Origin of the sequence: Microvirga sp. M2 (assembly GCF_047497095.1) — a bacterium.
Lineage (GTDB): Bacteria > Pseudomonadota > Alphaproteobacteria > Rhizobiales > Beijerinckiaceae > Microvirga.
The window spans coordinates 882,501-997,843 of sequence record NZ_CP134063.1; the positions used below are offsets into that span (position 1 = coordinate 882,501).

General features: G+C 65.4%; 90 protein-coding genes, 2 tRNA genes, 1 rRNA gene and 3 pseudogenes (1 of these 96 only partly in view). 57 read left to right on the top strand and 39 right to left on the bottom strand.

Features of this window, described 5'->3' with window-relative positions; genetic code table 11:
* Window positions 1-37 precede the first annotated feature (37 nt).
* Both RE429_RS04180 and RE429_RS04185 read right to left on the bottom strand, forming a co-directional pair.
* Window positions 38-114, bottom strand: a tRNA-Ile gene (locus RE429_RS04180).
* A gap of 144 nt (window positions 115-258) precedes the next feature.
* A 16S ribosomal RNA gene (locus RE429_RS04185) occupies window positions 259-1,745 on the bottom strand.
* Window positions 1,746-2,838: 1,093 nt separating this feature from the next.
* On the opposite strand from RE429_RS04185, the gene RE429_RS04190 reads away from it, so the two are divergent.
* Window positions 2,839-5,457 carry a DNA translocase FtsK gene (locus tag RE429_RS04190; protein ID WP_414473115.1) on the top strand — a complete coding sequence of 873 codons (2,619 nt, stop codon included), beginning with the start codon at window positions 2,839-2,841 and terminating at the stop codon, window positions 5,455-5,457.
* Window positions 5,458-5,647: 190 nt separating this feature from the next.
* On the opposite strand, the gene RE429_RS04195 is transcribed toward RE429_RS04190, so the two are convergent.
* Complete coding sequence (locus RE429_RS04195) at window positions 5,648-9,181, bottom strand: CheR family methyltransferase (protein ID WP_414474115.1); 3,534 nt, start codon at window positions 9,179-9,181, stop codon at window positions 5,648-5,650.
* Between the two features lie 223 nt (window positions 9,182-9,404).
* Window positions 9,405-10,436, bottom strand: coding sequence for a chemotaxis protein CheB (locus RE429_RS04200; RefSeq protein WP_414473116.1), 1,032 nt, complete (start codon window positions 10,434-10,436; stop codon window positions 9,405-9,407).
* 155 nt (window positions 10,437-10,591) lie between these two features.
* Here RE429_RS04200 and RE429_RS04205 point away from each other — a divergent pair, with 155 nt between their 5' ends.
* Both RE429_RS04205 and RE429_RS04210 read left to right on the top strand, forming a co-directional pair.
* A complete protein-coding gene (locus RE429_RS04205; RefSeq protein ID WP_414473117.1) occupies window positions 10,592-10,834 on the top strand; it encodes a hypothetical protein in 243 nt (80 codons plus the stop codon).
* Window positions 10,835-10,970: 136 nt separating this feature from the next.
* The gene (locus RE429_RS04210) at window positions 10,971-11,708 is read left to right on the top strand and encodes a Crp/Fnr family transcriptional regulator (protein WP_414473118.1); all 738 of its coding nucleotides are present in this window, start codon (window positions 10,971-10,973) and stop codon (window positions 11,706-11,708) included.
* 175 nt (window positions 11,709-11,883) lie between these two features.
* Here the strand turns inward: RE429_RS04210 and RE429_RS04215 are convergent, their stop codons facing one another.
* Both RE429_RS04215 and RE429_RS04220 read right to left on the bottom strand, forming a co-directional pair.
* On the bottom strand, window positions 11,884-12,102 hold the full coding sequence (locus RE429_RS04215; RefSeq protein ID WP_414473119.1) for a hypothetical protein: 219 nt from the start codon (window positions 12,100-12,102) through the stop codon (window positions 11,884-11,886).
* A gap of 197 nt (window positions 12,103-12,299) precedes the next feature.
* Window positions 12,300-12,656: a lysozyme inhibitor LprI family protein gene (locus tag RE429_RS04220; protein ID WP_414473120.1), complete on the bottom strand. Its 357-nt coding sequence runs from the start codon at window positions 12,654-12,656 to the stop codon at window positions 12,300-12,302.
* Window positions 12,657-12,949: 293 nt separating this feature from the next.
* On the opposite strand from RE429_RS04220, the gene RE429_RS04225 reads away from it, so the two are divergent.
* From RE429_RS04225 to RE429_RS04280, 12 genes are all read left to right on the top strand, one after another.
* On the top strand, window positions 12,950-14,182 hold the full coding sequence (locus RE429_RS04225) for a 3-methyl-2-oxobutanoate dehydrogenase (2-methylpropanoyl-transferring) subunit alpha (RefSeq protein ID WP_414474116.1): 1,233 nt from the start codon (window positions 12,950-12,952) through the stop codon (window positions 14,180-14,182).
* Between the two features lie 3 nt (window positions 14,183-14,185).
* Window positions 14,186-15,199: an alpha-ketoacid dehydrogenase subunit beta gene (locus tag RE429_RS04230; protein WP_414473121.1), complete on the top strand. Its 1,014-nt coding sequence runs from the start codon at window positions 14,186-14,188 to the stop codon at window positions 15,197-15,199.
* Entirely contained in the window at window positions 15,200-16,513 is a 1,314-nt protein-coding gene (locus tag RE429_RS04235) for a dihydrolipoamide acetyltransferase family protein (protein WP_414473122.1), read from the top strand.
* A gap of 5 nt (window positions 16,514-16,518) precedes the next feature.
* On the top strand, window positions 16,519-17,916 hold the full coding sequence (lpdA, locus tag RE429_RS04240) for a dihydrolipoyl dehydrogenase (protein ID WP_414473123.1): 1,398 nt from the start codon (window positions 16,519-16,521) through the stop codon (window positions 17,914-17,916).
* Window positions 17,917-18,036: 120 nt separating this feature from the next.
* On the top strand, window positions 18,037-19,461 hold the full coding sequence (locus RE429_RS04245) for an ABC transporter substrate-binding protein (RefSeq protein WP_414473124.1): 1,425 nt from the start codon (window positions 18,037-18,039) through the stop codon (window positions 19,459-19,461).
* Entirely contained in the window at window positions 19,458-21,362 is a 1,905-nt protein-coding gene (locus RE429_RS04250) for an ATP-binding protein (RefSeq protein ID WP_414473125.1), read from the top strand. Before RE429_RS04245 ends, RE429_RS04250 begins: the two co-directional genes overlap by 4 nt.
* Window positions 21,359-22,705 (top strand): sigma-54-dependent transcriptional regulator, encoded by a 1,347-nt coding sequence (locus tag RE429_RS04255; protein WP_414473126.1) that lies wholly within the window; start codon window positions 21,359-21,361, stop codon window positions 22,703-22,705. The genes RE429_RS04250 and RE429_RS04255 overlap by 4 nt, the downstream gene beginning before the upstream one ends.
* Before the next feature lie 202 nt (window positions 22,706-22,907).
* Window positions 22,908-24,230: an ABC transporter substrate-binding protein gene (locus tag RE429_RS04260; RefSeq protein ID WP_414473127.1), complete on the top strand. Its 1,323-nt coding sequence runs from the start codon at window positions 22,908-22,910 to the stop codon at window positions 24,228-24,230.
* Between the two features lie 123 nt (window positions 24,231-24,353).
* Window positions 24,354-26,045: an ABC transporter permease gene (locus RE429_RS04265; RefSeq protein WP_414474117.1), complete on the top strand. Its 1,692-nt coding sequence runs from the start codon at window positions 24,354-24,356 to the stop codon at window positions 26,043-26,045.
* A gap of 28 nt (window positions 26,046-26,073) precedes the next feature.
* Window positions 26,074-27,171: an ABC transporter ATP-binding protein gene (locus RE429_RS04270; RefSeq protein WP_414473128.1), complete on the top strand. Its 1,098-nt coding sequence runs from the start codon at window positions 26,074-26,076 to the stop codon at window positions 27,169-27,171.
* 75 nt (window positions 27,172-27,246) lie between these two features.
* Window positions 27,247-27,915 (top strand): phosphoglycolate phosphatase, encoded by a 669-nt coding sequence (gene gph, locus RE429_RS04275; protein WP_414473129.1) that lies wholly within the window; start codon window positions 27,247-27,249, stop codon window positions 27,913-27,915.
* Between the two features lie 59 nt (window positions 27,916-27,974).
* Window positions 27,975-28,604 (top strand): histidine phosphatase family protein, encoded by a 630-nt coding sequence (locus RE429_RS04280; RefSeq protein WP_414473130.1) that lies wholly within the window; start codon window positions 27,975-27,977, stop codon window positions 28,602-28,604.
* Window positions 28,605-28,821: 217 nt separating this feature from the next.
* Here the strand turns inward: RE429_RS04280 and RE429_RS04285 are convergent, their stop codons facing one another.
* From RE429_RS04285 to RE429_RS04315, 7 genes are read right to left on the bottom strand one after another with little or no spacing between them, the layout of a single operon-like run.
* Window positions 28,822-29,874: a polyamine ABC transporter substrate-binding protein gene (locus tag RE429_RS04285; protein WP_414473131.1), complete on the bottom strand. Its 1,053-nt coding sequence runs from the start codon at window positions 29,872-29,874 to the stop codon at window positions 28,822-28,824.
* On the bottom strand, window positions 29,871-31,043 hold the full coding sequence (locus tag RE429_RS04290; RefSeq protein WP_414473132.1) for an NAD(P)/FAD-dependent oxidoreductase: 1,173 nt from the start codon (window positions 31,041-31,043) through the stop codon (window positions 29,871-29,873). Before RE429_RS04290 ends, RE429_RS04285 begins: the two co-directional genes overlap by 4 nt.
* Window positions 31,040-32,416 (bottom strand): FAD-dependent oxidoreductase, encoded by a 1,377-nt coding sequence (locus RE429_RS04295; protein ID WP_414473133.1) that lies wholly within the window; start codon window positions 32,414-32,416, stop codon window positions 31,040-31,042. The genes RE429_RS04290 and RE429_RS04295 overlap by 4 nt, the downstream gene beginning before the upstream one ends.
* The gene (locus RE429_RS04300; protein WP_414473134.1) at window positions 32,413-32,703 is read right to left on the bottom strand and encodes a (2Fe-2S)-binding protein; all 291 of its coding nucleotides are present in this window, start codon (window positions 32,701-32,703) and stop codon (window positions 32,413-32,415) included. The genes RE429_RS04295 and RE429_RS04300 overlap by 4 nt, the downstream gene beginning before the upstream one ends.
* A gap of 11 nt (window positions 32,704-32,714) precedes the next feature.
* A complete protein-coding gene (locus RE429_RS04305; RefSeq protein ID WP_414473135.1) occupies window positions 32,715-33,509 on the bottom strand; it encodes an ABC transporter permease in 795 nt (264 codons plus the stop codon).
* Window positions 33,510-33,514: 5 nt separating this feature from the next.
* Window positions 33,515-34,375, bottom strand: coding sequence for an ABC transporter permease (locus RE429_RS04310; RefSeq protein ID WP_414473136.1), 861 nt, complete (start codon window positions 34,373-34,375; stop codon window positions 33,515-33,517).
* A 9-nt stretch (window positions 34,376-34,384) separates the two neighbouring features.
* The gene (locus RE429_RS04315; protein ID WP_414473137.1) at window positions 34,385-35,449 is read right to left on the bottom strand and encodes an ABC transporter ATP-binding protein; all 1,065 of its coding nucleotides are present in this window, start codon (window positions 35,447-35,449) and stop codon (window positions 34,385-34,387) included.
* A 256-nt stretch (window positions 35,450-35,705) separates the two neighbouring features.
* Between RE429_RS04315 and RE429_RS04320 the strand changes: the two genes are divergently transcribed.
* Window positions 35,706-36,440 (top strand): IclR family transcriptional regulator, encoded by a 735-nt coding sequence (locus RE429_RS04320; RefSeq protein ID WP_414474118.1) that lies wholly within the window; start codon window positions 35,706-35,708, stop codon window positions 36,438-36,440.
* A gap of 153 nt (window positions 36,441-36,593) precedes the next feature.
* Here the strand turns inward: RE429_RS04320 and RE429_RS04325 are convergent, their stop codons facing one another.
* On the bottom strand, window positions 36,594-38,132 hold the full coding sequence (locus RE429_RS04325) for a sulfatase (RefSeq protein ID WP_414473138.1): 1,539 nt from the start codon (window positions 38,130-38,132) through the stop codon (window positions 36,594-36,596).
* 213 nt (window positions 38,133-38,345) lie between these two features.
* Between RE429_RS04325 and RE429_RS04330 the strand changes: the two genes are divergently transcribed.
* The 6 genes from RE429_RS04330 (at window position 38,346) to RE429_RS04355 (ending at window position 43,640) form a co-directional block, all read left to right on the top strand.
* Window positions 38,346-39,125 (top strand): helix-turn-helix domain-containing protein, encoded by a 780-nt coding sequence (locus tag RE429_RS04330; RefSeq protein ID WP_414473139.1) that lies wholly within the window; start codon window positions 38,346-38,348, stop codon window positions 39,123-39,125.
* Window positions 39,126-39,267: 142 nt separating this feature from the next.
* Entirely contained in the window at window positions 39,268-40,053 is a 786-nt protein-coding gene (locus RE429_RS04335; protein WP_414474119.1) for an ABC transporter permease, read from the top strand.
* Window positions 40,050-40,835 (top strand): ABC transporter ATP-binding protein, encoded by a 786-nt coding sequence (locus tag RE429_RS04340; protein WP_414473140.1) that lies wholly within the window; start codon window positions 40,050-40,052, stop codon window positions 40,833-40,835. The genes RE429_RS04335 and RE429_RS04340 overlap by 4 nt, the downstream gene beginning before the upstream one ends.
* 34 nt (window positions 40,836-40,869) lie before the next feature.
* Window positions 40,870-41,841 carry an aliphatic sulfonate ABC transporter substrate-binding protein gene (locus RE429_RS04345; RefSeq protein ID WP_414473141.1) on the top strand — a complete coding sequence of 324 codons (972 nt, stop codon included), beginning with the start codon at window positions 40,870-40,872 and terminating at the stop codon, window positions 41,839-41,841.
* Window positions 41,842-41,952: 111 nt separating this feature from the next.
* Window positions 41,953-42,882, top strand: a complete 930-nt coding sequence (locus RE429_RS04350) for a sulfite exporter TauE/SafE family protein (RefSeq protein WP_414473142.1) — start codon at window positions 41,953-41,955, stop codon at window positions 42,880-42,882.
* A complete protein-coding gene (locus tag RE429_RS04355; RefSeq protein WP_414473143.1) occupies window positions 42,879-43,640 on the top strand; it encodes a TIGR02186 family protein in 762 nt (253 codons plus the stop codon). Before RE429_RS04350 ends, RE429_RS04355 begins: the two co-directional genes overlap by 4 nt.
* 54 nt (window positions 43,641-43,694) lie before the next feature.
* Here RE429_RS04355 and RE429_RS04360 read toward each other — a convergent pair whose 3' ends face one another.
* Both RE429_RS04360 and RE429_RS04365 read right to left on the bottom strand, forming a co-directional pair.
* Entirely contained in the window at window positions 43,695-45,251 is a 1,557-nt protein-coding gene (locus tag RE429_RS04360; protein WP_414473144.1) for a DHA2 family efflux MFS transporter permease subunit, read from the bottom strand.
* Window positions 45,252-45,260: 9 nt separating this feature from the next.
* Complete coding sequence (locus tag RE429_RS04365) at window positions 45,261-46,427, bottom strand: HlyD family secretion protein (RefSeq protein ID WP_414473145.1); 1,167 nt, start codon at window positions 46,425-46,427, stop codon at window positions 45,261-45,263.
* 501 nt (window positions 46,428-46,928) lie between these two features.
* Here RE429_RS04365 and RE429_RS04370 point away from each other — a divergent pair.
* The 14 genes from RE429_RS04370 (at window position 46,929) to RE429_RS04435 (ending at window position 74,890) form a co-directional block, all read left to right on the top strand.
* Window positions 46,929-49,325 (top strand): EAL domain-containing protein, encoded by a 2,397-nt coding sequence (locus RE429_RS04370; RefSeq protein ID WP_414473146.1) that lies wholly within the window; start codon window positions 46,929-46,931, stop codon window positions 49,323-49,325.
* 378 nt (window positions 49,326-49,703) lie between these two features.
* Window positions 49,704-51,413, top strand: coding sequence for a peptidase domain-containing ABC transporter (locus tag RE429_RS04375; protein WP_414473147.1), 1,710 nt, complete (start codon window positions 49,704-49,706; stop codon window positions 51,411-51,413).
* A 20-nt stretch (window positions 51,414-51,433) separates the two neighbouring features.
* Window positions 51,434-53,599, top strand: a complete 2,166-nt coding sequence (locus RE429_RS04380) for a peptidase domain-containing ABC transporter (protein ID WP_414473148.1) — start codon at window positions 51,434-51,436, stop codon at window positions 53,597-53,599.
* Window positions 53,596-55,020: an HlyD family type I secretion periplasmic adaptor subunit gene (locus RE429_RS04385; RefSeq protein WP_414473149.1), complete on the top strand. Its 1,425-nt coding sequence runs from the start codon at window positions 53,596-53,598 to the stop codon at window positions 55,018-55,020. Before RE429_RS04380 ends, RE429_RS04385 begins: the two co-directional genes overlap by 4 nt.
* Before the next feature lie 9 nt (window positions 55,021-55,029).
* Entirely contained in the window at window positions 55,030-63,537 is an 8,508-nt protein-coding gene (locus RE429_RS04390; RefSeq protein ID WP_414473150.1) for a DUF4429 domain-containing protein, read from the top strand.
* A gap of 442 nt (window positions 63,538-63,979) precedes the next feature.
* Window positions 63,980-65,584 (top strand): aromatic amino acid ammonia-lyase, encoded by a 1,605-nt coding sequence (locus RE429_RS04395; RefSeq protein WP_414473151.1) that lies wholly within the window; start codon window positions 63,980-63,982, stop codon window positions 65,582-65,584.
* Window positions 65,585-65,599: 15 nt separating this feature from the next.
* Complete coding sequence (locus RE429_RS04400; RefSeq protein ID WP_414473152.1) at window positions 65,600-66,502, top strand: ABC transporter substrate-binding protein; 903 nt, start codon at window positions 65,600-65,602, stop codon at window positions 66,500-66,502.
* Window positions 66,503-66,597: 95 nt separating this feature from the next.
* Window positions 66,598-67,770, top strand: coding sequence for an ABC transporter permease (locus RE429_RS04405; protein WP_414473153.1), 1,173 nt, complete (start codon window positions 66,598-66,600; stop codon window positions 67,768-67,770).
* Window positions 67,767-68,705 (top strand): ABC transporter ATP-binding protein, encoded by a 939-nt coding sequence (locus tag RE429_RS04410; protein ID WP_414473154.1) that lies wholly within the window; start codon window positions 67,767-67,769, stop codon window positions 68,703-68,705. The genes RE429_RS04405 and RE429_RS04410 overlap by 4 nt, the downstream gene beginning before the upstream one ends.
* Window positions 68,702-69,463: an ABC transporter permease gene (locus RE429_RS04415; RefSeq protein WP_414473155.1), complete on the top strand. Its 762-nt coding sequence runs from the start codon at window positions 68,702-68,704 to the stop codon at window positions 69,461-69,463. The genes RE429_RS04410 and RE429_RS04415 overlap by 4 nt, the downstream gene beginning before the upstream one ends.
* Window positions 69,460-70,833, top strand: coding sequence for a dihydroorotase (locus tag RE429_RS04420; protein WP_414473156.1), 1,374 nt, complete (start codon window positions 69,460-69,462; stop codon window positions 70,831-70,833). Before RE429_RS04415 ends, RE429_RS04420 begins: the two co-directional genes overlap by 4 nt.
* Before the next feature lie 3 nt (window positions 70,834-70,836).
* Window positions 70,837-72,099: a Zn-dependent hydrolase gene (locus RE429_RS04425; RefSeq protein ID WP_414473157.1), complete on the top strand. Its 1,263-nt coding sequence runs from the start codon at window positions 70,837-70,839 to the stop codon at window positions 72,097-72,099.
* An 8-nt stretch (window positions 72,100-72,107) separates the two neighbouring features.
* Window positions 72,108-73,211: a DUF917 domain-containing protein gene (locus tag RE429_RS04430; protein ID WP_414473158.1), complete on the top strand. Its 1,104-nt coding sequence runs from the start codon at window positions 72,108-72,110 to the stop codon at window positions 73,209-73,211.
* A 2-nt stretch (window positions 73,212-73,213) separates the two neighbouring features.
* Window positions 73,214-74,890, top strand: coding sequence for a urocanate hydratase (locus RE429_RS04435; protein ID WP_414473159.1), 1,677 nt, complete (start codon window positions 73,214-73,216; stop codon window positions 74,888-74,890).
* On the opposite strand, the gene RE429_RS04440 is transcribed toward RE429_RS04435, so the two are convergent.
* Window positions 74,887-75,180: a transposase gene (locus tag RE429_RS04440; protein WP_414474120.1), complete on the bottom strand. Its 294-nt coding sequence runs from the start codon at window positions 75,178-75,180 to the stop codon at window positions 74,887-74,889. The genes RE429_RS04435 and RE429_RS04440 overlap by 4 nt on opposite strands.
* Window positions 75,181-75,506: 326 nt before the next feature.
* A tRNA-Ser gene (locus RE429_RS04445) sits at window positions 75,507-75,596 on the bottom strand.
* 196 nt (window positions 75,597-75,792) lie between these two features.
* On the opposite strand from RE429_RS04445, the gene RE429_RS04450 reads away from it, so the two are divergent.
* On the top strand, window positions 75,793-76,113 hold the full coding sequence (locus RE429_RS04450; protein WP_414473160.1) for a PetM family of cytochrome b6f complex subunit 7: 321 nt from the start codon (window positions 75,793-75,795) through the stop codon (window positions 76,111-76,113).
* An 87-nt stretch (window positions 76,114-76,200) separates the two neighbouring features.
* Window positions 76,201-76,860 carry a peptide-methionine (S)-S-oxide reductase MsrA gene (msrA, locus tag RE429_RS04455; protein ID WP_414473161.1) on the top strand — a complete coding sequence of 220 codons (660 nt, stop codon included), beginning with the start codon at window positions 76,201-76,203 and terminating at the stop codon, window positions 76,858-76,860.
* A gap of 40 nt (window positions 76,861-76,900) precedes the next feature.
* Here the strand turns inward: msrA and mepA are convergent, their stop codons facing one another.
* The gene (mepA, locus tag RE429_RS04460; protein WP_414473162.1) at window positions 76,901-77,827 is read right to left on the bottom strand and encodes a penicillin-insensitive murein endopeptidase; all 927 of its coding nucleotides are present in this window, start codon (window positions 77,825-77,827) and stop codon (window positions 76,901-76,903) included.
* 226 nt (window positions 77,828-78,053) lie between these two features.
* Window positions 78,054-79,226 carry an SDR family oxidoreductase gene (locus tag RE429_RS04465; protein WP_414473163.1) on the bottom strand — a complete coding sequence of 391 codons (1,173 nt, stop codon included), beginning with the start codon at window positions 79,224-79,226 and terminating at the stop codon, window positions 78,054-78,056.
* Window positions 79,227-79,559: 333 nt separating this feature from the next.
* Between RE429_RS04465 and RE429_RS04470 the strand changes: the two genes are divergently transcribed.
* The 6 genes from RE429_RS04470 (at window position 79,560) to RE429_RS04495 (ending at window position 85,021) form a co-directional block, all read left to right on the top strand.
* Window positions 79,560-79,970: a PRC-barrel domain-containing protein gene (locus RE429_RS04470; protein WP_370436158.1), complete on the top strand. Its 411-nt coding sequence runs from the start codon at window positions 79,560-79,562 to the stop codon at window positions 79,968-79,970.
* Window positions 79,971-80,111: 141 nt separating this feature from the next.
* Entirely contained in the window at window positions 80,112-80,891 is a 780-nt protein-coding gene (locus tag RE429_RS04475; RefSeq protein ID WP_414473164.1) for a hypothetical protein, read from the top strand.
* Between the two features lie 519 nt (window positions 80,892-81,410).
* Entirely contained in the window at window positions 81,411-82,277 is an 867-nt protein-coding gene (locus tag RE429_RS04480) for a DMT family transporter (RefSeq protein ID WP_414473165.1), read from the top strand.
* A complete protein-coding gene (locus RE429_RS04485) occupies window positions 82,274-83,365 on the top strand; it encodes an ATP-dependent DNA helicase (RefSeq protein WP_414473166.1) in 1,092 nt (363 codons plus the stop codon). The genes RE429_RS04480 and RE429_RS04485 overlap by 4 nt, the downstream gene beginning before the upstream one ends.
* Window positions 83,366-83,460: 95 nt before the next feature.
* On the top strand, window positions 83,461-83,634 hold the full coding sequence (locus RE429_RS04490) for a DUF1328 domain-containing protein (RefSeq protein ID WP_370436162.1): 174 nt from the start codon (window positions 83,461-83,463) through the stop codon (window positions 83,632-83,634).
* A gap of 298 nt (window positions 83,635-83,932) precedes the next feature.
* On the top strand, window positions 83,933-85,021 hold the full coding sequence (locus RE429_RS04495) for a TRAP transporter substrate-binding protein (RefSeq protein ID WP_414473167.1): 1,089 nt from the start codon (window positions 83,933-83,935) through the stop codon (window positions 85,019-85,021).
* 68 nt (window positions 85,022-85,089) lie between these two features.
* On the opposite strand, the gene RE429_RS04500 is transcribed toward RE429_RS04495, so the two are convergent.
* Complete coding sequence (locus RE429_RS04500; RefSeq protein ID WP_414473168.1) at window positions 85,090-85,923, bottom strand: lytic murein transglycosylase; 834 nt, start codon at window positions 85,921-85,923, stop codon at window positions 85,090-85,092.
* Window positions 85,924-86,061: 138 nt separating this feature from the next.
* On the opposite strand from RE429_RS04500, the gene RE429_RS04505 reads away from it, so the two are divergent.
* From RE429_RS04505 to RE429_RS04520, 4 genes are all read left to right on the top strand, one after another.
* Complete coding sequence (locus RE429_RS04505; protein WP_414473169.1) at window positions 86,062-86,739, top strand: hypothetical protein; 678 nt, start codon at window positions 86,062-86,064, stop codon at window positions 86,737-86,739.
* A gap of 123 nt (window positions 86,740-86,862) precedes the next feature.
* Window positions 86,863-88,218, top strand: coding sequence for a sensor histidine kinase (locus tag RE429_RS04510; RefSeq protein ID WP_414473170.1), 1,356 nt, complete (start codon window positions 86,863-86,865; stop codon window positions 88,216-88,218).
* Complete coding sequence (locus RE429_RS04515; protein WP_414473171.1) at window positions 88,145-88,639, top strand: ArsC/Spx/MgsR family protein; 495 nt, start codon at window positions 88,145-88,147, stop codon at window positions 88,637-88,639. Before RE429_RS04510 ends, RE429_RS04515 begins: the two co-directional genes overlap by 74 nt.
* A gap of 94 nt (window positions 88,640-88,733) precedes the next feature.
* Window positions 88,734-89,558 carry an SDR family oxidoreductase gene (locus RE429_RS04520; RefSeq protein WP_414473172.1) on the top strand — a complete coding sequence of 275 codons (825 nt, stop codon included), beginning with the start codon at window positions 88,734-88,736 and terminating at the stop codon, window positions 89,556-89,558.
* A gap of 11 nt (window positions 89,559-89,569) precedes the next feature.
* On the opposite strand, the gene RE429_RS04525 is transcribed toward RE429_RS04520, so the two are convergent.
* The 4 genes and pseudogenes from RE429_RS04525 to hrcA all read right to left on the bottom strand — a co-directional run bounded on the left by RE429_RS04525 (window position 89,570) and on the right by hrcA (window position 95,113).
* Window positions 89,570-90,820: an MFS transporter gene (locus tag RE429_RS04525; RefSeq protein ID WP_414473173.1), complete on the bottom strand. Its 1,251-nt coding sequence runs from the start codon at window positions 90,818-90,820 to the stop codon at window positions 89,570-89,572.
* 363 nt (window positions 90,821-91,183) lie between these two features.
* Window positions 91,184-92,991: pseudogene (gene lepA / locus RE429_RS04530) on the bottom strand (translation elongation factor 4).
* A gap of 421 nt (window positions 92,992-93,412) precedes the next feature.
* On the bottom strand, window positions 93,413-93,817 hold the full coding sequence (locus RE429_RS04535) for a hypothetical protein (protein ID WP_414473174.1): 405 nt from the start codon (window positions 93,815-93,817) through the stop codon (window positions 93,413-93,415).
* Window positions 93,818-94,021: 204 nt separating this feature from the next.
* On the bottom strand, window positions 94,022-95,113 hold the full coding sequence (gene hrcA / locus RE429_RS04540) for a heat-inducible transcriptional repressor HrcA (protein WP_414473175.1): 1,092 nt from the start codon (window positions 95,111-95,113) through the stop codon (window positions 94,022-94,024).
* A gap of 152 nt (window positions 95,114-95,265) precedes the next feature.
* Here hrcA and rph point away from each other — a divergent pair, with 152 nt between their 5' ends.
* Genes rph through RE429_RS04555 form a run of 3 tightly spaced genes read left to right on the top strand, consistent with a single transcriptional unit; the run spans window position 95,266 to window position 97,060 of the window.
* Window positions 95,266-95,979, top strand: a complete 714-nt coding sequence (rph, locus tag RE429_RS04545) for a ribonuclease PH (RefSeq protein WP_414473176.1) — start codon at window positions 95,266-95,268, stop codon at window positions 95,977-95,979.
* Complete coding sequence (gene rdgB, locus RE429_RS04550; protein ID WP_414473177.1) at window positions 95,976-96,620, top strand: RdgB/HAM1 family non-canonical purine NTP pyrophosphatase; 645 nt, start codon at window positions 95,976-95,978, stop codon at window positions 96,618-96,620. Before rph ends, rdgB begins: the two co-directional genes overlap by 4 nt.
* Window positions 96,599-97,060 (top strand): hypothetical protein, encoded by a 462-nt coding sequence (locus tag RE429_RS04555; RefSeq protein ID WP_414473178.1) that lies wholly within the window; start codon window positions 96,599-96,601, stop codon window positions 97,058-97,060. The genes rdgB and RE429_RS04555 overlap by 22 nt, the downstream gene beginning before the upstream one ends.
* Window positions 97,061-97,126: 66 nt before the next feature.
* On the opposite strand, the gene RE429_RS04560 is transcribed toward RE429_RS04555, so the two are convergent.
* A complete protein-coding gene (locus RE429_RS04560) occupies window positions 97,127-97,603 on the bottom strand; it encodes a DUF2852 domain-containing protein (RefSeq protein WP_414473179.1) in 477 nt (158 codons plus the stop codon).
* Between the two features lie 135 nt (window positions 97,604-97,738).
* Window positions 97,739-98,404: a TetR/AcrR family transcriptional regulator gene (locus RE429_RS04565; protein WP_414473180.1), complete on the bottom strand. Its 666-nt coding sequence runs from the start codon at window positions 98,402-98,404 to the stop codon at window positions 97,739-97,741.
* A gap of 310 nt (window positions 98,405-98,714) precedes the next feature.
* Between RE429_RS04565 and hemW the strand changes: the two genes are divergently transcribed.
* Window positions 98,715-99,875: a radical SAM family heme chaperone HemW gene (gene hemW / locus RE429_RS04570; protein ID WP_414473181.1), complete on the top strand. Its 1,161-nt coding sequence runs from the start codon at window positions 98,715-98,717 to the stop codon at window positions 99,873-99,875.
* 62 nt (window positions 99,876-99,937) lie between these two features.
* Here hemW and gshB read toward each other — a convergent pair.
* A pseudogene (gene gshB, locus RE429_RS04575) lies at window positions 99,938-100,886 on the bottom strand (glutathione synthase).
* A 398-nt stretch (window positions 100,887-101,284) separates the two neighbouring features.
* On the opposite strand from gshB, the gene RE429_RS04580 reads away from it, so the two are divergent.
* Window positions 101,285-102,007, top strand: a complete 723-nt coding sequence (locus tag RE429_RS04580; protein WP_414473182.1) for a lipid kinase — start codon at window positions 101,285-101,287, stop codon at window positions 102,005-102,007.
* A gap of 108 nt (window positions 102,008-102,115) precedes the next feature.
* Here RE429_RS04580 and RE429_RS04585 read toward each other — a convergent pair whose 3' ends face one another.
* Complete coding sequence (locus RE429_RS04585; RefSeq protein WP_414473183.1) at window positions 102,116-102,334, bottom strand: DUF1127 domain-containing protein; 219 nt, start codon at window positions 102,332-102,334, stop codon at window positions 102,116-102,118.
* Between the two features lie 103 nt (window positions 102,335-102,437).
* Between RE429_RS04585 and RE429_RS04590 the strand changes: the two genes are divergently transcribed.
* A complete protein-coding gene (locus tag RE429_RS04590) occupies window positions 102,438-103,286 on the top strand; it encodes a LysR family transcriptional regulator (protein ID WP_414473184.1) in 849 nt (282 codons plus the stop codon).
* A gap of 95 nt (window positions 103,287-103,381) precedes the next feature.
* Here RE429_RS04590 and RE429_RS04595 read toward each other — a convergent pair whose 3' ends face one another.
* Both RE429_RS04595 and rsmI read right to left on the bottom strand, forming a co-directional pair.
* Window positions 103,382-103,759, bottom strand: coding sequence for a YraN family protein (locus RE429_RS04595; RefSeq protein WP_414474121.1), 378 nt, complete (start codon window positions 103,757-103,759; stop codon window positions 103,382-103,384).
* 114 nt (window positions 103,760-103,873) lie between these two features.
* A pseudogene (rsmI, locus tag RE429_RS04600) lies at window positions 103,874-104,783 on the bottom strand (16S rRNA (cytidine(1402)-2'-O)-methyltransferase); the annotation flags it as partial.
* 137 nt (window positions 104,784-104,920) lie between these two features.
* Here rsmI and RE429_RS04605 point away from each other — a divergent pair.
* Window positions 104,921-106,237 carry a penicillin-binding protein activator gene (locus tag RE429_RS04605; protein WP_414473185.1) on the top strand — a complete coding sequence of 439 codons (1,317 nt, stop codon included), beginning with the start codon at window positions 104,921-104,923 and terminating at the stop codon, window positions 106,235-106,237.
* A 22-nt stretch (window positions 106,238-106,259) separates the two neighbouring features.
* Here RE429_RS04605 and RE429_RS04610 read toward each other — a convergent pair whose 3' ends face one another.
* The 4 genes from RE429_RS04610 to RE429_RS04625 form a co-directional block, all read right to left on the bottom strand.
* Complete coding sequence (locus RE429_RS04610) at window positions 106,260-106,769, bottom strand: OsmC family protein (protein WP_414473186.1); 510 nt, start codon at window positions 106,767-106,769, stop codon at window positions 106,260-106,262.
* A 15-nt stretch (window positions 106,770-106,784) separates the two neighbouring features.
* Window positions 106,785-107,573 (bottom strand): ABC transporter ATP-binding protein, encoded by a 789-nt coding sequence (locus tag RE429_RS04615; protein ID WP_414473187.1) that lies wholly within the window; start codon window positions 107,571-107,573, stop codon window positions 106,785-106,787.
* On the bottom strand, window positions 107,573-108,325 hold the full coding sequence (locus RE429_RS04620; protein ID WP_414474122.1) for an ABC transporter permease: 753 nt from the start codon (window positions 108,323-108,325) through the stop codon (window positions 107,573-107,575). The genes RE429_RS04615 and RE429_RS04620 overlap by 1 nt, the downstream gene beginning before the upstream one ends.
* A 125-nt stretch (window positions 108,326-108,450) precedes the next feature.
* Complete coding sequence (locus RE429_RS04625) at window positions 108,451-109,419, bottom strand: aliphatic sulfonate ABC transporter substrate-binding protein (RefSeq protein WP_414473188.1); 969 nt, start codon at window positions 109,417-109,419, stop codon at window positions 108,451-108,453.
* A gap of 259 nt (window positions 109,420-109,678) precedes the next feature.
* Here RE429_RS04625 and RE429_RS04630 point away from each other — a divergent pair, with 259 nt between their 5' ends.
* Window positions 109,679-112,426 (top strand): [protein-PII] uridylyltransferase, encoded by a 2,748-nt coding sequence (locus tag RE429_RS04630; protein WP_414473189.1) that lies wholly within the window; start codon window positions 109,679-109,681, stop codon window positions 112,424-112,426.
* A 62-nt stretch (window positions 112,427-112,488) separates the two neighbouring features.
* Window positions 112,489-113,112: a nucleotide exchange factor GrpE gene (grpE, locus tag RE429_RS04635; protein WP_414473190.1), complete on the top strand. Its 624-nt coding sequence runs from the start codon at window positions 112,489-112,491 to the stop codon at window positions 113,110-113,112.
* Window positions 113,113-113,256: 144 nt separating this feature from the next.
* Here the strand turns inward: grpE and RE429_RS04640 are convergent, their stop codons facing one another.
* The 4 genes from RE429_RS04640 to RE429_RS04655 form a co-directional block, all read right to left on the bottom strand.
* Window positions 113,257-113,754: a hypothetical protein gene (locus RE429_RS04640; RefSeq protein WP_414473191.1), complete on the bottom strand. Its 498-nt coding sequence runs from the start codon at window positions 113,752-113,754 to the stop codon at window positions 113,257-113,259.
* Window positions 113,751-114,194: a hypothetical protein gene (locus tag RE429_RS04645; protein ID WP_414473192.1), complete on the bottom strand. Its 444-nt coding sequence runs from the start codon at window positions 114,192-114,194 to the stop codon at window positions 113,751-113,753. Before RE429_RS04645 ends, RE429_RS04640 begins: the two co-directional genes overlap by 4 nt.
* A 149-nt stretch (window positions 114,195-114,343) precedes the next feature.
* Window positions 114,344-115,009, bottom strand: a complete 666-nt coding sequence (locus tag RE429_RS04650; RefSeq protein ID WP_414473193.1) for an alpha-ketoglutarate-dependent dioxygenase AlkB family protein — start codon at window positions 115,007-115,009, stop codon at window positions 114,344-114,346.
* A gap of 117 nt (window positions 115,010-115,126) precedes the next feature.
* Window positions 115,127-115,343: the 3' end of a 2,3-bisphosphoglycerate-dependent phosphoglycerate mutase gene (locus tag RE429_RS04655; protein WP_414473194.1), read on the bottom strand. The gene runs 404 nt beyond the window's last position; only the last 217 of its 621 coding nucleotides appear in the window; the start codon falls outside the window, past its right edge — the gene reads right to left on this strand; the stop codon is at window positions 115,127-115,129.

Sequence of the window (115,343 nt, forward strand, 5' to 3'; positions counted from 1 at the left end):
ACGGAGGTGGCCGCCGGCGTCTGAGGCCCCAGAATAATGGTGGGCCTGGGACGACTCGAACGTCCGACCTCACCCTTATCAGGGGTGCGCTCTAACCACCTGAGCTACAGGCCCGATCCGCCGCACGACACGGCAGGGTTTTCCGGAGAAGAAGAAGCGAAGACGGCAGCGTCCCGCAAGAAGGGTCTGACTTGACCCTGTTTGTTCCAAGAGATCCGAGAAGACCGGCAGATGCCGACCTTGAGGGATCATCCTTAGAAAGGAGGTGATCCAGCCGCAGGTTCCCCTACGGCTACCTTGTTACGACTTCACCCCAGTCGCTGACCCTACCGTGGTCGCCTGCCTCCTTGCGGTTGGCGCAGCGCCGTCGGGTAAGACCAACTCCCATGGTGTGACGGGCGGTGTGTACAAGGCCCGGGAACGTATTCACCGTGGCGTTCTGATCCACGATTACTAGCGATTCCGCCTTCATGCACTCGAGTTGCAGAGTGCAATCCGAACTGAGACGGCTTTTTGGGATTAGCTCCCCCTCGCGGGTTCGCTGCCCATTGTCACCGCCATTGTAGCACGTGTGTAGCCCAGCCCGTAAGGGCCATGAGGACTTGACGTCATCCCCACCTTCCTCGCGGCTTATCACCGGCAGTCCCCCTAGAGTGCCCAACTCAATGATGGCAACTAGGGGCGAGGGTTGCGCTCGTTGCGGGACTTAACCCAACATCTCACGACACGAGCTGACGACAGCCATGCAGCACCTGTGTTCCGGCCAGCCGAACTGAAGAGGAATGTCTCCACTCCCCATACCGGACATGTCAAAGGCTGGTAAGGTTCTGCGCGTTGCTTCGAATTAAACCACATGCTCCACCGCTTGTGCGGGCCCCCGTCAATTCCTTTGAGTTTTAATCTTGCGACCGTACTCCCCAGGCGGAATGCTTAAAGCGTTAGCTGCGCCACTGACGAGCAAGCTCGCCAACGGCTGGCATTCATCGTTTACGGCGTGGACTACCAGGGTATCTAATCCTGTTTGCTCCCCACGCTTTCGCGCCTCAGCGTCAGATCCGGACCAGTCAGCCGCCTTCGCCACTGGTGTTCTTGCGAATATCTACGAATTTCACCTCTACACTCGCAGTTCCACTAACCTCTTCCGGTCTCAAGCCTTGCAGTATCGAAGGCAATTCTGTGGTTGAGCCACAGGCTTTCACCCCCGACTGACAAAGCCGCCTACGCGCCCTTTACGCCCAGTGATTCCGAACAACGCTAGCCCCCTTCGTATTACCGCGGCTGCTGGCACGAAGTTAGCCGGGGCTTCTTCTGCGGGTACCGTCATTATCGTCCCCGCCGAAAGAGCTTTACAACCCTAAGGCCGTCATCACTCACGCGGCATGGCTGGATCAGGCTTGCGCCCATTGTCCAATATTCCCCACTGCTGCCTCCCGTAGGAGTTTGGGCCGTGTCTCAGTCCCAATGTGGCTGATCATCCTCTCAGACCAGCTACTGATCGTCGCCTTGGTGGGCCATTACCCCACCAACCAGCTAATCAGACGCGGGCCGATCCTTCAGCGATAAATCTTTCTGCTCTCGCACGTATCCGGTATTAGCCCAAGTTTCCCTGGGTTATTCCGAACTGAAGGGCACGTTCCCACGCGTTACTCACCCGTCTGCCACTGACCCCGAAGGGCCCGTTCGACTTGCATGTGTTAAGCCTGCCGCCAGCGTTCGTTCTGAGCCAGGATCAAACTCTCAAGTTGAACTTCAGAATTCGATCTCGACTGTTCGTCTTAAAACGCAAAATTGACAGAGCACCTCTCACTCCGGCCAAAACCGGAGCGGTGTACTCACCAAAAGCGCAAGACCTGGTCGATGTCTTGTTCAAAGCAGCCCCAAAGGGCCGCCGCAAGGACACCGCCGCCTGCGCTTCTTCTTCCTTCTTCACTTGTCAAAGAGCAAAACCCCGGTCCGAAGACCAGTCCCGGTCCGAAGACCGGAGCGAAACGCCCCGAAGGACCCTCGCCGACGCGGCAGTCCCGAAGGCCGCCGCCGATGAAGAGCTGTCTAATCGATCGTCCCGCCGCCGTCAACCGGCATCTGCAAAGAAAGTCGAAAGATCTTCGCAGTGTTCGTCCGGCACGTCATCGAACAGGCCAAGCAAAACCGCGCCCGGACAACGCAGGTCGCCCAGGCCGAACCGTCGAACGCCCCGAAGGACCTCGACCGATACTCAGGATTTGCCTCCAGAGGAGCCAGCCGTCCCGCGGAACACGCCGCAAAACCACAAGGCTCATGGATCAGGCCGAACACGACATCTCGGGCGAGCCTCTCCAACCTGCGACGGCCGGAGGCGGTTCGCCTGACAACATGACCTCGCTCCCGGGCAAGGGCTCGGGAACTGACGGTCAGCATATTCGAAAAAAGCCGCCCGCCACCTGTCGGGGCGGCGCGGGGAGGCGACACATAGTCGAATTCCCCCGCTTTGCAAGTGGAAACCATCAGGCACCGCAAGGCCTCCCGTGTCCAGAGCACGCGCTCGAGATGCCGAACTGACCGACAGGGCAGGGGGGCCTCAAGGGTCGCCGATGCGGCACTCCTCCAGAAGGCATGGAGTGATGGCCACCTGCGGTCCGAGGGCAGGGCGGGCGATTGCTCTCGCGTTGGACCGGGAACGAGCATGATCGCGCCGCTTACTAACGGTGTCTTTACCCGTGTTGGCCAAAGTCCGGCTTAACCGCACCGTCGGTGTGCCGATTTCCAGTTCCAGCAGATTTGTCATCTCTCATGCGTAAGCCATTTAAGCCCAACGACTTCGTTGCAACGACAGCCCGTCCAGAAGGCAGAATCCCCGAGATGCGAACGGAGATTCACGAGCGGGCCGATTCGACGCAGACGGGACATGATCGAACCGTGTGGGAGGCCCCCTGGTCGTCCACCGGGGAGACCGAGCCCGGCTGGTGGAAGGCCTTCGCCCTCGACAAGGATGTGAGAGCGACGCGCACCCCCGACCGTTACATCAAAAAGCAGCCCGAGACCAATGTCGTGGCTCTTCCGGCCAGCGAGGCCATGAACGCCGTTCGCCTCGCGCGGGCCGCGGACCGGTCGTGCGAAGAGGCGATCCGGACGCGGCTGGAGCGGTTGCGGGCGGCCATGGAAACCAAGTCGACAATTTTTTCTCCATCCCCATCCAAAGCCGAACCTTCCATCGTTGCCGGACAGGCCGCCGCGATGCCCGAGAGGGAAAAGGCGGATGCGCCGGCGTCGAGCCCTGAAACGGCCGAAGTGCCGACTCATGAGGCGACATCCGAGGCTTCCGACGTGGAGATCGTGGCCGAGAACCCGGACCTCGGCTCGGCCCCTCTCGATGCCATGACCGAAGAGCTGTCGGCAGACCGTCTGGAAGCCGAGGCGCCGACTCCTGATCACGCGATCGGGCTCGAGCTGCGACTGCCGGTGCCCGTCGACACTTCGCGACCGGGCTTTTCCGCCTTCGCGTTCCAGTCCGGCCTCTATCGGACCACAATCTCGTTCAAGCTCGGATCCGTCGCGGACCTGTCGGTGGAGGATGCCGTTGCCGAAGACAGCTTCGCCGACGAGGACGAGGAGGCGTCCGCCCGGTTCGAGGAACTCCCGGAGCAGGATCTCCCGGAGCAGGATATCTCAGAGGAAAATATCTCGGAGGACGTGTCCGAATGGAGCGAGCTTGAGGAGACGCCTGTGCCCGAGGCGGCGGAGCCCGCAGCCGAGCCGTCCGTGGACGCGTTCGATCCGGGCTATCTGGCCCTTTACGGGGACGAGGTCGCACCGGCCGCAACGCCGCGGCCGGTTTTGGAAGAGACCATGGAGACAGGGGCGGATGCTGGCCACGGCGCTGCCGAGGTCGCAGCCCCGCCTGCCTCCGCCCCCGTCGCCCGAGTCATCGAGTTTCCCGCACCGGAGCGCGTGAGGAGTGCAGGCTACGAGCTTCCCGATGTCACGCTGCTGGCCGAGCCGCCCGAGACGGAAGGCGACGTTCTCACCGAGGACATCCTCGAGCAGAGGGCGGGCCGGGTCGAGAAGGTCATCCGCGACTTCGGCGTAAAGGGCGAGGTCATCCATGTTCGACCGGGGCCCGTCGTCACGCTCTACGAGCTCGAGCCCGCCCCAGGGGTCAAGTCGTCGCGCGTGATCGCGCTCTCCGAGGATATTGCCCGCTCGATGAGCGCGGTGTCGGCCCGCGTGGCCGTGATCCCCGGCCGCAATGCCATTGGCGTCGAGCTGCCGAACGAGGCTCGCGAGACCGTTTACCTGCGCGAGATCCTGGAATCGGAGGCGTTCACAGGCTCGACGCAAAAAATGCCCCTGTGCCTCGGCAAGACGATCGGGGGCGAGCCGGTGATCGCCGATCTCGCCCGCATGCCGCACCTGCTGGTCGCCGGCACGACCGGCTCGGGCAAGTCGGTGGCGATCAACACCATGATCCTGTCGCTGCTCTACCGCTTCACCCCGGAGCAGTGCCGCCTGATCATGGTCGATCCGAAGATGCTCGAATTGTCCGTCTATGACGGCATCCCGCACCTGCTCACGCCGGTCGTGACCGACCCGAAGAAGGCGATCATCGCCTTGCGCTGGGCCGTGCGCGAGATGGAGGACCGCTACAAGAAGATGGCGCGACTGGGCGTGCGCAACATCGACGGCTTCAACGCCCGCGTGAACGAGGCGCGCGAGAAGGGAGAGGTCATCACGAGAACCGTTCAGACGGGCTTCGACAAGGACACCGGCGAGCTGATGTACACGGAAGAGGTCATGGACCTGACGTCTCTTCCCTACATCGTGGTGATCGTGGACGAGATGGCCGACCTGATGATGGTGGCCGGCAAGGAGATCGAAGGCGCGATCCAGCGCCTCGCCCAGATGGCGCGCGCCGCCGGCATCCACGTGATCCTGGCGACGCAACGTCCCTCGGTCGACGTGATCACCGGCACGATCAAGGCCAACTTCCCGACCCGCATCTCGTTCCAGGTCACGTCCAAGATCGACAGCCGCACGATCCTGGGCGAAATGGGCGCCGAACAGCTGCTCGGCCAGGGCGACATGCTCTACATGGCCGGCGGCGGACGCATCACCCGCGTCCACGGCCCCTTCTGCTCCGACGAGGAGGTGGAAAAGGTCGTCAACCACCTCAAGCGCCAGGGCGAGCCGGTCTACCTCGATGCCGTGACGGCCGATGATGAGGAGACCGAGGACCTCGATGCGCCGGAGCTTCCTGCCGAGGATGACGATGTGGGCTTGGGAGCATCGGACATCTACGAGCAGGCTGTCGGGATTGTGCTCCGGCACAAGAAGGCGTCGACGAGCTACATCCAGCGCCGGCTGCAGATCGGGTACAACCGCGCCGCCTCGCTCATGGAGCGCATGGAGCAGGAAGGCATCGTCGGGCCCGCCAATCACGCCGGAAAACGCGAAATCCTGCGTGGAATGGGTGAGGACTAGCGCATCGTGCGGACCCGACGGGGGGCGCGCGAGCGAAAAGTGCCCCCGGTTTTCACGAACGTGGCCCTTCGGGTCCGCTCTGAACGATGCGCTCTTTAAGAAGTGGAGCATCGGATCGATCCCAAAAGTGGATTCCACTTTTGGGATCGATGTTCTAGCCGCGAAATACCAAAGCGGCCGGCAGGAGCTGTCAGCCTTGAAGGCTCCGGTCTTGCGCGTGAAGTTCCTCTCCTCCCGCGAACTCATCCGCGCCCGCCACGAGGCGCAGCACGGCAGTCTGCTCGTTGAGCGGCAATTCGATGATGCAGCGGACGCCATCCGCCGTGAAGTCCAGCTCCGTGTGCGCCGCGAGCTCGTAGGGAAGCGTGCGCTCGATCAGCTCCGAACCGAAACCTCGCCGCCGAGGAGTGACGTTGGCCGGGGAAACACCGTTTTCCCGCCACTCCAGCCTGAGCTTCTTCTGCTCGTCGTTCCCATCGTTCCCATCGATCCGCCAGATCACCTCGATATGGCCGCCCTTCTCGGAGAGAGCCCCATATTTGACGGCGTTGGTCGCCAGCTCATGCACGGCCAGCCCCAACGTCTCCGCGGTCTCCGCCGTGAGGCGTACGGGGGGGCCGTCGACGCGAGCCGTTTTCTCGTCCTGGACCGTATGCGCCAGCAACTCGTCCCGCACGAGTTCCTCGAGATTGACGCCGTTATCGGCGGATCTCGTCGCCATGGTCTGGGTGCGGGCGAAGGAGTCGATGCGCCCTTCGAGATGCATGGCATAGTCCTCGATCGTTTCGCTCGTCGCGGCGGTCCTCCTGGCAATGGAGCGGACGACAGACAGCGTGTTGCGCACACGATGCTGCAGCTCCGCCAGGAGACGCTTGGTCCGCTTTTCGCTTTCGCGCAGCGCTTCCTCGGCGCGGACGCGTTCCGTCAGGTCGATCGCCACGGTGACGCCGCCCACGATAGTCCCGTTCGCATCGCGGCGGGCGTTGACGCTGTTTCGCACCCAGACAATGGAGCCGTCGGGCCGCTGGTGCCGCTTCTCGAGCACGAAGGGTTCGCCGCCCGAGAGCGTCTGTTCCACCAGCGACTTGTTGCGTGGCCAGTCCTCGGGATAGGTCAGCTCCTCGATCGAATGGCCGATGATCTGTTCGCGGGCCTTTCCGACGATCGCGCAATATCGGTCGTTGACGTAGATCAGGCGTCCATCCCGATCCGCCATCGCGATGCCGACCTCGACCTGCTCCGCCATGGCGCGGAACCGCTCCTCGCTCTCGCGGAGAGCCTGTTGCGCGCGGGTGAGGGGGGTCACGTCCGTGAACGTCACCACTGCGCCGCCGATATAGTTGTCGATGCTGCGGTAGGGGAGGACCCGGATCATGTAGCGGGTCCCGGTCGCCGGGTCGCCGATATCGCGCTCCACGCTGCCGAGCGTCCGCATCACGCGGCGGACGTCCTCCTGCAGGTCGTCATAGGCGATGCGGGATTTGATGTGGGCTATGGGGCGCCCGATATCGGTTTCGACCAGATGGAAAATCTCGGCCACGGCGGGCGTGAAGTTCATCACCCGCTGCTCGTTGTCGAGGAAGACCGTCGCGATCTGGGTGCTTTCGAGGAGGTTCTTCAGATCGCTGTTGGAGCGCGCGAGTTCCTGAACGCGATGTGCCAGCTCGCCATTGACCGTGGTCAGCTCCTCGTTGACCGATTGCAGCTCTTCCTTGGATGTTTCGAGCTCCTCGTTGGCCGACTGGAGCTCCTCGTTCAGAGACTGGTATTCCTCGTTCGAGGATTTCAGCTCTTCGTTAGTGCTCTCCAGCTCCTCGATGGTCGCCTGAAGCCGCTCGCGGGTGACCCGCAGTTCCTCTTCGAGCCGCTGGACACGCTCGTCGTGCCGGAGGGTGCCCGGTGCGCCGCGCCCCTCCTCCTCCTCCGGACGAGCCGGACTGTCCTTGAAGATCACCACGTATCCGGGTCGCGAATTGGGTTGATCCCGGATGGGTTCGACGACGACGTCAGCGAGCAGCCGGCCGCCATTGATGCCGATTGTGAGCCCCGTGACCTGGACGGTCTGTTGCTTTTCGGCCGCCTCGGTCAGAGCCGTGCGCAGGTTGAGGCGCAGATCGCTATGGACGAGGTTCAACAGATTGAGTGTCGCCGCGCCGCCGGCGGGCTCGATGTAGCGGCCCATCCTGCCGGAGAAGTGCAGGACGTCGAAATTGTCGTCGGTCACCACATAAGCAGGAGCATAGCGTTCGGCGATACTCTCGGCCTTGCGGGTCAGGCTGCCTTCGATCGTGCGCGGGCGCAACGGCGCGGAGTGCTCCGCCGGTCGCCGGTCCACGGCGGTGAAGGGAAAGTCCGGCAAAATCCTGGCCGTCGTCTCGATGCGCTGGAAGATGCGAAAGCCCCGATCCACGGGAGCGAACAGCCGCGTGTGACGCGAGATGTTCTCCGAATTCCCGAGGAACAGGAATCCGCCTGGGCGGAGGGCGAAGTGGAAGAGGGGGATCACCCGGTCCTGAAGGTCGGCGTTGAGATAGATCAGCAGGTTGCGGCATGAGATCATGTCGAGCCGCGAGAACGGCGCATCCTTGAGGACGCTGTGCTGCGAGAAGATGCACATTTCCCGCAGCTCTTTGACCACGCAGTAGGTATTGCCTTCCTTGATGAACCAGCGCGCCAGGCGCTCGGGCGTCATGTCCTTCGCGATGGCCTCCGTATAACGCCCGACCCGGGCGGCCGTGAGGGCGCGGCCATCGATATCGGTCGCGAAAATCTGGACATGCGGCACCGCGTCGAGTTTGGCCATGTGCTCGCGCAGGAGAATGCCGATGGAATAGGCCTCCTCGCCCGTGGAACAGCCGAGAACCCAGATCCGAATATTGTCGCTGCGGGTCTTGCCCTCGAACAGCTTGGGGACGATCTGGCTTTCCAAAAGCTCGAACTCCCGGGGATCCCGGAAGAACTGGGTCACGCCGATCAGGAGATCGTTGAAGAGATTCTGGGCCTCGTCTCCCTGCGCCCGCAGCACTTCGATATAAGCATCGATGGTTTCGGCCTGGACGACCTGCATGCGGCGCTGGACGCGCCTGAGGAACGTATTGGGCTTGTAGCCGTGGAAGTCGTGTCCGGTCTTGTTGCGGATAATCGTCGCGATGCTTGCGAGCGCGTCTGAAATCGCGGTGCCTTCGGTCGCGATTTGAGCCGCCTCACTGTAGCGGGCGAGGTGCTTTGCATAGAGCATCACGCGCTGCGCCAGCGGCTCGGGCGGCAGAACGAAGTCGACGATGGCGCTGGGATTGTGGTTGACCGCGATGCCTTCCTGCGGGATGTCGTCGCTTTCCTCGGCCAGGGTCAGGCCGCCGGCCTCCTTGATGGCCGTGATGCCCAGCGTTCCGTCTCCATCGGTCCCGGACAGGATGACGCCGGCAATCTGCCGCTCCTGTCCGCCATTCTCCGAATCCTGCGCGACCGACACGAAAAAGCTGTCGATGGTCCCGCGCTCGCCTGGAGGCTCCTGGGCGGTCCGGCTGGCGAAATGCCCGTTCTCGAGGGTCAGGATCCTGTTGGCCTCCGGCCAGTAGATCCGGCCGGGTTCCACGGGAGTGCCATTGGTGGCCAGGACCAGTTGGCGCCCGTGCTCCGCCAGGTTCTGCCTGAACCGCTCCTCGTCCAAGGCCTCCCGGTGCTGAAAGACGAGGACGACCGTGATGCCGCTGTCCAGCTTCATCTCAGCCAGAAAACGCTCGACCGGCTGGCCGTTCGCCCCCGAAGCCCCGACCGCAACGATCAGTTTCGCGGAGATGTCTCTGTTCTGAGGGCTGCCCTCAGGGATTTTGGGAGGAGACGCGCTCTTCTTCTTGTTGGGGGCCAATGTCGAAAATCCCTGCTCGGGAGAGGATTTGCCATATTAGGAGGAAACGCGCCATCTCTCAAAGCCGCTGCCGGTCGACCTATCCGATCGGAATGTCGGCGCCCTCGTCGACCAGCGATCCGGACGGCTCCATGGATTGCAGAACCGCTCGCCGGAGGGTGTCGGCATATCGGCGGTATTCGGCGGCGCGCTCTCCGTACATCTCGGCCACGGCCTTGCGGCCGCTCCGCCGCCCGTCCTCGGCCATGCGGGAGACCAGCTCGGCCCGTTCCTCGATGATGCGCAGGGCGACCCGCAGCGCCTCGTCGACCGCATTCTCCTGCTGCTTGGCCAGAATGTCGGCCGTGAACGCATGACCGACCTGACACCGGAAACGGAGGGGCTTGGCTTCCCGGACCTTGGAGAGAGAGCCACCGCAGCTGGGGCAGGTGAGCGCAGCCGGATCGGAGAATTGACCGAGGACCTCGGAATCGACTCTTTCCCCTGCGGCGATCGCCACCTCGAGGCGGATGTCGGGCGGAGCCGGAAAATTGGGGCCGGCCGCTTCGCGGGCGAGATCGGACAAGACATCGCCCATCGTCACGCTCGGGACCAGGAGGTCGACCGTCACGGCTTCAAGCGCGCTCCGGGGCATCTCGTCGGCAATGGCGTCGGCCGGATCCTGGACGATGGCGACGCCGCCGCAGCGCTTGACGGCCTCCAGGCCGGAGGCTCCGTCATTGAGAAGGCCGCTCAGGATCACTCCGATGACCCGGGAGCCATAGGCCACCGCCGCCGACCGGAAGAGGGGATCGATGGCCGGCCTTGCCATGTTCTCCCGCGGACCGCGGCCGAGCCTCATGTGGCCCTTGGTCAGAATGAGGTGATGATCGGGGGCCGCGAGGTAGACGTTTCCCTGCTCGATGAGCATCCCGTCCGTCGCCTGACGGACCGGCAGGGAGCCTGCGGCGGAGGCGACGGTCGACAGGATGCCGATGCTGCGGGCGGGAATATGCATGACGATGAAGACGGCGGCCGGCAGGTCTGCCGGGAGCGCGCCGAGAATGGCCTTGAGGGGGGCCGTCGCCCCCGAGGAGCCTCCAATGACGATGATGTCCCGATTGCCGCTCATGGGTGGCCCTCGCTGCAAACTGTCGCGGAGGCAACATCGGGCTGCTGCCTCAGTTCCGCCGAAAGTCCCGGACGGCAGCCATTCGGGCTGACTTGGAACCCGGGCCGCCCGAAAACGTCCTTCCTTCAGGGCCCGGAGCCCTGCATGAGCAGGTCATGGCTGATCCCGTCGCCGAAAGAGAGCACCTTGCCAGGGCCGAGCGGGATATCGCCGAGGGCGAGAGGCGCGTCACGCGCCAGACGCTCCTGGTCGAGGAACTGCGCCGGGACGGCCGTGATACCGGCGAGGCGGAGCGACATCTCCTGATCCTACAAGAGACCCTCGCATCATGGTATAGTCACAGAGACCTGATCCTGCAGGAGCTGGCGCGGCATGAGCCGTTCCATCCCCACCGCTAGGGCATCGGGTGAGCGGACCCGGCGGCACTGATGCTATAGTGACGGGGTGGTGGATGCGATATCCGAGAGAACGACCGGAGCCGCCGTGAGCGATGCCTGTCGCTCAGCGACGCTTGAGGGGGGCTGGAGGCGCTCGATGAATCTCGCACCGAACATGCAGGTGACGCAACATCCGCTCCTCCGGAAGCTGGAAGCGATCGGAAGGCTGTCGGACGAGGAGAAACAGGCAATCCTCGATCTGCCCCAGGTGACGAAGGTGTTCGAGGCCGATACCGACATCGTTCAGGACGGCGACCGTCCCTCCGATTGCTGCCTCGTCCTCGATGGCTTCGTCTGCCGCTACAAGATCCTTCCCGATGGCAAACGGCAGATCATGGGATTCTACATTCCGGGCGACTTCCCGGACCTCCAGAGCCTCCATCTCAGGGTGATGGACCACAGCGTCGGCACTCTTGTGACGAGCCACGTGGTTCTGATCTCCCACCAGAATTTGCAGCATCTGCTGAGGCGCTACCCCAATCTCGCCGATCTTTTCTGGCGCGACACCCTGGTCGATGCGGCCATTTTCCGCGAGTGGATGATCTCCATCGGACGCCGAACCGCATTTCAGCGCATGGCCCATCTCCTGTGCGAGCTTCAGATGCGCTTGAGCGTCGTCGATCTGACCAGGGACAAGGGGTACCACCTGCCGGTGACGCAGAACGAACTGGCCGATGCCCTGGGCCTGTCGACCGTGCACGTGAACCGTGTGCTGCAGGATCTCAGGGCCGAGGGGCTGATCGTCCTGCGGGGAGGCGCCTTGGCCATTCCGGATTGGGAGGCGCTCCAGAATGCCGGTGAGTTCGATCCCGCCTATCTCCACCAGACGAGGTGACATGGATGGGCTCTTTGGAGCATCGGGCGCGGGAAGTGGGCACCGGTTTTGCGCGACAAGATGCTCGAGACCGGGGACCGACTGCATCGGATGGGGGCCGATGTCACACCCGATGCTGTAGACCTTCCGCAAGGGCATGGAGCGGGCCTGGGGGTGGACTTCCTGAAACGCGCGGTCAGTCCAGCTCTCCTGTCCAGGCTTCGATGGCTTCCTTGAGACCGTCCGGCAGATCGATCGGGGCTTCCGCCCTCGAGACCATGGTCGATGACGCGAGCTCGGACAGGAGCGTGCGATATCTCTCCACCTTCGGCTCCTGCGAGGCGTCGAAACTTTCCGCAGCGGCGTCGTCGGGCGAGCCGCAGAACAGACAGAGAAGTGCGAAAATGGCGCGCATGTTGCCTCCATTGGGCCGGAGAGTAGGGCCCGGCACCGTGGCATTTTCGCGGCTGGAGGGGCGTGCGCCACGGCACGCCTGAAGACGGGATCCGTTATAACGGCCGTTCCCGGCCCGCCGGGTCCGCAAGAGGCGCTAGCGCATCGTGCGGAAAAGTGGAATCCACTTTTGGGTCCGATGCTCTAGGGTGACAGGGCTCAGAAGGGGCCTCTCCTGGCAAGGGCCTCGAAGCCGCCTCTCAGCTGTCGGAGCCGGTCCTCATAGGCGTTGCCCAGGCAGGCGCGGTCGTCCCTGCAGGCCGCACGGCGCTTGAGCCAGGCGACCTGTTCGTCCTCCAGATCTCCGCGAGCCCCCATGCCGAGAAGGGGCTTGAGCTGCGAATAGAGAACCGACATCTCGACATCGTCGTCGTTCAGCCGGCGGTCCGCGCAGATGGCCTTCTCGTCGAGCGTTTCGGCCTTCGCGCAGTCGAAGCTTGCCGCCCGTGCCGGCGCCCCGGCCGTCATGACGATCGGGAGGGCGAGGACGGCAAAGGGGAGGGCGTTCCTGAACATCGGCGTCTCCTCGAACATCGGACGGGTTTCTTCTGCAGAGAACGGTCCCGGCCGCCTCGGGCTCCATGTGGGAGCGCTCAAGTCCGGGTCATGGTTAACGGGACGTCGATGCTCCCCCTATAGAACAGCGCATCGTTCGAGCGGACCCGAAGGGCCGCACGATGCGCGAGCGGTCATGGAGGCGAAAGGATCGACGCTATTCGCCACGCTCATCTGTCCGCCGCGCAGGAGCGGCCTATATCGACGGGAAGGACCTGCCGCAGGGCAGGAACGATCAGGGGCTGCGCAACGTCATGGTCGAAACCGAACCACTGAGCCTTCACGTGCCCGAACCGGCGGTCCGTCCGGGCGGAACTCCAGACTTCTCGAATGTGAAGATCCCCAAGGCCGGAGCGGTTCCGCGTCCTGAAATAGAGGTGGATCCTGAAACCATCCGCGATCTCGCCTTCTCGATCATTCGCGTTCTCAATCGAAACGGCGAGGCGGTCGGCCCCTGGGCGGGACTGCTCGGCGACGACGACCTCGTCGAGGGCATGCGACACATGATGACGCTGCGCACCTTCGACGCGCGCATGCTGATCGCCCAGCGCCAGGGCAAGACGTCGTTCTACATGCAGCATCTGGGCGAGGAGGCCATCAGCTGCGCCTTCCGCAAGGCGCTTTCGCCGGGCGACATGAACTTCCCGACCTACCGGCAGGCGGGATTGCTGATCGCCGACGGCTATTCCATGGTCGACATGATGTGCCAGGTCTATTCGAATGCGCGCGATCCCCTGAAGGGCCGCCAGCTGCCCGTCATGTACGCGTCCAAGGAACACGGCTTCTTCACGATATCGGGCAATCTCGCGACGCAATACGTGCAGGCCGTCGGATGGGCGATGGCCTCGGCGATCAGCAACGACACCAAGATCGCGGCGGCCTGGATCGGAGACGGTTCGACGGCGGAATCGGATTTTCACGCCGCTCTCGTTTTCGCCTCGACCTATAAGGCGCCGGTGGTTCTCAACATCGTCAACAACCAATGGGCGATCTCGACCTTTCAGGGCATCGCCCGCGGCGGCGCCGGAACTTTCGCGGCGCGCGGCCTCGGCTTCGGCATCCCCTCTCTTAGGGTCGACGGCAACGACTATCTGGCCGTTTACGCGGTGGCGAAATGGGCCATCGAGCGCGCCCGGCGCAATCTCGGCCCGACCCTTGTCGAGTATGTGACCTACCGGGCCGGCGCGCATTCGACGTCGGACGATCCCTCGGCCTACCGTCCGAAAACGGAATCCGACGCCTGGCCCCTCGGCGATCCGGTCATCCGCCTGAAAAACCACCTGATCCTGCGCGGTGTCTGGTCGGAGGAGCGGCACAAGCAGGCGGAGGCCGAGATCCTCGATACGGTGATCGCCGCCCAGAAGGAGGCGGAGAGCTACGGCACGCTTCATGCGGGCGGGAAACCCTCCGCCCGGGACATGTTCGACGGCGTCTATGCCGAGATGCCGCCGCATCTGCGCCGTCAGCGTCAGCAGGCGGGAGTGTGAGCCATGGCGCGGATGACGATGATCGAGGCGATCCGCGACGCGATGGACGTGATGATGGCGCGCGACGAGAAGGTCGTGGTCTTCGGGGAGGATGTGGGCTATTTCGGCGGTGTCTTCCGCTGCACGGCGGGCCTTCAGCAGAAATACGGAAAGAGCCGCTGCTTCGATGCGCCGATCAGCGAATCCGGCATCGTCGGAACCGCCATCGGCATGGCGGCCTACGGCCTGAGGCCCTGCATCGAGATCCAGTTCGCCGATTACATGTATCCGGCCTACGATCAGATCGTGTCCGAGGCGGCGCGGCTGCGCTATCGCTCGAACGGCGAGTTCACGTGCCCCCTCGTCATCCGCATGCCGACCGGCGGCGGCATCTTCGGCGGTCAGACCCACAGCCAGAGTCCCGAGGCGCTGTTCACGCACGTGGCGGGTCTCAAGACGGTCGTCCCGTCGAATCCGCATGACGCCAAGGGTCTGCTGATCGCCGCCATCGAAGATCCGGACCCGGTGATCTTCCTGGAGCCGAAGCGCCTCTATAACGGTCCCTTCGACGGCCATTACGAGCGTCCCGTCACGCCCTGGTCGAAGCACGAGCTCAGCGAAGTGCCGGGCGGTCATTTCACCCTGCCGCTCGGCAAGGCCTCGATCGTCCGCACGGGGGCGGCGGTGACCATGCTGGCCTATGGGACGATGGTCTACGTCGCTCAGGCTGCGGCGGCCGAAACCGGCATCGATGCGGAGATCATCGATCTGCGGACGCTGATCCCTCTCGATCTGGAAACGATTGCTGCTTCCGTCAGGAAGACCGGCCGTTGCGTGATCGTCCATGAGGCGACTCTCACCTCCGGCTTCGGGGCCGAGCTCGCCGCGCTCGTTCAGGAGGCCTGCTTCTTCCATCTGGAAGCGCCGATCTCCCGGGTGACCGGATGGGACACGCCCTATCCGCACGCGCAGGAGTGGGATTACTTCCCGGGCCCCGTCCGCGTCGGGCGCGCCCTGGTCGAGGCGATGGAGGCCTGAATGGGCGAGCACCTGATCAAGATGCCCGATGTCGGCGAAGGCATCGCCGAGGCCGAGCTCGTCGAATGGCACGTGAATGTCGGCGACATCGTTCGCGAGGACGACGTGCTCGCGGCCGTCATGACGGACAAGGCGACGGTCGAGATTCCATCGCCCGTCGAAGGCGAGGTCGTCTGGCTCGGCGCCGGAATCGGAGACGTGGTGGCCATCGGTTCCCCCCTGATCCGTCTGAAGGTGGGAAACGACGATGCCGTGCCGACCGGCGGCGGCGACGCGGAGACGGCGCCGGCGGCGCCACCTGTCCGGTCCGCAGCCCAGGACGCGGGCGAGCCCACGAAAGCCGTGATCGAGAAGAACGGGCAGGTCCCGGCCGGATCCGTCGCGCAGATGCAAGGCGCCGTCGCCGGGAGAACGCGGCGGCCGCTGGTGCCGCGCGGCGAGGGCGCAAAGCCGATCGCCTCGCCGGCCGTCCGGCTGCGGGCCGGCGAGGCCGGAATCGATCTGCGGCAGGTACCGGGCACCGGTCCCGCCGGCCGGATCACTCACGAGGATCTGGATGCGTTCCTCACCCATGGCCCGGAGGTCGCGAGAGCCCCGGGGCTTATTCCGGACACGTCGGTCCAGCACATCAAGGTGGTCGGCCTGCGCCGGAAGATCGCGGAGAAGATGGCGATCGCGAAATCGCGCATTCCGCACATCACCTATGTGGAGGAAGTCGACGTGACGGCGCTCGAGGATCTCCGCTCGGCTCTCAACGCGAACAAGCGGGCTGACCGGCCCAAGCTCACTCTCTTGCCTTTCCTGATGCGCGCCATGGTCAAAGCCATTGCCGAACAGCCGCATCTGAACGCGACCTATGACGATGAGGCCGGCATGGTTCATCAGCATGGCGGCGTTCACATCGGCATCGCGATGCAGACCGGGGCGGGTCTCATGGTACCGGTCGTCCGCCACGCGGAGGCGCGCGATCTCTGGGGCTGCGCCCTGGAGCTGAACCGCCTCGCCGAGGCCGCGAAGGCGGGACTTGCCACCCGCGAGGAACTGAGCGGCTCAACCATCACCATCACGTCCCTCGGCTCCATGGGCGGCATCGTCACGACGCCGGTGATCAATTACCCGGAGGTCGCCATCGTGGGCGTGAACAAGATCGCGGTCCGCCCCGTCTGGGACGGGTCGACCTTCATTCCCCGCAAGATGATGAACCTGTCGTCGGCGTTCGATCACCGCATCATCGACGGATGGGATGCGGCTGTCTTCGTGCAGCGCATCAAGACGCTGCTCGAGACGCCCGCGATGATCTTCGTGGAGGCCTGACGCCGATGAAGGACATCTCCTGCAAGCTCCTCGTCATCGGGGCCGGTCCGGGCGGCTATGTCTGCGCCATCAGGGCCGGACAACTCGGCCTCGACACGGTGATCGTCGATGCGAACAAACCCGGTGGAACCTGCCTCAACGTGGGCTGCATTCCGTCGAAGGCGCTCATCCACGCGGCGGAGGAATACGACAGGATCGCGCATCTCGCCTCCGGGCGAAATGCCCTGGGCATCACGGCCGCGAAGCCTGCGATCGATCTGACCCAGACCGTCGCCTGGAAGGACACCGTCGTCGGCCGCCTCACCAACGGCGTCTCCGGCCTGCTCAAGCGGGCCAAGGTCAAGATGGTCCACGGACAGGCGCGCTTTCGCGACGGCAAGACGGTCGAGGTGGATACCGAAACCGGCCGCCAGATCATCCGCGCCGAGACAATCGTGATCGCGACGGGATCGGCACCCGTGGAACTTCCGGGACTTCCCTTCGGCGGGACCGTCATCTCGTCCACGGAGGCGCTCTCCCTGACCGAGGTTCCGGACCGGCTCGTCGTCGTCGGAGGCGGGTATATCGGGCTTGAACTGGGAACCGCCTTCTCCAAACTCGGCGCGAAGGTCACCATCGTCGAGGCGCAGGCCCGCATCCTGCCGCAATACGACGGCGAGCTCACGCGGCCCGTGAGCAAGCGGCTGCAGGCGCTCGGCATCGAGGTGATGACAGGCGCGAAAGCGAAGGGGCTGACGAAAGCGGGCGGCACGCTGCTGGTCGAAACGGCGAGCGGTTCCGAGGCGTCGCTCGCCGCCGACCGGATTCTCGTGACGGTCGGCCGCAGACCGGTGACGCGAGGCTGGGGCATGGAGGAGTTGGTCCTCGACATGGACGGTCCCTTCATCCGGATCGATGAAAAGTGCCAGACCTCGATGCGCGGCATCTATGCCATCGGCGACGTGACAGGAGAGCCGATGCTGGCTCACCGCGCGAGCGCGCAGGGCGAGATGGTGGCCGAGATCGTCGCCGGGCACCGGCGCGTCTGGGACAAGCGGGCCATTCCGGCCGTCTGCTTCACCGATCCCGAAATCGTCGCGGTCGGCATGTCCCCGGACGATACCCAGACGTCCGGAGCCGACATCCGGGTCGGGATTTTCCCATTCTCGGCGAACGGGCGGGCCATGACGACATTCGCCGAAGATGGTTTCGTGCGGGTGGTCGCACGGGCCGACAACCATCTGGTGCTCGGCATCCAGGCGGTCGGTCAGGGCATCGCCGAACTGTCCGCGGCCTTCGGTCTTGCGATCGAGATGGGCGCGCGCCTGGAGGATGTCGCGGGCACGATCCATGCTCACCCCACCAGGAGCGAGGCGTTCCAGGAGGCTGCCTTCAAGGCGCTCGGACATCCGCTTCACGTGTAGCAACGGCCGCGGGGGCTGTTCCATCGCTTGCGTCGCGTGTCGATGCAACGATGGGCCAATTGATCCTCCGGCGAGGCTGAGGCCTATGATGCGGCCCGATCCCCACAGCTGCGGCCCTTCATGCTTCGCCTTCTCTCCATTGCACTTGCCGCGTGTCTTGCCGCGTGTCTTGCCGCATGTCTTGCCGCATGTCTTGCCGCATGTCTTGCCGTTTCGGCCCATGCAGCGACAGCCGCCGCGGGCGAGACGGTTCATGCGGTGCGCATTCTCACGTCGTTCCCGCCGCAGTTCTTCGAGCCGTTCCGGAGGGCCTTCACGGAGCGCCACCAGGCGATTTCCCTCGAATTCGTGCAGCGCAAGACGACGACGGCGCTGGCTGATCTCATGGGTGGAAGGGACAGGGCCGACATCTTCTGGGCCTCGGCTCCGGATGCTTTCGAGATCCTGAAACGGTCCGGCAGGTTGGCGTCCTTGAAGCCGCGCCCCACGGAGGCGCCGGAGCGCATCGCCGGATATCCCGTGAACGATCCGGACCTGACCTATCTCGGTTTCGCGCTGTCGGGCTACGGGTTCGCCTATAATCCCGCCTATCTCGCTGCCAGGGGGCTGCCGGTGCCCAGGGGCTGGAGCGATCTGGCGGCGCCGATCTATGCCGGGCATATCGGCATCAGCTCCCCGTCCCGGTCGGGCACGATGCATCTCATGGTGGAGGCCATTCTCCAGGCTTACGGCTGGGACCGCGGATGGGGGATCTGGTCCGAGATCGGGGGCAATCTCGCGACGGTGACGGCCCGCAGCTTCGGCGTTTCGGCAGGGGTCGCCCGTGGGCGCTTCGGGCTCGGGCCCTCCATCGACTTCCTGGCGAACCCGGAGGGCTTTCCCACGGGCTCGACCCGGTTCGCTCTGCCCGAAGAGACGCTTTTCGTGCCCGCCAGCATCGCGGTCCTGGTCGATGCCGCCAATCGCGAGGGAGCCGAGCGCTTCGTCGATTTCGTGCTCTCGCCGGAGGGGCAGAGCCTCCTGATGGACCCCGCCATCGCGCGACTGCCGATCTCTCCCTCCGTCTATCCGCCCGGCGGGACGCCGGACGCCAATCCCTTTCTGCGCGAGGGCCTCTTCGCACGAGGCCTGTTCGATGCCGGCCTTTCGGCGGCCCGCTATGAGCTCGTCAACATCATCTTCGACGAGATGGTCACGTTCCGCAGGTCCGAGCTCGGACGCCTGTGGCGATCGGTGCGGGCGCTGGAAGCAGCCTTGTCCGAGAGCACCGATGCGGAGCTCGCGAGGCTCGTGAGCGAGGCGCGGCAGGCTCTGACGCAGCCGCCTCTGAGCGGCGCCGAAGCCATGGAGCCGGAGCGCTGGAGGAGTCTGGTCCGTATCCCGCGGGGGCTTCCCACGCCGGAGCCCCAGGCGCGTCTCGAAGCCGACATCAAGGCGAAAATCGAGGAGGGCATGCAGCGGGCCACCCGGGCACTGGCCGTCGCGGCCGCGAAGCTGGAGGATGCCGAGCGGGGCCGGCGTGGAGCGGGGGCCGGAGAGCCATGATGCGGCGCACACGGCTTGGAATCGGCGGGCGCCTCATCATGGCGTTTCTCGGGGTCGGCGGGCTCGCGGTCGGCGCATGCATCGTCGGGTGGCTGTCCTATGCCCGCCTCAGCGAGGAGCTCAATTCCGTTGCGACGGCTCATCTCCCGGCTCTCGCGTTTTCGGCGCGCCTGGCGGAGTCGGGCGCGAACGTGATCGCCAGCACGCCCGATCTGGCGGTCGCCGAGCGTCGCGAGACCTATGGCCGCATCCGTGAGACGCTGGTCGAGCGCCTGGCCGCGCTCCGGTCGGTTCTCAACGAGCGGAGCGACCGGCATTCCCTGTCGCCGGAGCTTCTCGTCGTCGCCGATGCGATCGAAACGAACCTCAAGGCGATCGACCGGGTCGCCGAAAGACGCTTTCCCCTGCATGAGCGCTCGCGGAAGATCGGCGAGGAGCTGCGCTGGCTGCAGGCCGATCTGATCGAGGAAATCGAGCCGCTCATCGACGACGCCAGGTTCAACATGGAAACGGCCATCGGCCGCACCGCCCCCGGAGAAGCGGCCGAGGCCGGGCGCAGGACGCTTCTGGAAGAGAGCCGCAAGAGCGAGGCCCTGCTGACGGTCAGCGCGCAGGCCAATCTCGTCGTCGGCCTGCTGGGGCGGCTCGGGACCGTGCCGACGATCGAGGATCTTCAGGAAACGAGCAACTTTCTCGGCGAGATCACGGACCAGCTCGACATCGAGATCAAGGCGTTGGCGAACTGGACCGACACGATCACCGTCAGTCAGATCGCCGCGCGTCTTCTCACCGTGTCCGATCCGGCCTCGGGGCTCGCATCCGTGAAGCGGGCCGAACTCCAGGCCGTGGCCGAGGCGCAGGCGCTTCTCGCCGAGAACCGGCGCATCGTCACGCAGCTCGGCGCGCTGATCTCGCAGGAAGTCAGCCGGACGGAGGCGATCGCACGCCGGGCGGCGGAGCGCTCCGCCCAGGCCATCGTGATCGGGCGAAATCTCCTTCTGGCGATCGCTGCGGCCTCGCTCGCCGCCACGATCGCCGTCGGCTGGTTCTACGTCCGCAGGAACCTCGTCGTGCGCCTTCAGGCCCTGACGCTGGCGGCGACGACGATCGCAAGCGGCCCCACGACGCCGGCCCTGCCTCCGCCGACCGACGACGAACTCGGCGATCTCGCGAAGGCGCTCGCCGTTTTCCGGCAGACGCGGGACGATCTCGTCCAGGCCGCGAAGCTCGCGGCGCTCGGCCAGATGGCGGCGGGCATCAGCCATGAGCTCAATCAGCCTCTCGCGGCGATCCGCTCGCATGCGCATAACGGGGCCGTCCTGCTCGAGCGGGGCCGCGCGGAAGAGGCGAGGGCGAGCCTGGATCGCATTCAGGGGTTGACGGCCCGCATGGCGGAGCTGATCAGGCATCTGAAACGGTTCGCCCGCCGTCCGGCGGCGACGCTCGACGCGGTCGATCTGCGCGCTGTCGTCGATGGAGCCTTGAGCCTGTTCGAGCAGCGTCTCGACGAGGAGAATGTCGCCGTGCGGATGCACTTTCCGGATTCCTCCCTGACGGTCCTGGCGGAGGAGGTTCGTCTGGAGCAGGTCGTCGTCAACCTGATCTCGAACGCGCTCGACGAGCTCGCCGCGCAGGCCGAACGGCGCATCGAGATCCGGGCGCAGGCACGGGGACGGCGCGTCCGCCTGGAGGTTGCCGACAACGGGTCCGGCATCGAAGAGCAGCACCGCAAGGCCGTCTTCGACCCGTTCTTCACCACGAAGCCCGCGGGCCTGGGGCTCGGACTCGGCCTGTCGATGTCCTACAACATCGTGAAGGATTTCGGAGGAGACTTGATTTTGGCGACCACGGGCAAAGAGGGAACGACCTTCGTGATCGATCTGGCGGCGAGTGCGTCATGAGCGCCGTCATGAAGGTCGTTCTGGTCGACGACGATTCGGAAGTGCGCGACGCCTACCGGCAGACGCTGGAGCTCGACGGCTTCGACGTCACGGCCGTCGGCTCCGCCAAGGCCGGCCTCGGGATCCTGTCGCCCGATCTTCCGGCCGTCGTCGTGAGCGATGTCCGCATGCCCGGGCTCGACGGTTTCGGGCTTCTCGAGGCCGTTCGCGCGGTCGATCCGGACATCCCGGTCGTTCTGGTGACCGGGCACGGCGACGTGCCGATGGCCATCAAGGCGGTTCGGGCGGGCGCCTGGGATTTCATCGAGAAGCCGGCGGATCCCTTGCGGCTCGTCGAGACTGTCAGGCGGGCCTTCGCGCACCGCAGCCTGATCCTGGAAAACCGGGCTCTCAAGGCGGGAGCCGCCGATCGGGACCCGCTTGCCGGACGGCTCGTCGGCCATTCCGCCGCGATCGAGCGCCTGCGGCGCACCCTTCGCACGCTCGCGGGGGCCGAGGCCGATGTTCTCCTCCTCGGCGAGACCGGCACCGGCAAGGAAGTGGCCGCCCGCGCGCTCCACGATTTCGGGCTCCGGCAGAAAGGGCGATTCGTGGCGGTCAATTGCGGCGCGATGCCGGAGACCATGATCGAGAGCGAGCTTTTCGGCCATGAGCCCGGCGCCTTCACGGGAGCCCGCGAGAGGCGCATCGGCAAGATCGAGCATGCGAGCGGCGGAACGCTCTTTCTCGACGAGATCGAATCCATGCCCATGGCGGCGCAGATCCGGCTGCTGCGCGTGCTTCAGGAGAGAACCATCGAGCGGCTCGGATCGAACAAGGAGATTCCCGTCGATATCCGGGTCATCGCCGCGACCAAGGCCGACCTGACGGAGCTTGCGGGCAAGGGCGCGTTCCGCGAGGATCTGGTCTACCGGCTGAACGTCGTCACGGTTCGCCTTCCGCCCCTTCGCGAGCGGCGGGACGACGTGGCGGCGCTGTTTACCCACTTTCTCAATCTCGCGGCCGCCCGCCAGGCGAGGGCCGCACCGGCGCTGGAGCCGTCCTTCCTGGAAAAGCTCCAGCAGCAGGAATGGCCCGGAAACGTGCGCGAACTGCGCAACGCCGCCGAGCGCTATCTTCTCGGCCTCGACGAGGACGAGCCGCAGACGGCGCCGAACCTCCATGGCGCGCTGACGCTCGAACAGCAGATGGAAGTCGCCGAGCGCCGGGTCATCGAGGAAACCCTCGGCCGTTTCGGCGGCCGCATCGGCGCCACCGCGGAGGCGCTCGGGATCACCCGCAAGACCCTCTACCTGAAAATGAAGAAGCACGATCTCGGCCGGACCGGAGCGATCGAAGCGTGATGTTACCCGAATGACCCATCGGGCCGGGAGACGTTACCGTCTTTTCCCGCGATGGCGATCCGGCGGAGGAGCGCGCCTGAAAACGGCGTTCAGAAACAGGGGGCGGAGCGATACGGCCCAGTTTGGCATGAATGTTGCAAGAGGCTCGTCGGCCGCCCTCGTGGCGGACCCAAGCCCATAGACATCATGTTGGAGGAAACTGATGCTTCGCCATTCTGCCGCCGCGGCGGCCCTGGCCGGTGTCGCCCTGTTTGCGGGTGCCGCCTTCGCCCAATCCGGCAAGGTCACCGTCGTGACCTCGTTCTCGAAGGACGTCACCGATCCGTTCAAGCAGGCTTTCGAGAAGGCCCATCCGGGCGTGACCCTCGATGTGCAGAACCGGAACACCAATGCGGGCGTCAAGTTCGTCGACGAAACGAAGGCCAACAATCAGGTCGACGTCTTCTGGGCTTCCGCGCCGGACGCGTTCGAGGTTCTCAAGGGCAAGGGCCTGCTTCAGAAGTACAAGCCGAAGGCCGAGGGCATTCCGGAGAAGATCGGATCCTATCCGATCAACGATCCCGAGAATTTCTATTCGGGCTTCGCGGCCTCGGGCTACGGCGTCATGTGGAACGACCGCTACGCCAAGGCGAACAAGCTGCCCGAGCCCAAGGATTGGCAGGATCTCGCCAAGCCGGTCTATTTCGACCACGTGGCCATGGCGGCGCCGTCCCGCTCGGGCACGACGCACCTGACCATCGAGACGATCCTTCAGGGCGAAGGCTGGGATCAGGGCTGGCGCACGCTCAAGGAAGTGTCAGGCAACTTCAGCCAGATCACGGAGCGCTCCTTCGGCGTGCCCGAGGCGGTCAATTCCGGACAGGTCGGCTTCGGCATCGTGATCGACTTCTTCGCCTTCTCGTCCCAAGCCTCGGGCTTCCCGGTGAAGTTCGTCTATCCGACCGTGACGACCATCGTGCCGGCGAATGTGGGCGTGATCGCCAACGCCCCCAACAAGTCCGGGGCCGAGGCCTTCGTCGATTACCTCGTCTCTCCCGCCGGCCAGGAGGTTCTGCTCGAGCCGAGCATCCGCCGCCTGCCCGTGAACCCGGCCGTCTACGCCAAGGCTCCCGCCGATTACCCGAACCCCTTCAAGGATTCGTCTCTGGGAGCGCGGGTGAAGTTCGACGTGGACGTGTCGGAGAAGCGCACGAACGTCGTCGACGTCCTCTACGACCAGACCGTGACGTTCCAGCTCGACGCTCTCAAGGCGGCCACCAAGGCCATCCACGCCGCCGAGGCCGCGATCGCCAAGAAGGACAATGCCGAGGCCAAGGCCCTGGTGAAGGAGGCGCGCGATCTCGTGGCCGCCATGCCGGTCACCGAGCAGCAGGCCTCGTCGCCTGAAATCGCCGGCGCCTTCACGGGCGGCAAGGAGAAGGGCGCGCGTCAGGCCGAGCTCGAACAGAAATGGGCGGCCTTCGCCAAGGAGCGCTACCAGCAGGCTCAGGCCAAGGCCGAGCAGGCCCAGAAGCTGGCGCGCTGATCGTCGATCGGGCGGCTCGCTTCATCGAGCCGCCCGTCAAAGGCCCTTTTTAGACTTTTGAGGAGTGCGTCCATGGCTGGCGCCACCACCGCCGGGCGAGCGCGACTGCCGTTCGCGTCGTCCATGTCTTTCATGAAATCATCGGCGTCGCCGGGCCAGATCGCCCTGGCCTTCGGAATTGTCCTTTTCCTCGTCCTTTTCCTCATCGTGCCGGTCGGAACGGTGATCTACGTCGCCTTCACGGAGAAGGGGACGGGTGAATTCACTCTCGTCAATTTCCTCGATTTCGCGCGGACGGATCTGTTCATCCGGTCGTTCTGGAATTCCGTCTACGTGTCCGCGATGGCGGTGGTTGTCGCGTCGGTCTTCGCGCTGCCGCTCGCCTACATCACCACGCGCTTCGAATTCCGCGGCGCGATGCTGATCCAGACGCTGGGCTTCCTGCCGCTGATCATGCCGCCTTTCGTCGGCGCGGTGGCGATGCTTCTGCTGTTCGGCCGCAATGGAACGGTGAACCTGCTCCTCGACGATTGGTTCGGCATCAAGATCCCCTTCATGGAAGGGCTGAACGGCGTCATCTTCGTGCAGGCCGTGCACTATTTCCCCTTCATCCTGATCAACCTCTCGGCGGCCCTGCGCAACATCGACCGGGCGATGGAGGAGGCGGCGCAGAATCTCGGCAGCTCCGGCTTCCGCCTGTTCCGCCGCATCGTGTTTCCGCTCGCCATGCCGGGCTACATCGCGGGCGCGTCGCTCGTCTTCGTCAAGGTCTTCGACGATCTGGCGACGCCGCTGCTCCTGAACGTCAAGGACATGCTCGCCCCGCAGGCCTATCTGCGCGTCACCTCCATCGGCATCGCGGATCCGATGGGATACGTGATCTCCGTCGTGCTGATCTGCATGTCGATCCTGGCCATGTGGATCTCGGCGCGGGCCATGCGCGGCAAGGATTACGCCACCGTGCAGCGGGGCGGCGGCGGCCTGGCGAAGCGCCGGATGCGGCCCTGGGAAAGCGCCATCGCGTATGGGGCCGTCCTGATCATTCTGTTCCTGGTTCTGGCACCGCATATCGGGCTTCTGCTGCTCTCCTTCGCGACGGTCTGGTCCTTCAGTCCGCTGCCCGACGCCTATACCCTTGCGCATTACGGGCGCGTGTTCGGCGAGAGCTTCGTCTACGTCAAGAACACGATGATCTATGCCTCCATCGCGGGCCTGATCGACGTCGTTCTCGGCACGGCCATCGCCTATCTGGTGCTCAGGACGAAGCTCATCGGCCGCGAATGGCTCGACTGGGCGGCCACCGCCGCGCTGGCGATTCCCGGCGTCGTGCTCGGCATCGGCTACTTGCGCACCTTCTACGGCGTGCAGCTGCCCGACGGCACTCCGCTCGCGGCGCTATGGATCATGATCGTGCTGGCGCTGGCGATCCGGCGCCTGCCATACGCTCTGCGGGCCTGCTATGCGGCCCTGCAGCAGATCTCGGTCTCGCTCGAGGAGGCGGCGGAGAATCTCGGCGCCACCAAGCTGCGCACGATCCGGCGCATCGTGCTGCCGCTGATGGCGGGCGGCATCCTGGCGGGCTTCGTCACGAGCTTCGCCACCGCCGCCGTTGAGCTCTCGGCGACGCTGATGCTCGTTCAGTCGAACGCGGACGCGCCTCTCGCCTATGGCCTCTACGTCTTCATGCAGTCGGCGGCGGGCCGCGGCCCCGGTGCGGCTTTGGGCGTCATCGCCGTTCTGCTCGTCGCCCTGTGCACCTTCGCGTCCCATCTGATCATCGAAAAAAGCCAAAAGGCCAAAGCGGCCGGGCGCTGACCGCGTCCGGGCCTGAGGAAACGACACCATGAACCAGCCTTTTCCCATCTCTTCGCTCGGGGCCAACGCCGTCGACGTCGACATCCGCAACGTCGACCTGTCCTACGGCTCCAACCATGTTCTCAAGGGCATCAACCTGCATATCCGGCCGGGCGAGTTCTTCGCCTTTCTCGGACCTTCCGGCTGCGGAAAGACGACGCTTCTGCGCCTCATCGCCGGGTTCAACCAGGCCGACGGAGGCGAGGTCCTGGTCGGCGGCCGCGACGTGTCGCACCTTCCGCCCTGGCGGCGGGATGTCGGCATGGTCTTCCAGTCCTATGCCCTGTGGCCGCACATGACGGTGAGGCGCAACGTCGCCTTCGGCCTCGAGGAGCGGAAAGTCCCGAAGGCCGAGATCGACAGGCGCGTCATGGCCGCGCTGGAACTCGTCGGTCTCGCGCACCTCGCCGACCGGCGTCCTTCCCAATTGTCCGGAGGCCAGCAGCAGCGCGTCGCCGTCGCCCGGACGATCGCCATCGAGCCGAAGGTGCTTCTCCTCGACGAGCCCCTGTCCAATCTCGATGCGAAGATGCGCGTGCAGGTGCGGCGGGAGCTGCGCGACCTCCAGCAGCGGCTCGGGCTGACGACGATCTTCGTCACGCACGACCAGGAGGAGGCGAACACGATCTGCGACCGGATCGCCGTCATGAACGACGGCATCGTGCAGCAGGTGGGCACCCCCATGGAGCTCTACGAGAAGCCCGCCAATCTGTTCGTGGCGAACTTCCTCGGCACGGCCAACATTCTGCCGGGCCGCGTGGTCCGCGAGGGCGGCGAGCGCTTCTTCGACATCGAGGGCGGCGTGCGCCTGCCGATCCCGGCTCAGGTGGTCGTGCCGGAGGGGGCCAGGCTGGTCTTCAGGCCCCAGCATGCGTCCCTGGGCAAGGACCGGGCGAGCGATGTCTTGCTGCCGGGCACCATCGTGCACAGCGAGTTTCTCGGTTCGACGCTCCGCTACGGGGTGAGAATCGGAGCCGCGGAGGTGTCCATCGACACGCCGTTCCATTCGGGCGAGGCGCTTCACGAGCCGGGCTCCCCGGTGGAGATCGGCCTGTCCCTGCGCTCGGCCCTCTGGCTCGCGTCCTGAGACGACCGATGCGGAAGGGGAGGCCGTCCCCTTCCGGTCTGGCCATCCCGCTTCAACCACGTTAGTACCCATCGCATGTCCCAGCTGAAAGCCATCATCTTCGATCTCGACGGAACCCTCGTCGACAGCGCGCGCGACCTTCAGGACGCGACGAACGCCCTCCTGGCGGAAGAGGGGCTGCGGCAGATCAGCCTCGACGAGACCAAGTCCATGATCGGGGACGGAGCCGCCAAGCTCGTCGAGCGCGCCGTCTCGGCGACGGGAGGCGATATGACGCGCCTGCCGGCGCTCGTCGCCCGCTTCCTCGAGATCTACCAGGCGAATGCATCCCGGCACACAGAGGCCTATCCCGGCGTGGCGGACACGCTCGCAGGCCTGCGGGGTCTGGGACTTCCCTTGGCGGTCGTCACCAACAAGCCCCATGCGGCCACCATGGACATCCTGGAGGCGCTCGGACTGCGCGGCTATTTCGACGCGGTGATCGGGGGCGATACGCTGCCCGAGCGCAAGCCGCATCCGGCCCCGGTCCTGATGGCTCTCGGGCAGCTCGGCGTGGCGCCCGAGGCGGCCCTCATGGTCGGCGACAATTACCACGACGTGCAGGCGGCCCGTGCGGCGGGCGTGCGCGCCTTCGCGGTCACCTACGGCTACAGCCACAAGCCGCACGCGGAGCTGGGCGCCGATCGTCTCATCGCGACCATGGCCGAGCTGCTCCCCGTCGTCGAAGGCGGCCTTGCGGCCTGACTTTTCCGAACGATCGTGTCCCGCGGCAGGCTCGCCGATCTGATCAGGAAACGTGGACCATGAGATTGACCCTGGTTCGCCATGGCGAGACCGTCTGGAATGCCGAGCGCCGCCTGCAGGGGCACGCGGATGCTCCCTTGTCGGAGCGCGGGATCGGTCAGGCCCGGCGCGCGGCCGAATTCTTCGCGGGCACGCCCGCTCCGAGCCTCGTCGTATCGTCGGATCTGAGCCGGGCGCGCCACACGGCCGAGCTTCTCGGCTTCTCGGCCTTCGCCACCGACCGCCGTCTGCGCGAGATGGATCTCGGCGACTGGACGGGCCGGTGGATTAAGGACATCGAGGCGTCCGACAAGGGGGCCTATCGCGACTGGCGGCTCGGGGTCTCCACGCCCCCTCGCGGCGAGGAATGGGAGCCGTTCTGCGCAAGGGTCGGGGATGCGCTTCGGGACGCGGTCGGCCGGTCCGAAGGCGATATCGTGATCGTCACGCACGAAGGCGTGGTTCGTGCGGCCTGCGCGATCCTGGTCGGCCTGCCGCCGTCCCGGCTCGCACCCGTTTCCCCGGCGGCCCTCACGATCTTCGACATCGACCGCGCGGCGCCATCGCACGCGGCGCGCCTCGTGGCGTTCAACCTCGCGCCGTCTCCTGGCGATCTGAGAACGCAGGGCCTCGATCACGCGCCGGTCTGACGGCGCCGGCCGGCTCGGGCCCTTCTTAAGCAAATTGTGACACCCTCGAACGTCATGCCCGGCCTCGATCCGGGCATCCACGTCCTTTCGGCACGGCGTTTCCCAAGACGCGGATGGCCGGGCCAAAGAAAAGAGCCGACTTCACTCCGGTGAAATCAGCTCTGGCCTTGTCGACGAAGGCGGACGCGCGACGCGTCCGCCCGTTTTCACGCGAGCATCAGCGCTCGATGGTCTTGTTCCAGCGGTTGTTCCATTCCGGCCGCTTCTCGTTGATCGCGTCCCAATCGAGGGTGACGGCGGTCTTCATGTTCTCGTGGAACGTCTTGAGCTTGGCTTCCGCTGCCGGCGTCGGCGCCTTGGCGTTCACGTTGGAGGGAATGATGTTGCCGTGCTCGAGCGCCTTGCTCTGGGCCTCGGGCGACAGGAGATAGGCGGCAAGCTTCTGCGCCAGCTCGGGCTCGCTGTTGTTGGCGATGACGCACTCGGTCACCATCAGGACGACGGAGCCTTCCTTGGGCTGCGCGTACTCGACCGGGATGTTCTTCTCCTGATGCGCCGCGACGGCGGTGGGCGTCAGGGGGAAGATCGCGGCCTCGCCGGTCTGCACCATCTCGGAGATCTTGGCCGAGCTCGGAATGTATTCGAGCACGTTCTTGCCGATGGTGTCCTTGAACTTCGAGAAGCCGGGCTCGACGTTCTGCTCGTTGCCGCCCTGGATCCGGTTGAACATCAGGAATGCGTGAAGGCCGAAGGAGGACGCTGCGGCCGACTGGAAGACGACCTTGCCCTTGTACTTCGGATCGGCGAGATCCATCCAGGAGGTCGGCGGAGCCCAGCCGTTCTCGTCGAACATCTTCTTGTTGTAGGCAAGGCCCGTCATGCCGAGGTCGATGCCGATCGCCATGTCGTTCTTCAGCCGGGCGCCCGGGGCGAGATCGGCCAGAACCGGAGAATCCTTGACCTTCTCGCAGAGCCCGGCGCCGATCGCGCGCACCATGACGCCGTCGTCGAGGAACATGATGTGCATCTGGGGATTGCCCTTGGATGCCGTGGCCTTCGCCAGGATGTCGGAGGACGTGCCCGGGACGACGACGATCTTCACGTCGTTCGACTTCTCGAAATCAGGGAAGACGTGCTGCGTGTAGGTCCGTTCGAAATTGCCGCCGTTCATGCCGACATAGAGCGTCTTGGTCTGCGCCTGGGCGGCTCCGGTAGCGGTGGTGGCGAGTGCCGCGAAGGCGACAGCCTGCAGAAGTCTGGTCCTAGTCACTTGGATGTTCCCCTTGTCGTTGGCTCTGAAACGCTCCCCGGGCGGAAATCCGTCTCCGCTGGGGTGAAACGATCGATGGCGAAGGATTGGATCGGCGTGCGGCTTTCGCCGTCACGGACGAGTTCGGCCAGGACTTCGCCAACCCCCGGCGCGATTTGGAATCCGGCTCCGGAGAAGCCGAATGCGTGGATGAGGTTCGGTGTCGTGCGGCTGAAGCCGATCACCGGGTTCCGGTCCGCCGTCTCACCTTCCGTTCCGCTCCAGAAGCGGATCGCATGAGCGTGGCGCAACGCGGGAAAAAGTGCCGCGGCGCGGCTCATGATGGTGATGGCGCCGGCACTCGTCGGACGCGAGAAATCCACGTCCGCAATCGCTTCGCCGCGCATGCCGCCGACGATGCAGTTGCCGCGCTCCACCTGGCGCGCATAGATGCCGCCGCCTTCCGCTCCGATATTCACGCTCATGAACGATCCCATGGGTTCGGTGACGATCATGCTCGGGTAGATTGTCTTGAGCGGAACCTGCTCTGCGAACGCGTCCGCGAAACGTCCCGCCCAGGCGCCGGCGCTGTTGATGACGAAGCGCGCCCTGATGTCGATTCCCCTCTCGGCTGACAGGTGAAAGCCTTCCTGCGCCTTCTCGACATGCAGCACGGGCGTCTGTTCGAGAACGTCGGCTCCCGCCCGCCGGGCCGCATGCGCGAAGGCTGCGGACACTAGGCGCGGATTGGCGTGCCCGTCGCCCGGACAGAGCGACGCACCGGCGATGTCGCCTGCGATCCAGGGGAAGCGCTCGCGCAGCTGGTCATGCCCGACGAGCTCCAGATCGAGGCCCATTCCCGCAACCCGGGCGGCATAGGCCTCGAGAGACGCCATCTCGGCTTCGGTTCTCGCCAGCTTGAGATGACCGGAGCGCACGAACTCTCCGTCGATGCCGATGACGTCCTTCAAACGCGGCCAGATCGCATGGGCGCGCAGCGACAGGGCGATCTGCTCGGGCGGGCGGCCCTGGCGACGCACGCCGCCATAGTTCACGCCGCTCGCCTGCGCGCCGCAGAAGCCCTTGTCGAGGAGCACGACGGAGAGCCCCATGCGCCGAAGGGCCAGCGCCGCCGAGCTGCCGACGAGGCCGCCGCCGATGATGGCTACATCCTTGTCGAGGCGACTCATGCGGTCTCTCCTTCGCTCACGATCGCGAGGGGAAGCGGTTTCACCGGCGGCTGGGCGCGCAGACGGCCCACGGCCGCCACGGGCCGGCCTCCGGCGGCCGCCAGAACTTCGGCGGCGGCGCTCGAACACATGCGCCCCTGGCAGCGTCCCATGCCGATCCGCGTGAGCGCCTTGAGGCGATTGAGTTCGGACACGCCCTGATCGCGTGCGGCGTGACGCACCTGGCCCACCGAAATCTCCTCGCAGCGGCACAGGAGAACGTCGTCCTCGACGCTGCTCGCCCAGGCGGTCGGGAAGGGGAAGGCCGCCTCGAGCACGTCCCGGAACCGGAGAATGCCTGCGAGCCTTCGCTCCAGGTCCGCAATCCGCGCGCGGTCGACGGCCAAACCGGCATCCTCGAGGAGTGCGAGAGCCGCGCGTTCTCCGGCGAGTTCCGCGGCGTCCGCGCCGGCGATGCCGGCGCCGTCGCCCGCGATGTAGATGCCGGCCGAGCTGGTGCGCCCCGCGGCGTCGCGCTCGGGCCGCCATGCGCGATCCCGTTCGTCGAAGACGAAGCGGCAGCCGGCGAGGTCCGCCAGTTGCGTCTCCGACCGGAGAGCGAAGCCGTAGCCGACGGCATCGCAGGCGAGACGGCGCTCACGTCCGTTCTCGCGCCAGACGACCGCGCCGACGCGGCCCTCGCCCTCGATCCGGGCAGGCTCGACGCCGAAGCGGACGGGAACGCCGCGCGCCATGAGTTCGGCCGCATAGCGCATGCCGCGGATGACGACGCCCGGCTGCGACAGCGCACCGCGGGCAAGATGCAGTTTCGCCAGGAACGGCGCCGTATCGAGGACGGCGGCAACCTTGGCTCCGGCTTTCATGTATTGCCAGGCTACGAGATAGAGCAGGGGCCCCGAGCCGAGGAAGACGACGTTCTCGCCGATGGCGCAGCCCTGCGACTTCAAGGCGATCTGCGCGCCTCCGAGGGTAAAGACGCCGGGCGTCGTCCAGCCCTGGAAGGGAACCACGCGATCGGTCGCGCCGGTGGAGAGGATGAGATGCGTGAACGGAAGACGCCGGTTGCGGCCGCCCTTCATGACGTCGGCGGCCTTGTCGCGGATGTGCCAGACCAGGCTTTCGGAGACGTAGTCGACCTTGTCCCGGATCCGGTCGAAGGCCTGATGCAGAGCGGTCGCCTTGCCGGCTTCGGACCCGTAGAGATCGCGAGGGCTGCGTTCGTCCGGAACGAGCCGCTGCCGGTAGATCTGGCCGCCCGGGGACGGCGCCTCGTCGACGACGGTCGGCCTGATGCCCGCGGCCACGAGAGCCTGCGCGGCGCGGATGCCCGCGGGCCCGGCGCCGACGATCAGCGGATGAAGGGCGTCGCTCACGATCGCGGCTCCGAAGCGGTTTGAAGATTCATGCCTTCCTCCAGGGGCGTGCTGCAGGCCCGGATCCGACGGCCGTCGGCCGTCAGAACCCAGCAATCCTGACAGGCTCCCATCTGGCAGAAGCCCGCGCGCGGCTCCCGCGAGAAGTCGCTGGAGCGCAGGCGGTCGGACTGGGTCAGGATGGCGGTCAGAACCGTGTCGCCCGCCCGTCCGGTGCAGGGCTCGCCGTTCAGCGAGAAGGCGATGGCAGGCAGGTCGTGTCGAGCGAGGCGCTTGAGGAGAGCCATGGTCGTTTCCTTCAGCGCTGTCCGACGAGGATACGGTCGAGGCCGAACGCACGGTCGAGGACGATCATCGCGGTCGCCGTCAGGGCGATCATGAGGGCCGAGACGGCCGCCATCATCGGATCGATGGATTCCGTCGCGTACATGTACATGCGCACGGGGAGCGTGATCGTCGCCGGCGACGTGACGAAGATCGACATCGTGAGTTCGTCGAAGCTATTGATGAAGGCCAGCAGCCAGCCGCCGGTGATGCCGGGCAGGATCATGGGGGCGGTGATGCGGCGGAACGTCGTCCACTGGTTCGCGCCGAGCGTCAGGGCCGCCTGTTCGGCGCTGCGGTCGAGCCCCGACAGCGCGGAGAGCACGAGGCGCAGCACATAGGGCGTCACGATGATGATGTGCGTCGCGACGAGCCACGCGAAGCTGCCCGTCGCGCCGATGAGCGCGAAGAGGCGAAGGAACGCGACGCCGAGCACGAGATGGGGAATGATCAGGGGCGACAGGAAGAGAGCGTTCAGGAAGTCTCTGCCCGGGAACGTGTAGCGGCTGATCGCCAGGCCCGCCGGAATCGCGAGCGCGACCGCCAGCGTCGCGGAGAATGCCGCGAGCCAGATGCTGTTCCAGAACGAGGTCACGAAATCCGGATGCTCGAAGATGGCCTTGAACCAGCGCAGCGACAGGCCGGCGGTCGGCAGGCTCAAGGTGTTCTCGGGCGTGAAGGCGACGAGACAGATGACGACGAGCGGGGCCAGGACGAAAGCCACCACGAGCGCGTGAAAGATGAGGGCGACGGGACCGTTCTTTTGCATGGGGATCACCCGAGTGTCCGGCGCGCGCGAGCTTCGACCATGCGGTTGTAGGCCAGCATGATGCAGAGATTCGCGACGAGCACGATGATCGCGATCGTGGCTCCGAGGGGCCAGTTCAGCTCCTGCAGGTATTCGTCGTAGACCAGCGTCGCCGCCATCTTGAGACGGCGCCCGCCGAGCAGTGCCGGAACCGCGAAGGCGCTGGCCGACAATCCGAACACGATGAGGCTTCCGGACAGCATGCCGAGCGAGACCTGAGGCAGAACGATCCGGCGAAGAGCCGTGAAGCGCGAGGCGCCGAGCGTCCAGGCCGCGGCTTCGACCATGGGATCGAGCTTCTGCAGGGCCGTCCAGACGGGGATGACCATGAAGGGCAGCATCACGTGGACGAGGGCGATGACGATGGCGGTTTCGGTGTAGAGGATCTTGGCCGGCGCCAGTCCGAGAGCCTCGAGGGCCTGATTGACGAGCCCCTGCGAGCCGAGGAGCATGCTCCACCCGAACGTGCGCACGACGACGGAGACGAGCAGCGGCCCGATGATGACGAGCAGGAAGACCGACCGCCACGGATCGCGCATCCGCGACAGGATGTAGGATTCAGGGACCCCGATCACGGCGCAGATGAGCGTCGTCAGAAACGCGATCCGCAGGGTCCTCCAGAAGACGCTGAGATAGTACTCGTCGGTGACGACGGCAGCGTAATGGGAGAGCGTGAAGCTGTTCTGGATGCCGGTGGAATAATCGTAGACGTGAAACGACAGGATCACGGTCAGCGCGAGCGGCAGCAGCACCAGCCCGGTGAAGAACAGGGCTCCGGGGCCGGCGAGCAGCCACGGAGCGGACAGGAATGACGAGCGCCGGGTCATCTTGGCACCTCACGCGGCCACGGCATGGCCGGGCATGATGCGCAGATCGGCGGGCGCCCAGTCGAGACCGACGGGAGAGCCTTCCTTCGGCGGTTCGCCGCCCTGATTGGGCGTGGAGACGGTCATCGTGCCGAGTGGGGTCTCGACGGTGAAGAGCCACTGGCTGCCGAGGAAGAAGCGGCTTGCGATGCGGCCGTCGAGGCGGCCCGCGCCGGCCGCACGAAGCAGGATCTTTTCGGGCCGGATCGACAGGGTGACCGGCTCGTCGGCCGCGATCTCCGGCGCGGCTGCCTCCAGAAGAAAGCCGTTGACGTCCACGGCCCCGGACGCGCCGTTGCGGCGCCAGGTTCCGGCGATGAGATTGGTCTTGCCGACGAAGGACGAGATGAAGGCGTTCGAGGGCTGCTCGTAGAGACGGTAGGGCGCGTCGACCTGGGTCATTCGCCCGGTTTCCATGACGACCACCCGGTCGCTGATGGAAAGGGCTTCGGCCTGGTCGTGGGTGACCATGATGGTCGTCGTGCCGACCTTGCGCTGAATCCGCCGCAGCTCGAACTGCATCTCCTCCCGCAGCTTGGCGTCGAGATTGGAGAGAGGCTCGTCGAGCAGCAGGACGGGCGGCGCGATGACCAGGGCGCGGGCGATGGCGACGCGCTGTCTCTGGCCCCCCGACAATTGGCGGGGATAGCGATCGGCGAAGGAGGAAAGCTGCACGAGCGACAGCGCGTCGCGCACGCGCTCCGTGCGCTCCGCCTGCGGGACCCGCCGCATTTCGAGGCCGAAGGCGACGTTCTGCGCAACCGTCATGTGGGGAAAGAGGGCATAGCTCTGGAACACCACGCCCAGGCCGCGCCGGTTGGGCTTTTCATGGGTGATGTCGCGACCGTCGAGCGAGATCCGTCCCCGGGTCGGTTCGACCAGCCCGGCGACCATCTGCAGCGTCGTCGTCTTTCCGCAGCCCGAGGGGCCGAGAAGGGAAACGAACTCGCCCTTGTCGATCTCCAGATTGAAGTCCCGCACGGCGGTGAACGGGCCGAATTCCTTGGAAACCCCTTCGAGTGTCAGGAACGCCATACAATCCTCCGATCATTGCAGCGCCTCAGACCGCGGCCCCTTTCAGCGCAAGGCCCGGGGGCCAAATCACGGACATGCGCCGAAGCAAGTCAACACTTCGGTTCCGCTTAATGAAATTTTTTTGAAATTTATTTCAGATAGCGTAAGAACGATTCGAAACAGAGTCGAGGAATTTCAGTTGGCGGAAGATACTGTATCCGGCGTGAGGCGTTCGCTGAATCTGCTGAAGGTTCTCGGGGCCGGGGATCCCCAAGGCATGCGCCTGACCGATATCGCCGTCGAAGGCGACATGAGCCAGCCCAGCGCCCATCGCGCCCTGAAGACCCTGATGGCCGAAGGATTCGTCGAGCAGGTCGAGGCAAGCCGCCGGTACAGGCTCGCCCTCGACTTCTTCGTGCTGGCGGCGCGTGCGGCCCATGCCGGCGGCCTGCGCGGTACGGTGCGGCCGGCGCTCCTGCGCCTGTCCTCGACCTTGAGCGACAGCGTCTTCCTGCTGGTCCGCAACGGCTTCGACGCCGTCTGCCTTGATCGCGTGGAGGGCCCGTTCCCGATCCGGACTTTCACGGGCGATATCGGCGGCAAGGTGCCGCTCGGGATCGGGCAGGGCAGCCTCGCGATCCTGTCCTATCTGCCGGAGGACGAGCGCGAGACGATCATCCGCTTCAACGTCCCGCGTCTCCTCGACCGGGGCGGTTTCGACGAGGTCGGCCTGCGGATGGAGATCGAAACCGTGCGCAGGACGGGATTTGCAAGCCTCAATACGGGCCTCATCCCCGGAATGGCCGGCGTCGGCGTGCCCATCCTCGACACGGAGGGCCGCGCCGTGGCGGCGTTGAGCATCGGAACGCTCTCCAACCGCCTAGAGGGCGATCGTCTGCCGCTGGTGGTCGCGCTGCTGCAGAAGGAGGCGCGCGAGATCGGCCGCCAGCTCAACCCGTTCGATCCGACGCTGCGCTACCCGGCCCGAAGCCTCGGAACGGGAGCGGCGTGACCGCTCGGGCGGGCCGACGGAGAATTGAGCGGGAGGAAACGGGATGCGGGGCGCAAAGAGCGCCCCGTCTTCCTGCCCGGCCAGGACCGGCGGAGGCTCCGGACGATCCCGCGCATCGCGCCGTGGCAGGCTGCTGCAGCACGACACGGGGCCTTATCTCCTGCTGTGCAGGACCGCCGCACTGTCGTGGGCGGGAAGATCGCCGATCTCCGCCATCTTGGCGTCCAGCTTTTGCAGCATCCGCTCGAACACGTCCGCATAAGCCGGGTCGTCGGCGCGGTTGTAGAGTTCGAACGGATCCTCGTCACAGTCGAACAGCTCCCATTCCGGCGGCTCGCTGCTCCCGTGGGCGCCCTCCTGGCCGAGCGGATCGTTGTACCAGTAGATCAGCTTGTAGCGCGCGTCGCGGACGCCGTAATGGGCATAGGCGTTGTGGAACTCGTCCTTGTGCATCCAGTAGCGGTGATAGGCGACATCCTGCCATTCCGGGCCCGCGGCCTCCTCGAAGAGCGGCTTCAGGCTCTCGCCCTGCATGTAGCTCGGAATGCGCACGCCCGCGTAGTCGAGGAAGGTCGGGGCGAAATCCACGTTGGTGGCGATCTGTTTGGAAACGGCGCCTGCCGCGATGCCTTTCGGATAGCGGACGAGGAAGGGCATCTGGAGCGATTCCTCGTACATGAACCGCTTGTCGAACCAGCCGTGCTCGCCCAAAAAGAAGCCCTGGTCCGACGTGTAGATGACGATCGTGTTCTCGGCCAGGCCGGTCTCGTCGAGATAATCCAGGAGACGGCCGACATTCTCGTCGATGGACGCGACGGTGCGAAGATACCGCTTGATATAGCGCTGATATTTGAACTCGGCGAGCGCAACCGGGTCCCGGAATGTGAAACGCCGACCGGTCTCCGCGTCGATCAGGGTGAGTTCTTCCCCCTCCTTGAGTTCGGGAACCTTGCGGCCGGTCCAGCCCTCCAGAATGAGCTCGCCGACCTCCGATCCGCCTTCCGGCTGGACCAGGCCGAGATCGTCGTAGGTCATGTCCTGGCGGATCCGCATTTTCGCGGCCGCTGCGGCGGCAGCCCGGTTCGCGTAATCGTCCGTGAAGGTCTCCGGAATCGGCAGATCCTCATCGGCCCAGAGCGAGCGGTATTTCGGATGCGGCGCGAAGTTCCGGTGCGGCGCCTTGTGGTGGCACATCAGGAGGAAGGGCCGCTCCGCGTCGCGGTCGCGAAGGAAGTCCAGGCATTTGTCCGTGATGATGTCCGTGACGTAGCCGCGTTCGGTGCGCCGCTGTCCCATCTCGATCATCACGGGATCGAAATAGGCTCCCTGTCCCGGAACGACGGACCAGCGGTCGAAACCGGTCGGCTCGTGGGCGGGGCCTTCGCCGAGATGCCACTTCCCGAAGATGCCTGTCTGATAGCCGGCTGCGCGTAAATGCTTGGCGACGTTGGGCAGGCGGTTGTCGATATGGGTGTCGAGGGTCGTGACGGCGTTCACGTGGTTGTAGGTGCCGGTGAGGATCGCGGCCCGGCTCGGCGTGCAGATCGAGTTCGTCACGTAGCAGCGGTCGAGCCGCATGCCCTCCTGGGCGAGCCTGTCGATGTTCGGCGTCTGATTCAAACTCTGGCCGTAGCTCGAGATCGCTCGCGCCGCATGATCGTCGGACATGATGAAGAGAATGTTGGGTCGCATGGTGTGGTTCACGGCGTTGTGGGTGACGGTCACAGGAGGGGAGGCAGGGCGGGACGACGAACGCGCCGACACGGGCCCGCCCGTCGCAGCGAATGTGCGATTGGCGCGACGGCCGCAATCCGGGCATGGCGGCTTCAAAGGACGTTTCTTGACCCCTGCTAATACTTCATATATGAAAACTAATCAACCACATTTGGAAGATCCTTCTGTCGCATGTCCGAACCCGTCCGCAGAACGCTGAGCGTCCTGGAGTTCTTCGCTGGAAGCCCTGGGGAGGCCTTCACCCAGGCTCAGATCGCGGATGCGTGCGGCATCTCCGGCGCCACGCTGCACCGGATCATCAAGACCCTGGAGGACGGCGGCTACATTTTCCGCGACAGCTCCAAGCGGTGTCGCTGCAATCTCGTGTTCCGGAAACTGATCGGACTTCCCCCCGAATATTTCGAGGCCCTCGCCAAGGTCGTGTCGTCGATCGTGAGGGAGACGAAGCAATCGTGCGAGGCCATCGTCGTGCGGGGCAACGAGTTCGAGTGGTATCACAAGGAGGAGCACGCCGAGCTGTCGGTGCAGATCCGCGCGCGCACCGGTTACCGGCGCGGCATGAACGAGCTCGACTCCCTGTCCCGCCTCTATCTGAGCGGTCTCGGATGGGCGGAGGTCGAGCGCCGTTTCGATGTCGATGCCTTCTACCGCACCGGGATCCGTCATGAACTCGTCGCATCAGCGGAAGCGCGCAGGATCGTCGAGGCCGCCGATCCGCAGGGCGTCGAATACGACATCGAGGGCAACCGGCGCATCGTGCGCCGCTTCGCCACGAGCGTACGAGGGCCGCACGGCGAATGGCTTCACATTCTCAGCATCGCCGAGGCCGCATACCCGCTCACCGACGAGGCGGGTCACGTTCAAAAAAACATCGCCATCCTGAACAAGGGGCGCCAGGACCTCGAGCGATACGCACGCCAGCTTTCGGAAATCCCGCATGCGGCCCAATAGACAATTCCAAGAACGGTGGCCGCGATGGCCTTGACGCGACGGACCGGTGCCTGTCTCGACCATGTCCGGGCGTGCGCGATGTTAGGTCGGAAATAACAATGATGTTTGCCAGCGGGAGAAGACGCACGTGATGAGCAGACCGATGAGAAACCTGCCGCGGCCTCGGCCCGTCCGGCGGTTCGCGCCGTCGACGATGCTGGTGTTGAACGTTCTGGCCGTATGCGGCGGGATTCTCGCCTGGGGCGCGGTCGTCACGTTCGGCAAGGTCGTTCTGCCCGGGCCGCTGCAGGTGCTCGGCCGCGCGGGAGAGCTTCTGGCCAGCGGACAGCTTCCCAAGGATCTGCTCGCCAGCCTCCAGCGGGTGCTGACCGGTTTCGCGCTGGGCGTCCTGCTCGCCATTCCGGTCGGATTCCTGATGGGGTGGTACAAGGTCGCGCGCGGCCTGATCGAGCCCTTCGTTCAGTTCTTCCGGATGATTCCGCCCCTGGCCGTCATCCCGCTCGCGATCGTCACGATGGGCATCGGCGAGACGCCGAAGGTGTTCGTGATCTTTCTCGCGTCGTTCCTGTCGAGCGTCGTCGCCACCTATCAGGGGGTGGTGAGCGTCGACAGGACCCTCATCAACGCCGCTCGCGTGCTCGGTGCGCGCGACGCGACGATCTTCAGGCGCGTCATCATCCCGGCATCGACGCCCTTCATTCTCGTGGGCATGAGGATCGGTCTCGGATCGGCCTGGGCGACGGTCGTCGCGGCGGAGCTGATCGCGGCGCAATCGGGGCTCGGCTTCCGCATGCAGCAGGCGCAGCTCTTCTACGATCTTCCGACGATCTTCGTCAGCCTCGTGACGATCGGGGCGGTCGGCCTCCTCATGGATCGTCTGCTCCTCGGGGTGGAGAAGCGGCTCACCGTGTGGCAGGAGAGACTATGAACAGCAAGATCTCTTTCAGGAACGTGTCGCGCCGGTTCGATCTCGCGGGAGGCTCGTTCCTGGCGCTCGACCGGCTGTCGCTGGACGTCGCCGACGGCGAGTTCGTGACGGTCGTCGGGCCGTCGGGGTGCGGAAAGTCCACGGCGCTGAACATCGCCGCCGGCCTCGTCGAGCCCAGCAGCGGCGAGGTTCTCGTCGACGGCCGCAATGTTCGCGGCCCCGGGCCCGAGCGGGGCGTGATCTTTCAGCAATACGCCCTGTTTCCCTGGCTGACGGTCAGGGAGAACGTCGAATTCGGGCTCCGGATCGCCAGGAAGGGAGCCAGGGAGCGGCGGGAGATCGCGGACCATTTCATCAATCTGGTCGGTCTCGAGCGTTTCGCGGATGCTCTTCCCAAGACGCTCTCGGGCGGGATGCGGCAGCGCTGCGCCATCGCGCGCGCCTATGCGGTCAATCCGACGATCCTTCTGATGGACGAGCCGTTCGGTGCGCTCGATGCGCTGACCCGCGTCCAGATGCAGGATCAGCTGCTTCAGACATGGAGCCGCGAGCGCCGGACGATCATGTTCATCACCCATGATGTCGACGAGGCCGTGTATCTCGCGAACAGGGTCGTCGTGATGGCCGCGCGTCCAGGGCGGCTCTACGAGATCATCCCCGTCGATCTGCCCTATCCGCGCACCGAAGAGATCCGGCTTTCGCCGGAATTCGCCGTCATCCGCAACCGCGTATGGCATGCCGTTTATCACCAGCCGGCGATGACGGCGGAGGCAAACGTGTGAATGCAAACGTATCAATGAAGGAGGAAAGAGGGACATGACCAGCCTATCACGCCGCAAATTCGTCGCAGCCGCCGGTGTCTCGGCCGCGGTGCTCTGGAGCGGAAGCCCGAGGCGGGCTCTCGCGGCCGAGACCGTCCGGATGGGATACATCGCCGATTTCAACGGGGCCAGTCTCGCGGCCATCGCCACCGATCAGGATCTCTGGTCGCAGCAGGGTCTGACGCCGGACCTGAAGGTCTTCACCAACGGCCCGATTCAGATCCAGGCCCTCGGCGCAGGAAGCCTCGATTTCGGCTATATCGGCCCGGGGGCCCTGTGGCTGCCGGCCAGCGGCCGCGCCAAGGTGATCTCGATCAACACGCTCGGATTCAGCGACCGCGTCATCGCCCAGGCCGGCATCAAGACCATCGCCGATCTGAAGGGCAAGAAGGTCGGCGTGCCGGAGGGAACGTCGGGCGACATGCTGCTGCGTCTCGCGCTTCAGAAGCAGGGCATGACGCCGGACGACGTCGAACTCGTGCGCATGGATCCCAGCACGGTGGTCGCGGCCTTCGCCAGCAAGCAGGTCGATGCGGCCGGCATCTGGTATCCGCTGGTGGACGTCATCAAGGACCGCGTTCCGGATCTGAACGAGCTCGCCAAGAACGGTGACTTCTATCCCGCGCTTGCCTTCCCGAGCGCCTTCGTGGCGCGGAACGAGGTCGCCGACGATCTGACGAAGAAAGTCGTCGCCGTCCTGAAGAAAGCCAACGACTTCCGGGCGAGCAATCTGGACAAGGCCATCGAGATCACGTCGAAGTTCATCAGCATCCCGGCCGACAAGCTCGCGGTGGAGGCGAAGAACTCCAAGTTCCTCACCACGGCGGACCTCAACGCCCAGACCAAGGACGGAACCGCCGCCGGCTGGCTCACGAAGATGAACGAGATGTTCAAGGATTTCGGCCGCGTGTCGAGCCCGCTGGATCCGAAGGACTATTTCCGCGCCGATCTGTATACCTCCGTCTGATGCGGTATCCGGAGCGGATCGTCGATCCGCTCCGGACGCTCCTCGGCTCACACGGCGCGGCCGAGAGCCGCAATCGTTACGAAGACGTCAAGAGCTGGAACAAGGAAGACCGTGACCCTATACCTCCCGATCGCCGAGATGCCGGTGAGCATCCTGCTCATCCTGGGGATGAGCGCAGCGGTGGGCTTCATCTCGGGTCTGTTCGGCATCGGAGGCGGCTTCCTGATGACGCCCCTCCTCATCTTCCTCGGCATTCCTCCCGCAGTCGCGGTCGCCACCCAATCGGCCCAGATCGTCGCTTCCTCGACCACCAGCGTGCTCGGGGCGCTCCGGCGCAACGCCCTCGATCACAAGCTCGGGGCGATCCTCGTCGCGGGGGGCCTTGTCGGATCGGCGCTCGGCGTCTGGTTCTTCGCGGCGGCGCGCCGGGCGGGGCAGCTCGATCTTGTGATCGTCATCGCCTACGTGACGCTGTTCACGGTCGTCGGCAGCCTGATGCTGAAGGAGAGCATCCGGGAATTCTGGCACAAGCGGAATGGCGGCGCCGTGCGCCTGAGGCGGCAGGCGGGCAGGCATGCCGCCTATCTCGGCTGGCCGCTGCGGATGCGCTTTTATCGCTCCAAGCTCTACGCGAGCGTCATCCCGATTCTCGGGCTCTCGCTTTTCATCGGCTTCGCCGGGGCTCTGCTCGGCATCGGCGGCGGCTTCATCGTCGTGCCGGCCCTGCTCTACATCTTCCGCGTGCCGACCAATGTGGTCGTGGGCACATCCCAGTTCCAGATCGTCTGCACGACCCTCGTCGCCCTCATCCTGCATGCAACCACGAACCAGGCGGTCGATCTGGTGCTGGCGATCCTGCTCATCGTGGGTGGCGTCTTCGGGGCCCAGTTCGGCGCGCGCATGGGGCGTCATCTGCGGGCGGAGCTGTTCCGCTTCCTTCTCGCCATCCTGCTGCTCGCCGTGGGCTTGCGCTTCGGCCTCGAACTCGTGCTGCGGCCGGACGAGCCGTTCTCCATCACGGTGCAGGAGGTGCGCACATGAGGGCGCTCGGTCTCCTCCTGATGGTCATGCTCGGTGCCGCCCCCGCCGCGGCCGAGACCCTGATCACGTCGCTGTCGAGCCACCGGGTCCTGATCAACTCGAATTACACGGGCACGCAGATCGCGGTTTTCGGAGCCATCGAGCGCGATGCCCAGACGGTCGCCCGGGCGACGGGCTTCGACGTGGTCGTCACCGTCCGGGGCCCCCGGCAATTTCTCACTGTGCGCGAGAGAGAGCGGCTCGGGCCGATCTGGATTAATCAGGACCAGCAGAAATTTCCGTCGGTACCGGCCTATATCGGCGTGCTGAGCTCCAGACCCGTTCCCGAGATCACCAGCGACCAGCTGCGCGAGCGGCAGAGGATCGGTCTTCAGGCGATCGTCAACGCCAACGATTTCACCTATTCGGCGGATGGCACGGACAAGCCTTTCCGCGAAGCGCTTCTGCGTCTCAAAATGCAGGAGGGGCTGTATCTCGAGGACGAGCGGGGGGTGACTTTTCTCACGCCGGACATCTTCCGCGCCGGCATCCCGCTGCCGGCGATCGCCCCTCCGGGCAATTACGAGGTCGAAGTCACTCTGTTCGCCGACACGGTCATTCTCGCCCGGACGCATACCGATTTCGAGCTGGTGAAGACCGGTTTCGAGGAACAGGTCGGCGTCGTCGCCCGGGACTGGTCGCTGCTCTACGGCCTGGCCACCGCCGCGATCGCCATCTTCTTCGGATGGCTCGCCAGCGTCATCTTCCGGCGGGATTGAGCGGCCCGGGCAGACCGACGGCGGCGAACCGGATCCACTTCGCCGAAATATGTTCTAGCTGCCGCGACCGGTGGGATTCCTCCGCATCAGGAAGACGAGCGGGATGATGACGATGGCGGCGTACATCATCAGGAGGAAGTTGTTCGCATAGGCGATGCTCGACGCCTGGAACTGGACCATGCTGTCGAGGCTGGCGCGGCCCGTGGGCGTCTGGAGCTGAAGCAGCGATCCGTATTCGCGCACGCCGGGGCTGAACGGAGTGAGGTTCGTGACGATCTCCGCATGCATGATCGTCGTGTTCCGGGTGAGCAGGAACGATGTGAAGCTGATGCCGATGCTCGACCCGATGTTGCGCATCAGGCTGAAGAAGGCCGTCCCCTGGGTGCGCAAGGCGGGCGCAAGGGTCGTGAACGTCAGCGTGCTCAGCGGCACGAAGACGAGCCCGAGGCCGAAGCCCTGGATCATGCCGGTCCGGATGATCGCGCCCTGCGAGACGTCGGGCGTGAAGGCGGACATTTCGTAAAGCGCGAAAGCGGTCAGAACGAGCCCGCAGACGATGAGCCAGCGGGCGTCGAGATAACGGATGAGCTGGCCCACGAGCACCATGGACACCATGGTGCCGATCCCGCGCGGCGCGAGCACGAGGCCTGCGGTCAGCACGGGATAGTTCATGAGGCGTTCGAGATAGGGCGTCAGCAGCGCCAGCGTCGCGAGCAGGATCGCGCCGATGCAGAAGATGAGGAGTTGGCCGACGACGAAATTCCGGTCCTGGAACATGCGGGGTTCCAGAAACGGCCGCCGCGCCGTGGCGAGATGCACCACGAACATGTAGGTGGCCAGCGCCGCCAGGGTCGCTTCGACCCAGATTTCGGTCGCCTCGAACCAGTCGATCTGCTCGCCCCGGTCGAGAAACATCTGCAGCGACCCGATGGCGAGGCTCAGAAGCGCGAAGCCGAAGAGGTCGAAGGGTTGCGGCGCGGCCCGCGGCGGCTCGGGCAGGAAGACGTAAAGGCCCACCACGGCCAGGACCCCGACCGGCAGGTTCACGTAGAAGGTCCAGCGCCAGTTATAGGCCTCCGTCAGCCAGCCGCCGAGGGACGGGCCGATGATGGGTCCCAGCATGACGCCGAGTCCGAAGATCGCCATGGCCTGGCCCCGGCGCTCGACCGGATAGGTGTCGAGGAGCACGGCCTGGGCCAGGGGCACCATGGGGGCGCCGAAGATCCCCTGCAGCAGCCGGAACAGGACCATCTGGTCGAGCGACTGTGCCGCGCCGCAAAGGACGGACGCGGAGATGAAGCCCGCCACCGAAATCAGGAACAGGCGCCGTCGCCCCAGGCGGTTCTCCAGGAAGCCGGTGGCCGGGGTCACGATGGCGGCGGCGACGATGTAGGACGTCAGCACCCAGTTGATCTGATCCTGGGTCGCCGCCAGGGTGCCCTGCATGTAGGGCAGGGCGACATTGGCGATCGTGGTGTCGAGCGCCTGCATCAGAGCGGCCAGCATGACGCAGGCCGTGATGGCGAGCCGGTTGCTGCCGGCGGAGGCGGCGGCGGCGGCGGCGGGCGGTGCGGGCGGTGCGGGCGGTGCGGGCGCTGCCGTGTCGGTCATGGCCCGCTCCTAAACGCTTTGCCACAGGTCACGCCACAATCCGGACAGGGAACGCTCCTGGCCGGTATCGATCGACACGGTGGCGCTCATGCCCGCGCGCAGCTGAGGGCCGTCTTCGAGCTGCCGCACGCTGATCTGCACCGGAATGCGCTGGACCACCTTCACCCAGTTGCCGCTCGCGTTCTGCGGAGGGAGCAGCGCGAAAGTCGCCCCGCTCGCGGGATTGATGCTCTGAACCTGCCCCTGGAACGTGACGCTGGGATAGGCGTCCACTTCGATGCTCACGGGATTGCCGACACGCACATGCGTCAGGTCGGTTTCCTTGATGTTGGCCTCCACCCAGACGGATGTGGTGGAGACCAGGCTGATCGCCTGCTGTCCGGAACTGAGGAACATGCCGACCTGAATGGTATCCACGTTGGTGACGATGCCGGCGAAAGGCGCTCGCACCTCGGTCAGCCGCAGATTGCGCTGCGCCGTATCCACGTTGGCTTGCGCCTGCCGGTATTGCGGCCTCTGATCGAGGGGTGCGTCTCCGTCGCCTCCGAGCTGCGCGAGGATCGTCGCCGCCTCCTCGCGCGCCGTCGCGAGGGCGGCCTGCGCGACCGAGAGGTTGCGCTGGGCCTCGTCGAGCTGCGCCTGCGAGGACACCCCCCGCCGTACGAGATCGTGAACGCGGTCGAAATCGGTCTGGGCGTAATCCAGATTGGCCTGCGCCTGTTTGACCTGCGCCTGCCGGCTGCGATAGGTCTCGATCATTCCCGACAGCTGATCGCGCGTGACGCCGAGCTGCGCCTGCGCGCCCGCCAAGGCAATCCGATACGGTTCCTGGTCGATGGTGAAGAGCAGGTCTCCCTCCCGGACCCGCTGATTGTTGTGCACCGAGATCTGAGCCACGAGACCCGTGACCTGGGGCGAGATCGATACCGTGTTCGCCTGAACATAGGCGTTCTCCTCCGAGACGTATCGCCCGCCCGAGAGATAGAATGCCAGGGCGGCCACCGCGACCACCAACGGTCCGACAATGAGAAGAACCCGCCGTAGCCAGGGGCGGCGCTTACCCCCGGCCGGAGAAGGTGCGGCGTCCCGGGCAGGTTCGGGCCCGACCCGAGGTTCGGGCGGTGGGGCACCCTCGGGCGCGCGCCGGGCGTAGGAGGCAGTCTGCGCATCGGTCATCAGGCCTTACTCCTGAACATTCGGATGAGCGGCATGGCCTTAACGCCGGAGACCGGCAATGGATCGTGCCGACTCGGCCGAATGAGGGAGAGGCGGTTGGGGCCGCCCTTCGGGGCGGCCGGCCAGGGATGGGCCGGGGGCGGTGAGCCGGGAGGGAAGGGCCGGGAGGGGAAAGCCGGCAGGACGGGGGAAACGGCCAAGCCTCCCATGAGCGGCCGCAAGGGCCGATGGGCTTGGCGTTAACCTTTCCGACAAGGAAACGCCCGGGGAGACGTGAGACGGGTTGATTTGGCGCCGCAGACACCGAATTCTGGAGAGGCTGGCATTATACCAGCGATGGCGGATTGGACGCTGTACGGTCAGTGGCGGTTCAAGGCATGATGCCGCTCCGCCATACCGGTGCGAACCCGGTATGTTCCTCACATTCGATTCTGAAGCAAAGCCTCCGGGCAACCCGCCATGGGCTGCGGTTGCTCCGGCGCAGGGAGATATGGGTTTGCTATGCTGACGGTCTACACGTGCATCGTCTCATACCACGATCTCCGCCTTGTCGCACTCGCGGCTCTGGTGTGCGGTCTTGCATCGCTCACGGCTGTCCATCTCCTGCATCACGTCCGGCGGGCGGAGAGCTCCCGGTACAGCCTGTGGCTCAACGTCGCCGCGGTGTCGACCGGTTTCGGAATCTGGGCCACGCATTTCATCGCCATGCTGGCCTTCTCTCCCTCCGTGCCGGTCGCCTACGATGTCCCCCTGACCGTCCTGTCCCTGGTCGTCGCCGTCATCGTCACGGGCATGGGCTTTCGCATGGCTTTCGCGCCGGGTGTCAAGGGCGCAACGTGGCTCGGGGGAGCGCTCGTCGGATTCGGCATCGGCGGCATGCATTTCACCGGGATGGCGGCCTTCGATGTCGCCGGAACCGTCTCGTGGGACCGGTCATTGGTCGTCGCTTCCATCGCGCTCGGCTCATTTTTCGCGGGCGCTGCGCTCCCGGTGGGGCTCAGAAGCGATGCCGCGCCGTGGAAGCTCTCCGGCGGATTGCTTCTGACGCTGGCGATCTGCAGCCATCATTTCACCGCCATGGCGGCCGCGGCCATCACGCCCGACCGCACAATCGAGCTTTCGCCCCTGGCGATTGCGCCCCATTGGCTGGCCGTTGGCGTCGCCGCCGTCAGTCTGGTCATCCTCCTGCTCGCCTGCGCCGCGCTGAGCCTCGATCTGAGAGCGCGCCGGCGCGCCGCTCTCGAGATGGAACGGATGCGGGATCTCACCGATGCGGCGGTTGAGGGGCTCGTTCTCTGCGACGGTGAAACCATCGTTTCCGTCAACCGCAGCTTCGCCCGGCTGGTAAACCTGACGCCTGATCAGATCTGCGGAAAGACACTGAGCGCATGCGTGCCCGACGCCGAGAAGCGCAGCGCGCTCTTCGGCGCCATGGGCCAGGCCGTGGAGGGCGATCTGTCGAATGGCGAGGGCGATCTCGTCCCGGTCGAGCTGATCGCTCACCAGATCTCCTATAACGGGCGGCCCCACAACGTGGTGGCCTTCCGCGACCTGCGCGACCGCAGGAATGCCGAGGCTCAGATCCGGTATCTGGCCCATCACGACCCGCTGACCGGGCTCAACAATCGGACGAGTTTCGAGGAGCGGCTCGATCGCGAGATCAAGCTGCATCAGAGGACCGGGCAGAAGCTGGCTCTCCTGTGTCTCGACCTCGACGGGTTCAAGGAGGTGAACGATCTCCACGGCCACGCGGCCGGAGACCGGCTGCTCCGGGACACCGCTGAACTGTTCACGGCAGCTCTCGCCGAGGACGACATGCTGGCCCGCTTGGGCGGTGACGAATTCGCCGTCATCGCTCCCCACATAACGGATCCGGCTCAAGTCGGGGCCCTCGCCGAGAGGCTGCTTCTGCGCCTCAAGAGCGCCGATCCGTCGAGAGTGCCGGCCGGCCTGCTTTCGGTCAGCATCGGCATCGCCATCTACCCGTCCGACGCGCCGGACCGCACGGAGCTTCTCTCCAGCGCCGACGTCGCGCTGTACCGCGCGAAGCTGGAAGGCAAGGGCACATACCGCTTCTTCGAAGCCGCCATGGGGGCGCAGATCCGTGAACGTCGCAGCATCGAGAGCGATCTGCGCAATGCCATCGCCAATGGCGAGCTGCATCTCGTGTATCAGCCGCAGGCGCAGATCGAAACCTGCGAGGTGCTCGGCTTCGAGGTTCTGCTGCGTTGGCGGCATCCTGTTCGCGGCACCGTGCTGCCATCGGTCTTCATTCCGATCGCCGAGGGGAGCGGTCTGATCCTCCAGATCGGTGAATGGGTCCTGCGGCAAGCCTGCCGGGAGGCCGCGGGCTGGCAGCGTCCGCTGAACATCGCCGTCAACGTTTCACCCCTGCAATTGGGCAGTGACGGCTTTTTCCAGGCGGTCCGGACCATTCTGGACGAGACCGGATTGCCGCCCGAGCGACTGGAAATCGAGATCACCGAATCGGCTCTCATCCGCGACCCGGACCGCGCTCTCGCGGTTCTGCAGAAACTCAAGACGCTCGGCGTGAACATCGCCATGGACGATTTCGGCACCGGCTATTCGTCGCTGTCGAACCTGCAGCTCTTTCCGTTCGACAAGATCAAGATCGATCGGTCCTTCATTCAATCGGTCCACACGAAGCCGCAGGCCGCCGCCATCGTGCGCGCCGTGCTGGGGCTCGGGCGAGGCCTGGGGCTTCCCGTCATCGCCGAAGGCGTGGAGACCTCCGAGGAGCTCAGTTTCCTCGGCCAGGAGGGATGCAGCGAGGCTCAAGGCTACCTGCTCGGGCGGCCGGAGCCCATCTCGGCCCTGACGTCGCTCATCCTCGGCGGGGCGGCGGCCGTTTCACCCTCGGCCGCGGTGACGGGGTGAGGGCCCTGCTTGCGCGCCGCAGCCCGGTTCCGGATGACACCGCCGGGCGGATCCGAGCGGAAGCGCCGACCGCCGGCAACGGTATCGAGACTGCAACATTCCATGCGGGAATGGTGTCGCGCAGGCATCATGCCTGAAGGCTGTTAACCCTTCCGAGAAGTCGTCTGCCGCTCTGAGAAAAAATCGCTATCTCGGAACGCATAGGCTCCTTATCCTGCAAGCAGAATTTAGATCTGACTATGGCAGATTGGAGCGCTCACCCGAGGTGATGCTTGTCCAAAGGCATGATGCCGACCTGCCGTACCGGTTAGAGCCCGGTATTCTCCGTGAAAACTCCATTCGTATTCCTCCTGCGGCCGTAGGGGACAAGGTGGCGCCATGGACCGGTTTGCCGGCTCTGCTGAAACATCGTTCGCGTCGAACGCATCGTCGAACGCGTCATGGCTGACCCGCCCCTTCGCAAGCCTGCTCGGCCGCCACGGAGCGACCTTTCTGGTGCTGGTTCTCGAAGCGTCTCTGGTGCTGACTTTGCTGGCCCTGGCTTTGCCGGCGGCGCTTCTGCAGGTCTACGACCGGATTCTGCCGAACAAGTCCGTGGGCACTCTTGTCGTCCTCGCGTCGGTCGTGACGGCGGCCATCGTGCTGGAGGCCTTGGTCCGGCACGTCCGCGGACGGATTCTCGCGCGCGTGGCGGCCACGTCCGAGGCGCAGGCGCATCGCCAAGCCATGGAGCGCCTTCTCAGCGCCCCCCTTTCGGCCCTCGAGGCCCACGGCAACGGCTATTATGCCGAACGCCTGTCCGCGATCGGCGCATTGCGCGAAGCCTGGTCGGGACCCGCTCTGCAGGCCATGCTCGATCTCCCTTTCGCGCTGCTCTACCTGATCGGCATCTGGTATCTGGCCGGACCGCTGGTGCTTGTGCCGCTGACGCTTCTCGGCTGCGTCGGCTTGCTCGCCGCGGTCACCGGGCACCGGGTGCGTGGCGCGGCCTATGACTTCGCTCAGGCCGAGGAGCGCCGCTTCAACTTTCTCTTCGATGCGCTGAATTGCATCCATGCCATGAAGGGCCTGGGCGCCGAGCCTCTCCTGGAGCGCCGCTACGAGCGCCTGCAGGGAAGCTCCGCCCAAATGCGTCGGGCGTTGAGTCATACGATCTCGACGGGGCAGGAGGCCGGCATGTTGCTGGCGCAGGCGGCGACCGTCGGCGTTGCGGCCTTCGGCTGCCACATGGTGCTCAACGGTCAGCTGAGCGTCGGTGGGCTCGGAGCGTGCACCATGCTGGTCGGCCGCACGATGCAGCCTCTGCTCGGCGGCGTGGCGCTATGGTCGCGCCTGCAATCCCTGGCGGAGAGCCGGCGGCGCGTGGCGGAGATCGGCGCCCTTCCGCGGGAGCGCCAGGTCGGTCTGCCGGCGCTGCAGGTTCACGCCGGACACATCCTGCTTCGGGACGTCCGGTTCCGGTCGCGCGGCTATTCCAGCAGATTGTTCGAGAACGTCTCGCTGGAGGCTCATCCGGGCGAGGTCATCGGCATCACGGGCGCCAACGGAACCGGCCGTTCGACATTGCTGCGGCTGATCGCCGGCGATCTCCGCCCGGAGAGCGGCTGTGTCCTCATCGACGGACAGGACCTCGGCAAAGTCGACATCGGGCCGGCCCGTCGGTCGGTCGCCCTGGTTCAACCCAATCCCGCTCTGGTTCGCGGCACGCTGCTGCAGAACCTCACCCTGTATCAGCCTGAGCTGGAGAGCGATGCCCTGCATTTCGCCACACAGCTCGGGCTCGATCAGGTGGCAAGCGCGATGCCCGGCGGATGGCATACCCCGGTCGGGGTCGCCGCGACGCCGCTGCCGCGCGGTGCCGAGCAGCGGATCGGCATCGTCCGTGCCCTGGTGGAGAAGCCGCGCATTCTTCTGTTCGATGACACCACGACGCAGCTCGATGCGGACAGCGATACGAAGCTCGCCAGGCTCCTGGCGCAGCTGCGGGGAAAGGTGACCGTCGTCATCGTCACGCACCGGCCGTCGACGCTCGCCATCGCCGACCGGGTCTACACCATTCGGAACGGATATCTGGAGTCCGAGTCATGATCGAGCACGGGGAAAGGCACATGGGCAATCCGTTGCATATTCCCGAGGATCTGCTGACCCCGTCCGATCTGGCGCTCTGCCTTCCCGTCATGCTATGGGCCCTGGGATGGTCGGGCGGACCCGACGACCTGCTGGCGGCGCTTCCGCACGCCAAACCGGACGTGGATATCACCGATCTGCGCAACACGCTGGCCGTTCTCGGCTATCCGACCCGCACGATCCGCCTGAAGCGAGGGGGCCTGGATGTGCGGGGCCTGCCCGCTATCCTGCTGACGCCGGGCAAGGCAGCGGCCGTCCTCTACCGCGACGAGGCCGGGCTGGTCCTGCGATACGATGCCGCCTCCGGAGAGGCGGTGCCTTGCGCGCCGGAGAAATTGCACGGGATCCTGCTGCTCGTGGAAGAGGCGCAGGTCTCATCCGCACGGCAGGGCTGGTTCGCCGGTATGGCGCGGCGCTTCCGCGGCGAACTGCCGACGCTCCTGGGCATCGGCGGATTGATGGCGCTCCTGGGTCTGGCCGTGCCTGCCTTCACCATGTCGGTCTTCGACACCGTCATCGCCGGCCACAGCCCCGACACGCTGCCCATGCTGGTCGCGGGTGCGGTCGGCGCGATCATCATGGAGACGGCATTCCGCGTGATCCGGCAGCGCACTCTGCTGCGCATCGCGGAACGCCTGGACCGGCTGGTGACGAATGCCGTCTTCACGCAGCTCATGTCTCTTCCGGCTGCGCTCGTGGAGAGGGCAGGGACCGCCTCACAGGTTTCGCGCCTGCGCGATTTCGCAGCGATCCGCGAGTTCCTCACGGGCAGCTTCGCCATCGCCGTGCTGGACATGCCGTTCACGCTCCTGGTCATCGCGCTCATGGTGGCGCTGGGCGGCTGGATCGCTCTCGTGCCAGTCGGAACGGCGCTCGGCTTCGCTCTCCTGTTCCTGATCTCCCGCGCGCCGATGCGCCTGGCCATCGAGCGGGCGGCCCGTGCCGCGCAGGTGCGCGAGGCTCTGGCCGTCGAGGCCCTGGAAGCCGTCCGGACCCTGAAGCTCGGGCGGGCCGAGGAGCGCTGGACGGAACGCTACGCGGCCGCTGCGGCCGCCGCCGCCGTCGCGTCGGCGCGGGTCGGCACGCTGGCGGGGTCCGTGCTCGCCGCGAGCCAGGCGCTCGTTGCCCTGTCGGGACTCGCGGCCATGGTCACGGGCGTGCTCTCGGTCCTCAACGGCGCCATGAGCGCCGGTGCCCTGATCGCCGGCATGATGCTGATCTGGCGTGTGCTCGGTCCGATGCAGGCCTTCTTCATGATGCTCTCGCGATGGGAGCAGACCCAGGCCTCCATCCAGCAGGTCGACGGGCTGATGGCGCTGGAAACCGAGCGGCCGAATCCTCTCGATGCGCGGATGGCGCCGCCCGAGCACGGTGCGATCACCTTCCACCGCGTCACCCTGCGCTACCTCCCGCAATCCGAGCCCGTGCTCGCCGGCGCGAGCTTTTCGGTGCAGCCGGGGCAGGTGGTCGCGATCACCGGGGCGGAGGGCACGGGCAAGTCCACGCTCCTGCAGCTGATCGCGGGCCTCTACCGGCCTCAGGGCGGATTGATCCGCATCGACGGACACGACGTTCGCGCCTTCAATCCTGCCGTGCTCAGGCGCAGCATCGGCTGGGTCCCGCAATCGCCGGGGCTGCTCTACGGCACCGTTGCGCAGAACCTCCGCCTCGCGCGCCCCAGCGCCACGGATGCCGAATTGCGGGCCGCTGCCGCCGAAGCCGGAGTCCTCGACGCGATCGAGGCGTTGCCGCATGGTTTCGACACCCGTGTCGGCGACAATCGCAGCGGCAGGCTGCCCCGCAGCATTCTGCTGCGGATCGCCCTTGCGGGCGCCTTGCTTCGCGATGCTCCCATTCTGCTCCTGGACGAGCCGGTCGCGGGTCTCGACGACGCATGCGCGAAGGCGTTCACCGACGTGATCGCTTCGCGGCGCGGCCGCTGCACCATTCTCATGGCGACGCACCGGCCGAGCCACATCCGTCTGGCCGATCGCGTTCTGCGCATCCGCGACGGCGTGGTGGAGGAGGTCGAGCCGCAAATGCCGCCCGTCGCTCCGCGCCCGGCGAGAGCCGCCATCGGCGAATCCGTCGCGGGCGCGGCCTTCGCCCATACAACCGCATCGAACGGCACGAGAGGCAGCCGATGACTCTGACGACATCAAGCGCCGATACGCGCGCCTCGACGTTGCCCCTGCCGCGGGCAAGCCGCGTGTCGCGCCCCGACAGTCACGTGCTGGCGCTGGAAGAGCTGCGCATCCACGGATTGGAGCGGGCGGTGGTGCTGGGAACCGGACTGCTCGTTGCGGCAACCCTGGTCTGGGCGTCGCTGACCCGCATTCCCGAAGTTGCCGTCGGCCTGGGCGAGATCGCGCCCGCGATGGCGCTTGCGCCGGTGCAGCACCTGGAAGGCGGCATCGTCCACGAGGTGCTCGTCACCGAAGGAGAAATGGTCGAGGCGGGAGAGCCGATCCTGCGCATGAACGATGCCGCCGCGCAGGCCGAGTTGTCTCAGGCGAGACTTCGCCTCGAATCCCTGCAGATGCAGTCCCAACGCCTGACGGCGGCGGCGGACGGAAACGTCAACGCCCTGGAGTTCGGCAGCCTTCGCAGAACCTCCGTCGCGGCGGCCACTCTCGGCGGGGAGGCGAGCGATGCGCCGATATTCACCGCCGGCCCCTTCGCGGCGCCGCAGCGGGCCGCACTGGACTCGCGGCTGCGCTCGCTGTCCGATCGAATCGCGGTTCTGACGGAGCAGGCCGCTCAGCGGCGCAGCGACCTCGCAACCCTTTCCGGACAGATCGCGTCCCTTCAGGAGCAGATGGATCTGCACGCCCGCGAACTCGGCATCCGCGAAGAACTGGCCGGCAACGGACTGACGACCCGCCTGTCCGTGCTCGAGGCGCAGCGTCTCTTCATGAGTGCGAAGGCCGAGCACGAGCGGCTGAACGGGCAGCACGTCTCGGCCCAGCGCGGTCTCGCGGAGGCGGAGGCGCGGATCCACGAGGCACAGTCCGCCGCCGTCGACGAGGCGCGGCAGGAAGCGGCCCGCGTCGCGCTCGAGATCGCCGAGACGGCGGAGATCGTCCGCAAGCTCGAAGACCGCGCCGAGCGCACCCTGGTGCGCGCCCCCATCGCCGGAATCGTGCGCGGGCTGACCGTGCACCGCCCGGGCACCGTGCTTGCGCCCGGCGGCCTCGTCGCCGAGGTCATGCCGCAGGACACGCCGCTGGTGGCGGACGTCCGGCTGATGCCGCGCGATGTCGGCTTCATCGAGGTCGGGCAGACCGTGCAGGTGAAGGTGCAGGCCTTCGACTATTCCCGCTTCGGTTCCGTCGAAGGTGTCGTGGAGCGGGTTTCCGCAGGCACGTTCCTCGACGAGCAGCGCCAGCCGCACTACCGCGCGCGGATCTCGCTGAAGCAGCCCTATGTCGGCCACGATCCGCACCTGGCGCGCCTCGCGGCGGGCATGACGGCTCAGGCGGACATCACGACGGGCTACAAGACGGTGCTGCAATATCTGCTCAAGCCGATCTATTCAGCGATGGCCGGATCGTTTCACGAGCGCTGAGAGCCGCCCATGACCCAGCAGATCGACCCGACGATTCCCTTCGACGCCAGCGTCATCGACGAGGAAATGCTGCGTGCGCTGCGCGCCGTGCAGCGCTCGCTCTCGCAGGGAGACGGCGGCGCCAACGGCATTCTCGTGAGCGGCATCGCCACGGCCGCGACGGTCGCAACGGTGCAGGGCGGCGCGCAGGGCGGTTTCGTCCTCGGACCGGATGGCGCCCCCGCGCCCGAGGCGTTGCCGGCATTCGCGCGGCAGGACGTGCCGCTGAAGCCCCTGGAGCCCGCGCCGTTAAATCCCTTGTCGGTCCCGCCGGGTTTCGCACTCCCTGAGTCCCTCGCGCCTCACGTACCGGCGCCTGCGCCCGCGTTGACGATGCGCAGAAGCGCCGTCCCCCACGGCTCATCCGACGCCGTTTCGCTCGATCAACCCATCGCGCCCGTGCCCCTGCCGGCGATACCGGCCGCCCCGGGCGTATCCCCCGAGCATCCCGTGGCGCCGCCGCCGCCCGTGGTCCGGCCGCCCCAGGAGCAGCCCGACGTCACGGCCGAAACGCCGATCGCGCAGGCGCTCGATGCGGAAGGGGACGAGGACCAGGCGATCGCTCTTCACCTGACGGCTGGCCTGACCGATACGGACGGTTCGGAGACGTTGACGGTCAGGATCCTGGGTGTTCCCGACGGAGCGGTTCTGTCGCACGGGCACCGGGAGCCGGACGGCAGCTGGAGCGTGGATCCGGGCGATCTCGCGCACCTGACCCTCACGCCGCCGCACGACTTCTCCGGCCGCATCGAACTGACGATGCGGGTCACCTCGCACGAGCGCAGCGGCAGCATCGCGGTCTCCGAGGCATCCTTCGTGGTTCACGTGGCTCCGGTTGCCGATGCTCCCGGCGTGAGTGTCGCCGATGCGCATGGCCGCGAGGACGAGGTGGTGTCCCTAGGCGGCCTCGGCGGCAGGCTGAGCGACATCGACGGCTCGGAAACCTTGAGCTTCGTGCTCAGCGGCGTGCCCGCCGGCGCGACCCTGAGCGCGGGCACGAATCTCGGCGGCGGCCGCTGGGCGCTCACCGAAGGGCAGCTCTCAGGCCTGACCCTGACCCCGCCGGAGAACGTCTCCGGCACCTTCACCCTGACGCTCACCGCCGTGGCCACCGAACGCGTCGGCGGCTCCAGCGCCAGGACCTCCGCCACGTTCACGCTCATTCTCGATCCGGTCGTGGACGAGGGCACCATCGGGGGCTCCAGCGCCGGCGACGAGGATCAATGGATCGCCCTGCGGCCCACCTTCGCCATGACCGACAGGGACGGTTCGGAGACATGGTCCGACACCACGACGGTCTCGGGCGTGCCTGCCGGCGCCCTGCTCAGTCAGGGCAGGGAAGTCGCGCCGGGCGTCTGGGAGGTCTCGACCGCCGCGCTGCAGGCGGGGCTCGTGTCGATCAAGCCGCCGGCGGACAGCGACGAGGATTTCGACCTGACGCTCAAAGCGACCCTGACGGACACGGCGAACGGAGTGAGCACGAGCCGCGAGGTGAGCGGCCGATACGGGATCGAGGTGAATGCGGTCGCGGACGCACCGAGCGCCACGGCGAGCGACGCGGACGGGAAAGAGGATCAGGCGATCGCCCTCAAGCTGACGGCGGCGCTGACCGACACGGACGGTTCGGAGACCCTGTCGGTGGTCATTCTGGGCGTGCCGGAAGGCGCTTCGCTCTCGGCCGGCCACCGGGCCGCCGACGGCAGCTGGCATGTCGACGCGGCCGATCTCGCGGGCCTCACGCTCACGCCGCCTAAGGATTTCTCCGGCACCATCGATCTCACCCTGCAGGCGACCTCCCGCGAGACCGCGAACGGGGCGATCGCCACCACGCGCTCCCCCTTTCAAGTCCATGTGGACGGCGAGGCCGATGCGCCGCGCGTCGACGCGCGCGACGTCTCCGGACAGGAGGATGAGCCGATCGCACTGAACCTCGCGGCCGCGCTCGTCGACACCGACGGTTCGGAAGAGCTTTCGTCCGTGACGATCACGGGCCTTCCGCCGGGAGCATCCCTGTCCCATGGCAGCCGGTCGCCCGACGGCACCTGGGCGCTCGATCCCTCCGACCTGCCGCACCTCGTTCTGACGCCGCCCGAAAACTATTCCGGCACGCTGAATCTCACCGTGCACGTGACGTCGCGGGAGACGACGAACGGCTCCGCCGCAACGACGGATGCGCCCTTCAAGGTGCATGTCAACGCCGTGGCCGACGCGCCTGAGCTGCGAGCCGACGATGTCTCCGGAAAGGAAGACGAAGCCATCGCGCTGAAGCTTGAGGCGAATCTGACGGATACCGACGGATCGGAAGTGCTGTCGGTCAGGATCCTGGGCGTTCCCGAGGGAGCGTCTCTCGATCACGGAACGCGCATGGCCGATGGCACATGGGTGGTCGATCCGGCCGATCTCGGGAGCCTGAAGATCACGCCGCCACGGGATTTTTCCGGCACGATCGATCTGACCTTGGAAGCGACGGCGCGGGAGAGTTCGAACGGCTCCGTCGCGACGAGCCGCACGCCCTTCCAGGTTCAGGTGGAAGCGGTCGCCGATGCGCCCGAGATCACCGCCAACGGTGCATCCGGCCAGGAAGACGAGACCATTCCGCTGAACCTGTCGACAAGGGTGGCCGACAAGGACGGATCGGAAGAGATCGCGTCCGTGATCATTTCCGGCGTTCCGGAAGGCTTCTCCCTGACCCACGGCACGCCTGCCGGAAACGGCAAGTGGAGCATCGATCCCGCGGAGCTGTCACAGGTCGCCATCGTCCCGCCGAAAGACTATTCGGGCACGTTCAACCTGACCATCGAGACGACGTCGCGCGAAATCTCCAACGGCTCGCAAGCCTCGTCGACGAAAACGTTCCCGGTTCACGTGGAAGCCGTTCCGGACCAGCCGACCGTGGGTGCCCATGATGCCTCGGGCAAGGAAGACACGCCGATCGCGCTCGACATCTCGGCCGGGCTGACGGATACCGACGGATCCGAGGTTCTCTCCATCGTGATCCAGGGGCTGCCCGCCGGAACCAGGCTCTCGGCCGGCGTGAAGAATGCCGACGGCAGCTGGACGCTGACGCCCGCGCAGCTTCCCGGCCTGACGATGACCCCGCCCACGAACTGGAGCGGCACCCGCACCATCACCGTGGTGGCTCATTCCCGCGAGACATCCAACAATCTGGAGGCCACCAACAGCACCACGTTCCGGCTCGATGTGGACGGCGTGGCCGATGCCCCGACCGTCACGCTCAAGGACGTGTCCGGCGACGAGGATCAGGCGATCTCCCTCAACCTCAAGGTCGGTCTGGTCGATACGGACGGCTCGGAAACACTCTCGGTCGTCATCTCGGGCGTTCCCGGGGACGCAGTGCTGTCTCACGGCACCCGCCAGCCGGATGGCACCTGGAGCGTCAATGCGTCGGACGTGTCCAAGCTGACGCTGACGCCGCCGCACGACTTCTCCGGCGACATCCGGCTCACCGTTCATGCCACATCCCGCGAGAGCAACGGCGATACGGCCACGACCGAAAAATCGTTCACCGTCACGGTGAATCCCGTCGCGGACGCGCCGAGCGCCACGGCGAGCGACGCGGACGGGAAAGAGGATCAGGCGATCGCCCTCAAGCTGACGGCGGCGCTGACCGACACGGACGGTTCGGAGACCCTGTCGGTGGTCATTCTGGGCGTGCCGGAAGGCGCTTCGCTCTCGGCCGGCCACCGGGCCGCCGACGGCAGCTGGCATGTCGACGCGGCCGATCTCGCGGGCCTCACGCTCACGCCGCCGAGAGATTTCTCCGGCACCATCGATCTCACCCTCCAGGCGACCTCCCGCGAGAAAGCGAACGGCCACGAAGCGACGACCGAAGTCGAATTCCAGGTGGATGTCGATGCGGTGGCCGATGCGCCGGGATTGCGCGTGAGCCCGGCCGTCGGCGACGAGGATACGGCGATCCCGCTCCACGTGTCGGCATGGACGACGGACCGCGACAATTCCGAGCGCATCGTCGGTTTCCATCTGATGGATGTGCCCGAGGGTGCCGTCGTGACGGCCGGAGGCGTCGTTCTGGAGAGAGACGCCAACGGCACGATTCTGGTGCCGCCGGGCGCGATCGATACCCTCACCATCACGCCGCCTCCGCAATCCGATGTCGATTTCACCTTGCGGGTTTCCGCCATATCGGAGGAGCCCAACGGCAGTCGCGCGGAAAGCGCTCCGATGGATCTTCCGGTCACGGTTCGCGCCGTGGCCGACGTGCCGACGATGCTCACACCCGGCGCCAGCGGCTTCGAGGATACCGAGATCGCCCTCGACCTGAGGGCCGCCACGGTCGACACCGACGGATCGGAGACGATCACCTTCGTGATCTCCAATCTTCCGGCCGGCGCCATCCTGTCCGAAGGCACGTATCGCGGTTCCGGGATCTGGTCCCTGACGGCCGAGGAGGCCGCACGCGTCACGCTCCTTCCGCCTCCGGATTTCTCCGGCTCCATCCCGCTGACCGTCACGATGATTGCGCAGGAGCGCAACGGCGGCGACCAGAAGGTGAGCACGACAATCTTCCCGGTTGAGGTGGAGGCCGTGGTGGATCGTCCCGCGGTCGGCGGCCTCGACGGCAAGACCGGCGACTGGGGAACCATGCACGGCACCGAGGATAAGCCGATCCTCCTCGGTCTCGATCCGGGCCTGTCCGACAGGGACGGATCGGAGAAAGTCGTGGGCGACATCATCGTCAGCGGGGTCCCCGAGAACGCGGTGCTGAAGCTCGCCGACGGAACGGTGATCCTTCCCGACGCGGAAGGACGCTACCGGATTCCCTCCGACCACATGGAAGGCGTGACGCTGACCATGCCTCCCGACAGCGACAAGAGGGAAACGCTGACGATCGAAATGACCATCGAGGACCACGGCGGCGTCAGGGCCACGATCGGCGGTCACATGGTGGTCGATCCGCTCGGAGATGCCGATCCTCCGAAACTCGAGGTCGGTCCGTCGAGCGGGAACGGCCATGACAGCGTCGACGCGGAGCAGGGCTGGATTCCGCTTCACATCGCGGCGGAGCTCACCGACAAGGACGGCTCCGAGACCCTCTATATGATGGTGCAGAACGTGCCTGACGGTGCGTCGCTCTCCGACGGCAGCCCTGTCGGCAACGGAATATGGCTGGTGCCGGTGGCATCTCTCCCCACCCTCGCCATTCGTCCCGGTGCCCACCAATATGGCAGCTTCGACCTGCAGGTGACCGCCATCGCGGTCGAGCGGGAGGGCGACCGGGAGGCTTCGACGAAGCCCCTGACCGTCACCGTCACCGTACCGCAAGGCGGTGGCGATGGTGGAGGCGGCGAGGGCGGCGGCAGCGACGGTGGGGGCGGTGACGGAGGAGGCGGAACCGATCCGGCATCCAAGATCGCACAACCGCCGACATTGACGATCGAGCACGCGACCACGGCCGAAGACAATGCGGTCGCATTGTCGATCAAGGCCGAACTCGCGGATTCCGATCACGGCAGAGAATCGCTGGGCATCCGCATTCACGGGGTGCCGGAGAACGCGCGTCTCTCTGTCGGCCTTCAGGATCCCAAAACGGGCGACTGGCTGCTGCGGCCCGAGGACCTCGCGAACGTGCAGCTCGTGCCGCCGCCCGATTTTTCTGGTACGATCACGCTGACGGTCACGGCGGTCTCTCAAGAGGCGACCGGGAGCCAGGCGTGGACGACGAGCACGCTCGACATCGTGGTCACGCCCGTTGCCGATGCCGCCGTCATCAAGGCCGCGCCCACGGAAGGCTTCGAGGATCAGCCGGTCGATCTCAACCTCGACATCCGGACCGGGGACAGAGACGGCAGCGAGATCATGACGTCCATCGTCCTGTCGGGCCTGACCGGGGGCGCGCGGATCGCGGACGGTCCCGGCATCACGGACAACCGCGACGGCACATGGACCGTGGACCCGGACCACCTGTCGGGCGTTCAGGTCATCCCGCCTCCCAACGGCCATGGCCGTTTCGAAGTGACGGTCCGGGTCACGACGCAGGAGACCGCGAACGGACACGCGACCACCACGACGAAGACGATCGCCTTCGATGTCGCGCCCGTGGCCGATGCGCCGACGGTGATCGTGAACGACGCGTCGGGCCGGGAAGACGGTTCGATCGATCTGAACCTCTCCGCGCGGCTCAACGACACCGATGGCTCGGAAGTGCTCTCCGTCGTGATCGAAGGCCTGCCTTCCGGCGCACGGCTGAGCGCAGGCGTGAACAACGGCGACGGCAGCTGGACGCTGACGCCCGCTCAGCTCTCGGGCCTCAAGCTGATCCCGCCCGCCGATTGGAGCGGCACGATGGATCTGACCATGCATGCCCATGCCCGCGAGCGTTCGAACGGCTCGGTCGAGTCCCGCAGCGCTCCGTTCCAGGTGCAGGTCGAGGCCGTGGCCGACGCGCCCCTCGCGAGCGCCCGCGACGTTTCCGGCGACGAGGATACGGCTATTCCGCTCAATCTCTCGGCCTCCCTGGTGGACCGCGACGGCTCGGAGACACTGTCGGTCGTCATCACGGGCGTGCCCGATGGGGCGGTGCTGTCCCACGGCGAGCCGCTGGGCAACAACAGCTGGAGCGTTCCGCCGGCCGATCTGTCGCATCTGACGATCACGCCGCCGCACGACTTCTCCGGCCGGATCGAGCTGTCGATGCAGGTGACGGCCCGCGAGACGAACGGCAGCAGGGCGACCTCGGAGGCCTCCTTCGTGGTGCAGGTGGGCGGTGTCGCGGATGCGCCGAGCGTGACCGTGGCGGATGCCCATGGGCGGGAGGACACACCGGTGTCTCTCGATGGGCTCGGCGGCGCCTTGAGCGACATCGACGGCTCGGAGAGCCTCGCCTTCATCCTCAGCGGCGTGCCGGAGGGCGCCACGCTCAACGCCGGCACCGATCTCGGCGGCGGCCGCTGGGCGCTCACGGAAGCCCAGCTTTCCGGCCTCATCCTGAACCCGCCGGCGAACGCTTCGGGCAGCTACACGCTGACTCTCACGGGGATCGCGACGGAGAAGGCGGGCGGTCCCGGGGCCTCGACTTCGGCCACCTTCACCGTGACGGTCGATCCGGTGGCGGACAAGCCGGTGATCACGGCAAGCAACGCGGAGGGGCAGGAGGACGAACCGATCGCCCTCAGGCTGACGGCCGCTCTGACCGACACTGATGGTTCGGAAGCCCTGTCGCTCCTCCTGACGGGCGTGCCCGAGGGTTTCAGCCTGTCGGCGGGCGTCAAGAATGCCGACGGCAGCTGGAGCCTGTCCGCGTCGCAGCTCGCGGGGCTCACCCTGAACCCGCCGCATGATTTCTCCGGATCGCTCGATCTGACGCTGCACGCGACGGCGACGGAAAGCGCAACGGGCGATGCGATCACGACCGAGGCACGGTTTCAGGTCCAGGTCCACGGCGTGGCGGATGCGCCGCTGCTTCAGGCCGACGACGTCACCGGCGAGGAGGATCATGCGATTGCGCTGAATCTCTCGGCGGCGCTCAGCGATACGGATGGTTCGGAACAGCTGTCTTCCGTCACGATCTCCGGAGTGCCGGACGGCTTCGTCCTTTCGCAAGGCACGATGAGCGCGAACGGCACGTGGCGCGTGGCTGCGGACATGCTGTCGGATGTGCGGCTGATCCCGCCTCAGAACTGGAACGGAACGCTGCACCTGACGCTTCATGCCACGAGCCTGGAGACCGCATCGGGCAGCACCGCGACGTCATCGGCTCCCTTCACGGTCACCGTGACGCCCGTCAATGACGCACCCGAGGTCTCGCTCACGGCTCCCGGCCATTCGGATGCGGGCTCTCATGCCGTCAGCGCGATCGGCGGCGTGCAGGCGGAGGATGTCGACAGCACCCATTTGTCCGGGGCGACCGTCACTCTCTCAGGAGGACTTTCAGGCGACAGGCTCGATTTCGAAGGCTTCGCGCTCCATCACGAAAACGGCCATGTGATGATCGGCGATACCGGCATCGAGCTGGTCGGGGGCGGCTACGATCCCGCGACCGGAAGCCTGTCTCTCAGCGGCAGCGCCCCGCCGGACACCTATGCGGCGGTGCTGCGCGCGCTGGTGCTGGAGAACCCGGACGGAACGGGCCTTGCCGCCGGCACCCGGAGCATCGGGGTGACGCTCGTGGATCAGGAGGGGGCCGCTTCGGTTCCGAAGACGGTCGATGTGATCGTGGACGACGTGGCGCCTGGGCCCGGCGGGCCCGGCGGGCACGGCTTCGCCGCGGCCTCGTTCGAACCCGCGCAGGATCACCTCGGGTCCGATGTCCTTCTGCTGATCGCGGAGAGCGGAAGTGAAACGGCGGATGCCGGCGGCCCGTGGACGGAGCATCTCGATCAAGGTCCCGATCATGCCGCCGTGCCGCATGCTCCGGCCGATCTCGATCACCCGGGCTCCGACCAGATTCAGCCGATCAACGATTTTCACGTGGAGATCGGCCGCGTGAACTGGTCCTGACGGGAGCGCGAAGGCCGCGCGTTCCCGCTGCCGGATCAGACGGCGTCACGGCTTGAACTCAACGGGGAAGGTGGAACCGGCTCTTCGCGCGTCCGGATGCGATGGCTGGTCGGCGGCAGATGACGGCGATCCCCGGCGCGCTCCCTCGAAACGAGCTTTGGTGGACGATCGTCACCCGCTATCCGAAATGACCGGAATGACGATCCAAACTCTCCTTTGAATTCCCTATCGAAACGGGGAGTGCCTTGTGCTCTCGCGGCCGCATGGCCGACAAGTCTTGGCGCGAGCCTTTGCTGGTCCGAACCGGGTAGGGCCAAGAAAAAGGACGGGCACCTGAAAACAGCGCTAGCCAATAGAATGTTATTACGATAGCCTTGTTCCTTATATAGAACAAAATGATTGGTTTGCAGGGAATGCCTTGCGGCCAGCGGGGCACAAGGTGATGAGTGTTTCGGCACTCCGTCATAGTCTGGACGGATCGGAAATCGGGTTCGACAAACTCGTCGCCATCGGCAAGGGCCTGGGTGTCGAGCTTCATGCCGACGCGCTCCGTCACTGCGAGGCCAGCCGGGCGGTCTTCGAGGCCGCCGTTGCGGCCGGTCAGCCTGTCTATGGGGTCACGACGGGTGTCGGCGCCATGAAAGGCTGGGTGCCGGGCGGAGACGATTGCATCCGTTTCAATGCGGACCTTCCCAAAGCCCATCATTTCGGCATCGGAGATCCTCTTCCGTCTTCTGCGGTGAGGATCGCCATGGCGATCAGGATCAATGCGGCGCTGACGGGCCGCGTCGGTTGTTCGTCGCGGTTCGTCCGCGCCATGGCCGATCTTCTCAATGCCAATGTGACCCCGGTTGTCCGCCGGGTCGGGTCTCTCGGCTGTGCCGATATCGGCCTGATGGCGCAGGTTGGCTGCGCACTCATGGGCCTGGGCGAGGTGGATTATGAAGGGCGTCGCATGGCGGCATCCGACGCTTTGACAACGGCAGGCTTGGTTCCGATAGAACTTGGACCGAAGGATTCTCTGGCATCCATTTCGACGAATGCCATCGCCGTCGCCATGACGGTCGAGGCAGCGGACCGCGCTGCGCGGCTTCTCCAGATTCTGTTGGCGCTCTCCGTATCGGCCGCGGCAAGCCTCGGCGCTTCGCCGGCGCCTTGGGAGGCCGCCAGCCTGAATGCGCCGAAGGAAATCGAGCGCACGGGGGCATGGTTGCACGCGGTCTTCCGCAACTGGTCGTGGCCGACAACCCAGGACGTGCACGATCCCTTGAGCGTGCGCATGCTCGCGCAGGTTTATGGAGCGGTGATCGAGCGGCTTCGGAGCCTGGTCGCCAAGCTCGAATCCGCGTCCGCTTACGCGGACGACAATCCCGTCGCGATCGAAGGGCGGATCATCACGTCCGGCGCCTCGCTTCCGCTCCACATCGTTCTCGATGTCGAAGCATTAGGCATGGCGCTGGCTCACGTCGCCCGCAGCGCCTTCAACCTCGCGGTTCACCTGGGCAACGGAAGACGCCACGATCTGCCCGTCAACCTCGTTCCGCCGGGGGGGATTGCGACAGGCTTCGGGCCCCTTCTCAAGCTGGCCGGTGATTTGTGCATGCGGGCTCTCCATGAGGCCGGTCCCGTGTCGACGACGCCGCTCGTGGTCGCGGACGGCATTGAAGACGAACTGACGGCGCTGCCCTACGCGGTGGAGCGGATCGAGAGGCAGCTCAAGAGCCTCGAAAGCCAGGCAGCCATCCTGGCCATGATGACGGCTCAGGCCTTCGACCTGAAAGGGACGAAGCCCAAAGGGCTGTCGGGCGTCCTCCACAATTACACGCGTCGAAACGTCGGCTTCTACGCCGCGGATCGCGTGCTTTCCTTCGAGCTGGAGGAGCTGACCCGAAGCCTGATTTCAAGCGAAGGGCTGGCGCTCTTGGTGGTGGTCGATCCTGCCCTCGACCAGCTCATAACGGGATCCGGTCGTCATCAAGGCGCTTCGCCCGAGGTGAGAACCTCTTCTGTCGATACGAACGTCATCTATGCAACCAACAGAGTGTGAAGCATGAAGCAGATTATGAAATCCACTGTCGCCGCATTGGGCCTGCTCGCCCTCGGCATGAGCGTCGCGTCCGCGGATGTGGTCGTCTCGTCGAAGATCGACACCGAAGGGTCGGTGCTCGGCAACATCATCCTGCTCGCTCTCAATGCGAATGGCATCAAGACGCAGGATCGCATCCAGCTCGGCGCGACCCCGGTGGTGCGCAAGGCGATCACCGCGGGCGAGATCGACATCTATCCCGAATATACCGGCAATGCGGGCTTCTTCTTCAACAAGGCGGACGATCCGGTCTGGAAGGATGCCGCGAAGGGCTACGAGACCGCCAAGAAGCTCGATTACGAGGCGAACAAGATCGTCTGGCTCGATCCCGCGCCCGCCAACAACACCTGGGCCATCGCGCTGCGGCGGGACGTGACCGAGGCCAACAAGCTCAAGACGCTCTCCGATTTCGGAAAATGGGTTTCCGGCGGCGGCCAGGTGAAACTCGCGGCCTCCGCCGAGTTCGTCAATTCGGAAGCGGCCCTGCCGTCGTTCCAGAAGGTCTACGGCTTCACCCTCAAGCCCGATCAGCTCATCGTGCTCTCCGGCGGCGACACGGCGGCGACGATCAAGGCCGCGGCCGAGCAGACCAGCGGCGCCAATGCCGCCATGGTCTACGGCACGGATGGCGGCATCGCGCCGTCGGGCCTCGTGGTGCTGGAGGACGACAAGAACGTGCAGCCCGTCTATGCCCCGGCGCCGATCATCCGCGAGGCGGTGCTGAAGGACAATCCCAAAATCGCAGAGCTTCTCAAGCCCGTCTTCGCCTCCCTCGACCTCACGACCCTCCAGAAGCTGAACGCCCGCGTGCAGGTGGGCGGCGAGGCGGCGAAGGCGGTGGCGACCGATTACCTGAAGTCGAAAGGCTTCCTGAAGTAAGGCTCCGCGCCTTTCGAACGCGTGAGTTCCGGATTCCGGTCCGGAACTCACGCACAGGATTGTCATAAGAAACAGGTCCAGGGCCTTCCTTGTCCATGATCGAATTCGCACTCACGGCAAAGCGCGGCATCGACAAGCTCGGCATTCTTGTCGCGGTGATGATCGCCGTCGGTTCGATGGGCCTCCCTTTTCTCATCTATCGCGCCAATCGGATCGTTTCGGGTTCACCTCGCTCCATCATCGAGTCGCTGCCGGCCGGGAAGGCGGCAATTCTTCTGGTGCTTCTCGGAATCGTTGCGTTCTGTGCCGTCGTCGTCCGGTCTTCAAAGCTTCGTCTTTACGGCGCCGTTTCGGTGCTTCTGGTCCTTGCTCTCGCTGTCGGCCAAGGTGCAGGGTTCATCACGCCAGTGGACAATACATTTGCACGGGTCTCACCCGGCAGCGGCGTGTGGCTGATCCTGTTCGGCCTTGTGCTCCTCGCCACCGATGCCCTGGCGCGGATGCGGCCGGAGCCTTGGGTGAGGATCGGCGCTCTTGCGCTCGCTCTGGCTGTGATCTCCCTCCTGCTGTGGTCGGGGATCTGGGATCAGCTTTCCGTCCTGCGCGAATACGCCAACCGGGCGGATGTTTTCTGGCGAGAGTCGCAGGCGCATATCGTTCTCGCCCTGAGCGCTCTCGGCAGTGCAACGCTTGCCGGAATTCCCCTCGGTATTCTGTGTTATCGCGCGCCAAGGCTGCGCGCGGCGACCTTGCAAGTCCTCAACATCATTCAGACCATTCCGTCGATTGCGCTCTTCGGTATCCTCATGCCGGTTCTGGGCTTCATCGCCGCGCAGGTTCCGTTCGCGGCGGCCTTGGGCATTCGAGGCATCGGAGCCGCGCCGGCTATCGCGGCGCTCTTCCTCTATGCCCTCCTTCCCATCGTGGCGAATACGGCGATCGGCTTGTCGCAGGTGCCGCGTTCGACGGTGGACGCGGCGCGGGGCATGGGACTCACGGCCCGCCAATTGCTGTTTGATGTGGAACTGCCGCTCGCCTTTCCCACCATTCTGACCGGTGTCCGGATCGTGCTTGTCCAAGCCATTGGTCTTGCGGCGATTGCCGGCCTCATCGGCGGCGGGGGATTTGGAACGTTCATTTTTCAAGGCATCGGGCAAACCGCGATGGATCTCGTGCTTCTGGGCGCCCTGCCGACCGTAGGCCTTGCCTTCTCAGCCGCCATTATTCTTGACGCGCTGACCGACTTCATGCGGGGAACGCACTCATGATCGAGATCGAGCGCCTGACGAAGAGCTATGACGGCATGCCTGTCGTGGACGATGTATCCATGAGGGTCGATGCAGGAACGATCACCGCCATCGTCGGAACGTCGGGCTCCGGCAAGTCGACGTTGATGCGCATGATCAACAGGCTCGTGGAACCGAGCTCGGGCCTCATCCGCATCGATGGAGAGCTCAACACCGATCTTCCCGCTCATGAGCTGCGCCGGCGTATCGGATACGTGATCCAAGGGCACGGCCTCTTTCCGCACAGAACCGTGGCCGAGAATATCGCCATCGTTCCGCGTCTTCTCGGGTGGGACAAAGCGCGCATCGCGCTGCGCATCGAGGAATTGCTCCATCTCTTCCAGCTCGACCCCATTGCCTTCGCCGGCAAGTATCCGCATCAGCTCTCGGGAGGCCAGCAGCAGCGCATCGGCGTGGCGCGTGCGTTGGCGGCCGAGCCGTCCCTGCTGCTGATGGACGAACCGTTCGGAGCGCTCGACCCGATCATTCGCAGCAAGGCGCAGGACGATCTTCTGGAGATCCAGCGCCGTTTCGGAATTACGGTCATCGTCGTCACCCACGACATGGAAGAGGCGTTTCATCTCGGCGACCGTATTGCCGTAATGGATCGGGGGCGCATCCTGCAGGATGCGCGTCCCGTCGATATTCTGGCCAAGCCGGCCAACGATTTCGTCCAGCGCCTCGTGGGCATGGCGGATCGCCCATTCCGGCTTCTGAGCATGATGAAGATATCGGATGCGGTGGAGCCGGGCGTGATGGACGGCCTGCCGCTCGCTGCGGACACGTCCTTGCGGGATGCCATTTCCGATCTCGTCTGGGCGGGGCGCGACGCGGCGCCTGTCGTGAATTCCGGCGGTACCGTTCTCGGCAGCGTCAGCATTGCCTCGATGCTCCGCCTGGGAAAGGCGCCGGCATGAAGGTCCTTCCTGTCCTGCTCCGCCTGGGCGGTCTGGCGCTCCTGCTCGCGTTCCTCGTCGCTCCGGTGGCGTTCGAGCCTGTCTTCGCGCCTCTCACCGAGTTCGGGCAGCCGGCGATCTATTCCCAGGACAATCTTCTGAGCCTCGCGCTGGCTCATCTTTCTACCGTCTGCACGGCCGTCATCGTCAGCACGATCTTCGCTGTTTCGCTCGGCATCTTCGTTACGCGTCCGTTCGGACGGGAGTTCATGCCGCTCTCCCGGTCGATCGCGAATATCGGCCAGACCTTCCCGCCGGTTGCCGTGCTGGCGATGGCCGTGCCCGCCGTCGGCTTCGGCGAGGCGCCGACCTTGATCGCGCTGTTCCTATACGGCCTCCTGCCGATCCTGGAGAACACCATCTCCGGCCTGCTGCAGGTGCCTGCCCCGGTCCTCGATGCCGCGCGCGGCGTGGGAATGAGCGAGAGGCAGAGCCTCTGGCAGGTCGAACTGCCCCTCGCGACGCCCGTCATCCTGGAAGGGGTGCGCGTATCGGCCGTCATCAATCTGGGCACGGCCACCATCGGCTCGACGGTTGCAGCGAAGGGCCTTGGCGAAGTCATCGTCGCCGGGCTTCTCTCCAGCAATACGGCGTATATTCTCCAGGGCGGGATGGTCGTGGGCCTCATGGCCGTCCTGCTTTACGACGGCTTGCAGATTCTGGAGCGTCGGGCGTCGCGGGTGCTCGGCACCGCTTTCTCCACCGGAGACCATTCATGAGCGATTTCGATCTTGTGCTCGCGGGCACGGTCGTGCTTCCCGACCGCATTGTGGAGAATGGCTTCGTGGCCGTTTCCGGCGAGGCGATTGCCCTCGTCGGACAGGGCGCGGCGCCGTCCGCCCGGGAGCGCCACCTTCTGAAGGGCGCGATGATCCTGCCGGGAGCGATCGACGCGCAAGTTCACTCCCTCTCGCAAAGAAACCAGGAGGATTTTATCTGGTCGACCCGCTCCGCGGCCGCCGGCGGGGTCACCACGATCGTCGACATGCCGTACGACGAAGGGGAACTCATCTGTTCGGCCGCAGCCGTACGCCGCAAGGCCGACCATGCGGAAAGGACGGCGCGCGTCGACGTGGCCCTTTACGGCACCATCGATCCCGAGGAGGGACCTGTCCGCATCCGGGAAATGGTCGAGGCGGGCGTGGCCTCCTTCAAGTTCTCGACCTTCGGGACTGACCCGAGGCGCTTTCCGCGCATCTCGCCCGCCCTGATGACGGCGTGTTTCGAGGCCATCGCGCCGACGGGCCTTGCCGCCGGAGTGCACAACGAGAACCATGAAATGGTCGACGCCTACATGGCGCGCGTGAAGGATTCCGGCCCGACCGACTGGCGGGCGCATGGTTTGTCACGTCCTCCGATCACTGAATTGCTGGCGACCGCCGAGGTCTATGAAATCGGCGCGGGCACGGGATGTCCGGCTCACATCGTCCATTGCTCCCTCGGACGTGGCTACGAGCTTGCGGCGAGCTACCGGAGCGCGGGACACCAGGCCACCATCGAGGCCTGCATCCATTATCTCGTTCTCGACGAGGAGAACGACGTCAGGCGGCTCGGCGGAAAGGCGAAGATCAACCCGCCCGTTCGACCGCGCGCCGAGGTCGAGGCGCTTTGGCGGCATGTCGCGGCAGGAAACGTGACGCTTGTCTCGACCGATCATGTGAGTTGGTCGGAAGATCGCAAGACGAAGCCGAACATGCTCGACAATGCTTCCGGCGTTCCGGGCCTCGAGGTCATGATGCCGCTTTTCGTCAAAGGCGCTTTGGAGCGCGGAATCCCGCTCACCTGGGCCGCAAGGCTCATGGCGCTCAACCCTGCGCGGCACTTCCGCATCGACCATGTGAAGGGCGCGCTCACGCCCGGGCGTCATGCGGATATCTGTGTCATGACGCCGGAATCTTATGTCTACGACGCTTCGGCGAGCGGCCACAACGTGGTGGGTTGGAGCCCCTATGAGGGGATGCGCCTCCCCTGGCGCGTGAGCGGAACCTGGCTGCGCGGCAGACATGCTTTTAACGGCACCCGCGTGCTCGCAGAACCTGGGATGGGCCGGTTCGTAAAGCCGCCTCTCTCTCATCCGGTGGCGGCGTAACCCGTGGCAACGAACCTGCCGATCAATGGCGAGCGGCTCTGGGCGGACCTCATGGCCCTTGCCGCCATGACCGATCCGGAGCGTCGATGGACGCGGCGGGCCTTTTCGTCGCGCTTTCTCGAAGGGCGCTCCTGGCTCGAGCAGCGCATGCGCTCGGCCGGGCTCGAGGCCCGTCTCGATGCGGCAGGGAACCTGATCGGCAGAAAACCGGGGCGCGGTCCGGGAAGGCGTACGATCGTCATCGGCTCCCACACCGATACGGTGCCCGAAGGCGGGCGCTTTGACGGCGTGGCGGGCGTTGCTGCAGGGCTGGAGATCGTTCGTGCCTTGGCCGATGCCGGTATCGAGCTTGAACACGATCTGGAGGTGATCGATTGTCTTGCCGAGGAAGTGAGCCCCTACGGCCTCTCCTGCATCGGAAGCCGCAGCATCGCGGGAAGGCTCGACGATGCGGCGCTCGTGCGTGTCGACGATGCGGGAGAGACATTGTCGGAAGGCCTTCGCCGCATGGGAGGCGACCCGCACAAGCTGTCGGGCGCCAAGCGGGACGACATCGTTGCCTATCTTGAGCTCCATATCGAGCAGGGCCCGGTTCTCGAAACGGAGGGCCGCGATATCGGCATCGTGACGGCCATTGCCGGGATCACCCGCTACGAGATCGTCGTCGACGGACGCGCCGATCATGCGGGCACCTTTCCCATGATCGGTCGCGCCGATGCGCTCGTTGCGGCGGCCGATCTCACGTTGAGGATCAGGAATCATGCCGCAAACCTTTCCAGCGCCGGGCGGGGGCACTTCGCCGCTACGGTCGGCGAGATGCGCATCGAACCGAACGCCGCGAATGTGGTTCCCTCCAGGGCCGTGATGCTCATCGACGCCCGTGCGGAGCAAAGGTCCACGTTGGAGAGCTTCACGACGTTTCTGACGGGTGCCTGCAAGGTCGTCGCATCGGAATGGAATGTCGCCGTCGCTCCGCCGAGACTCGTCTCGGATAACGAGCCGACGCCGGCAGATCCCGCTCTCATGCGTTACCTGGAGGAAGCCTGCGACAGGGTGGGTGCCGTGCATCGACGAATGGCATCCGGGGCAGGGCACGACATGGCGTGGTTCGCCAAGATTGCGCCCGCCGCCATGATCTTCGTGCCGAGCCGCAACGGACGCTCGCACACACCGGATGAATGGACCGAACCTTCGGAATTGGCGCTGGGAGCAGCCGTGCTCTTCGAAGCCGTGCGGTCGATCGATCAACACTCAAACCGGATATAGAGGGCAGGATGGGACGTATCCTCACCGAGAAGGATGTGGAAGCCGCCGTGCGAGGCGGATCGGTCTATGCGGCTGGCGGTGGCGGATGGGCGGATCATGGGCGCATGCTGGGGCGTGCCGCCGTGTCGATCGGCAAGCCGGAGCTGGTCTCGGTCGACGAGCTGAAGCCGGACGACTGGATCGCCACGGCTGCCGCCATCGGAGCGCCGGCGGGTCTCACCGCCTGGGAGATGCAGGGTGTCGATTACGTGAAAGCCGTGCAGCTTCTGGAAAGGGAGCTCGGGCAGAACGTTTCCGGCCTCATCGTCGGTCAGAACGGCCGTTCGTCGACTCTCAATGCCTGGCTCCCTTCCGCTATTCTCGGCACCAAGGTGGTCGATGCCGTCGGCGATATCCGGGCGCATCCGACCGGTGACATGGGCTCCATCGGCCTGGCAGGTTCGCCCGAGCCGATGATCCAGACGGCCGTGGGCGGCAACCGCGCCGACAACCGCTACATCGAGCTCGTGGTCAAGGGAGCGACGGCCAAGGTCTCGCCGATCCTGCGCACGGCGTCCGACATGTCGGGCGGCTTCATCGCCTCCTGCCGCAATCCCGTGCGCGCTTCCTACGTGAAGACGCACGCGGCGCTCGGCGGCATCTCCATGGCGCTTGCGCTGGGCGAGGCGATCATTGCGGCGGAGAAGAAGGGATCTTCCGCAGTGATCGACGCCATTTGCCGGACGACGCATGGATCGATCCTCGTCGAAGGTGTGATCGCATCCATGGACGTCGTCTACACCAAGGAGGCCTTCGACATCGGCACCGTCACCATCGGGGAGGGTGCGGGTGCGTGCAAACTCCACGTCATGAACGAGTATATGGCAGTCGGGGATGCGGACGGGAAACGTCTGGCGACTTTCCCGGACGTGATCACGACACTCGATCCGAACGGGGAACCTTTGAGCGTCGGTCAGCTGAAGGTCGGCATGAAGGTGCTTGTTCTGCATGTGCCGAAGACGCGCATCCCGCTCTCCGCCAGCGTGTTGGACCCGAGCGTCTATCCGCCGGTCGAGAAGGCCATGGGAATCGACCTTGCCGGCTATGCGCTCGATGGAGCCAAAGAGATCTGACGATGACCGCCAGAACACCCTATGCCCGTTCCGTTCAGCGCCACATGCGCTATCCCATTCCCGGCGGTCCGACACTTCGCGCCAAGGGGTGGAGGCAGGAGGGTCTCTTGCGTCTGCTCGAGAACGTCCTGTCCGTCGGTGAAGACCCGGACAATCTCGTCGTCTATGCGGCGCTGGGGAAGGCTGCCCGCAACTGGGCCGCGCATCAGGCCATCGTGTCGGCGCTGACGACGATGGAGGAGGACGAGACGCTTCTCATCCAATCCGGCAAGCCGATCGGCCTGATCAGGACGCATGCCAAGGCGCCGCTCGTCATCATGGCGAATTGCAACATCGTCGGGCAATGGGCGAAGGCCGAGGTTTTTTACGATCTTCAGGAAAAGGGCCTGATCTGCTGGGGCGGTCTGACTGCCGGGGCATGGCAATATATCGGCAGCCAGGGCGTCATTCAGGGCACGTATGAGATCTTCATGCGCATTGCCGAGAGGCATTTCGGTGGAGACCTGCGCGGTCGTTTCATCCTCACTGCGGGCCTCGGCGGCATGGGCGGCGCCCAGCCTCTCGCGGGCCGCATGGCGAATGCCGCGATCCTTGCCGTCGATGTGGACCCCGAGCGCGCCCGAAAGCGCAAGGAGATCGGCTACGTGGACGAGATTGCGCCCGATCTCGACACGGCCCTCGCGATGATCGACCGTGCCGTGAAGGCACGTGAACCCGCTTCCATCGCTCTCGTCGGCAACGCGGCGGACATCTATCCCGAGATCGAGCGGCGCGGCATCGTGCCCGATATCGTGACCGATCAGACCGCCGCGCACGATCTCGTCTACGGCTATGTGCCGGCAGGCTTCACGCTCGATGAGGTAAGGGGCTTACGCAAGGCGGACCCGTCGCGTCTCATGGCCGAGAGCAGGGCGTCCATCGTCCGCCACGTTCGTGCAATGCTCGGCTTTCAAAAGAAGGGAGCGGTCGTTTTCGATAACGGCAATCTCATCCGCACCCATGCCCGCGATGGAGGCGTGGAGAACGCCTTCGACATTCCGATCTTCACGGAAGCCTACCTGCGACCGCTCTTCTGTCGCGCCATCGGTCCATTCCGATGGATGGCGCTGTCCGGTGATCCGGACGACATCCGTAAGATCGACGATCTTGTCCTGGAGCGGTTTCCCGACAACCACATCGTCACCAATTGGATCGGGCTAGCCCGAGAGAATGTGCCCTTCGAAGGACTGCCAGCGCGCATCGCCTGGCTCGGCCATAACCAGCGCACGGAAGTGGCGCGGGCCGCCAACGCCATGGTCGCGCGCGGCGACCTGTCGGGTCCTGTCGCGTTCTCGCGCGATCACCTCGATTCGGGCGCCATGGCGCATCCCAATATCATGACCGAACGCATGAAGGACGGCTCCGATGCCATCGCCGACTGGCCGCTCATCGACGCCATGATGCTGTGCTCATCGATGGCGGACCTTGTTGTCGTTCATTCGGGAGGAGGCGGGTATGCAGGCTATATGACCTCCGCTGGCGTAACCCTCGTGGCCGACGGGACTCCCGCCGCCGATGAGCGTCTCGCCCATGCGTTGACGAACGATACCGCGCTCGGAGTCATGCGCTATGCGGATGCGGGATACGAAGACGCGCTGGATGAAGCGCAAACCAAGGGAATTCGCCACATCCAGCTTTAGAATGACCGATCGCCAAGACGGCCGACGACAGGAATGGCCGTTGCCGGATCGTTCGAGACCTGTACGGGCACGAGGGTCGGATGTTCTGTTGCGGTCAGTCGGCTGCGGCGCAATTCCCGCCGCCACTGGTAGAGAGGCTGGAGGGTGACATCATGGCGCCGGGCCACCTCAGAAGCACTCGCGCCCTCTGCGCCCCACTCGCTCAGGATCCTGAGCTGATCCTCGCGTGACCAGCGTCTCCGTCGTTCCGCGCAAGCCAGCCCGAGGTGAACCGCTAACGGTAATATAATTACAAACGAATGGGCGTGCCGGAGTCAATCAGAGCGCGAACCGGCGTACGATCAGCCCAGCTCCAAGTCCTATCAGAACGACAACTCAAAGGACCAAGCGGGGTGCGATAGCCCGTTGCCGGTGTTCCTCTGCGAGATAGAAGTTGCTCCCGGGGCGCGCGCTCATAGCCAGTCCACAGGACAGATTATCGCGGTATCGCGCGCAAACTGTCGCCCTAGCTCCGAAAAGCTCCGGTGCAGTCCACTCAAAAATGTGGGGTGCGATGAGAGACTGGTTTCGGCTCTGCCTCAAAAACCAAGAAAAGTAAGCAAATAGCAGATGTAAATGGCGGAGGGAGCGGGATTCGAACCCGCGATACGGTTTCCCGTATACACACTTTCCAGGCGTGCGCCTTCAACCACTCGGCCACCCCTCCGACGTGGAACTCTCCCGAAGGCGAAACCTTGTTCGCACTCTGTGCGAACCGGCGAGTTCCCTGCATCTCTGCGGAGCGCTCCTGTAGCTCCAAAACGGTCCCGATGGCAAGACCGAAGTGAAGAAAGTTTCTGCAGGGTGACTTTGCGGCACCTAAAAAACGCTCTAGATAGTTCCCTCTGTTTAGGGGGGCTCTTGTGAAATTCCTGGCGCGTAGTGTGGGGCTTCTATTGGTTGCGGCCGGCTTCATCGGCTTGGTGATCGATGGAACGCGATCCATCGTCAATCACACGATCTCCTTCGTTTCCATCTCGGGCGCTGCGGGAACCCTGTTCCCGGACGGCGCGGCAGGCTTCGAGGGGCAGGTGGCCGCGCGCACCTATCCGTGGCTGTGGGATCCCGTCGTGAGCCAGCTGCTCCAGCTTCCCGCCTCGGTCACAGGCTTCGTCGTCGGCGTTCTGCTCCTCTGGCTCGGCCAGAAGCCGCTCGAGCCGATCGGACATTTCGCGGGCCGCTGACGCGGGTTCGCGGCAAGGGGAGGGACCAAGCCCCTCCCGTCAGGGCCGGGGAAGGCCTACATAAGGCGGGTCACAGGAGAGGTCTCCATGTTCCGCTTCCGCAAACCCCTCGATCTTCCCGCGCCCGATGAGGCCCTGCCGGGCCGCCCCACCGAGATTCCCACCGCCGAAACCCATTTCATCAACGGCCATCCCCTGAAGCCGCCCTATCCCGAGGGGATGCAGAGGGCGCTGTTCGGGCTCGGCTGCTTCTGGGGCGCCGAGCGCAAGTTCTGGCAGATGGGAGACGGCATCTGGGTGACGGCCGCGGGCTATTCCGCCGGCATCACGCCCAATCCCACCTATGAGGAAGTGTGCACCGGCATGACCGGGCACAACGAGGTGGTGCTCGTCGTCTTCGATCCGAAGAAGACGTCCTACGAGGCGCTTCTGAAGACCTTCTGGGAGAACCACGATCCGACCCAGAGCATGCGCCAGGGCAACGATGTGGGCACGCAGTACCGCTCGGGGATCTATGTCTTCGACGACGCCCAGCGCAGGGCCGCCGAAGCCTCGAAGGCGGCCTACGCGGAGGCTCTCGCGGAGCGCGGCTACGGCCCTCCCACCACCGAAATCCTGGATGCCGGGCCGTTCTACTTCGCCGAGGATTATCACCAGCAATATCTGGCGAAGAACCCGAACGGCTATTGCGGCCTCGGCGGCACCGGCGTGTCCTGCCAGATCGGCACCGGCGTCGCGGCCGAATAGGACGGAAGCCCGGGCAAGGGCGAGCGCCTCCGGGCGCCCGTCAGGGCGCCGCAAGGACGCGGCGGCACTCCTCGGGGAGCTGCGCCATCGTCAGGGGCGGGCGCGGCTTGCCGGGCTTCGGATGCAGCATCTCCGGCGTGAACCAAGCGGCGAGATCCGCGCCGCATCCGTCGCCGCTCGGCGGCGGATCCTGATCGGAACAGGCGGCGTCTCCGGCCGGACAGGCGATCCGGATGTGGAAATGGTAGTTGTGGCCCCAAGTGGGGCGCACCTTTCTCAGCCATCCCCGATCCTCCCCGGCCTCGCGGCACAGCGCTTTCTTGATGGCCGGGTTCACGAAGACCCGCGCGACGTCCTTCTCTTTCGCGGCCGCCCGGATGAGGGCCGTGTGCTGCGGCGTCCAGGTCGCCGGATCCACGTCGAGCCAGTCGCCGCGCACGACATTGGTGGCGGACATCTCCTCCCGCTCGACCCGCGACAGGCGACGATCGGGCATGGGGGTGAGCCACACATCCGCATCGAGACCGATCTGGTGGGAGGCATGGCCCGTGATCATCGGCCCGCCGCGCGGCTGTGACATGTCGCCGACGAGAAGGCCGGGCCATCCGTTGACGTCGGGCACGTGCGCAGAGAGGCGCTGCAGAAGCGCGACGAGCCGCGGATGACCCCAGTTGCGGTTGCGGGACAGGCGCATCACCTGCCAGGTCGCCCCATCGACCGGGAGCATGGCGGCCCCGGCCATGCAGCCGCGCGCATAGCTGCCGATGGACTCGGACTGAAGAGAGGCCGGGGCCGTGCTGCGCCCGAACAGTTCCTTGGCGGCGAGCTTCGGATCGTCGGGGTTGGCGAGCGCGGGCAGCGGCTTCGGGGAAAGCGTGCCCTTGTCCTGGGCGAAGGCACCGTGAGCGAGGCCCGAGGCCCCGAGGACGAGCGCCGCGGTGAATGCGAGAGAGCGAATCGGGTTCATGCGGGGAGGCTAACGCATCATGCTGAGAAAATGGATCTGGCTTCGGCGCGACCGATGCGCCATGGGACATGTCATGGGACGTGTCATGGGGCGTGTCATGGGACGTGTCATCGGACGTGTCATGGGATTTGCCGTGGGAAGCGTCTCTTGAAGCGCCTCCCCCGCAATCACCGGTCTCGCGCCGGTGATTGCGGTCGATCGAAGCGCCGCGCTTTCGCTGCCGGGATCAGTGACGCGGCTGCGGCCGGCCTTCGCCGAGGGCGCGCTGGCTGATATGGCCGGGCCCCAGGGTGCGCTTGTCGTGGCCGTTGCCGGTGCGCCGCATGGTCGGCTGGTAGCGCGGCATCGGTCGCTTGGCGCGCGGCGTGCGGCGCATGCCGCCCGTGAAAGGTGCAAAAGGCGCAAGCACGAGACTTGCCACCGCCGCGGCCGCGCCGGCCAGAACGGCCGCCGTCGCGAAGGGGTGTAGCTGCGCTTCGAGCAGCAGGCTCGTCTTGCGCGGCTCGCCGGGCAGGGACGAATACATGTCGCCGTCCTCGCGCGCGCGATAAAGGTTGTCGCGCATCCGACGGCGCTCGGGTTGATTGGTAGTCTGGGAACCGTAGCCCGTCGCCTCCATGGCCTTGTCGAGCAGGCGCGGCGCGACATTGCCCATGGCGCCGATCATCCAGCCGCCGAAGCCGATGGTGAGTTCACGCCGCTGGTGCTCCGACGCGAAGACGATCGCCTTGGCGACCAGGCGGGGATCGTAGGTCGGAGGGGGAACGGCTGCCTCCTTGTCGAGATAGTTGCGGGCATGCTCCACGTAGGGAGTGTCGATGGAGGAGGGCTTGATGAGGGTCACCGCGATCGGCGCGCCCTGATCCTCCAGCTCCATGCGCAGTCCGTCGGTGAAGGCCTTCACGGCATGTTTCGACGCCGAGTATGGCGTCTGCAGGATCATGGTGCGCTCGGACAGGACGCTGCCGACATTGATGATGGTGCCGCCGCGATCGCGCAGGTGCTCCGCCGCGATCAGCGAGCCGTTGACCACGCCCCAGTAATTCACCTCGAAGAGCTGCCGCTGATCGTCCAGGGGGATCTTGTCGACGGCCCCGTAGAGAGCGACTGCCGCATCGTTCACCCAGGTGTCGAACCCGCCGAACGTGTCGATGGCGGTGCGGGAGATCCGCTCGAGATCCTCGCGCTTGCTCACATCCGCCGGCACTGCGACGGCGCGGGTGCCGTTGCGGCCGAGTTCATCGGCGACCTTGCGCAGCGCCTCCTCGTTGCGGGCTGCCAGGACGAGGCCCTTGGCGCCGCGCGATGCGAAGTGGTGCGCTGTCGCGAGGCCGATGCCGCTGGACGCGCCCGTGATGACGATCACTTGCTCCTCGACCGGCTTCTGGCGAACGGGCATGGCAATCTCCTTCGTTGTCCTGGGGCAAAGCGAAGGTCAACGTGAGGGTGTTGGCGGGGTTCCTATGGCAGCGCTTGAGGGAGCGGGCCGTTCGCGGATGCCGAAAGCGGTCGCCGCTTCCGGTTCATTCCCGCCGCGATCATCGTTCATGCCGGCATGACGGACATGGGTCGTTGTGACGAGCGCGGCCGTGACGAGCAAGGCCGTGACGAGAGAGGCTCAAAGCCTTGCTGTGCTTGGAAAAGCGCCTTGGAAAAGCGCAGGGTCGCCAACCGGAACGGCTTCTGTGCGGCAGCGTTGCCTTTAGACCTTACCGATGAAGGGAGCGAGAGAATGGAGACGACGGTACAAAGCAGTGACGTCCGCGAAACCCATAACCTGATCGCCAGCGACAAGGTGGAAGGGACCCCGGTGCGCCGCTCGGATGGCGAGAAGATCGGAACGATCGAGCGCGTGATGATCGAGAAGCGGTCCGGCAAGGTCGCCTATGCCGTCATGAGCTTCGGCGGTTTCATGGGGCTGGGCGAGGAGTACTATACGCTGCCCTGGAGCGTTCTGAAATACAACGTCGAGCTCGACGCCTATGAGCTCAATCTGTCGGAAGATCAGCTGCGCGGGGCTCCGCGCCGGACCGCCGAAGGGCATGATGCCTCCTACGACCGGGAGTGGGAGGAACACGTCCACCGCTACTACAATGCCACGCCCTATTGGGGCGACAGCGATCCCATGAGCACCGGGCGCTGAATTCGAGAGTGAGCGTCCCATAAGAAAAATCGCCCGGCTTTCACCGGGCGATTTTTATGCCTCTGCGTCGGGCGGCGAGGAGACCCCTCTCCCGACGCATGGGGCTGCTTGGCTTAGCGCTTGCGAGCCTTCGAGGGGCTCTTGCGGGCGCTCGTCGAACGCTTGGCCACCTTGCCGGACTTCTTCGTCGCGGAAGTGCGGCTGGACGCGGCGGCTGCGCGCTTCGTCGTCTTGGGGGCGGCCTTCTTGGCGGAGGACTTCGCCGTGCTGCGGGCCGTGGACTTCGCCGTGCCGCGGGCAGCGGACTTGCGAGCCGGAGCCGAACGGGCCGTCGTGGCGCGAGCGGTGGTCTTGCGAGCCGTCGACGTGCGAGCGGTCGACTTCTTGGCGGCCGACTTGGGAGCCGACTTCGCCGAGGTCTTCTTCGCAGCGGTCTTCTTCGCGGTGGACTTCTTGGCCACGGTCTTCTTGGCCGAAGACTTCACGGCCGACTTGGCCGAAGTCCTCTTGGCCGCGGTCTTCTTGGCCGTGGTCTTCTTGGCAGCGGTCTTCGTGGCAGAAGACTTCGCAGCCGACCTCGTCGAGGTCTTCTTGGCTGCCGTCTTCTTGGCAGCGCCCGTCGTGCCGGCCTTCTTCGTGCTCTTGCGAGCCGAGGAGGTGCTGGCCTTCTTCGCGCTGGCCTTCTTCGCGGTGGTCTTGGAGCCTCTCTTGGCTCCGCTTTTCTTCGTGGTGCTGGTCGCACCGGTGTCACCCGTGAACAACGCTGTCAGCGGGTTCTTGTTGTCTGTCGGCATAGCCGCCTCCTTCAAGGGCCTTCGCGTGCAACCGTCACGCTTGCAAGGCAACGTCGTTATACCAAGCGGGTTCCGATTAACGGAAAGTGTAGAAAGTAGAATCCGTACTTTTTCTGTGGATACTTAGGTCGCGAGAGCACCCTGAACTTGCGCGCCCAGCAGGCGATAGAAGGCGCGCGATCCGACTCGAAGCCTCTCTTCTTTCGACTCTTCAAGATCACTTCGGATCTAACAGACTAGTTCTGATCGCTACTTTAAAGAGAAATGAAATCAACGACTTAAAGGTGATGTGGTCGGCATCTTCACGCCTCCGCGGCATCGTCCGCGCAAGCGGAACGCTTCTTTCGAAGACGTGGGAGGATCGCGTCGGCGAGCTGTCGCGACGGTGGTTATCGAGGGTGAAAATTTTTTCGTCGGATGGCGCAAAAAAGTGCATCGCTGAGGCGGTGACGATGCGCGGCGATGCGTCATGTGCGCAGAGAATCACCCCGTGTTCGCCCTGACGTTGCGAGAGGAGAGGACGCGGAAGCGAGCGGCGCAATACGTGCGCGGCGCAGACGCGGCAACCTGACTCCCGCTCGACCCTTCACGCGGTGCGCGCGGCGCGGTAAGCGAGGGAGCCTCCATCAGCTCTCCATGGTTCGCCTTGTCTCATCGCCATCTCATTGCCGTCGTCGCCTGGATGACCGGCGCACTCCTCGCCTTCTCCGCAACGGCCGTCGCGGTGCGCGCGCTCGCGCCGGATTTCTCGGTCTTCGAAATTCTGGCGGTCCGCAACCTCGCGGGCGTCGTGATCCTGCTCGCCCTCGCAGGGATCAAACCGGACCTGAGAGGCGGACTCAAACCGCGCCGCTTTCCGCTCCATCTCGCGCGCAACGTCCTGCATTTCGCGGGGACCGACGGCTGGACCTTCAGCCTCACGCTTCTGCCGCTGGCGACCGTCTTCGCGCTCGAATTCACGTCGCCCGCTTGGGTCGCGCTGCTGGCGATCCCGCTGCTTCAGGAGCGGATGACCAAGGGGCGTTTCGTGGCCGTGGTCCTGGGTTTCGCGGGTGTTCTCGTCATCCTTCGCCCCGGCCTGGAAACCTTGCAGCCGGCCAGTTTTCTGATGTTGGGCGTCGCCTTCTCGTTCGCGCTCGTCGCCATCATGACGAAGCGCCTGACCCGAACCGAGAGCACTTTTTCGATCCTCTTCTTCATGAACCTTCTGCAGCTGCCCATGAACCTCGCCGGTGTCGGTCGCGCCTTCTGGCTCGCGGTCACGCCTGCTCATATCCTGCCGCTCGCCGGCATCTGCCTGGGCGGTCTGCTGTCGCATTACTGCCTGACCAACGCCTATCGCCGCGGCGATGCGAGCATGGTCGTGCCGCTCGACTTCATGCGCATTCCCCTGATCGCCTTCGTCGGCTGGGAGCTCTATGGTGAGCCGCTCGATCCTTATGTGTTTCTCGGCAGCGCCTGCATCATCGTCGGCCTGCTCTACAATCTGAACCGCGAGGCGAAATCGTCATGACCTGGTCGCCCCAGCAGGATGCCGCTTTGAAGGCCGTCGCCGATTGGCTGCGGCGCGGCGATCGTCCCGTGTTCCGTCTCTTCGGTTATGCGGGCACCGGCAAGACGACGCTTGCGCGTCACGTCGCGGAAGGCGTCGACGGAGAGGTGACCTTCGGCGCCTATACGGGCAAGGCGGCGCTCGTGCTGCGCAACAAGGGCTGCGCGGATGCCTCCACCATCCACTCCATGATCTATCGCTCCCGGGAGGGGGATGAAAACGGGCCGCAATTCGTCATCAACCGGCAGAGCCAGGCCGCCAAGTCCGACCTCATCGTGATCGACGAATGCTCCATGGTCGACGAGGAGCTGGGGCGCGATCTTCTGTCCTTCGGCAAGCCGGTCCTCGTGCTCGGCGATCCGGCGCAGTTGCCCCCGGTGAAGGGCGGAGGCTTCTTCACGGAAGCCGAGCCGGACGTGATGCTGACGGAGGTGCATCGCCAGGCCAAGGACAACCCGATCGTCCACCTGTCCATGAAGGTGCGGGAAGGCGGCAGGCTCGAACCCGGGACCTATGGCGCGAGCCGCATCATCCGCCGTCGCGAGATCGATGCCGGCACGGTCATGGCGGCCGACCAGGTTCTCGTGGGCCTCAACAAGACGCGCCGCCTCTACAACACGCGTCTGCGCGAGCTGAACGGCTATCGCGATCCGATGCCGGCCGCGGGCGAGAAGCTCGTCTGCCTGCGCAACGACAAGACCAAGGGCCTGCTCAACGGCGGCACGTGGAGCATCCACGCCCTGCGCGGCATCCGCAACGACTTCATCCGCATGGACGTGGTGCCCGACGACGATGCTCGCCGCAGATCCGTGGAGGTGGCCGTTCACAAGGCCTTCTTCGAAGGGACCGAGGAGGAGGTGCCGTTCGCCCTGAGGCGCGAATCCGACGAGTTCACCTACGGCTATGCGCTGACCGTCCACAAGGCCCAAGGCTCGCAATGGGACGACCTCGTGCTCTTCGACGAATCCTATGCCTTCCGGGAGCATCGCAGCCGGTGGCTCTATACGGGCCTGACCCGCGCCGCCGACAAGGTGACCGTCGTGATGTGAGACGGGCCCGGGGGGCGGATCCGGACACGAAGGGAACCCGCGCCACGCTGAGCGCTTATATGTCAAGCTGAACCGTAAACGACGAGGCTTCGACGATGCTGAAATGGGCGCTGATCTTTCTCGTGGTGTCTCTGATCGCGGGAGCGTTGGGATTCACGGGCGTTGCCTCCGGAGCCAAGACGATCGCCAAGATCCTGTTCGGCCTTTTCCTGCTCGTCTTCATCATCCTCCTGCTTCTGGCCTGGAGCGCGGGTCAGCTTATCCTTTAAGCTAAAGTGTCGGACCCGAAAGTGGATTTGCACTTCTGGGACGAGCCCGATGCTCCCTTCCTGGAAAGAGCGCATCGTTCTTGCGAAAAACCGGGGCCACTTTTTCGCACGATGCGCTTGGGACGGCGCTCCGCGCAGGGAGCATATGCGCCATACGCATGAGGCCCTTGCTTTCAGGGCAGTACTTTCTGCTCGCCGGGGCCTTATGAGGGTGTCTCCTTTTTTACATTTCACTGGGCCGGGTTGAAACTTTATGTCTCGACGGCGCGGTGAAATCTTCTTTCGTGAAAGAGACGCCATGAAACGCCGTGCATTCCTTCAGGCAGCCGCCATCGGCGCGGCTGCCGGAACCATCGCCAAACCGGCTATCGCGCAATCGGCTCCCGAGATCCGCTGGCGCATGACCTCCGCCTTCCCCAAATCTCTCGACACGCTGTTCGGCGGCGGCGAGACCTTCGCGAAGCTCGTGGCCGAGGCGACGGACGGCAAGTTCCAGATCCAGCCCTTCGCGCCGGGCGAGATCGTCGGCGCTCCGCAGGCGGCCGATGCGATCGCGGCAGGCACGGTCGAGATGGGCCACACCTGCTCCTACTACTATGTCGGCAAGGACCCGACCTTCGCGATCGGCACCAATCTGCCCTTCGGCCTGAACTCCCGTCAGACCAATGCCTGGCTCTATCACGGCGGCGGCAACGAGCTGCTCAACGAGTTCTATGCGAAGCACAATCTCTACGCTCTCCCGGCCGGCAATACCGGTGCGCAGATGGGCGGCTGGTTCCGCAAGGAGATCAAGACCGTCGAGGATCTCAAGGGCCTCAAGATGCGTATCGCGGGTCTCGCCGGTCAGATCGTGGCGAAGCTCGGCGTCATTCCGCAGCAGATCGCGGGCGGCGACCTCTACCCGTCGCTCGAGCGCGGCACCATCGACGCCGCCGAGTGGGTGGCGCCCTACGACGACGACAAGCTCGGCCTGAACAAGGTGGCGCCATTCTACTACTATCCGGGCTTCTGGGAAGGCGGGCCGGCGATCCACATGTTCATCAACCTGCAGAAATGGAAGGAGCTGCCGAAGCCCTACCAGGCCGCCATCCAGGCCGCTGCGGGCTACGTGAACGTGGATACGCAGGCCAAGTACGACGCCAAGAATCCGGCGGGCCTGCGCAACCTCATCGGCAACGGCGCGCAGCTTCGTCCGTTCTCGCAGGAGATCATGGAAGCCGCCTATAAGGCCGCCAACGAGATCTATGACGATATTTCGGCCAAGAACCCGGACTTCAAGAAGATCTACGAGAGCTACAAGGCTTTCCGCGGCGAGGAGTATCTCTGGTTCCAGGTGGCCGAATACGCCTACGACACCTTCATGATCCGCGCCCGCGCACGGGGCTGATCGCGAGCCTCATCCGTGAGGACGAAAGGGCGGGCACCGGCGTCCCGCCCTTTCTTATTGGAGAGGGCCTACTGCCCCTGGAAGGCGGACGTGTCTCCGCCCGCGAGCTTGGTGGCGTAATAGGCAATGGTCTGCGAGTAGACTTGCGACTTGTTCCAGGCGCGGATGGCTTCGAAATTCGGCGTGCCCGGCGACCAGTCGCCGCCTCGCGCCCAGCCGTGCGCCTTCAGGTAATTCGCCGTCGAGGCCAGCACATCGGCAGGGCTGTGGAGCAGGTCGGCGCGTCCGTCGCCATCGAAATCGACGCCGTACCTCACGTAGTTCGAGGGCATGAACTGCGTCTGTCCCATCTCGCCCGCCCAGGCGCCCCGCATCTCGTCGGGCGTCAGATCGCCCCGGTCGACGATGCGCAAGGCATCGAAGAGATGCGCCTGGAAGAATTCCGAACGGCGGCAATCATAGGCCAGGGTCGCGACGGAGCGGATGACGGGGAGCTTGCCCCTCACCGCACCGAAATCGGTCTCCAATCCCCAGATCGCGACGAGGATGGGCGCCGGCACGCCATAGCGCTGTTCGATTTGCGAGAGCGTGCCCGCATGTCTCTTCAGCATGGCGGCGCCGCCTTTCAGGCGGGCAGGGGACACCATGCGCCCGGCAAACTGTGCAAAACTCTGCTTGAACACACCCTGACCACGATCCCGGTTGATGATGCTTTGATCGAATGTCACACCCGACAGGCCTTGCCTGACCGCTTGGGGCGAGATGCCTCGCGCGACGGCTTCCCGCTCGATGTCGCCGAGCCACTTTTCGAAACCTGCGGGATCGCGGCAGGTCGCCGCGAAGGCCTGTCCCGCTGCAAGAAGAAGGGTTGCAATGACCGAGGCGCGCACCAAAGCCCACATGTGCTCTCTCCCAGATTCGTTCGGCTCCTGAGCGAGGTAGGGCCATCGGCGGGCAACTCAAGGCCACGCCTCGACAGGCAACCTGCGCAGTTCTCGGGCGTTGCTACCTTCAGGACGAAAATTGAGGATCATCGGGACATGGGCAAGAAGCTTGACGTGGGCAAGAAGCTTGCGCTGCTTTCTGGAGCTGCGGTTCTGGCCGTGGTGCTCTCCGGGATTCCGGACGCGTATGCCGCAAAGACCCGGGTGGAGACCTCTGCCCATCCGGCGGACGAGATCCAGGTGCGGTTCGATCCTCAGGCGCGTCAGACCCGCGTGGCCGGCTCCGTCGGTCCGGACCAGTGTTTCGCATTCGTATTGCCGCAGGAATGGCGCTCCATGACGGGAGGATTGGACACGCGCCTGAAATCGGCTCTGTCCGATGCGGAATTGCAGGTGAGCCTTCGTTCCTCGCATGAGCTCCGCGGCCTGCCGCAGCCGGATCTGACGAGCCGCGATGCGGCGCTGCTGCAGCAGGATTACGAGAATCTCCTTGGGCGTCCCGCGCAATCGGTGTCCCTGGCTTCCCTGTCGCCGGGAGCGACCCGGTGGTCCGCGACCTGGATCGATGCCAATCTCCCGGGCGGTCCCATGACCGTCGAGGCCTTCATCGTTCCCCTGTCGGCGGACTGGGTGCTCGAACTTTCCTTCTCCCACCTGAATGCCGAGGGGGAATACAATGCCCTCTCGCGAAGCCTGCTGACCGGCCTGAGCGTGCACGAAGGGGTGCGATGTGCCAGCCACGCGGCTTTCCGAACGGACCGGGCGACCGAATGAGAACCGGCCCTCGTGGAAAAGACCGGAACCACGGGGGGAGTCATCCGTAGGAATGCATTTTCCGCTTGTGCTCCCGCACGCTATGTAGAAGCCTCCCTTTCTCCTCCCGCAGAAGCTCGTTTCTTGCTCACTCGCTATACAAAGCCCGTCCCGGCCAATTCTCCTCTCGCGATGGGGATCGCGGTCGGGTGTGTCGCCGTCGCGACGGGTGTGCGCCTTGCACTGTCGGCGGTCATCGGCCCCACGGCTCCCTTCATCACCATGTTCCCGGCCGTTTTGATGGCAACGGTCGTCGGAGGGCTCGGGTCCGGGCTGCTGGCCATCGCCTTGAGCATCGCGGTGACCTGGTACTTCTTCTTTGCGCCGGGTTTGGGCTTCGGTTCCTTTTCGGCGCCCGGCGTGACGAGCGTCCTCTTCTTCACCTTGGGAGCCCTGCTGATGGTTCTCGTGGCCACGGCCATGCGGCGCGCAGTCCAGCGGCTTGGGGAGGCTCAAGAGAAGTTGCTGGCGGCCTTGGACGCGTCGAGCACGGGCACGTGGCGCTGGGATATCCAGAAGGATGTCGTCGAATGGGATCCGGCGATGGTCAACGTGTTCGGTCTCCCTGTCCGGAAGATGCCGCGGAACGTGGAGGAGTTTTCCGCTCTCATTCACCCGGACGATCGCGCCTATGCGACGGGTGTGATTGCGGAGGCCCTCAAAGACGGACGGACCGTCGAGTACGAGTTCCGCGCCCGGCTCCCCGGCGGCGAGGAGCGGTGGATCTACGATCGCAGCCGCGTCATCCACGATACTGAGGGAACGCCGCTCTACATGATCGGCGCCTGTCTGGACATCACCGGGCGCAAGCGGGCCGAAGAACGCCAGTCGCTTCTGATCCACGAGCTCAATCACCGGGTCAAGAACACGCTGGCGACGGTCCAGTCCCTTGCGGTCCAGACCATCCGTAGCAGCCCCGATCCGGAAGCGTTCCGGTCCAATTTCATGGCGCGCCTGATGGCGCTTTCCGCCACTCACGATCTGCTGACCCAGACCTATTGGGAGAGCGCCTCGCTCCACGAGGTGCTCGAGGCCGAATTGCGGCTGCACGGAGGTAACGACCAGCGCCGCATCACGGTGCGGGGCGAACCCGTGAAGCTCAGGCCTCAGCAGGCTTTGAGCCTCGGCATGGCCTTCCATGAGCTGGCGACCAACGCGACGAAATACGGCGCTCTCTCGTCTCCCGACGGAACCCTCACGATTGCCTGGCGCGTCGAAACTCCCGCCGCCGGTTCGCGCCGGCTTGTCATAGACTGGCGGGAGCAGGGCGGGCCTCCCGTGACGAAGCCCGAACGCCAAGGCTTCGGAACGCGCCTCATCGACCGCAGCATCGTGCACGAACTCGGCGGCTGCGTCGACGCGAACTATGCGCCGTCCGGCCTGGAATGCCGGATCGGGCTTCCTTTGGTGGATTCATCAGGAGACGGAACATGGACGTGATCATCTATCACAATCCTCAATGCGGTACCTCCCGCAACACGTTGGGCCTGATCCGCAATGCCGTCATCGCATCGAGCCCCACATCATCGAGTATCTGAAGACGCCTCCGACGCGTCTCCTCCTGCGGCAGCTCATCGCCCGAATGGGCGTGAGCGTGCGCGACGTCGTCCGCGAGAAGGAAGCGCCCTTTCACGATCTCGGTCTCGGCGATCCCTCCGTCACCGACGATCGGCTGCTCGATGCGATGATCGCGCATCCCATCCTGATCAATCGTCCCATCGTCGTTACGCCGATGGGCGTGCGCCTCTGCCGTCCTTCCGAGCTTGCTCTCGACATTCTGCCGCCGCAGCTGGGCGAGTTCCGCAAGGAGGACGGGGAACTCGTCGTCGACGCGTCCGGACGGCGCGCCGGGACGGCCTGACGATCGAGGAACAAGCCGCTTCTCCCTCGGTTCAGCCTGTGACGGTTCGGACATGGCGGTTCGGACATGGCGGTTCGGACATGGCGGTTCGGACATGGCGGTTCGGACATGGCGGTTCGGACATGGAAGGAGACGTCGACATGGACTTCAGGGCAAGGTTGCGCTCGTGACAGGCGCAGGATCCGGAATCGGCAAGGCGACGGCCCTGCGTTTCGCGCGGGAGGGCGCGATGGTGGGGGTGCTGAGCCATACGGAGAGCGAGATCCGCGAGACGGCGGAGGAGATCGTCCGCGCCGGCGGGAAAGCCATTCCGCTCGTGGCGGATGTGGCGGACGATGCCCAGATGAAGGCCGCCGTGACGGGCCTGGTCGAGACCTATGGCCGGCTCGACATCGTCTTCGCCAATGCGGGCATCAACGGCATGTGGGCGCCCATCGACGAATTGCAGCCGGAGGAATGGGACCGCACCATCAACACGAACCTGCGCGGAACCTATCTGACGCTCCATCATGCCGTCCCGCATCTGAAGCGGGCCGGCGGTTCGATCGTCATCACGGCGTCCATCAACGGCTCGCGCACCTTCACGAGCGCAGGCGCCACGGCCTATTCCGCCACCAAGGCCGCGCAAGTGGCGATGGCCCAGATGTTGGCGGTGGAGCTCGCCAAGCACAAGATCCGGGTCAACGTGGTCTGCCCCGGCCGGATCGATACCGAGATCCAGGACAACACGCAGCGGCGGAATACCGAGGAGGCCAAGGTGCCGGCCGACTATCCCGAAGGCTCGATTCCGCTCACGGGGTGCAAGGCGGGGACAAGCGAGGAAGTGGCCGAGCTCGTGCTCTTTCTCGCTTCCGACCGCGCCCGGCACATCACGGGAACGCCGGTCTGGATCGACGGCGGGCAGTCGCTGGTGGTGTGAACGCACCTTCCTCAGCGCGCGCTCTCGTGGGCCGGCAACAGTGCCGTGCCCACGGGAACCGCGGGCTCCGGAAAGAACTCTTCCTTGTCTTCGTCGGACGGGGCAGGGCGCTGCAGGCTTCGATAGGCCCCCCACAGGGCCATCAGGGCCTGGGCCACGATGACGACATAGGGAAGCCCGACTCTTCCGAACTGCGACATGGCCAAGCCCGCGATCATCGGTCCCGATGCGGCGCCCAATCCCTGAAGGATGAGAAGGCCGCCCGAGGCCGAGACGAATTCGCCCGGCTTGACCATGTCGTTCACGTGCGCGGCGACGATGCTGTAGGTGGGAATGACGCTGCCGCCGAAGATCGCTCCATAGATGAAGAGCAGCCAAACGGCCACGCCCTCGGGCACGAAATGGACGAGCGCGGCCAGAATCGTCGCCGCCATCGCCGAGGCCCCGATGATGACGTAGCGCCGGTCCATGCGGTCGGAGAGCCAGCCGAGCGGCCAGGTGGTCAGGAAGCCGCCGAGCGTTCCGCAGGCCATGAAGACGGCGATCTCCGTCGTGCTCAGTCCCCGTTGCTGAGCCCAGACGGGGCCGAGGGCGAAGAACGAACTCGTCGTCATGCCGCAGAGAATGGCTCCGACGACGCCGAAGGGGGACTGGCGATAGAGACGCCTCAAGTCGATCGAAGCCTCGCCGACCGCATGCGCCGGGGCGCTGGCGCGCGAAAGGGCCATGGGCACCAATGCGAGAGAGATGAGCATGGCGGCGAAACAGAACAGTCTGAAGCCGGCCGGATCGCTCGCCGGCAGGAGCATCTGTCCGCCGATTCCCGCGATCAGGCCCGTCATGCCGTAAAGGCCGAGGATCTGGCCGCGATTGCGCGGCGTCGCGGCGGCGTTGAGCCAGCTTTCCACGACAATGAACAATCCGGCGAAACAGAAGCCGGTGAGCCCCCTTGCGGCGATCCAGATCATCGGCGTGATCACCAGAAGATGCAGAAGCGCAACGGATGAGGCGACGGCCGCAAGCGCCGCGAAGGTGCGGGCATGCCCGACCTGCTTGATCACCCGGCCGGCCCAGAGGGAGCCGATGACGATGCCGACCCAGAATGCCGCACCGACGGCGCCGATCTGCGTCGGAGAGAAATGCTCGAGGCTTCCGCGCACGCTCAGCAAGGTGCCTTGCAGCGTGTTGCCGATCTGCATGAGGGCGTAGCCGAACAGGAGCGCGAAGAGGGTCGGAAGCGTGTTCCGCAGTGATGAAGGCATGACTCTCCCTAATGACTCTCCCTAGAGCCTTTTCCATGACCTTCGGTTCATGGAAAAGGCTCCTGTTGTTTGAGAAAGACGCCTTTTCTTCGCAAAACCGGCATCCACTTTTGCAGAAAAGGCTCTTGTCGGGGCCCGGCGGTCCCGCGCACGGATTGCGAACGGCCGCAAGCCCCGACCGACGTGCCGAAGCCCGGCGTCGAGAGACCCCGTACTGCGGACAAGGAAGGTTGACGGCTTTAAGCCCTGTGCCTGTGTTGAACTCTGCCCGCGGGGCGAGGTTCCGAGGGTTGTTCGCCACGGCAAAAGGCCCGGCTTGGGATCAAGCCGGGCCTTTTGGGGAGACAAGCGCTTTGCGGGCCCTCAGGAATCCATCTTCAGCGCGGCGATGAAGGCTTCCTGCGGGATGTCGACCTTGCCGTACTGGCGCATCCGCTTCTTGCCTTCCTTCTGCTTGTCGAGAGCAGCTTGCGCTTGCGGCTGGCGTCGCCGCCGTAGCACTTGGCGGTCACGTCCTTGCGGAGCGCACGGATGGTTTCGCGCGCGATGATCTTGCCGCCGATGGCCGCCTGCACGGGAATCTGGAACATATGCGGCGGGATCAGCTCTTTGAGCTTCTCGCACATGGCCCGTCCGCGACCCTCGGCGCGGGTGCGGTGCACCAGCATCGAGAGCGCATCCACCGGCTCTCCGTTCACCAGCACGGACATCTTCACGAGATCGCCCTCGCGATAGTCGGAGATGTGGTAGTCGAACGAGGCGTAGCCCTTCGAGACCGACTTCAGGCGGTCGTAGAAATCGAACACCACCTCGTTGAGCGGCAGGTCGTAGACCACCATGGCGCGCTTGCCGACATAGTTGAGGTCGATCTGCACGCCGCGGCGGTCCTGGCAGAGCTTGAGCACGGAGCCGAGGTAATCGTCCGGCGTGAGGATCGTGGCGCGGATCCACGGCTCCTCGATGGTCTCGATCTGCATGACGTCCGGCATGTCGGCCGGGTTGTGCAGCTCCTTCAGCGTGCCGTCGGTCATGCGCAGGTGATAGACCACGGACGGCGCGGTGGAGATGAGGTCGAGATTGAATTCCCGCTCCAGGCGCTCCTGGATGATTTCGAGATGCAGAAGCCCCAGGAAGCCGCAGCGGAAGCCGAAGCCGAGGGCCGCCGAGGTCTCCATCTCGTAGGTGAAGCTCGCGTCGTTCAGGCGCAGCTTGCCCATGGCGGCGCGCAGGTTCTCGAAGTCGGCGGCGTCCACGGGAAAGAGGCCGCAGAACACTACCGGCTGCACGGGCTTGAAGCCGGGAAGGGCTTCCGCCGTGGGCTTGCGGTCGTCGGTGATGGTGTCGCCGACGCGGGTATCGGCCACTTCCTTGATCGAGGCGGTCAGGAAGCCGACCTCGCCGGGGCCGAGCACGTCCACATCGGTCATCTTGGGCCGGAACACGCCGACCTTGTCGACGCCGTAGGTGGCTCCGGTTCCCATCATCTTGATGGCCTGGCCCTTCTTCAGCGTGCCGTCGATGATGCGCACGAGCACGACCACGCCGAGATAGGCGTCGTACCAGGAATCGACGAGCATCGCCTTCAGCGGCGCTTCCTTGTCGCCCTTGGGCGGCGGCAGCTTCTGGACGATGGCCTCGAGGACGCCTTCGATGTTCAGCCCGGTCTTCGCCGAGATCGGAACCGCATCCGAGGCGTCGATGCCGATCACCTCCTCGATCTGCTCCTTGATCCGGTCCGGATCGGCGGCGGGCAGGTCGATCTTGTTGAGGATGGGCACGATGTCGTGGTTGGCGTCGATGGCCTGGTAGACGTTGGCGAGCGTCTGGGCCTCGACGCCCTGGGAGGCGTCGACCACCAGCAGGGAACCCTCGCAGGCGGCGAGCGACCGGGACACCTCATAGGCGAAGTCCACGTGGCCGGGGGTGTCCATGAGGTTCAGGATATAGGTCTGGCCGTCCTGCGCCTTGTATTCCAGGCGCACGGTCTGCGCCTTGATGGTGATGCCGCGCTCACGCTCGATGTCCATGTTGTCGAGCACCTGCTCCGTCATCTCACGGGCGGTAAGCGCCCCCGTGGTCTGGATCAGGCGGTCGGCCAAGGTCGACTTGCCGTGGTCGATATGCGCCACGATGGAGAAATTCCGGATATTGTCGAACGTACGTACGGTCATCGCTAAACTCGGGCGGGCAGGAAACCCCGCTGGCCGGGCAATAGCAGCCCGGCCCCATAATGCCAAGGGAAGGCGGTGACGCGCCGATATTTTGGCCGCCCGCCTCGTTCGGGGCTCGTCATCCGAGCCGGAATATCGTGGTGAGAGATCCTTGGCGCAACCCGGCCGAGAGGGGAATTCCGGTGGCGTCCCCGAGAGGCGGGAGCCATGACGGCCGATGCCGCATTGCCACGGCGACACGATGGCGAGGTTCTGGCCGAGGGCGGAGATGGGGCGAGAGGGGCGACCCCTTGGATCCGGGCGATGAGTCCGTTTCCGGACGTTTCCCGCGGGATCTTTGCCCTGAACCGGACCAAGGCACGGCAAGGCTCACGGGCGCTTGTCGTGCCTTGGAGGAAGGCCTGTTATCGGGGAAGGCCTGTTAGCGGGCGCACTCGACGGGAACGCGCTCATTCGTGCCCTGGACGAGGACCGTGCGGCACGGCACGCCGTTGATCACGCGGATCTCATGCGGCGCGGCATTCGGAAAGGCGGAAACCGGAGTTCCGGAGACCGCAGCGCCGGCCGGAGGGGCGACGAGAATGCTGCCGGTCGCCATCGGGTCGAGGCCGACCATGCCGGTCGGGGCGGCGCACAGTACCGGAACCCGCTGGCCGCTCTCGCGGTCCAGAACGGTGCGGCACGGCACGCCATTGATCGTCCGGATTTCATGGGGCGCAGCGTTCGGGAAAGGAGAGTTGGGCGTTCCGCTGACCTGAGCCTGCGCAAGGCCGATGGTACCGAGCACCATGAGACCGGTGCTGGCGATAATCGAAAGCGTCTTCACAGAAACCTCCAGAGTAGATGAGAGAGTCGGCCGCTTTCACGGCACGGAGGTTTAACGCTCGGCGAGGAGAAGGTTCCCTTCATGGGACAGTGTGCTGCGGGCCGATCGGAGTGCCGAAGGCCGATTTCGCCCACGCATCCGTTCCACCCGATCGAGCGGGATGTCTGTCTCGATGGCGCTTCGAGACGGCGGCAAGCTCGGCTTTCAGCGGCCCTGTTCAAGAATTCGTGAGATGACCTTGGCGGTGTAGTCGACCATCGGGACGATCCGGGCGTAATTGAGCCGCGTCGGGCCGATCACGCCGAGAACGCCGACGATCTTCTGGCTCGCGTCCCTGAAGGGCGCCGCGATCATCGAGGAGCCGGAGAGCGAGAAGAGCTTGTTCTCGGAGCCGATGAAGATGCGGACCCCTTCGCCGCCTTCCGCGCGGCTGAGCAGATCGATGACGTCGGTTTGCGTTTCGAGATCGGAAAAGAGCAGGCGGATGCGCTCCAGATCCTCGACGGCCTTCAGGTCGTCGAGCAGGTTCGCCTGGCCGCGCACGATGAGCTGGCGCGATTCCGCCGGACCGACCGTGGTGGCGAGCCCGGCCTCCACGAGCCTGGCGGTCAAACCGTCCAGCTCCCGCTCCATGTCCGCGCGCCGCGCCTCGACCTCGGTCCTGATGTCGCCCAGGGTCTTGCCCTGGATCCGGGCGTTGAGAAAATTGCCCGCTTCGACCAGCGCACCCGCCGGCAGACCGGCCGGCAGGTCGAGGAGGCGATTCTCGACGGAGCCGTCCTCCGAGACCAGCACCACGAGCGCCCGGGTGGGATCGAGCCGGACGAATTCGATATGCTTCAGGCGCGCATTGGATTTCGACGTGACCACGACGCCCGCGCCACGCGAGACCCCCGACAGGAGAGCCGAGGCCTCGGCCAGGGCGGTTTCCAAGGTGTGTCCGCTTGCCGCCGCCCGCATCTGCGCCTCGATGCGGGCCCGCTCGTCGGCCGTCACGTCGCCGATCTCCAGCATGGCGTCCACGAAGAAGCGGAGGCCGATTTCCGTCGGGAGGCGACCGGCGCTGGTGTGGGGTGCGAAGATCAGGCCCGCCGCCTCCAGATCCGCCATGACGTTGCGGATCGAGGCCGGAGAGAGCGTCATCGGGAGGAGGCGCGAAAGATGGCGCGAGCCGACCGGCTCGCCGGTCACAAGATAGCTCTCGACGATCTGGCGGAAGATCTCGCGGGAACGGTCGTTCAGCTCCGCGATGGCGCGGGCATCCGAGAGATTCGAGAAGGAACCGGTTGCGTGCATGTAAAGGGTTCTACCCGTTCACAATTCCACCGTGCAAGTGAACATTATGTGCGGATGGGCGATGCTTTAGGCAAGGCTCGCGCTTGCTTAATGGCCGCCATGGCCTCAAACAGGCACTCAGACAAGACTTAAGGCTTATGGAGATCACGAACATGCGTCCGTCCAAACGCGCCCCCGACGAACTGCGTCCCGTCACTTTGGAGCGTAGCGTCGCGCGCTATGCGGAGGGTTCCTGTCTCGTGTCCTTCGGCAATACCAAGGTGCTTTGCACCGCCTCGCTGGAGGAAAAGGGTCCCCCGTGGCTGCGGGGCACCGGCAGAGGCTGGGTGACGGCGGAGTATTCCATGCTGCCGCGCGCCACGCATGAACGCACCAAGCGCGAGGTCAATTCGGGCAAGCCTTCCGGCCGGACGCAGGAAATCCAGCGCCTCATCGGCCGCTCGCTCCGCGCCGTGGTGAACCTGCCGGCCATCGGCGAGCGTCAGATCGTGCTCGATTGCGATGTGATCCAGGCCGATGGCGGGACCCGCACGGCGTCCATCACCGGAGCCTGGGTCGCCCTGCACGAATGCTTCACCTGGATGCAGAGCCGTTCGATCATCTCCATCAACCCGCTGCGCGAGCCCGTCGCGGCCATATCCTGCGGGATCTATCAGGGCCAGCCGGTCCTCGATCTGGACTACGCGGAGGATTCCGCTGCCGAAACCGATGCGAATTTCGTCATCACGGGCTCGGGCGGCATCGTCGAAGTGCAGGGCACGGCGGAAGGAAAGCCCTTCTCGGAAGAGGAGTTCCTGAACCTGCTGCGCCTTGCCAAGGCAGGCGTGGCGCAGCTCGTCGACCTTCAGAAGAAGGCGGTGGCATGATGCAGCATCGTCCTCTCGACGGTAAGGTCGTCATCGCGACCCACAATGCGGGCAAGCTGCGCGAGATGCAGGAACTCCTGGCTCCCTTCGGCATCGAGGCCGTATCGGCGGGCGAGCTCGGTCTTCCCGTTCCCGACGAGACGGGTCACATGTTCGCCGAGAACGCGGCCATCAAGGCGCATGCCGCGGCCAAAGCCACGGGTCTGCCGGCCTTTTCGGACGATTCCGGCCTGTGCGTCCATGCGCTCGACGGCGCGCCCGGATTGTTCACGGCGGACTGGGCCGGCCCGAACCGGGATTTTTCCGCCGCCATGGCGCGGGTGCATCGTGAATTGGAAAAGCGCGAGGCCGCCGACACGCGCGCTCACTTCGTCTCCGCCCTCGTCGTTGCCTGGCCCGACGGCCACGAGGAGCTGTTCGAGGGCCGCGTGTTCGGAAACGTCGTGTGGCCGCCGCGGGGCGAGAAGGGGTTCGGCTACGATCCGATGTTCCAGCCGGACGGGTTCGACCAGACCTTCGGCGAGCTGTCGTCGGACGAGAAACACGGCATCGACTGGTCGAAGCCGGAGCCGGAAGGGCTCTCGCACCGGGCGCGGGCCTTTCTGAAGCTCGCGGCGGGGTGTTTGAAGGCTTCTGCCTGAATGTGTCGATGATAGAAGCCGTCAAAGGATTTTTGAGCCTGCTCGACCAGGACGGCCCTGTCGGCGATGAGGCGCTCGCCAAGGCTCTCGATGCTTTGGCTCTCGCCTGTCACGATACCACCCTCGGGACACCTTCGGAAAGTGGCGCTGAGCCTCCGCTCGAAGACTATAGACACATCCGTCGCCGGGTTGAGGAATTGTTCCCCGACCTGGGCCTCTACGGAACCGCCGATCCTTTGGGCGTGTCGCATGCACAGGCTCTGGTTGGCGACGCGATCGACGATATCAGCGACATCGCTCGCGATCTCAGAGAAATCTTCTGGCGCTGGCGCAACCTTGGGCCGGATGATGCTTGCTGGCATTTCCGCCTTGGATACCAGGCCCACTGGGGGCGCCATTTGCATGAGCTGCGCCTCTATCTTCATGCAAAGCAATTCTGACCCCAAAACGAAGAAGCGCCCCGTAGGGCGCTTCACTTATTCACAGACTTAAACGTTTTCAGAGGCTTAAACGTTCGTCGGGCCGTTGCCGCGGCGCTTGGCCATGAAGGCGTCGAATTCGTCGCGGTCCTTGGCACGCTTCAGCTCTTCCACGAAGTCGCGGAAAGCGCGGGCTTCCTCGTCGAGCTTGCGGCGCTCTTCCTCGAGGCGCTCCAGCTCGCTGCGGCGGTAATCGTCGAAGGCCGCATTGCCCGAGCTCGCATAGCCGAAGCCGCCGGCGGGCCCGCGCGCGCCGAAGAAGTCGTCCTTGGCCCGGCCGAGGGTGTCACGGAAGAAGGCTCTCGCCTCGTCGTATTTCGGGTATCCACACATTTTCCACACCAGATATGCCAGCGCGAGCGGCCAGAACCAAATGAAGCCCAGAACGATTCCGGCGATCTCCAGACCGCGTCGGGGGGAGCGCCCGCAGCGACGGTGAGCACCGGCATTCCAAGGTCCCGCATGCGGGCCCTGATTCCAGGCGGTTGAAGCAGTGTCAGACATCGTAGGGTCTCGCTATGTTAATGCTAACAACATTAACATGCGGATCGATTTCGGCGCTTTCAAGGGAGTTTCTCGCGATTTTTTGGACGAGGCGCGGAGCGAGGGGGCGCGAGGCCCTGGTCGCGGGAGCGGGTCTCAGCGGGATGTCGTCCCCCGCTGGTCCTTCAAGGCGCCGTGGACGAGGGCCAGGACGCCCGCCCGGAGAAGCTCGTACTTGTCCGGCAGGTTGGGCCCCTTCGGGAGCTGGCCGGCGGCATCGAGCGTGGCGATGCCGTGGGAGAGGGCCCAGACTTCGAGGGCGATGAAGCGGACATCCACGCTCTGGAACCCTTCCGGGTACGTTTTCGTGAGCGCTTCGACCAGGTAGTCGAAGGCGCCGTTGGTCCGCTTGGGGCCTTCCGGGGCGCTTGCGCCCCACGGGCCGCAGCCTTCGCCCTCAAGAGGCTTGGCCGAGAACATGGCGGCATAAAAGCCCGGCTCCTGCTCGGCGAAGGCCAGATAGGCCTCCCCCATGCGGGTGAAGCGCTCCCGAGGCGTGCCTTCGCTTTGCAGGGCTTTCCCAAGCCGCTTGGCGAGCTCGTCGAAGCCCCGGAAGGCCACCTCCGCCACGAGGGCCTCGCGCCCGCGAAAGTGACGATAGAGAGCCGCCGGAGTGACGCCGACGAGCTTGGCGGCATCCGCCAGGGTGAAGCCGCCGAGGCCGCGCTCCGCGATGAAGCGCTGCGCCGCTTCGATCAGCGCCTCCTTCAGATTGCCGTGGTGATAACCCTGCCGGTCGAACGGGCCGCGCCAGTGCCGCATGATGGGTCCTTTTGAACTCAACCTCTGTCGATCTTAAGCGCCCGCCTTCGGGGAGGCTAGAGCATCGGACCCAAAAGTGGATTCCACTTTTGGGATCGATCCGATGCTCCACTCCTTAAATGGCGCATCGTTCGGAGCGGCCCGCCGGGTCCGCACGATGCGCTAGGGCAGAGGTCGTATGAAGGATGAACAAACGCCGGCGCAAGAGGTTCAGAAATGCCCGCGCATCCCGCCTGTTCGCCCGATAGGCTGCCAACAACGCGACAACGCCACCCGTGACGGACAGCGCAAGAGCTGCCATATACGCCCCATGATCGATCATCCGACGCGCGATGTGGGTTTCGGCGTTTACGTCCATTGGCCCTTTTGCGCCTCCAAATGCCCTTATTGCGATTTCAACAGCCATGTCCGCCACCAGCCGGTGGATCAGGACCGCTTTCTGGCGGCCTTCAGGCGTGAGATCGCCCATACGGCGGCGCGCATTCCCGGGCGCACGGTCACCAGCATCTTCTTCGGCGGCGGCACACCCTCGCTCATGAAGCCGGACACGGTGGGGGCGATCCTCGACGCCATCGGCGGCGCATGGGCGATCGATTCCAAGGCCGAGGTGACCCTCGAGGCGAACCCCACCAGCGTCGAGGCGGAGCGGTTCCGTGGCTATCGCCAGGCCGGCATCAATCGCGTCTCCTTGGGCGTGCAGGCTCTCAACGATCCGGATCTGCGGCGCCTGGGCAGGATGCATTCCGTCGACGAAGCCCTGGCGGCCGTGAAGATCGCGGCGTCCATCTTCGAGCGCTATTCCTTCGATCTGATCTATGCCCGCCCCGGACATACGCCCGACACCTGGGCGGCCGAACTCGAACAGGCCATCGGCTATGCCGTGGAGCATCTCTCGCTCTACCAGCTCACCATCGAGCCCGGGACCTGGTTCCAGCGTCTCTACGATGCGGGCAAGATCACGGTCCCGGACGAGGAAACGGGCCGCGCGCTTTACGACATCACCCAGGAAACCTGCGAGAAGCATGGTCTTCCAGCCTATGAGATCTCGAATCACGCCAGGACCGGCGCGGAATCGCGGCACAATCTGCTCTACTGGCGCTATGGCGAATATGCGGGCATCGGTCCCGGCGCCCATGGCCGGCTCGTCACTGGCAATGCGCGACTCGCCACCTCCACCGAAAAGCACCCCGAGACATGGCTCGCGCAAGTGGAGCGCGACGGACACGGCGTGATCGAGGAGGAGATCTTGACCTCCGAGGCGGAAGGCGATGAGTTCCTCCTCATGGGCCTGCGCCTGAAGGAGGGCATCGATCCGCGCCGTTACGAGGCTTTTACGGGAAGGGCGCTCAACCGACGCGGCCTGCGGATTCTGCAGGAGGAAGGCCTGATCCGCGTCGATGGTTCACGCCTTGCCGTGACCGAGAAGGGCTTTCCCGTGCTCAATGCGGTGATCGCGGAGCTGGCCGCCTGAACAGGCATTCCGAAGAGGAGTTCAGTTTTCGAGGCAGAGTGCGCTTTGCCCGGAGCGTCTCCTCAACCCCGCTTCACCTTGTTCTCGATGACATCCCATACGGTGACCGCGAGGTCCGGGCCGCCGAGGCGCTTGATGGCGCGGATGCCCGTCGGGGCCGTCACGTTGATCTCGGTCAGGTTCCCGTCGATCACGTCGATGCCGACGAGGATGAGGCCCATGCGCTTCAGGTCGGGCCCGATCGTCTCGCAGATTTCGCGCTCGCGGGGCGTGAGATCCGTGGGCTTCGCGGCGCCGCCGCGCACCATGTTCGAGCGGATGTCGTTGGCCGCCGGAACACGGTTGATCGCGCCTGCGGCCTCGCCGTCGATGAGGATGATGCGCTTGTCGCCCTCCGTGATCTTCGGGAGGGAAGCGCTGGGTCACCCAGGGCTCGCGGAACAGGTTGGAGAAGAGGTCGTAGAGCGAGCCGAAATTCGGGTCTTCGCGCCCGACCTTGAACACGCTCGCGCCGCCATGGCCATAGAGCGGCTTCATCACCACGTCGCCGTGCTCGCGGCGAAATTCCTCGATCTCCGCCTTGTCGCGGGAGATCAGCGTCGGCGGCATGAGGTGCGGAAACTGGGTGACGAAGATCTTTTCCGGCGCATTGCGCACATGGGACGGGTCGTTGACCACCAGGGTCTTCGGATGGATGCGCTCCAGAAAGTGCGTGGCGGTGATGTAGGCGAGGTCGAACGGTGGGTCCTGGCGCATCAGAACCACGTCCACTTCCGAGAGGTCGACGCGTTCCTGCGCGCCGAGCGTGTAGTGGTTTCCTTCCTCGTCGCGCACCGTGATCGGATCCACCATCGCGACCACTCTGCCGTCGCGGAGCGACAGGCGGTCGGGGGTGTAGTGCAGGATCCGGTGGCCTCGCCGTTGCGCCTCGAGCAGCAGCCCGAAGCCCGTGTCGCCCGCGATCTTGATGCTGTTGATGTGATCCATCTGGATCGCCACGGTGAGGGTCATCGGTCAGGCCTCCTGGAGCATTTCGCCGGCGACGGTTCCCGATCGGAAATGCGGCGCTGCAAGGAACGGAGCCGATTTCGTGGCTTGTGAAATCGGCTCCGGCAAAGCGGGTTTATTGGACTGTTTTTCGAGGAAGGCAACTCTCGTGAGCCCCGGAATGAACGAAAATGGTGGAGGGGTGTTGTCGAACAGCCTCGCTTAGCGCGTTGCCGGACCCTTGCCGATAAGCCCCAGCTTCCACATCTGATAGGCCATGTCACGCCGCGCTCTCCTCATCATCAACGCCAAAAGCCGCAGCGGAGAAACCCAGGCTCAGGCAGCCATCGCGGCTCTTCGATCCCACGGAATCGAGCCCGTTCGCGTGGAATGCAGCCGGCGGGAGGATCTGTCACCTCTCATTGAAGCATCGGGACGGCGTGGAATGCGCCGTCGTCGGCGGAGGCGACGGAACCTTGAATGCGGCAGCCCTCGGCGTGATCGAGGCCGGGTTGCCGCTCGGCATCCTGCCGCTCGGCACGGCCAACGATTTGGCGCGGACGCTCGATATCCCATTCGACCTCGATGGCGCGGCACAGGTCATCGCCGGCGGGCGCACCCGCCGGATCGACCTCGGCCTCGTGAACGGAGAGCCCTTCTTCAATGTGGCGAGCCTCGGGCTCTCGGCGGAGCTGGCGCAGAAGCTGACGCGGGACATCAAGCGCCGGTTCGGACGGCTCGGCTACGCGCTCGTCGCCATGAAGGTTCTGGCTCAGGCCAAGCCCTTCCGGGCGACGATCACGAGCGAAGCCGAGTCCGTCCGGGTGCGAACGCTGCAGATCGCGGTCGGAAACGGGCGTTTCTACGGCGGTGGGAATGCCGTGGAGAAGGATGCCGCCATCGACGATCAGCATCTCGATCTCTACAGCCTCGAATTCGAGCGGGCGTGGAAGCTCGCCCTCATGGCGCGTTCCTTTCGTTACGGCGAGCATGGCGCCTGGAGCGAGGTGCGGGCGATCCGGGCCAGGGAATTCGACATCCGCACGAGGAGGCCGAGGCCCATCAACGCGGATGGCGAGATCGTGACCCGGACGCCCGCCCATTTCTCCATCAGGCCCGGTGCGGTCACCGTGTTCGCGCCGTAGAGCATCGATCCCAAAAGTGGAATCCACTTTTGGGATCGATCCGATGCTCGCTTCATAGATGAGCGCACCGTGCGAAGGAGTGGTGGATCCGGCTTTTCGCACGATGCGCTAGCAATCGCGCCCATGGCGGACGGCACCCTCGATGGCGCCGTGGCTCGGGCCGAGGCCGATATCCTGGAGGATCGCGTCGTCCAGGGCGCTCACCTCCCGCAGGGCACGCCGGAGGCGGATCTCACGCATGACGGCCGAGAAGAAGCCCCTGAGGCCGGAGGCGCGGGTGCGCGGAGTCTCGTAGGCTTCGGTGCAGGTGTTCGAAACGTTCGACATGGCGCTCTCCTTGAGTTGATGAGGAGAGTATGAGACCGTCCCTTGCATAATGGAAACGAATGTTCATTATGTTAAAAATAATGATCCGTTATGGAGCCGATCCATGCCTCACAACCTGGACGTCAGTCTTCTCAGAGCTTTCGTGGCGGTGGTGGATACAGGCGGCATGACGGCCGCCTCGGGCGTTCTCAACCTGACCCAGGCGGCGGTGAGCCAGCAGATCAAGCGGCTCGAGGAGATCCTGGGCGAGGAGCTGATCACCCGCGACCGGCGGGGGATGACCCTGACGCGGGCGGGCGAGCGGCTGTTCGGACGCGCCAAGCGCCTGCTTGCCATGAACGACGAGATCTGGACCGAGATGACGACACCCGAATTCGAGGGCGAGATCCGCCTCGGCATTCCGAGCGACATCATCACGACCTATCTGCCCACCTTCCTGAAGGATTTCGCGCGCAACTACCCCCGGGTGCGGATCACGCTTCACAGCGGTTCGAGCGCCGACCTTCGCGCGAGGCTCGGCGCCGGAAAGATCGACGTGGTGATGGCGACCGAACTTGCATGCGATACGGATGGCGAGAACCTCGTGATGGATCGTCTCGTCTGGGTCGGCGCGCGGGGAGGGGAGGCTGCGTGGCAGCGTCCGCTTCCCGTTTCCATCGGATGCTCGGATTGCGCCTTTCGCGCGCCGATCCGCGAGGTCCTGCAGAAGGCAGCGGTCGAGTGGCGCTCGGTATCCGAGGTCACGAACACGTCCGCGCAGGTGGCGACCGTCGCCGCCGACATTGCCGTGATGGCCTGGATGGCATCGACGGTGCCGGCCAATATGGAGGTGCTCGGCCCGGAAACGGGTCTGCCGCTGCTTCCGCCCTTCATGGTCAATCTCTACCTGCCGAAAGGCGGCGGCAATCACATCATTCAGGAAATGGCGCGCATGATCCGCGACGCCGTGTGAGATCCGCGAAAGATCGCGGCTTAGAGCATCGAACGCGGGAAGTGGGTTCCACTTTTCACACCCGATGCTCCAGGCAAAACGGCGAGAGGTCCGTCTCAGGACATCTCCAGCTCGAAGGCCGATACCCTGTGCTGCGGCCATCGGTCCGGCGCGATGAACACCGCGTCGGCGCGCCATGTCTTTCCTTGCGCATGGGGATGGCGCGCAAGCCATGCCAGCGCCGCGCGGGAGAAGCGTCGGCGCTTGGTGGCCGTGATGGCGGAAAGCGCATCGTCCATCGAACCACGCGCCTTCACCTCGACGAAGGCGATCGTGTCGCCGCGCATCATGATGAGATCGATCTCGCCGCCTGCGGCGGCATAGCGGCGTGCAAGCGGGCGATAGCCCTTGGCGAGGAGGAACAGCAGCGCGATCCACTCGGCGCGATGTCCGCGCAGGAACGTGATGCGCCGCCGCTCGAGCGCTGATTCCATGCCGGATGGATCAGCTCTCTTCCTGGTCGCGCCGCCTTTTCTGGCGGCGAATCGCAGCCACTTCGCCGGAAAATACTTTGGCGCCGTCTTCATGCACCCCGTTTCGCGAGTTCGCGCGCGAGCGTAAACCTCCCGCTTCGGCAGGCCGAGATCCGACGCGACGAGTGCTGCCGCATCTTTGATCGAATGGCTCTTGAGCGCCGCTTCGAGCTTGCCGTCGAGCGCTGCATCGGCCTCGACCGCCTGCATCTCCTTCGTCGCCTCGCCGATCAGCACCACGATCTCGCCTTTCGGCGGGCCTTCCTCGGCGAATTGCGCCGCGAGTTCCGGCAGGGTGCCGCGTCGGATCGTTTCGAACATCTTGGTGAGCTCGCGTGCGACCACGGCCTGCCGCTCGCCGAGAACCGCTGCGGCATCGGCCAGCATCTCGGGCAGGCGGTGCGGACCCTCGAAGAGCATGAGCGTTCCGGGAATCGGAGCGAGCTCGGCGAGGCGGGTGCGTCGGGCCGCGCTCTTGGGCGGCAGGAATCCTTCGAAGAAGAAGCGGTCGGTCGGCAGCCCCGAGGCGACGAGAGCGGTGAGCACGGCCGAGGGACCGGGAATGGGCGTCACGCAGGCCCTCCTCGATGGCTGCCTGCACCAGCTTGTAGCCGGGATCCGAGACGAGCGGCGTGCCCGCATCGGATACGAGCGCCAGGGCCTGTCCCTCGCGAATGCGGTGAACCATGCGGTCGCGCACCGCGTCGTTGGAATGCTCGTGATAGGCCACCAGCGGCGTGGTGATGCCGTAATGGGCGAGCAGCGTCTTCGTCACGCGCGTGTCCTCGGCCAGGATCGCATCCGCCGCGGCCAGCACGCTCAGGGCGCGGAAGGACACGTCCTGCAGGTTGCCGATGGGGGTTGCGACCACGTAGAGGCCGGGCGTCAGGGGCTTGGCCTCGGCGGCGAGGCCGAAGGCGGTGAAGGTCGCGGTCCGTTCGCCCGGCTCGCGCCGTCGGGTCCGGTTGTCGATTCTCTGTGTCATTGCGGTCCACTCTCGCACAAACGCCCCGCCGGGCGGAAGCGGTCTCGTTCGCGCCGATGCCGTCTTTGGAAACAATGTTTACCATTTAAGGCCAAGATCGACGCATGTCCGATGACTGTTTCCATAAGGGGGCGGAGATGGCGTCGTTTTTCAAAAGTCGGAAGACAGGCCTGGTCGAACGAGCGACCCTGACCGTGCTGCTGACGGGCACATTGGCTCTTTCGGGCTGCGTCGGAACCTCGCGTCAGGCACAAAAGCCGGCCAGGCCGACACAGAAAGCCGCCTCGTCCCAGCCTCTCTACGATGCCGGTCTCCCGCCGGAGGGCACTTCCGCCCGCCCGATGGAGGCCGCTCCCGGACAGGATTTTTCCGCCGGGACCGCTTCCATCCGAGCCGGCGGTTCGACCATCGGCAACGGTCCCGTGAAGGTTGCGCTGCTCCTGCCGCTGTCCGGCTCCCCGCAGGGTGCAGCGGTGGCTCAGAACATGCGTAACGCCGCCGAGCTTGCCATTGGCGAATTCCAGGGCTCGGACCTCACCCTTCTCGTGAAGGACGACGGCGGCACGCCGGAGGGCGCCCGGGAGGCCGCCCAGCAGGCTCTCGCGGAAGGGGCCGAGCTCATCCTGGGGCCGCTTTTCGCCGGTTCCGTTCAGGCTGCGGGCCAAGTCGCGCGCCAGGCCGGCAAACCGCTCATCGGCTTTTCCTCCGACAGGGGGGCCGCGACGCGGGGCGTCTATCTCATGAGCTTCATGGTGCAATCGGAGGTCGACCGCATCATCGCCTATGCGGCCTCGCAGAACCGCCGATCCGTCGCGGCTCTGATTCCGAATACGGCCTATGGTTCTGTCGCGGAAGCACAGCTGCGGGCGGCGGCGGCCGAAAACGGCGTGCGGATCGTCAGCATCGAGCGCTACCCCGCCGGACAGCCGCACGATGCCGTGCAGCGGCTGGGGCCCGTGATCGGTGGCGCGTCGCCCCGGGTGGATGCGCTCTTCATTCCCGACAACGGCGATGGATTGCCCGCCGTGGCGCAGGCCCTGCAGGCGGCTCGCTTCGACGGGCAGCGGGTCAAGCCCCTCGGTACCGGCGTGTGGGACGAGGCGCGGGTGTTCGGTCTGCCGGCGCTCCAGGGCGGCTGGTTCGCGGCCCCCGACAAGCGCGGCTTCATGGAGTTCGCCGCGCGCTACCGGGCGCGCTTCAACGGCGATCCGGTTCGCCTCGCATCCCTGTCCTACGACGCGGTGACGCTGGCGGCTGCGCTGGCCCGCATCCAGGGCCCGCAGGCCTTCAATGACAGCGTGCTCACGAACGGGGCGGGCTTTGCCGGTGCCGATGGAGTGTTCCGCTTCAATCCCAACGGCACCAACGACCGCGCCCTGACCGTCCAGGAGGTCCGGGGCGGCGCGGCCGCCGTCATCAGCACCGCGCCGCGCAGCTTGCTGGCGAGCAACTGACCGCAAATCCTAACAGCAAATCCTACTTGCGCGTCAGCGTCGCGCTCAGGTTCGGCTTGTTGTTGAGGGTCTGGAACACCACGCAATAGCGCTCGGTCAGCTTGAGCAGCTGATCGATCTTCTCCTGCGGCGCATCCGTGTCGATCTCGAAGGAGAGGCGAATATCCCTGAAGCCGACCGGCGCGGTCTTGTCGACGCCGAGCGTGCCGCGGAAATCGAGGTCGCCTTCCGCCTTCACGGCGCCGTGGCGAAGATCGATCTCGAGCGCCGTCGCAACCGCCTTCAGGGTCACGCCCGCGCAGGCGACGAGGGCTTCGAGCAGCATGTCGCCGGAGCACAGTTCCGCACCCGAGCCGCCGGTGGCCGGATGGAGACCCGCCACCGCGAGGGCGCGGCCGGTCTCGACCTTGCAGGCGATGTGCTGGTCATCCAGCGTCCCTTGAGCCTTGAGCGTGATGACGGCGGCTTCCGGGTTGCTGCGGTACTGGTCTTTCAAAGGCGCCTGGAGGGCGCGCAGTTCGGTCGAGTCCATGATGCCTGTCCTTGGTTACCACCACAAAGCGGCGGCCTGACGGTCGCGCTCGCGCTGGGGCTGCTGTGAAGGCGTGTTGAGGGAATGATCGAGCGCCGTCAAGACGCGGCGCACGGAGGTTTCAAAGGCCAGGCCCGTTTTGTCGCGCGGGCGGGAGAGGGTGAGCGACAGCTCGTCGAAGATGCGGCCGGGCTTGGGCTGCATCACGACGGCGCGGTCGGCAAGCGTCACGGCCTCCTGCACGTCGTGCGTCACGAGAACGACCGTGGGACGCGTCTCCTCCCACAAGCCCAGCAGATGCTCGTGCAGGCTCGCGCGGGTGAAAGCGTCGAGCGCCGAGAACGGCTCGTCGAGGAGCAGAACCTTCGGGTTCGTCACGAAAGCCCGGGCAATCGCCACGCGCTGCTGCTGCCCGCCCGACAGATCGCGCGGCCAGCGGCCCGCATGTTCGGACAGGCCGATCTTCTCGAGGGCATGCCGGACGCGGGCATTGCGCTCGCCCGCATCGAGGTGATCGAGACCGAACGCGATGTTGTCGGCGACCGACAGCCACGGCAGGAGGCGCGGCTCCTGGAAAACGATGCCGACGGAAGGATGCGGGCCGGCGAGCACCTCGCCGTCGAGCCGGATCGCGCCCGCGCTCGTCCGGTCGAGGCCCGCAACGAGGCGCAACAGGGTGGTCTTGCCGCAGCCGGAGCCGCCGATGAGGGCGATGATCTCGCCAGGGCGAACGGAAAGGTTGATGTCGGACAGCGCGCGCGTGCCGTCCGCATAGGTTTTGGAGAGGTGTTCGAGCTGAAGCATCAGAGTCTCTCCCGCACCGTGTCCTGCCAGCGCACGAGGGGTTTGGTCAGAAGGACGAGCAGGCTGTCGGCGATCTTGCCCAGAAGCGCGAAGGCGATGATGGCGGCGAGGATCTGGTCGGGCTTGCCCATCTGCTGTCCGTCGACGAGCAGATAGCCGAGGCCCTCCGAGGCGCCCATGAATTCGGCCGCGACCACGAACATGAAGCCGAGGCCGAGACCGGAGCGCAGCGCGATGACGGCTTCCGGCAGAACGGCCGGCAGAAGGATGCGCCTGGCGAGCTTGTAGCGAGAAAGACGGAACACGTGGCCGACCTCGACGAGCTTGCGGTCGACGGAGAGGATCGCTCCCGCGATGCCGAGATAGACCGGGAAGAACACGCCGACGGCGATCAGCGCCACCTTCGACGCCTCGAAGATGCCGAGCCAGAGGATGAAGAGCGGGACCCAGGCGATGGACGGAATGGCGCGCAGGGCCTGAAGGGTCGGATCGAGAATGCGGCGGATCGTGTCGCTGGCGCCGGACAGGGCTCCGAAGACGATGCCGGCGGCGGCCCCGAGCACGAAACCGGTGACGATGCGCCAGAGCGTGGCCCAGACATGGGTCCACAATTCGCCCGTCTCCGCGAGAGCCCGGAGCGCCGCGAAAATACGGCTCGGCGGGGGAACGAGGCGTCCCTGGGCGAGGCCGAAATGCACGGCGGCCTCCCAGACGCCGGCGATCGCGACGGGGAGCAAAAGGCCGAGAAGCATGCGCCAGTCGAAGGCGCGGCGCTTCTCGGCAAGGGAAGGGGCCGCGAGAGCGGCAGACCCCTGTTGGGAGGACCAGGCGGAAGTTGCAATTTCGCCTGACACGGCGCTCTCCCGTGATGAAGTCATTAGCGGGCGGCCGTGGCGTATTGACGGTCGATGAGACCGTCGACGGCGGCGCGGACATCCGTATCGGCGGGAATGACGCCGGCCTGCTGGAGGGCGATGCCCGCAGCGACGATCGTGTCGGCCTGCGGCTGGCCGATGGCGGAATGGGTGAGCTCCGTGCGCTCCAGCTGGCGTTCGATCACCGCCTCCGGCAGCTTGGTATAAGTCACGAGGGCCTTCTTCAGCTCTGCCGGATTGGCGAGCGCATATTGGCGGGCCTGCTCATAGGCCTTCAGGACGCGGCCGACGAGAGCCGGATTGTCCTTGGCGAAGCTCTCGGACACGTTCAGCACGCCCCAGGTGTTGGCCCCCGCATTGCGGTAGAAGAGCTGGGCGCCGCTTTCGACCTCTGCGGCGGCCATCAGCGGGTCGAGGCCGGCCCAGGCATCCACGTCGCCGCGCTCGAGGGCCGTGCGGCCGTCCGGATGCTGGAGCAGGACGAGCTTCACGTCCTTCTCGGTGAGCTTGGCGTCCTGGAGGGCGCGAACGAGGAAGATGTGCGGGTCGGTGCCGCGGGTCACGGCGATGCGCTTGCCCTTCAGGTCCTCGACCTTGGTGATGCCCGTGTCCTTGCGGGTGACGAGGGCGGTCCATTCGGGGCGGGAATAGACGTAGATCGACCTGATCGGGTTGCCGTTGATCTTGGCGATCAGGGCTGCCGCGCCTGCCGTGGAGCCGAAATCGATCGAACCGGCATTGAGGAATTCGAGGGCCTTGTTGGACCCGAGCGACTGCACCCAGCGGACGCCGATGCCGTCCTTTTCCAGTTCCTTTTCCAGGAAGCCCTTGTCCTTCAGGACGAGGCTCACCGGATTGTAGGTGGCGAAGTCGATCTTGATCTCCTTCGGCTGGGCGAGGGCGCCGGCCGCGAAGGAGGTCAGGCCCGTGGCGATGGAGGCTGCGAGGAGAAGGCGGCGCGTCAGGCTCATGTTGTCAGTCCCATGTTGTGCGCATGGGAGCTTGGGACCGTGATCCGGCAGCGCCCGGCGCTTTAGCTGCACTTGTTTCGCGCCCGCAAGCTGCTTGCTCAAATCGGCGCGTGTTCTTTTTATGAAACCCAAGGTTCCTTATGTCAAACACAATTTCTTATAAAGAACACTCCATCCGTCTTAACGGATAAATCCAGCCGGCTCTTGGGGCAGGGCACGCGGAGTGGTAAGCCATGCGATCATCTGCGATGGTCGTTCCATGCCGCTTCAGTCTCTCGATGCCATCCTCACGTCCCTCGGCGACGCGCCGATCCGCGATTCGGGACAGTTGCGGACCCTGCTCGTGCCCGACCTGAAGCTTTATATCGAGGAGTGCCGCGCCAAGGCCGAGCAGCAGCTCCTCGAGACGAAAGACGGCCTTCTCTGCGCCAAGTATCTCTCGGCCCGCATGGACGATCTCGTCCGCCTCGTCCATGACGCGGTGGTGCGGCATCTCTATCCCGCCGTGAATCCGTCCTCGGGCGAGCGCATCGCCATCGTGGCCACGGGCGGGTATGGGCGCGGGACTCTCGCTCCGGGGTCGGATGTCGACCTCCTGTTCCTTCTTCCCTACAAGCAGACCGCCTGGGGCGAGAGCGTCGTCGAGGCGATGCTGTATGTGCTGTGGGATCTCAAGCTGAAAGTCGGGCACGCCACCCGCTCGGTGGACGATTGCCTGCGCGAGTCGTCCGCCGACATGACGATCCGCACCTCGCTTCTCGAGGCCCGGTTCCTGTTCGGGGATCGCGCGCTCTACAACGATCTCGTGCAGCGGTTCGACAAGGAGATCGTGGCCGCGTCCGCTGCGGAATTCGTCGACGCGAAGCTGAAGGAACGCGATGCGCGCGTCGCCAAGGCGGGAGCGTCGCGCTATCTCGTCGAGCCCAACGTGAAAGACGGCAAGGGCGGCCTGCGCGATCTCAATACGCTCTTCTGGATCGGCAAATACGTCTACCAGGTGAAGCGGCCGAGGGACCTCGTGAAGGCGGGGCTCTTCACGCCGGAGGAGTTCAAGCTCTTCCAGCGATGTGAGGAGTTCCTCTGGCGCGTGCGCTGCCACATGCATTTCGCGACCGGCCGGGCGGAAGAGCGCCTCACCTTCGATCTGCAGCGCGTCATCGCCGAGCGCATCGGCTATGCGCCCCGCGGCGGTCTGTCCGGGGTCGAACGTTTCATGAAGGCCTATTTCCTCATCGCCAAGGATGTGGGAGATCTGACGGCCATCGTCTGCGCAGAGCTCGAAGCGAGGCAGACCAAGAAGCGGCCCATGCTCGATCGGGTGTTCGGGCGCTTTCGCCGTCGGCGCGGCGGCGCGCTCGCGGGCAACGATTTCGTCATCGACAATAACCGCATCAACGTGAACAACGACGAGGTCTTCGCACGCGATCCCGTCAATCTCATCCGCCTCTTCTGGCTCGCGGACAAGCACAATCTCGCAATTCATCCCGACGCGACCCGGTTGGCGACGCGCTCGCTCAAGCTGATCGGGCCTCACCTTCGTCGCGATTCGGAGGCAAACCGGCTCTTCCTCGACATCATCGCGTCGAAGAACGCGCCGGAGGTGGTGCTGCGGCGCATGAACGAGGCCGGAGTGCTCGGCCGCTTCGTCCCCGATTTCGGACGCATCGTCGCGATGATGCAGTTCAACATGTATCACCACTACACGGTCGACGAGCATCTCATCCGATCCATCGGCGTGCTGACGGAAATCGAGGCGGGACAGCTCGGGAGCGATCATCCGCTCGCCAACCAGATCTTCGGTACGATCCAGAACCGGAGGGCGCTCTACGTGGCGGTCTTCCTGCACGACATCGCCAAGGGACGGCCGCAGGATCACTCCATCGCAGGCGCCGCGATCGTGCGCAAGCTCGGACCCCGTTTCGGATTGACCGAAGCGGAAACGAATACGGTCGCCTGGCTCGTCGAGCACCACCTGCTGATGTCCAACACGGCCCAGAGCCGCGACCTGTCGGATCCCGCCACCATCAAGAGCTTCGCGGATGTGGTGCAGACCATGGAGCGCCTGAAGCTCCTGCTCGTGCTCACCATCGCGGACATCAAGGCCGTCGGCCCCGGCACCTGGACGGGCTGGAAGGGCCAGCTCCTGCGCACGCTCTATTACGAAACCGAAATGCTGCTCGGCGGCGGCGTCGCGGATGTGGCACGCTCCGATCGCGTCCGTCTCGCGCAGGAGCAGCTGCGTGCGGCGCTTCCCGATTGGCCGGACGAGGAGTTCGAGGCCTACGCAGCCCGTCACATGCCGGCCTACTGGCTGAAGACGGACGAGGAGCGGCGCGTGAAGCAGGCGCATTTCGTGCGCGATGCGGAAAAGGCGGGGCGCACGGTCACGACGACCTGCGATACCGATCATTTCCGCGGCGTCACGGAACTCACCATCCTGTCGCCCGACCATCCGCGCCTGCTTGCCATCGTGACCGGCGCCTGCGCGGCGGCGGGCGGAAACATCGTCGATGCGCAGATCTTCACGACGACCGACGGCATGGCGCTCGACACGATCGTGCTGTCGCGGGCTTTCGACCGGGACGAGGACGAGCTGCGCCGGGCGGAGCGGGTCGCCAAGGCCATCGAGCGCGCCCTGAAGGGTGAAGTCAAGATCGCAGACCTCGTGGAGAGCCGGCGGCCGTCGAAGCCCGCGAAGGCGTTCCATGTGCCCCCGGAGGTCAATATCGACAACTCCCTGTCGAGCCGCCAGACCGTCATCGAGATCTCGGGGCTGGACCGGCCGGGCCTGCTCTACGATCTCACCACGGCTCTCGGCAAACTCAATCTCAATATCGCTTCCGCTCACATCGCGACGTTCGGCGAAAAGGCCGTGGACGTGTTCTACGTGACGGACCTGACGGGCACGAAGGTGACCCATTCGGGCCGCCAGTCCACGATCCGCCGCTCCCTGCTCGATGTGTTCAAGGCGGAGGAAGCTGAGCCGTTCCAGCGGCGAAGCGCTTGATTTGTGAGCGCTTCGACCTGATATGTGGCCTGACCCTTTCTCCTATCGGTAGTTGATCGACCATGAACCCGAACGACACGGACAATCAGAACATCAATCCTCAGGCCGAGAGCCCCGGCGGCGCCGAGAACGAGGCCGCCGCTGTATCTCAGCCCGATCCGGTGGCTGTTCTCGAGGCCGAGAAAGCCGATCTGAAGGACAAGCTCCTGCGCCTGATGGCCGACATGGAAAACCTGCGTCGCCGCACGGAGCGCGAACTCGCCGACGCCCGCACCTACGCGGTGGCGAATTTCGCCCGTGACATGCTCACCGTCGCCGACAACGTGCGGCGCGCCATCGAGAGCGTGCCGGACGAGGCCCGCGCCGGCGCCGAGGGGGCCTTCAAGGGGCTCATCGAGGGGATCGACCTCACGGAGCGTGACCTTCTCAACACGCTCGAGCGTCACGGGGTGAAGAAGCTCGAGCCGCAGGGCCAGAAGTTCGACCCGAACGTCCATCAGGCCATGTTCGAGGTGCCCAATCCCGACGTACCGAGCGGCACGGTGGTGCAGGTGGTTCAGTCGGGCTACGTGATCGGCGAACGGGTACTGCGCCCGGCCCTCGTCGGCGTCGCCAAGGGCGGCCCCAAGGCCCCGTCCAACGGGGCAGGTTCCGAGACCGCCGAGAATCCTTCCTCCGCTTCCTAGCGCATTGTTCGGCAAAGCGGAGCGCTCAGCTGACAATGCTCTGCAGCATCGGGTGTGACATCGACCCCACATCCGATGCTGTCGGTCTCTGTTGTCGAGCCTCTTTCCACGCAGAACCGGCTCCCACCTTTCACGTTCGATGCTCTAGAATTTCGTTTCGACGCTGTCGGCGATCGCACGGAAGCGCGGCAGGTTCTGGTCCCGCTGGTCCTCGCGGGTCAGGCCGACCATGCGCACATAGCGGTCCCCCGCGAAACGGATCGATTGCATGACCACGATCGGTTGGCCCGAATCCGCCTCGACCGCTCTCGCGACGATCTCGTGCCAGTCTTGGCCTCTGAGGCGGAAGGAATCGGAGCGTTCGATCCTGATGTTCTTGATCACCTGATTGGCATAGAGGGCGGCCTGGGCGAATTGCTTGCGCTGCTCGTCGGAGTTGGGCGGGGACTGAAGGGAGGCTCCGACGATCATCATCGGCTGCTCGACGGCCTTGATCATGTCCTTCGGTCCGTCGGTGTACAGCACGGACGTCCCGGCGATCACGCGAACGGGCCTGAACCCGGCCGTCTCGGCGACCCGGAAGGGCAGGGCGGCAACCTTTTCCTCCAGGGTCACGTCATGGCGCAGGGCGATGCTCTTCAAGGCGGTCCGGATCTGCGCGTCGCTGTAGCCGTCCCGGCCGCCGTCACCTGCGCCACGACGAGGCCGGTCAGGGCCTCGTCCTTGACCAGGAGAAGCCATTTCCGGCCCATATTGGGCTTCGTCATGGTGCTGCTGACGAGAACGCCGGAGCTGGTGCCGAGCTTCACGTTCTCCCGGGATATCAGCTCCATGCCCTGTTTCCTGAGCGCATCCTTGTTCAGTCCTGAGGCGAGCTGCTCGAATGCGCCGGGCGGCAGTTCCGCGAAGGTGATCACGGCGGCCCGTTCCTCGTTCTCGAAGCCGCTGACGCGCTTCGACAGGGTCATGTCGGGCGGAGGAACCAGGCCGAGGCGCGATGCCGGCGGGAAGATGGGGTCCGCGGCGAAAGCCGCCTGGAGCGACAGGATGAGGCCGAATGCTGCAGCGGTCAGAACTTTCATGGTCACCCCTCGAGCGCTCTTGGACTTTAAGGCTTAGAGCATCGGACGCAAAAGTGGGACCCGGTTTTGCGTGAAAAGATGCTCCAGCAAGGAGAGCATCGGACGCGGGAAGTGGGACCCGGTTTTGCGTGAAAAGATGCTCAAAAGCATCAACTTACAGCATCGGATGTGGGCCCGATGTCACGTCCGATGCTGTAAAGCGGCTTTTCCACCTTGCGCAAGGTCAGATTGAGCCGTCCTCCCTGCGGCAGCAGGTCCGACTGGCCGGGGATCAGCCGGTCGATGCCATGATAGATCAGGCGGGCCGGCCCGCCGAACACGATCGCGTCACCGGATTTGAGGCGGATCGAACGGGTCGGGTCCTTCCGCTCGACGCCGCCATAGCGGAACAGGGCCGTATCGCCCAGGGAGAGCGAAACGACCGGCGCGCCGAACTCCTCCTCGTCCTTGTCCTGGTGCAGGCCCATGCGGGCTTCGGGAGCATAGAAGTTGATCAGGCAGGCATCGGCCGGCTGGGGATAGCCGCTCAAATCCTCCCAGGCCCGCCGGACCTGCTCGGGCATCTCGGGCCAGGGCTGCCCCGTCTCGGGATGGGTCCGCTGATAGCGATACCCGTCGATGTCGGAGACCCAGCCGAGCCTTCCGCAATTGGTCATGCGCACGGAGAACGGCTTGCCGGTGCGCGGCATGCACGGAGCGAAGAGAGGGGCGGCTCTCGTGATGGCGCGCAGGGACTGGAGAAGCCGCTCCTGCGCCGCGCGGTCGAGATAGTCCGGGTAGTAGACGAGGCCGGGAGCAAGGATGAGAGAGGACATGGGCTGATTGTGGCGGATCGGTCCTCATTCGTCATCCCCGGGCATGTCCCGGGGATCCTGGCCTTCGATGCACTCGGGTCCTCAAACGGAGTTGGCCTCTCCAATCAGGCCCGGCTTTTACCCCTCCAGAACCTTCTTGGCCGCGACGGTGGTGTCGTCGTTGAGCCGATAGACCAGCGGGATGCCGGTTGCGAGCTCCAGGCTCGGGATCGTCTCGGCGGTCAGGCCGTCGAGCACCATGACGAGCGCGCGCAGCGAGTTGCCGTGGGCCGCCACGAGGACGCGCTCGCCGCGCATCACGCGGGGCAGGATCTCGCGGATGTAATAGGGCAGG

Coding starts and splice junctions, on each gene's coding strand:
- RE429_RS04605 (WP_414473185.1), top strand. CDS start 104,921: ATGGCGTCGTTTTTCAAAAGTCGGAAGACAGGCCTGGTCGAACGAGCG.
- mepA (WP_414473162.1), bottom strand. CDS start 77,827: ATGAACCCGATTCGCTCTCTCGCATTCACCGCGGCGCTCGTCCTCGGG.
- RE429_RS04315 (WP_414473137.1), bottom strand. CDS start 35,449: ATGGCGTTCCTGACACTCGAAGGGGTTTCCAAGGAATTCGGCCCGTTC.
- RE429_RS04335 (WP_414474119.1), top strand. CDS start 39,268: ATGAGAAACCTGCCGCGGCCTCGGCCCGTCCGGCGGTTCGCGCCGTCG.
- msrA (WP_414473161.1), top strand. CDS start 76,201: ATGTTCCGCTTCCGCAAACCCCTCGATCTTCCCGCGCCCGATGAGGCC.
- RE429_RS04430 (WP_414473158.1), top strand. CDS start 72,108: ATGGGACGTATCCTCACCGAGAAGGATGTGGAAGCCGCCGTGCGAGGC.
- RE429_RS04520 (WP_414473172.1), top strand. CDS start 88,734: ATGGCGGTTCGGACATGGCGGTTCGGACATGGAAGGAGACGTCGACAT.
- RE429_RS04360 (WP_414473144.1), bottom strand. CDS start 45,251: ATGACCGACACGGCAGCGCCCGCACCGCCCGCACCGCCCGCACCGCCC.
- RE429_RS04330 (WP_414473139.1), top strand. CDS start 38,346: ATGTCCGAACCCGTCCGCAGAACGCTGAGCGTCCTGGAGTTCTTCGCT.
- RE429_RS04340 (WP_414473140.1), top strand. CDS start 40,050: ATGAACAGCAAGATCTCTTTCAGGAACGTGTCGCGCCGGTTCGATCTC.
- RE429_RS04375 (WP_414473147.1), top strand. CDS start 49,704: ATGGACCGGTTTGCCGGCTCTGCTGAAACATCGTTCGCGTCGAACGCA.
- RE429_RS04585 (WP_414473183.1), bottom strand. CDS start 102,334: ATGTCGAACGTTTCGAACACCTGCACCGAAGCCTACGAGACTCCGCGC.
- RE429_RS04465 (WP_414473163.1), bottom strand. CDS start 79,226: ATGCCCGTTCGCCAGAAGCCGGTCGAGGAGCAAGTGATCGTCATCACG.
- RE429_RS04395 (WP_414473151.1), top strand. CDS start 63,980: ATGAGTGTTTCGGCACTCCGTCATAGTCTGGACGGATCGGAAATCGGG.
- RE429_RS04410 (WP_414473154.1), top strand. CDS start 67,767: ATGATCGAGATCGAGCGCCTGACGAAGAGCTATGACGGCATGCCTGTC.
- RE429_RS04320 (WP_414474118.1), top strand. CDS start 35,706: ATGCGCCTGACCGATATCGCCGTCGAAGGCGACATGAGCCAGCCCAGC.
- RE429_RS04200 (WP_414473116.1), bottom strand. CDS start 10,436: ATGAGCGGCAATCGGGACATCATCGTCATTGGAGGCTCCTCGGGGGCG.
- RE429_RS04415 (WP_414473155.1), top strand. CDS start 68,702: ATGAAGGTCCTTCCTGTCCTGCTCCGCCTGGGCGGTCTGGCGCTCCTG.
- lpdA (WP_414473123.1), top strand. CDS start 16,519: ATGAAGGACATCTCCTGCAAGCTCCTCGTCATCGGGGCCGGTCCGGGC.
- RE429_RS04505 (WP_414473169.1), top strand. CDS start 86,062: ATGGGCAAGAAGCTTGACGTGGGCAAGAAGCTTGCGCTGCTTTCTGGA.
- RE429_RS04565 (WP_414473180.1), bottom strand. CDS start 98,404: ATGCGGCACTGGCGCGGCCCGTTCGACCGGCAGGGTTATCACCACGGC.
- RE429_RS04365 (WP_414473145.1), bottom strand. CDS start 46,427: ATGACCGATGCGCAGACTGCCTCCTACGCCCGGCGCGCGCCCGAGGGT.
- RE429_RS04590 (WP_414473184.1), top strand. CDS start 102,438: ATGCCTCACAACCTGGACGTCAGTCTTCTCAGAGCTTTCGTGGCGGTG.
- RE429_RS04190 (WP_414473115.1), top strand. CDS start 2,839: ATGCGAACGGAGATTCACGAGCGGGCCGATTCGACGCAGACGGGACAT.
- gph (WP_414473129.1), top strand. CDS start 27,247: ATGTCCCAGCTGAAAGCCATCATCTTCGATCTCGACGGAACCCTCGTC.
- RE429_RS04215 (WP_414473119.1), bottom strand. CDS start 12,102: ATGCGCGCCATTTTCGCACTTCTCTGTCTGTTCTGCGGCTCGCCCGAC.
- RE429_RS04355 (WP_414473143.1), top strand. CDS start 42,879: ATGAGGGCGCTCGGTCTCCTCCTGATGGTCATGCTCGGTGCCGCCCCC.
- RE429_RS04495 (WP_414473167.1), top strand. CDS start 83,933: ATGAAACGCCGTGCATTCCTTCAGGCAGCCGCCATCGGCGCGGCTGCC.
- RE429_RS04390 (WP_414473150.1), top strand. CDS start 55,030: ATGACCCAGCAGATCGACCCGACGATTCCCTTCGACGCCAGCGTCATC.
- RE429_RS04235 (WP_414473122.1), top strand. CDS start 15,200: ATGGGCGAGCACCTGATCAAGATGCCCGATGTCGGCGAAGGCATCGCC.
- RE429_RS04645 (WP_414473192.1), bottom strand. CDS start 114,194: ATGAAAGTTCTGACCGCTGCAGCATTCGGCCTCATCCTGTCGCTCCAG.
- RE429_RS04300 (WP_414473134.1), bottom strand. CDS start 32,703: ATGGCTCTCCTCAAGCGCCTCGCTCGACACGACCTGCCTGCCATCGCC.
- RE429_RS04385 (WP_414473149.1), top strand. CDS start 53,596: ATGACTCTGACGACATCAAGCGCCGATACGCGCGCCTCGACGTTGCCC.
- RE429_RS04305 (WP_414473135.1), bottom strand. CDS start 33,509: ATGCAAAAGAACGGTCCCGTCGCCCTCATCTTTCACGCGCTCGTGGTG.
- RE429_RS04485 (WP_414473166.1), top strand. CDS start 82,274: ATGACCTGGTCGCCCCAGCAGGATGCCGCTTTGAAGGCCGTCGCCGAT.
- RE429_RS04500 (WP_414473168.1), bottom strand. CDS start 85,923: ATGTGGGCTTTGGTGCGCGCCTCGGTCATTGCAACCCTTCTTCTTGCA.
- RE429_RS04245 (WP_414473124.1), top strand. CDS start 18,037: ATGCTTCGCCTTCTCTCCATTGCACTTGCCGCGTGTCTTGCCGCGTGT.
- RE429_RS04255 (WP_414473126.1), top strand. CDS start 21,359: ATGAGCGCCGTCATGAAGGTCGTTCTGGTCGACGACGATTCGGAAGTG.
- RE429_RS04560 (WP_414473179.1), bottom strand. CDS start 97,603: ATGTCTGACACTGCTTCAACCGCCTGGAATCAGGGCCCGCATGCGGGA.
- RE429_RS04270 (WP_414473128.1), top strand. CDS start 26,074: ATGAACCAGCCTTTTCCCATCTCTTCGCTCGGGGCCAACGCCGTCGAC.
- RE429_RS04310 (WP_414473136.1), bottom strand. CDS start 34,375: ATGACCCGGCGCTCGTCATTCCTGTCCGCTCCGTGGCTGCTCGCCGGC.
- RE429_RS04265 (WP_414474117.1), top strand. CDS start 24,354: ATGTCTTTCATGAAATCATCGGCGTCGCCGGGCCAGATCGCCCTGGCC.
- RE429_RS04595 (WP_414474121.1), bottom strand. CDS start 103,759: ATGGAATCAGCGCTCGAGCGGCGGCGCATCACGTTCCTGCGCGGACAT.
- RE429_RS04195 (WP_414474115.1), bottom strand. CDS start 9,181: ATGAAGCTGGACAGCGGCATCACGGTCGTCCTCGTCTTTCAGCACCGG.
- RE429_RS04620 (WP_414474122.1), bottom strand. CDS start 108,325: ATGCTTCTCGGCCTTTTGCTCCCCGTCGCGATCGCCGGCGTCTGGGAG.
- RE429_RS04420 (WP_414473156.1), top strand. CDS start 69,460: ATGAGCGATTTCGATCTTGTGCTCGCGGGCACGGTCGTGCTTCCCGAC.
- rph (WP_414473176.1), top strand. CDS start 95,266: ATGCGTCCGTCCAAACGCGCCCCCGACGAACTGCGTCCCGTCACTTTG.
- RE429_RS04205 (WP_414473117.1), top strand. CDS start 10,592: ATGGCTGATCCCGTCGCCGAAAGAGAGCACCTTGCCAGGGCCGAGCGG.
- RE429_RS04630 (WP_414473189.1), top strand. CDS start 109,679: ATGCCGCTTCAGTCTCTCGATGCCATCCTCACGTCCCTCGGCGACGCG.
- RE429_RS04290 (WP_414473132.1), bottom strand. CDS start 31,043: ATGAGTCGCCTCGACAAGGATGTAGCCATCATCGGCGGCGGCCTCGTC.
- RE429_RS04220 (WP_414473120.1), bottom strand. CDS start 12,656: ATGTTCAGGAACGCCCTCCCCTTTGCCGTCCTCGCCCTCCCGATCGTC.
- RE429_RS04435 (WP_414473159.1), top strand. CDS start 73,214: ATGACCGCCAGAACACCCTATGCCCGTTCCGTTCAGCGCCACATGCGC.
- RE429_RS04405 (WP_414473153.1), top strand. CDS start 66,598: ATGATCGAATTCGCACTCACGGCAAAGCGCGGCATCGACAAGCTCGGC.
- RE429_RS04345 (WP_414473141.1), top strand. CDS start 40,870: ATGACCAGCCTATCACGCCGCAAATTCGTCGCAGCCGCCGGTGTCTCG.
- RE429_RS04470 (WP_370436158.1), top strand. CDS start 79,560: ATGGAGACGACGGTACAAAGCAGTGACGTCCGCGAAACCCATAACCTG.
- RE429_RS04650 (WP_414473193.1), bottom strand. CDS start 115,009: ATGTCCTCTCTCATCCTTGCTCCCGGCCTCGTCTACTACCCGGACTAT.
- RE429_RS04210 (WP_414473118.1), top strand. CDS start 10,971: ATGAATCTCGCACCGAACATGCAGGTGACGCAACATCCGCTCCTCCGG.
- RE429_RS04525 (WP_414473173.1), bottom strand. CDS start 90,820: ATGCCTTCATCACTGCGGAACACGCTTCCGACCCTCTTCGCGCTCCTG.
- grpE (WP_414473190.1), top strand. CDS start 112,489: ATGAACCCGAACGACACGGACAATCAGAACATCAATCCTCAGGCCGAG.
- RE429_RS04615 (WP_414473187.1), bottom strand. CDS start 107,573: ATGCTTCAGCTCGAACACCTCTCCAAAACCTATGCGGACGGCACGCGC.
- rdgB (WP_414473177.1), top strand. CDS start 95,976: ATGATGCAGCATCGTCCTCTCGACGGTAAGGTCGTCATCGCGACCCAC.
- RE429_RS04370 (WP_414473146.1), top strand. CDS start 46,929: ATGCTGACGGTCTACACGTGCATCGTCTCATACCACGATCTCCGCCTT.
- RE429_RS04250 (WP_414473125.1), top strand. CDS start 19,458: ATGATGCGGCGCACACGGCTTGGAATCGGCGGGCGCCTCATCATGGCG.
- RE429_RS04325 (WP_414473138.1), bottom strand. CDS start 38,132: ATGCGACCCAACATTCTCTTCATCATGTCCGACGATCATGCGGCGCGA.
- RE429_RS04625 (WP_414473188.1), bottom strand. CDS start 109,419: ATGAGCCTGACGCGCCGCCTTCTCCTCGCAGCCTCCATCGCCACGGGC.
- RE429_RS04380 (WP_414473148.1), top strand. CDS start 51,434: ATGGGCAATCCGTTGCATATTCCCGAGGATCTGCTGACCCCGTCCGAT.
- RE429_RS04400 (WP_414473152.1), top strand. CDS start 65,600: ATGAAATCCACTGTCGCCGCATTGGGCCTGCTCGCCCTCGGCATGAGC.
- hemW (WP_414473181.1), top strand. CDS start 98,715: ATGATCGATCATCCGACGCGCGATGTGGGTTTCGGCGTTTACGTCCAT.
- RE429_RS04230 (WP_414473121.1), top strand. CDS start 14,186: ATGGCGCGGATGACGATGATCGAGGCGATCCGCGACGCGATGGACGTG.
- RE429_RS04225 (WP_414474116.1), top strand. CDS start 12,950: ATGGTCGAAACCGAACCACTGAGCCTTCACGTGCCCGAACCGGCGGTC.
- RE429_RS04260 (WP_414473127.1), top strand. CDS start 22,908: ATGCTTCGCCATTCTGCCGCCGCGGCGGCCCTGGCCGGTGTCGCCCTG.
- hrcA (WP_414473175.1), bottom strand. CDS start 95,113: ATGCACGCAACCGGTTCCTTCTCGAATCTCTCGGATGCCCGCGCCATC.
- RE429_RS04515 (WP_414473171.1), top strand. CDS start 88,145: ATGCGCCGTCCGGCCTGGAATGCCGGATCGGGCTTCCTTTGGTGGATT.
- RE429_RS04610 (WP_414473186.1), bottom strand. CDS start 106,769: ATGGACTCGACCGAACTGCGCGCCCTCCAGGCGCCTTTGAAAGACCAG.
- RE429_RS04490 (WP_370436162.1), top strand. CDS start 83,461: ATGCTGAAATGGGCGCTGATCTTTCTCGTGGTGTCTCTGATCGCGGGA.
- RE429_RS04280 (WP_414473130.1), top strand. CDS start 27,975: ATGAGATTGACCCTGGTTCGCCATGGCGAGACCGTCTGGAATGCCGAG.